The organism is Vibrio sp. Vb339 (assembly GCF_902751245.1).
GTDB lineage: Bacteria > Pseudomonadota > Gammaproteobacteria > Enterobacterales > Vibrionaceae > Vibrio > Vibrio coralliirubri.
In genome coordinates this window covers 115,343-230,685 of sequence record NZ_CADDIS010000001.1, presented here as the reverse complement: position 1 = coordinate 230,685, position 115,343 = coordinate 115,343, and the positions used below count along the sequence as shown (strand labels likewise).

Annotated in this window: 95 protein-coding genes and 2 pseudogenes (1 of these 97 cut by a window edge); 53 read left to right on the top strand and 44 right to left on the bottom strand. The window is 45.8% G+C overall.

Translation table 11 applies throughout. The features are described 5' to 3' along the window. Positions 1-166 precede the first annotated feature (166 nt). On the top strand, positions 167-1,372 hold the full coding sequence (gene manA / locus HRQ85_RS01030) for a mannose-6-phosphate isomerase, class I (RefSeq protein ID WP_172378424.1): 1,206 nt from the start codon (positions 167-169) through the stop codon (positions 1,370-1,372). Here the strand turns inward: manA and HRQ85_RS01025 are convergent. From HRQ85_RS01025 to HRQ85_RS01000, 6 genes are all read right to left on the bottom strand, one after another. Next, complete coding sequence (locus tag HRQ85_RS01025; RefSeq protein ID WP_172379328.1) at positions 1,369-1,821, bottom strand: GNAT family N-acetyltransferase; 453 nt, start codon at positions 1,819-1,821, stop codon at positions 1,369-1,371. The two genes, manA and HRQ85_RS01025, sit on opposite strands and share 4 nt — an antisense overlap. Before the next feature lie 163 nt (positions 1,822-1,984). After that, complete coding sequence (locus tag HRQ85_RS01020) at positions 1,985-2,242, bottom strand: YdcH family protein (protein ID WP_009846137.1); 258 nt, start codon at positions 2,240-2,242, stop codon at positions 1,985-1,987. Positions 2,243-2,709: 467 nt separating this feature from the next. Then, positions 2,710-3,699 (bottom strand): oxygen-dependent tRNA uridine(34) hydroxylase TrhO, encoded by a 990-nt coding sequence (trhO, locus tag HRQ85_RS01015; protein WP_172378423.1) that lies wholly within the window; start codon positions 3,697-3,699, stop codon positions 2,710-2,712. Positions 3,700-3,964: 265 nt separating this feature from the next. Then, positions 3,965-4,396 (bottom strand): GNAT family N-acetyltransferase, encoded by a 432-nt coding sequence (locus HRQ85_RS01010; protein ID WP_050712239.1) that lies wholly within the window; start codon positions 4,394-4,396, stop codon positions 3,965-3,967. A 75-nt stretch (positions 4,397-4,471) separates the two neighbouring features. Then, the gene (locus tag HRQ85_RS01005) at positions 4,472-4,807 is read right to left on the bottom strand and encodes a 5-carboxymethyl-2-hydroxymuconate Delta-isomerase (protein WP_017065054.1); all 336 of its coding nucleotides are present in this window, start codon (positions 4,805-4,807) and stop codon (positions 4,472-4,474) included. 154 nt (positions 4,808-4,961) lie between these two features. Next, positions 4,962-6,110: an aminotransferase-like domain-containing protein gene (locus tag HRQ85_RS01000; RefSeq protein WP_172378422.1), complete on the bottom strand. Its 1,149-nt coding sequence runs from the start codon at positions 6,108-6,110 to the stop codon at positions 4,962-4,964. A gap of 115 nt (positions 6,111-6,225) precedes the next feature. On the opposite strand from HRQ85_RS01000, the gene HRQ85_RS00995 reads away from it, so the two are divergent. The 7 genes from HRQ85_RS00995 (at position 6,226) to HRQ85_RS00965 (ending at position 14,190) form a co-directional block, all read left to right on the top strand. Next, positions 6,226-7,095, top strand: coding sequence for an AraC family transcriptional regulator (locus HRQ85_RS00995; RefSeq protein ID WP_172378421.1), 870 nt, complete (start codon positions 6,226-6,228; stop codon positions 7,093-7,095). Positions 7,096-7,341: 246 nt separating this feature from the next. Next, positions 7,342-8,679: an MATE family efflux transporter gene (locus HRQ85_RS00990; RefSeq protein ID WP_172378420.1), complete on the top strand. Its 1,338-nt coding sequence runs from the start codon at positions 7,342-7,344 to the stop codon at positions 8,677-8,679. Between the two features lie 209 nt (positions 8,680-8,888). Continuing rightward, positions 8,889-9,647, top strand: coding sequence for an ATP-binding cassette domain-containing protein (locus tag HRQ85_RS00985; protein ID WP_048613312.1), 759 nt, complete (start codon positions 8,889-8,891; stop codon positions 9,645-9,647). Beyond that, positions 9,644-10,495 (top strand): ABC transporter ATP-binding protein, encoded by an 852-nt coding sequence (locus tag HRQ85_RS00980; protein ID WP_172378419.1) that lies wholly within the window; start codon positions 9,644-9,646, stop codon positions 10,493-10,495. Before HRQ85_RS00985 ends, HRQ85_RS00980 begins: the two co-directional genes overlap by 4 nt. Positions 10,496-10,542: 47 nt before the next feature. Further along, positions 10,543-12,054 carry an ABC transporter substrate-binding protein gene (locus HRQ85_RS00975; RefSeq protein WP_172378418.1) on the top strand — a complete coding sequence of 504 codons (1,512 nt, stop codon included), beginning with the start codon at positions 10,543-10,545 and terminating at the stop codon, positions 12,052-12,054. Positions 12,055-12,058: 4 nt separating this feature from the next. Then, on the top strand, positions 12,059-13,795 hold the full coding sequence (locus HRQ85_RS00970; protein WP_172378417.1) for an ABC transporter permease subunit: 1,737 nt from the start codon (positions 12,059-12,061) through the stop codon (positions 13,793-13,795). 152 nt (positions 13,796-13,947) lie between these two features. Then, complete coding sequence (locus HRQ85_RS00965; protein WP_017061558.1) at positions 13,948-14,190, top strand: hypothetical protein; 243 nt, start codon at positions 13,948-13,950, stop codon at positions 14,188-14,190. A gap of 121 nt (positions 14,191-14,311) precedes the next feature. Here HRQ85_RS00965 and HRQ85_RS00960 read toward each other — a convergent pair whose 3' ends face one another. The 3 genes from HRQ85_RS00960 to HRQ85_RS00950 all read right to left on the bottom strand — a co-directional run bounded on the left by HRQ85_RS00960 (position 14,312) and on the right by HRQ85_RS00950 (position 20,722). Continuing rightward, positions 14,312-17,167 (bottom strand): FAD-binding and (Fe-S)-binding domain-containing protein, encoded by a 2,856-nt coding sequence (locus HRQ85_RS00960; RefSeq protein ID WP_172378416.1) that lies wholly within the window; start codon positions 17,165-17,167, stop codon positions 14,312-14,314. 467 nt (positions 17,168-17,634) lie between these two features. Next, positions 17,635-18,774 carry an FMN-dependent L-lactate dehydrogenase LldD gene (gene lldD / locus HRQ85_RS00955; RefSeq protein WP_050620158.1) on the bottom strand — a complete coding sequence of 380 codons (1,140 nt, stop codon included), beginning with the start codon at positions 18,772-18,774 and terminating at the stop codon, positions 17,635-17,637. A 256-nt stretch (positions 18,775-19,030) separates the two neighbouring features. Beyond that, positions 19,031-20,722, bottom strand: coding sequence for an L-lactate permease (locus tag HRQ85_RS00950; RefSeq protein ID WP_050643635.1), 1,692 nt, complete (start codon positions 20,720-20,722; stop codon positions 19,031-19,033). A gap of 234 nt (positions 20,723-20,956) precedes the next feature. Between HRQ85_RS00950 and HRQ85_RS00945 the strand changes: the two genes are divergently transcribed. The 10 genes from HRQ85_RS00945 to HRQ85_RS00900 all read left to right on the top strand — a co-directional run bounded on the left by HRQ85_RS00945 (position 20,957) and on the right by HRQ85_RS00900 (position 35,458). Beyond that, positions 20,957-21,874 carry a LysR family transcriptional regulator gene (locus tag HRQ85_RS00945; protein WP_048611944.1) on the top strand — a complete coding sequence of 306 codons (918 nt, stop codon included), beginning with the start codon at positions 20,957-20,959 and terminating at the stop codon, positions 21,872-21,874. A gap of 11 nt (positions 21,875-21,885) precedes the next feature. Further along, on the top strand, positions 21,886-23,946 hold the full coding sequence (locus HRQ85_RS00940) for a prolyl oligopeptidase family serine peptidase (RefSeq protein WP_172378415.1): 2,061 nt from the start codon (positions 21,886-21,888) through the stop codon (positions 23,944-23,946). A gap of 373 nt (positions 23,947-24,319) precedes the next feature. Next, positions 24,320-25,660 carry a carbohydrate porin gene (locus tag HRQ85_RS00935; protein ID WP_050647511.1) on the top strand — a complete coding sequence of 447 codons (1,341 nt, stop codon included), beginning with the start codon at positions 24,320-24,322 and terminating at the stop codon, positions 25,658-25,660. Positions 25,661-26,263: 603 nt separating this feature from the next. After that, on the top strand, positions 26,264-27,271 hold the full coding sequence (locus HRQ85_RS00930) for a LacI family DNA-binding transcriptional regulator (RefSeq protein WP_017097774.1): 1,008 nt from the start codon (positions 26,264-26,266) through the stop codon (positions 27,269-27,271). An 18-nt stretch (positions 27,272-27,289) separates the two neighbouring features. Next, positions 27,290-28,537: an ABC transporter substrate-binding protein gene (locus HRQ85_RS00925; protein WP_048611935.1), complete on the top strand. Its 1,248-nt coding sequence runs from the start codon at positions 27,290-27,292 to the stop codon at positions 28,535-28,537. A gap of 67 nt (positions 28,538-28,604) precedes the next feature. Then, positions 28,605-29,582: a carbohydrate ABC transporter permease gene (locus HRQ85_RS00920; protein ID WP_172378414.1), complete on the top strand. Its 978-nt coding sequence runs from the start codon at positions 28,605-28,607 to the stop codon at positions 29,580-29,582. Between the two features lie 46 nt (positions 29,583-29,628). Next, on the top strand, positions 29,629-30,477 hold the full coding sequence (locus HRQ85_RS00915; protein WP_172379327.1) for a carbohydrate ABC transporter permease: 849 nt from the start codon (positions 29,629-29,631) through the stop codon (positions 30,475-30,477). 17 nt (positions 30,478-30,494) lie between these two features. Then, positions 30,495-31,844, top strand: a complete 1,350-nt coding sequence (locus tag HRQ85_RS00910; RefSeq protein WP_172378413.1) for a GH1 family beta-glucosidase — start codon at positions 30,495-30,497, stop codon at positions 31,842-31,844. Continuing rightward, positions 31,844-32,935 carry an ABC transporter ATP-binding protein gene (locus HRQ85_RS00905; RefSeq protein ID WP_048611927.1) on the top strand — a complete coding sequence of 364 codons (1,092 nt, stop codon included), beginning with the start codon at positions 31,844-31,846 and terminating at the stop codon, positions 32,933-32,935. Before HRQ85_RS00910 ends, HRQ85_RS00905 begins: the two co-directional genes overlap by 1 nt. 108 nt (positions 32,936-33,043) lie before the next feature. Then, positions 33,044-35,458, top strand: coding sequence for a GH36-type glycosyl hydrolase domain-containing protein (locus HRQ85_RS00900; RefSeq protein WP_172378412.1), 2,415 nt, complete (start codon positions 33,044-33,046; stop codon positions 35,456-35,458). 129 nt (positions 35,459-35,587) lie between these two features. On the opposite strand, the gene HRQ85_RS00895 is transcribed toward HRQ85_RS00900, so the two are convergent. Next, positions 35,588-36,535 (bottom strand): aldose 1-epimerase, encoded by a 948-nt coding sequence (locus tag HRQ85_RS00895; RefSeq protein ID WP_172378411.1) that lies wholly within the window; start codon positions 36,533-36,535, stop codon positions 35,588-35,590. Between the two features lie 64 nt (positions 36,536-36,599). Between HRQ85_RS00895 and HRQ85_RS00890 the strand changes: the two genes are divergently transcribed. Both HRQ85_RS00890 and HRQ85_RS00885 read left to right on the top strand, forming a co-directional pair. Beyond that, positions 36,600-39,674: a GH116 family glycosyl hydrolase gene (locus HRQ85_RS00890; protein WP_172378410.1), complete on the top strand. Its 3,075-nt coding sequence runs from the start codon at positions 36,600-36,602 to the stop codon at positions 39,672-39,674. 97 nt (positions 39,675-39,771) lie between these two features. Next, on the top strand, positions 39,772-40,785 hold the full coding sequence (locus HRQ85_RS00885) for a LacI family DNA-binding transcriptional regulator (RefSeq protein ID WP_009846159.1): 1,014 nt from the start codon (positions 39,772-39,774) through the stop codon (positions 40,783-40,785). A 343-nt stretch (positions 40,786-41,128) separates the two neighbouring features. Here the strand turns inward: HRQ85_RS00885 and HRQ85_RS00880 are convergent, their stop codons facing one another. The 4 genes from HRQ85_RS00880 to HRQ85_RS00865 all read right to left on the bottom strand — a co-directional run bounded on the left by HRQ85_RS00880 (position 41,129) and on the right by HRQ85_RS00865 (position 43,875). Then, positions 41,129-41,584, bottom strand: coding sequence for a YybH family protein (locus HRQ85_RS00880; RefSeq protein ID WP_172378409.1), 456 nt, complete (start codon positions 41,582-41,584; stop codon positions 41,129-41,131). A 98-nt stretch (positions 41,585-41,682) separates the two neighbouring features. Next, entirely contained in the window at positions 41,683-42,102 is a 420-nt protein-coding gene (locus HRQ85_RS00875) for a nuclear transport factor 2 family protein (RefSeq protein ID WP_172378408.1), read from the bottom strand. A gap of 71 nt (positions 42,103-42,173) precedes the next feature. Beyond that, positions 42,174-43,112, bottom strand: a complete 939-nt coding sequence (locus tag HRQ85_RS00870; RefSeq protein WP_216655497.1) for an alpha/beta fold hydrolase — start codon at positions 43,110-43,112, stop codon at positions 42,174-42,176. A gap of 181 nt (positions 43,113-43,293) precedes the next feature. Beyond that, positions 43,294-43,875, bottom strand: a complete 582-nt coding sequence (locus HRQ85_RS00865; RefSeq protein WP_172378407.1) for a TetR/AcrR family transcriptional regulator — start codon at positions 43,873-43,875, stop codon at positions 43,294-43,296. Between the two features lie 820 nt (positions 43,876-44,695). Between HRQ85_RS00865 and HRQ85_RS00860 the strand changes: the two genes are divergently transcribed. The 5 genes from HRQ85_RS00860 to HRQ85_RS00840 all read left to right on the top strand — a co-directional run bounded on the left by HRQ85_RS00860 (position 44,696) and on the right by HRQ85_RS00840 (position 49,899). Next, positions 44,696-45,334, top strand: coding sequence for a GntR family transcriptional regulator (locus HRQ85_RS00860; protein WP_172378406.1), 639 nt, complete (start codon positions 44,696-44,698; stop codon positions 45,332-45,334). A gap of 101 nt (positions 45,335-45,435) precedes the next feature. Next, positions 45,436-46,869 (top strand): MmgE/PrpD family protein, encoded by a 1,434-nt coding sequence (locus HRQ85_RS00855; RefSeq protein WP_172378405.1) that lies wholly within the window; start codon positions 45,436-45,438, stop codon positions 46,867-46,869. Between the two features lie 86 nt (positions 46,870-46,955). Continuing rightward, positions 46,956-47,876 (top strand): tripartite tricarboxylate transporter substrate binding protein, encoded by a 921-nt coding sequence (locus HRQ85_RS00850; protein WP_172378404.1) that lies wholly within the window; start codon positions 46,956-46,958, stop codon positions 47,874-47,876. A gap of 52 nt (positions 47,877-47,928) precedes the next feature. Further along, complete coding sequence (locus HRQ85_RS00845; RefSeq protein WP_172378403.1) at positions 47,929-48,387, top strand: tripartite tricarboxylate transporter TctB family protein; 459 nt, start codon at positions 47,929-47,931, stop codon at positions 48,385-48,387. A gap of 3 nt (positions 48,388-48,390) precedes the next feature. Beyond that, the gene (locus tag HRQ85_RS00840; RefSeq protein WP_172378402.1) at positions 48,391-49,899 is read left to right on the top strand and encodes a tripartite tricarboxylate transporter permease; all 1,509 of its coding nucleotides are present in this window, start codon (positions 48,391-48,393) and stop codon (positions 49,897-49,899) included. 423 nt (positions 49,900-50,322) lie between these two features. Here the strand turns inward: HRQ85_RS00840 and HRQ85_RS00835 are convergent, their stop codons facing one another. Then, a complete protein-coding gene (locus HRQ85_RS00835) occupies positions 50,323-51,951 on the bottom strand; it encodes an ABC transporter ATP-binding protein (protein WP_172378401.1) in 1,629 nt (542 codons plus the stop codon). A gap of 12 nt (positions 51,952-51,963) precedes the next feature. After that, entirely contained in the window at positions 51,964-52,458 is a 495-nt protein-coding gene (locus tag HRQ85_RS00830) for a hypothetical protein (RefSeq protein ID WP_086774615.1), read from the bottom strand. A 240-nt stretch (positions 52,459-52,698) separates the two neighbouring features. On the opposite strand from HRQ85_RS00830, the gene HRQ85_RS00825 reads away from it, so the two are divergent. Then, a complete protein-coding gene (locus tag HRQ85_RS00825; protein WP_061015754.1) occupies positions 52,699-55,059 on the top strand; it encodes a Lon protease family protein in 2,361 nt (786 codons plus the stop codon). 162 nt (positions 55,060-55,221) lie between these two features. On the opposite strand, the gene HRQ85_RS00820 is transcribed toward HRQ85_RS00825, so the two are convergent. Then, the gene (locus HRQ85_RS00820) at positions 55,222-55,968 is read right to left on the bottom strand and encodes a flagellar brake protein (RefSeq protein ID WP_017067648.1); all 747 of its coding nucleotides are present in this window, start codon (positions 55,966-55,968) and stop codon (positions 55,222-55,224) included. Between the two features lie 274 nt (positions 55,969-56,242). Between HRQ85_RS00820 and HRQ85_RS00815 the strand changes: the two genes are divergently transcribed. From HRQ85_RS00815 to HRQ85_RS26100, 4 genes and pseudogenes are all read left to right on the top strand, one after another. Further along, positions 56,243-56,527, top strand: a complete 285-nt coding sequence (locus HRQ85_RS00815; protein WP_172378400.1) for a GNAT family N-acetyltransferase — start codon at positions 56,243-56,245, stop codon at positions 56,525-56,527. 11 nt (positions 56,528-56,538) lie between these two features. Beyond that, entirely contained in the window at positions 56,539-57,687 is a 1,149-nt protein-coding gene (locus HRQ85_RS00810) for a phosphotransferase (protein WP_172378399.1), read from the top strand. Continuing rightward, positions 57,677-58,612 (top strand): annotated as a pseudogene (locus HRQ85_RS00805) (MFS transporter); the annotation flags it as partial. The gene HRQ85_RS00810 and the pseudogene HRQ85_RS00805, both read left to right, overlap by 11 nt. Then, positions 58,607-58,921, top strand: a pseudogene (locus HRQ85_RS26100) (MarR family winged helix-turn-helix transcriptional regulator); the annotation flags it as partial. The pseudogenes HRQ85_RS00805 and HRQ85_RS26100, both read left to right, overlap by 6 nt. Before the next feature lie 98 nt (positions 58,922-59,019). Here HRQ85_RS26100 and HRQ85_RS00800 read toward each other — a convergent pair. After that, positions 59,020-59,460 (bottom strand): GlcG/HbpS family heme-binding protein, encoded by a 441-nt coding sequence (locus HRQ85_RS00800; protein WP_008220964.1) that lies wholly within the window; start codon positions 59,458-59,460, stop codon positions 59,020-59,022. A gap of 101 nt (positions 59,461-59,561) precedes the next feature. Then, positions 59,562-61,187: a malate synthase A gene (gene aceB / locus HRQ85_RS00795; RefSeq protein WP_172378398.1), complete on the bottom strand. Its 1,626-nt coding sequence runs from the start codon at positions 61,185-61,187 to the stop codon at positions 59,562-59,564. 314 nt (positions 61,188-61,501) lie between these two features. Between aceB and gcl the strand changes: the two genes are divergently transcribed. From gcl to HRQ85_RS00765, 6 genes are all read left to right on the top strand, one after another. Then, a complete protein-coding gene (gene gcl, locus HRQ85_RS00790) occupies positions 61,502-63,274 on the top strand; it encodes a glyoxylate carboligase (protein WP_050620139.1) in 1,773 nt (590 codons plus the stop codon). 117 nt (positions 63,275-63,391) lie between these two features. Further along, positions 63,392-64,168 carry a hydroxypyruvate isomerase gene (gene hyi / locus HRQ85_RS00785; RefSeq protein WP_172378397.1) on the top strand — a complete coding sequence of 259 codons (777 nt, stop codon included), beginning with the start codon at positions 63,392-63,394 and terminating at the stop codon, positions 64,166-64,168. Between the two features lie 37 nt (positions 64,169-64,205). Further along, a complete protein-coding gene (locus HRQ85_RS00780; protein ID WP_172378396.1) occupies positions 64,206-65,102 on the top strand; it encodes a 2-hydroxy-3-oxopropionate reductase in 897 nt (298 codons plus the stop codon). A 242-nt stretch (positions 65,103-65,344) separates the two neighbouring features. Then, positions 65,345-66,655 carry a glycerate kinase type-2 family protein gene (locus tag HRQ85_RS00775; protein ID WP_172378395.1) on the top strand — a complete coding sequence of 437 codons (1,311 nt, stop codon included), beginning with the start codon at positions 65,345-65,347 and terminating at the stop codon, positions 66,653-66,655. 163 nt (positions 66,656-66,818) lie between these two features. Beyond that, complete coding sequence (locus tag HRQ85_RS00770) at positions 66,819-67,427, top strand: TetR/AcrR family transcriptional regulator (RefSeq protein ID WP_172378394.1); 609 nt, start codon at positions 66,819-66,821, stop codon at positions 67,425-67,427. 222 nt (positions 67,428-67,649) lie between these two features. Continuing rightward, a complete protein-coding gene (locus HRQ85_RS00765) occupies positions 67,650-69,086 on the top strand; it encodes an amidohydrolase (RefSeq protein ID WP_172378393.1) in 1,437 nt (478 codons plus the stop codon). Positions 69,087-69,178: 92 nt separating this feature from the next. Here HRQ85_RS00765 and HRQ85_RS00760 read toward each other — a convergent pair whose 3' ends face one another. The 4 genes from HRQ85_RS00760 to uraH all read right to left on the bottom strand — a co-directional run bounded on the left by HRQ85_RS00760 (position 69,179) and on the right by uraH (position 74,314). Then, a complete protein-coding gene (locus HRQ85_RS00760) occupies positions 69,179-70,540 on the bottom strand; it encodes an 8-oxoguanine deaminase (RefSeq protein ID WP_172378392.1) in 1,362 nt (453 codons plus the stop codon). Between the two features lie 158 nt (positions 70,541-70,698). Further along, the gene (locus HRQ85_RS00755) at positions 70,699-72,150 is read right to left on the bottom strand and encodes a nucleobase:cation symporter-2 family protein (protein ID WP_172378391.1); all 1,452 of its coding nucleotides are present in this window, start codon (positions 72,148-72,150) and stop codon (positions 70,699-70,701) included. Positions 72,151-72,368: 218 nt separating this feature from the next. Further along, positions 72,369-73,712: an NCS2 family permease gene (locus HRQ85_RS00750; protein ID WP_016795479.1), complete on the bottom strand. Its 1,344-nt coding sequence runs from the start codon at positions 73,710-73,712 to the stop codon at positions 72,369-72,371. A 248-nt stretch (positions 73,713-73,960) separates the two neighbouring features. Beyond that, the gene (gene uraH / locus HRQ85_RS00745; protein ID WP_017076963.1) at positions 73,961-74,314 is read right to left on the bottom strand and encodes a hydroxyisourate hydrolase; all 354 of its coding nucleotides are present in this window, start codon (positions 74,312-74,314) and stop codon (positions 73,961-73,963) included. A gap of 411 nt (positions 74,315-74,725) precedes the next feature. Here uraH and puuE point away from each other — a divergent pair, with 411 nt between their 5' ends. The 10 genes from puuE to HRQ85_RS00695 all read left to right on the top strand — a co-directional run bounded on the left by puuE (position 74,726) and on the right by HRQ85_RS00695 (position 82,969). Continuing rightward, complete coding sequence (gene puuE, locus HRQ85_RS00740) at positions 74,726-75,664, top strand: allantoinase PuuE (protein ID WP_108187283.1); 939 nt, start codon at positions 74,726-74,728, stop codon at positions 75,662-75,664. Between the two features lie 22 nt (positions 75,665-75,686). After that, positions 75,687-76,202, top strand: a complete 516-nt coding sequence (gene uraD, locus HRQ85_RS00735; protein WP_017067791.1) for a 2-oxo-4-hydroxy-4-carboxy-5-ureidoimidazoline decarboxylase — start codon at positions 75,687-75,689, stop codon at positions 76,200-76,202. Positions 76,203-76,325: 123 nt separating this feature from the next. After that, positions 76,326-77,312: an allantoicase gene (gene alc / locus HRQ85_RS00730; protein ID WP_086969225.1), complete on the top strand. Its 987-nt coding sequence runs from the start codon at positions 76,326-76,328 to the stop codon at positions 77,310-77,312. A gap of 14 nt (positions 77,313-77,326) precedes the next feature. After that, complete coding sequence (locus HRQ85_RS00725) at positions 77,327-77,887, top strand: ureidoglycolate lyase (RefSeq protein WP_172378390.1); 561 nt, start codon at positions 77,327-77,329, stop codon at positions 77,885-77,887. Positions 77,888-77,901: 14 nt separating this feature from the next. Next, on the top strand, positions 77,902-79,218 hold the full coding sequence (locus HRQ85_RS00720) for a urate hydroxylase PuuD (protein ID WP_172378389.1): 1,317 nt from the start codon (positions 77,902-77,904) through the stop codon (positions 79,216-79,218). Positions 79,219-79,506: 288 nt separating this feature from the next. Then, entirely contained in the window at positions 79,507-80,649 is a 1,143-nt protein-coding gene (locus HRQ85_RS00715) for a Shedu immune nuclease family protein (protein ID WP_172378388.1), read from the top strand. 99 nt (positions 80,650-80,748) lie between these two features. Beyond that, positions 80,749-81,345 (top strand): DJ-1/PfpI family protein, encoded by a 597-nt coding sequence (locus tag HRQ85_RS00710; protein ID WP_081229021.1) that lies wholly within the window; start codon positions 80,749-80,751, stop codon positions 81,343-81,345. 98 nt (positions 81,346-81,443) lie between these two features. Continuing rightward, the gene (locus HRQ85_RS00705; RefSeq protein WP_081229020.1) at positions 81,444-81,683 is read left to right on the top strand and encodes a hypothetical protein; all 240 of its coding nucleotides are present in this window, start codon (positions 81,444-81,446) and stop codon (positions 81,681-81,683) included. A 58-nt stretch (positions 81,684-81,741) separates the two neighbouring features. Next, the gene (locus tag HRQ85_RS00700) at positions 81,742-82,107 is read left to right on the top strand and encodes a hypothetical protein (protein WP_172378387.1); all 366 of its coding nucleotides are present in this window, start codon (positions 81,742-81,744) and stop codon (positions 82,105-82,107) included. A 337-nt stretch (positions 82,108-82,444) separates the two neighbouring features. Beyond that, complete coding sequence (locus HRQ85_RS00695; protein WP_050643671.1) at positions 82,445-82,969, top strand: hypothetical protein; 525 nt, start codon at positions 82,445-82,447, stop codon at positions 82,967-82,969. Here HRQ85_RS00695 and HRQ85_RS00690 read toward each other — a convergent pair. The 10 genes from HRQ85_RS00690 to HRQ85_RS00645 form a co-directional block, all read right to left on the bottom strand. Then, positions 82,966-83,847: an AEC family transporter gene (locus HRQ85_RS00690; protein WP_065676290.1), complete on the bottom strand. Its 882-nt coding sequence runs from the start codon at positions 83,845-83,847 to the stop codon at positions 82,966-82,968. The genes HRQ85_RS00695 and HRQ85_RS00690 overlap by 4 nt on opposite strands. A gap of 288 nt (positions 83,848-84,135) precedes the next feature. Next, positions 84,136-85,470 (bottom strand): guanine deaminase, encoded by a 1,335-nt coding sequence (guaD, locus tag HRQ85_RS00685; protein WP_172378386.1) that lies wholly within the window; start codon positions 85,468-85,470, stop codon positions 84,136-84,138. A gap of 59 nt (positions 85,471-85,529) precedes the next feature. Then, positions 85,530-86,411 carry a xanthine dehydrogenase accessory protein XdhC gene (gene xdhC / locus HRQ85_RS00680; protein WP_172378385.1) on the bottom strand — a complete coding sequence of 294 codons (882 nt, stop codon included), beginning with the start codon at positions 86,409-86,411 and terminating at the stop codon, positions 85,530-85,532. 48 nt (positions 86,412-86,459) lie between these two features. After that, complete coding sequence (gene xdhB / locus HRQ85_RS00675; protein WP_172378384.1) at positions 86,460-88,850, bottom strand: xanthine dehydrogenase molybdopterin binding subunit; 2,391 nt, start codon at positions 88,848-88,850, stop codon at positions 86,460-86,462. Then, on the bottom strand, positions 88,843-90,288 hold the full coding sequence (gene xdhA / locus HRQ85_RS00670; protein ID WP_172378383.1) for a xanthine dehydrogenase small subunit: 1,446 nt from the start codon (positions 90,286-90,288) through the stop codon (positions 88,843-88,845). Before xdhA ends, xdhB begins: the two co-directional genes overlap by 8 nt. A gap of 479 nt (positions 90,289-90,767) precedes the next feature. Next, complete coding sequence (locus HRQ85_RS00665; protein WP_172378382.1) at positions 90,768-91,502, bottom strand: GntR family transcriptional regulator; 735 nt, start codon at positions 91,500-91,502, stop codon at positions 90,768-90,770. 194 nt (positions 91,503-91,696) lie between these two features. Next, the gene (locus HRQ85_RS00660) at positions 91,697-92,383 is read right to left on the bottom strand and encodes a DNA-3-methyladenine glycosylase I (protein ID WP_172378381.1); all 687 of its coding nucleotides are present in this window, start codon (positions 92,381-92,383) and stop codon (positions 91,697-91,699) included. A 97-nt stretch (positions 92,384-92,480) separates the two neighbouring features. Next, the gene (locus HRQ85_RS00655) at positions 92,481-93,008 is read right to left on the bottom strand and encodes a GNAT family N-acetyltransferase (RefSeq protein WP_172378380.1); all 528 of its coding nucleotides are present in this window, start codon (positions 93,006-93,008) and stop codon (positions 92,481-92,483) included. 39 nt (positions 93,009-93,047) lie between these two features. After that, positions 93,048-93,674 (bottom strand): HD domain-containing protein, encoded by a 627-nt coding sequence (locus HRQ85_RS00650; RefSeq protein ID WP_172378379.1) that lies wholly within the window; start codon positions 93,672-93,674, stop codon positions 93,048-93,050. Positions 93,675-93,838: 164 nt separating this feature from the next. Continuing rightward, a complete protein-coding gene (locus HRQ85_RS00645) occupies positions 93,839-94,498 on the bottom strand; it encodes an HAD family hydrolase (protein ID WP_050651308.1) in 660 nt (219 codons plus the stop codon). Positions 94,499-94,909: 411 nt separating this feature from the next. Here HRQ85_RS00645 and HRQ85_RS00640 point away from each other — a divergent pair, with 411 nt between their 5' ends. Then, positions 94,910-96,238, top strand: a complete 1,329-nt coding sequence (locus HRQ85_RS00640) for an anaerobic C4-dicarboxylate transporter (protein ID WP_004732879.1) — start codon at positions 94,910-94,912, stop codon at positions 96,236-96,238. 99 nt (positions 96,239-96,337) lie between these two features. On the opposite strand, the gene HRQ85_RS00635 is transcribed toward HRQ85_RS00640, so the two are convergent. The 3 genes from HRQ85_RS00635 to HRQ85_RS00625 all read right to left on the bottom strand — a co-directional run bounded on the left by HRQ85_RS00635 (position 96,338) and on the right by HRQ85_RS00625 (position 98,346). Continuing rightward, entirely contained in the window at positions 96,338-96,661 is a 324-nt protein-coding gene (locus tag HRQ85_RS00635) for a DUF4144 domain-containing protein (protein WP_019821270.1), read from the bottom strand. A gap of 83 nt (positions 96,662-96,744) precedes the next feature. Next, entirely contained in the window at positions 96,745-97,536 is a 792-nt protein-coding gene (locus HRQ85_RS00630; RefSeq protein ID WP_172378378.1) for a CLCA_X family protein, read from the bottom strand. Between the two features lie 120 nt (positions 97,537-97,656). Beyond that, positions 97,657-98,346, bottom strand: a complete 690-nt coding sequence (locus HRQ85_RS00625; protein WP_172378377.1) for a flavin reductase family protein — start codon at positions 98,344-98,346, stop codon at positions 97,657-97,659. Between the two features lie 311 nt (positions 98,347-98,657). Between HRQ85_RS00625 and HRQ85_RS00620 the strand changes: the two genes are divergently transcribed. Then, positions 98,658-99,065: a hypothetical protein gene (locus HRQ85_RS00620; RefSeq protein ID WP_017061620.1), complete on the top strand. Its 408-nt coding sequence runs from the start codon at positions 98,658-98,660 to the stop codon at positions 99,063-99,065. 69 nt (positions 99,066-99,134) lie between these two features. Here HRQ85_RS00620 and HRQ85_RS00615 read toward each other — a convergent pair whose 3' ends face one another. After that, on the bottom strand, positions 99,135-100,577 hold the full coding sequence (locus tag HRQ85_RS00615; protein ID WP_172378376.1) for an N-acylglucosamine 2-epimerase: 1,443 nt from the start codon (positions 100,575-100,577) through the stop codon (positions 99,135-99,137). 141 nt (positions 100,578-100,718) lie between these two features. Further along, positions 100,719-101,366 carry a glutathione S-transferase family protein gene (locus HRQ85_RS00610; protein ID WP_172378375.1) on the bottom strand — a complete coding sequence of 216 codons (648 nt, stop codon included), beginning with the start codon at positions 101,364-101,366 and terminating at the stop codon, positions 100,719-100,721. A 98-nt stretch (positions 101,367-101,464) separates the two neighbouring features. Between HRQ85_RS00610 and HRQ85_RS00605 the strand changes: the two genes are divergently transcribed. After that, positions 101,465-102,307 carry a LysR family transcriptional regulator gene (locus HRQ85_RS00605; RefSeq protein ID WP_172378374.1) on the top strand — a complete coding sequence of 281 codons (843 nt, stop codon included), beginning with the start codon at positions 101,465-101,467 and terminating at the stop codon, positions 102,305-102,307. 27 nt (positions 102,308-102,334) lie between these two features. On the opposite strand, the gene HRQ85_RS00600 is transcribed toward HRQ85_RS00605, so the two are convergent. Further along, positions 102,335-104,122, bottom strand: coding sequence for a sigma-54-dependent Fis family transcriptional regulator (locus tag HRQ85_RS00600; protein ID WP_172378373.1), 1,788 nt, complete (start codon positions 104,120-104,122; stop codon positions 102,335-102,337). A gap of 321 nt (positions 104,123-104,443) precedes the next feature. Here HRQ85_RS00600 and exaC point away from each other — a divergent pair, with 321 nt between their 5' ends. Continuing rightward, a complete protein-coding gene (exaC, locus tag HRQ85_RS00595) occupies positions 104,444-105,964 on the top strand; it encodes an acetaldehyde dehydrogenase ExaC (protein ID WP_172378372.1) in 1,521 nt (506 codons plus the stop codon). A gap of 141 nt (positions 105,965-106,105) precedes the next feature. Here the strand turns inward: exaC and HRQ85_RS00590 are convergent, their stop codons facing one another. The 5 genes from HRQ85_RS00590 to HRQ85_RS00570 all read right to left on the bottom strand — a co-directional run bounded on the left by HRQ85_RS00590 (position 106,106) and on the right by HRQ85_RS00570 (position 110,261). Continuing rightward, positions 106,106-106,843, bottom strand: a complete 738-nt coding sequence (locus HRQ85_RS00590) for an NUDIX domain-containing protein (RefSeq protein WP_017092255.1) — start codon at positions 106,841-106,843, stop codon at positions 106,106-106,108. A gap of 236 nt (positions 106,844-107,079) precedes the next feature. Next, positions 107,080-107,481, bottom strand: a complete 402-nt coding sequence (locus tag HRQ85_RS00585) for a hypothetical protein (protein WP_172378371.1) — start codon at positions 107,479-107,481, stop codon at positions 107,080-107,082. Positions 107,482-107,626: 145 nt separating this feature from the next. Further along, a complete protein-coding gene (locus tag HRQ85_RS00580) occupies positions 107,627-107,959 on the bottom strand; it encodes a DMT family transporter (RefSeq protein WP_009846216.1) in 333 nt (110 codons plus the stop codon). Positions 107,960-108,119: 160 nt separating this feature from the next. Continuing rightward, positions 108,120-108,959: an S-formylglutathione hydrolase gene (gene fghA, locus HRQ85_RS00575; RefSeq protein WP_102267797.1), complete on the bottom strand. Its 840-nt coding sequence runs from the start codon at positions 108,957-108,959 to the stop codon at positions 108,120-108,122. Between the two features lie 153 nt (positions 108,960-109,112). Continuing rightward, a complete protein-coding gene (locus HRQ85_RS00570; RefSeq protein ID WP_048613751.1) occupies positions 109,113-110,261 on the bottom strand; it encodes an S-(hydroxymethyl)glutathione dehydrogenase/class III alcohol dehydrogenase in 1,149 nt (382 codons plus the stop codon). A 509-nt stretch (positions 110,262-110,770) separates the two neighbouring features. On the opposite strand from HRQ85_RS00570, the gene HRQ85_RS00565 reads away from it, so the two are divergent. From HRQ85_RS00565 to HRQ85_RS00555, 3 genes are all read left to right on the top strand, one after another. Continuing rightward, positions 110,771-112,942 carry a metallophosphoesterase gene (locus HRQ85_RS00565; RefSeq protein ID WP_172378370.1) on the top strand — a complete coding sequence of 724 codons (2,172 nt, stop codon included), beginning with the start codon at positions 110,771-110,773 and terminating at the stop codon, positions 112,940-112,942. Positions 112,943-113,125: 183 nt separating this feature from the next. Next, a complete protein-coding gene (locus HRQ85_RS00560) occupies positions 113,126-113,437 on the top strand; it encodes a DMT family transporter (RefSeq protein WP_172379325.1) in 312 nt (103 codons plus the stop codon). A gap of 1,062 nt (positions 113,438-114,499) precedes the next feature. Further along, on the top strand, positions 114,500-115,343 hold the 5' portion of the coding sequence (locus HRQ85_RS00555) for an AAA family ATPase (RefSeq protein ID WP_172378369.1). It continues 533 nt past the right edge of the window; the window shows 844 of its 1,377 coding nt (coding positions 1-844); the start codon lies at positions 114,500-114,502; the stop codon falls past the right edge of the window.

Here is a 115,343-nt window from a genome sequence, read left to right as displayed (position 1 = left end):
TTTTCACGCTTTTCATCGATCTCACCTGTTTCTAAGAATTTTTCCTATTGCGTCTAAGACCTCATCTCATGTGGGTTCTAGCTGCTCTCTGTAGTCTTTCTAATTATTTACGTTATTAGAATCAGCTCTCTGAATTGTGTTCAAAGGGCTCACTACGGAAAACGCCATGTCACTCAGCCACTTCTCAGAACACTCATTTTTCCCAATGGAAAACACCATCCAAAATTATGCATGGGGGAGCATTTCTTCGATACGTGAACTGTTTGGCTTTAAGAATGAGTCACAAGAGCCGCAAGCGGAAGTTTGGATGGGAGCGCATCCGAAGGGTTGCTCAATGGTTAAGCTTGACCAACATTTGGTGCCTCTATCTGAATTGATTAACAAGAATAAACCCGCTTATCTATCAAGCGATATTGCGCAGGAGTTCGGTGAGCTACCGTTCTTGTTTAAGATCTTGGCTGCAGAAAAAGCGTTGTCTATTCAGGTTCACCCAAACAAGCAGCAAGCAGAGGTTGGCTTTGCTAGAGAAGAGCAAGCAAGAATCCCCCTAAACGCAGGGCATCGTAATTACAAAGACTCGAACCACAAACCTGAATTGGTTTACGCGATCACTGAATATCAAGCGATGAATGGCTTTCGAGAATTCGATGAAATATTAGGGTTGTTCAGAAAGTTGGATTCGAGCGAGTTGGCTGGTTTGGTTGAAGAGTTTGGTAACAATCTTGACTCTCTAGGCTTAGAAGCATTTTTCCGTGATCTGTTAACTCTAGATGACCAACGTAAACATCAAGCATTAGAGCAACTTCTGACTTACGCAGCATTTCATCAAGACCAAGCTGAGTTTGCTTTGGTTACTGAGCTTAGCCATCAGTACCCGAACGATATCGGTTTGTTTTGTGTTCTGCTGCTTAACTTGATCACATTGGAGCCGGGTGAAGCGATGTATTTGAATGCGAACACTCCGCATGCTTACATTAAGGGAACTGGGCTTGAGATCATGGCAAATTCAGACAACGTGTTGCGAGCAGGTTTAACGCCAAAACACATTGATGTCCCTGAGTTAGTCGCGTGTACAGAGTTTACGCCAATCCCGTTCGAATGCTTACTATTAGCACCCTCAAAATTAGGTCAATGTGATCGCTATGATATCCCGGTCAGTGACTTTGATTTCAATATTTTTCATAGCCCAAAGCAAGAAGAAGTCATCACAAGTGGTGCTGAAATCTTAATGGCAATCGATGATGATTTAACGTTAATGAGTCAGAAAGGTGAACACCTAACACTCACCAAAGGGCAATCGGTATTTATCCCTGCCTATATTGGTCATTACGAATTGAGCAGTAATGGGCGAGTGGCTAGGGCGTTTAATTAGGGGAGCTTGTGGTCTAGATCGAGCTCCATCCCCACAAAATCATCATCTGCTTCATCAACAACGTGATAGCCAAGCGATTGATAAAAGTTAATAGCACGAGCATTACTTTTAAAACTCGATAGAGTGACTTGGTTTCGTTGCTCTTCCATGGTTCTCTTATGTATGAGAGCCATGACTTGCTTGCCAAGCGAACGGCCTTGGTATTGAGGGAAAATGATCAGCAGATGAATATGGTATGCGTTGTCATAAGGCTTAAAGCAGGCGAGTCCTACTCTTTTATTTTCGCGATATATCCAATGAAACCAAGAGGGATGGTAATCGTTTAAAAGTCGTTGGCGTTGGAAGTTGTCATCCCAGCCGAAAACGTCATCTACGTGTATGAAAAGACCTTGTTTAACACACGCAAATAGTTCTTCGAATTCAGAATTTGAAACGAGCTGGAGTTGTATATTCTCTTCTTTCATTGCCACTTTGCTTCCTTATCAAACGCCTTTGAATAAGCAAACAGTAACATAACTGAAGAGGACGAATTAGCTTTTGATTTTACGATGTTATAAAACCAAAAAGCCACGCGTAGTGCGTGGCTTAAAATAGAGTTTTGGACTGATTTTTCTATACGATCTTAAGCGCGTGATGGCGTGTGAGCTGTTTGTGTAGCGAGTCTTTTAGCTCCATGCGTTCTACTTTGAGGTTGTGCATGCTGTCGTCATCGATAGGGCTGCCAGAGATTTCTAGCTGACGGATGTCGTAGTCGAGTTGGTGGTATTTCTGCATGTCTGCTTTGAATTTTTCGTCGTCGTGGTTGAGCTGAACAATGTCTAATTTAAGATCTGGGAAATCTAAGATAAAGGCATGGTTTTCATTGAGCATTGGCACTTCCTCTCTAGTCGAATTTTTAGGGCGTGTTGATCTTTCGAGCTTGTTTTTGCGGCGAATTGCTGGGTATTTCTACAAGGCAGAGGCTTTGATGTGTAGCTAGCCTACATGAGAGGCCGATAACGTAGTAGAAATAACCAGCAAACGCTGCCCGAAGGGTTCGGCTAAAAGCGTTTTACTCTTTGTTGAGGGAGATTTGCTTAGAATGACTAGGCTACTTCTCCCTCGCCGCGATTAAAACGCTTTTATCTCGAACAAAATCTAACCGCGGAAGGTCAACACGCCCTGACAGTATAGAAGTAATTTTTCGAAAGAAATGTGGTTCAAAACACAAAGCCGTAAAGCGATCAAAAAAGGGCGCAAACTCGTGGGATTATCCTCGAACTTGCGCCCTTTTGTATGTATATAGCTAACTATTTATAGTTGTATGTTTAGAACTATAAGAGTTTAAAGCAGAAAGTTTACTTTGCTTTCTTGCCAGAGCGTTGCTGCTCTTTGTGTGCAAGCTTCTCTTTTTTGCGTTGCTCGATAAGGTGAGCAGCTTCGCCACCTACGTGAGTTTCGCCACGAGCATTCGACAGTTGAACTTGCTTTTCACGTTCACGGAAACGGGCTTTCTGCTCGTCGCTGTGCTTATCAATACATTTAGGACAGCTTACGCCTTTCTCGAAGTGTTCAGAGGCTTTGTCTTCGTCAGTGATTGGCAGGCGACACGCGTTACACACATCGTAACCGCTCTTTTCTAGCTGGTGGTTTACTGCAACACGACCATCAAATACGTAGCAGTCGCCTTCCCACATGCTCTCTTCTTCTGGTACTTCTTCTAGGTACTTAAGAATGCCGCCTTCAAGGTGATAAACCTCATCAAAGCCTTGCTCTTTCATGTAGGCTGTTGATTTTTCGCAACGAATACCACCAGTACAGAACATCGCGACTTTCTTGTGCTTCTTAGGATCAAGATTTTCTTCAACGTACTGAGGGAATTCACGGAAGGTTTCTGTGTTTGGGTTTACAGCATTTTTGAAGGTGCCGATGTCCACTTCGTAGTCGTTACGAGTATCAACCAGAATCACATCAGGATCAGAGATCAATGCGTTCCACTCGTTTGGTTTCACGTAAGTGCCGGCAACATGGCGTGGGTCGATGCCCTCAACACCCATGGTTACGATCTCTTTCTTAAGCTTAACCTTGGTGCGGTTGAATGGTTGTTCTTCGTTGAACGACTCTTTGTAAACAACATCCGCCAAGCGAGAATCTTGTTTGAACCATTGAAGAAGGGCGTCGATCGATTCGCGTTTACCTGCAACGGTGCCGTTGATACCTTCACTCGCAAGTAATAAAGTACCGCGGATTTGGTTGGCTTCTAACACGTCGGTTAGTGGCTGGCGAATTTCTTGGTAATCATCAAGTGCTACGAATTTATACAGAGCACATACAACATATTGAGACATGGTTTTTCCTTTCTGCGAGCTGGAACGTAAATCCAGAGCGGTTGCCTGTTTTGATCAGAACTGAGTATTTCAACTTAGTTCTGTCTTGTTGGCTTATTAAAATCAGGCGCAGTATAACCAAGGCGGTGCGGGACAAAAACCAACCAAACGTAGGGCTATATAACATCATTTTTGGTGTGGCTTTAGGTGTGGTGAAAAGGCCGTTATTTGATAAGGAATGTTAGCTCAGATAAGTAGAGGTGCTTTGTTGCTATTGAATACTTGGCTAGGAACTTATGTAGTATCTCATCTCAATGAGTTGATGTTCTCCGACGATTTCCACTTCACGAATGAACTCAAAGCCGAACTTTTCATAGTAATTCTTTAGGTATTGATGGGCGTGGATTTCAATGACTTTGGCACTATGTTCAGAGGCGTGTTTTAGAAGTGCGCTAACAATTTTAGACGCGATACCAGATCCTCGATAAGGCTGTAGAACCGCAACACGTGCCATGGTTGAGTGTCCTGATTCATCAATGTGCAAGCGTGCCGTCGCGACTAAATTATCTTCATCGGTGATGAGTGCATGATGTGATACTGGGTCTAACCCATCAAGATCTAATACCTGTGGGATACCTTGTTCAACAACGAATACTTGATGACGAATGGACTGTGCTTTCGTTATCAATTCTGGGTTGTTACCAATCACCAATTCCATTTCATTGCTCCATGCTGCTAACGAATGTTTTGAAAATACCCTATTTGTGAGGGGCTGTACGTTTGTAACTTGTCCTTAAACTAAGGCTTTTGAATAGCTGCTTGTCTCTATATCGATGATCTCTACGGTCAGTGAAGCATTGGATAGTGGAAGAGCAAGTAATTGGTCCAAAATGGACTTGGAGAGCATCGCTTTAACGCTTTCGTTACGCCCAGACAAAATACGCACAGAGACATGCACGAAGTCTTCTTTTACTTCACCGGTTTGGTAATGCTGATAGGCAAGGCTGCGTACTTTGATGTCTTCTCCTGTTGGTGAGAACAACTGAGACTCCATCGCGCCGAGAAACACTTTTTGGTTGAGTTGCTGACCATCAATAGTGGATGAATGTTCGATAATACAATGCGGCAAACTGACGTCCTTTCTGTGCTTTATGGAGACCTAAAATTAAGGCCAATGTGACTCTCTTGTTGAGAATGACATTGGCCTTTAATGCTGACTCGTGACGGCTTTCTCGGTAATAAGCCGATCAGGCAATCACCAAAGCGGCCAGTACTGTCAGCTATTACGCTTGGTTAAGTACTTCTGCTAAGCGTTTTACCGCTTCCGTTAATTCTTCTGGCTTGGCGTTGGTGAAGTTTAAGCGCAGTGCGGCTTTGGCTTCATCGGCCTTTGGATAGAATACTGGGCTTGGTACTACCGCTACACCATTCGATAGTAGAGTTTTAGCCAGTTCGAAGGTGTCACACTCTGGGATCTCAACCCAAATGAACATCCCGCCGTCTACCGCTTTCAGTACACAGTCAGCAGGCAGTTGTTTCCCTAGCTCTGAGAACAGCACCTCATAACGAGACTTGTACAGGGTGCGAATGTTTTCCATGTGTACGTTGAAGTCTTCATGTTTTAGAAGACCAACAAGCAGCGCTTGCATTGGTACACTTGAGTGTAAATCCGCGCCTTGCTTCACTTTGATCAGTGGCTCAAGGTAGCTGCGTTTGCCTGTTACCGCGCCAATACGTAGACCTGGCGATGCAATCTTAGAGAATGAACGAAGAACGATAGAGTTATCAGGGCAGAAAGAAGAAACCAACGGCAGTTCTGTACCTGTGAAACGTAGCTCACGGTATGGTGCATCTTCAATGAATGCCACGTTGTATTTGATACACAACTCAGCCACTTTTTGACGAGTTTCTGTTGCCCAGCACACGCCGGTTGGGTTGTGGAAATCAGGCACGGCATAGAACATCTTCGGTGATTGCTGTGCAAAGCACGTTTCCAATTCATCTAGGTTCGGGCCAAATTCGGTTTGAGACACGGTCGCAATGTTTGCTTGAACTAGGCCAAACACCTGCATCGCACCTAAGTAGCTTGGCGCTTCCATCACAACCACATCACCCGGGTCAACATACGCACGCGCAATCAAATCCAAACCTTGCTGAGAGCCAGTACAAATCATTGCCGTGTGTGATTCTGGCAATTGGTAGCTTTGTGTTAGGTGGTCAAGCAACGGGCCGTAACCGGCAGTAGATCCGTATTGGAAAACTTCAGGCATGTTCGCTAGGTTTTCTAGCGTTGGCTTCATTAAATCGATTGGGAATGTTTTCTCGTCCGGTAAACCACCGGCCAATGAGATGACATTTGGATCACTTGCAGCTGCGAGGATCTCTCGAATGTATGAAGATTGAATCTGTTGTAATGACTGTGCGATTTCCATGTGTTGTGTCTCGTCGTTTATCGTTTTTATTCTATCGCTTGATATTACACGGCAATTGTAAAAACAAGCGTGTCCGTTTATGCTCTTAAACATGTCCATTTATGCTATTTAAACGATGTCACGTCAACACATATCGAGAATCAATGATGTCTTGTTCCATATTCACCAAGACATCAGTCAGCCTTTGTCTGCCAAAGAGTTATCTGAGATAGCGGCCTATTCAGAACAGCACTTTCATCGCACCTTTAAAAGCGTGGTCGGGGAGTCGTTGCATCAATATATCCGACGCACTCGAATGGAGTATGCGGCCAACCAATTGATGTTCGATACCAGTTCGTCTGTGATTGAGATCGCCCATAAATGTGGCTTTAGTTCTGTGTCTTCGTTTAGTCGAGCATTTAAAGCGACCTTCAATATGTCGCCTGGAGAGTGGCGTAAACACGATTTACAAGTAGCAGAAAAACCCTACTTGAAAGATCCCGAAGTGGCGGCGGGTTATTTGAATGTGGCGCAGCGAGTATTGCCCGAACCCAAGATCGTTGAAGTGCCTGAACGCATGGCGGCCTACGTTCGACATACGGGCTATAACCGATCCATTCGTAATGCTTGGTTGATATTGAAAGCGTGGGCGAATTCAGAACAGCGTGATTTTTCGAGTCAATTTGGTTTGCATCACTCAAACCCTGCTTGGGTTGAAATGGATCAGTGTCGTTATGTCGCGTGTATCGCGATTGATGAGCCGATTAAGTATCGTAGTGTCGTGAACCAGATGGTGATTCCGGGTGGTTTACATGCCGTATTTCGACTGAATGGCCGCTATGGTGAGCTGTTACCACAGATCAGTATGGTGTTAGAAAAGTGGCTACCCACATCTGGCTTCAAACAGCGCTCGACTCCTGCGTATGTGCATTATCATCAGAATCACTTTCTTAATAGTGATGAAATATTCGAGCTCGATTTCTACCTTCCCGTGAGTTTTTACTGAGCCTTTACTAGGTTAACCATTGAGTTGGCTCAGTAATTGGTTTTGTTGTGTTTTGTCGAGCGTGATTTTACTCATTTGTTGTGGCTAATTTGCTCGCTCAATGACAGAAAGGTGTCTTATGTCGATGGTGCGATGGGAGATAAACTTGTTCATGCTCTACTCTAAGTAAATGATGACAACGTACGGATTAAACGATAGCATCCCGCTCTAATTGCAAATAGTTCTTAATATCACTCGCTAGAATATATGACCATTACGCACAAAGATTATCTGAAAATTGCCTTCCCTTTCATCATCTCAACGGTGACACAGCCTCTATTAGGTGCGGTGGATACCGCTGTTATTGGCCAACTTGGTATTGCTGAACTGATTGGTGGCGTGGCGATCGGCACCATCATCATGAACACCATGTATTGGTTGTTTGGCTTTTTCCGTGTTAGTACCACGGGGCAAAGTGCGATGGCACTGGGCAAGGGAAATCGCTCTGATTTGGCGGGTAGTTTGATGCGTCCGTTTGTGCTGTCTGGTTTAGTGGGTTTGATCTTTATCTTGATACAACCACTAATCTGGCAAGGCGCAATGTGGGTGATAGAGCCTGAAGCCAATGTGGCCCAGCACGCGCATATCTACTTCAGTATTTTGATTTATGGCGCGCCTTTCGTGTTGCTCAACTACACCATTATTGGTTGGCTAATGGGGCAGGCGAAAGCCAAAGAAGTTCTTTATACACAAGTGTTTGGTAACGTGTTGAACATTGTCTTGGATGCGGTGTTTGTACTTTATTTTGACTTGGGTGTCGCAGGTGTGGCTTACGCCAGTTTGATTGCACAAATTACCACCTTTGCGATTGGTGTGACCTTGGTGATGAAGACCAGCAATATTTCGATCTCTGAGTTCTTGCAAGGCTCGAAGATGACCAAGAAAGACCTATCGACAATCATCTCATCGAATACTGATTTATTGCTTCGTACTATTTGTATCTTGGTGTTCTTCAACATGATGGCGCGTACTGGCTCTAAACTGGGTACGGATGTTCTAGCGGCTAACGCGATCTTGATGCAGGTGACCTTCATAGTCAGTTACATGTTTGACGGTATTGCAAACGCATCGAGTGTGTTTGCAGGTAAGGCGGTAGGTCAGAAGAACCCTTCAATGTTGGATCGCGTATTAAGGCTCAACTTCCAATGGACGGCAGGTTTCATTGCCGCGTTGACGCTGTTGACCTTGGTATTTAAAGACAGCATTGTTTTCTTGTTTACTGATATTCCAGCGCTAGTCGCTCTATATCAAGAGATGGCTCCATGGTTAATCGTGTTCCCGCTAGTGGCTGGCTTTGGCTTAACGGTTTACGGCATCTTTACCGGAACCGGAACCACGCGTCCGGTTAGAGACTCAAGCATCGCGACTTTGTTGGTATTTTTAGCGGTACAGGCATTCACCATCGATATGTGGGGTAATCATGGCCTATGGTTGGCGTTCACCTTGTTTTATCTTGGACGTATTGCCTTCTTGTATCCGTTCATCGCACAAGTTAAGCAGAAGTGTTACCCAGTCGAAGATGCCGCTCAGGGTGCCATTAACTAAGTAACCTAATCACCACCTGTAATACTTTATGAAAGCGCTTTACTATTTTTACACGATAAATTTAGAGAGCGCTTTTTTGTATGTAATGACTCACTATAACTGGTCAATAAAATTGTAAGTAAAACGCGATACAGTTCAATGTTCTCTTTTCATCATGTCGGGTAAATGATAGAGTTGTTATGTTATAACATCTATATATGAGTATCTGCGTGAACGCCCCACTTTTGTCTGTTGACCACCTAACGATCAAAACCTCTTCGAGAACCCTTTTCCAAGATATCCACTTCGATGTTTATCGAGGTGAGCTGTTGGCGATCATGGGTCCTTCAGGTATTGGTAAGTCGATGCTTTCTCGCGCTATTGCGGGGTTTCTGCCAGAGACGGTTGAAGTTGAAGGTCATATTTCTCTATCTGGTGAAGCGGTGTGTGGTTTACCTATGTTGCAAAGAACTGCAGCACAGCGCCCCGCAGTTATCTTTCAAGATGCGCTTCAAGCGTTAAATCCTCTGGTTTCAATAGAAGGCCAACTCTGCCTTGCCTTGACGGGAACTCGCACCAAGCTTAAATCAAAAGACAAAATCAAAATTACCGAGTTGCTGATTCAACTTGGTTTTCCTAATCCAGAAACCATCTTGCCGTTGTACCCGAGCCAAATTTCGGGTGGGCAACGCCAACGTGTGTGTATTGCGATTGGCTTGCTGAGTAACTCCGATATTATCATCGCCGATGAACCAACCAGTGCGTTAGATCCGGTGACAGAGCAAGAGATACTTAAGCTGATTCGACACAATGTTAAACAACGTCAAATTGGTGGTTTACTCATCACCCATGACCTGCATAGCGCGTTGGCGTGTGACAAGTTGTTGGTCATCGATGATGGTGGTGTGGTGGCTTACGGTGCACCGAAACATGCACTTGAGTCGAGCTCTCACGCTTTCTGCTGTTCATTGAGAGACTTAATCGAATGAGCTCGACCTTACCACTAAACTCAGAAGCCTCGCCATTAATGCCAGTGACTGATTCAGAAACACAAACATCGACAGAGATTAAGTTCGACAATGTGAGTGTTCACTACTACTCCGTACCAAGTTGGTTGGGTGGTAAAGCGTTTAAAGCACTGCAGAACATAGACCTTAATGTTGAAGACAAAAGCCTAGCAATTGTTGGGCGTTCTGGTGCCGGTAAATCAACGTTAATTGAACTGCTATTTGGCCTTAAAGCGCCAACCTTTGGTCAAATAAACTTGTTCGGTTATTCGCTCCCAATTCGCGATAGCAAAGCGCAAGCAACGGTGTGTCGGCTGATTCAATTGGTGCCACAAGAGCCCCACACTAGCCTCAACCCTTACTATACCGTTCGACAGATCTTAGCCGAACCGTTAAGCAACTTAGATGTTTCGGGTAATCATGAAGCCATCATTGAAGAAGCGCTGTCAGACGTTGGATTGCCTGCCAGTTTGCTCTTACTGAAGCCTAATCAGCTTTCTACAGGTCAAGCTCAACGTGTGGCTATTGCTCGGGCTCTTGTCGTTAGACCCGCAGTGCTGGTGGCCGATGAACCTACTGCTAGCCTTGACCCTGTGAATCGTCAAAGGTTGTTGGACTTGGTTAATTCATTAAAAAAGAAGCGCGATATGCGCCTTATTTTGGTTACGCACGATTTAGGTGCCGCAAAAGCCCTTTGTGAAGAAATACTGGTACTCGACCATGGTGAAATGGTCGAGCACGGACCGACCGATCAAGTGATGAATAAACCTGCTCATCCTGCGACTCAGATGCTGATCGAGTCTCAGCCTCTTTCAAAATCTACTTGTTAAACACAACCTTATTTATCAAAAAATACAGCTACAGAGAAAAAATAATTATGCGTTTTAATTCAATCAAACTGGCTTGCGCGCTTGCGTTGGCTCTGCCTTTGACGGGCTGTTTTGACTCTCAACCAGGGTCGAGTGATGCCGCAGTAAAATCTGAAATTCGAGTTGCGATGATGCAACCGCCAAGAACGGGTTTATCGCCACTTTCTGATGACGCTTTTAAGTTATCTCGTTGGAGCACAGCAGAAACTCTGGTTAACCTGAGCCCAACCTCAGAAGCACAACCTATGTTGGCAACGGATTGGAAACATCTTGATCCTCTGACTTGGCAGTTCACGATTCGCCAAGGCGTTAAATTCCATGACGGTTCGACATTAACGGCAAACTCTGTAGTGAACTCTCTACAAAAAGCGCTTGAAGCAGCACCTAAGCCACGCATCCTAGATGGTGTAGAGCTAGAAGTGAAAGCGATGGACAACTACCGCGTAGAGATCAAAACCAGCTTTGATGACCCTCTTCTACCAAGTCGTTTATCAAGCCCTCAATTAGCGATTCTTGCAGCAAGTGCGTACCAAGAAGATGGCCGTGTTATCCCAACAGGCGCGGGTACTGGCCCGTTTGAATTGACTGAAATTAACGGTACAACAAGCGCGAAGCTAAAACGTTTTGATGGCTACTGGGGTCAAAAAGCACAGGTTGAATCTGTGATTGCAGAATACGTTCCGAACGGTTTTGCGCGCGCTGCGGCTCTAAGAACCGGTACGGCAGACATCGTAGAAGCGGTACCCGTTTCACAAATCGCGACCATTGATCCGAACCTGCTTTACGAAGTAGCAATGCCTCGTACTAACACGCTTTACCTGAACAATAAGTCAGGTGTATTTAGCGATATTAACCTACGTAAAGTCGCGGCGGCTGCAGTAGACAGAGAACAGATCGTTAGCACTGTTTATGAAAACCACGCTGATATCGCACAAGGTCTATTAGGCCCTGCGCTTGCTTGGGCTGAGCCAATTCGACCTGAAGGTCAGGCATTGGACAAGACTCTAAAAGCGAACGGTGAAAGCATTGTTATCGGTACCTTTACCGACCGAGCTGAGCTTCCAGAAGTAGCAGCGCTGCTTAAACAGCAACTTGAAGCGGCAGGTTTCAAGGTTGAGTTAGATATCCGTGAATACGCTCAGATAGAAAACGACGCGCTATCAGGCAAGTTCGATGCGTTCATCCTTTCTCGCGCAACGGTTCTAGATTCGGGTGATCCGGTGGCTTACATGATGAGTGACTTTGGCTGTAAGGGTTCATTCAACCTTGGTCAATTCTGTTCTCAAGAGGTAGATAAAGCACTGGCTCACGCTGACCTACAACCGCTAGGTGCACTGCGTCAGCAAGCGATTATCGAAGCTGAGCAAAAAATCTTGAACGACTTTGCTGCTATCCCACTGCTTCACGAGCGTGTGATTCAAGGTGAAAGCGAGCGCGTAAGCAATGTGGTTCGTGACCCAAGTGAGCGCCGTTTAGTTGACCAAACTACACAGCTCAAACAAGCGAAACAGGCTAACTAAATAGATGCTATCTGCTGAGACTCTGCGTCGAACCTTATTTCTCTTGACGCCTTGGTTATCAAGAATCGCCTCGCTGATTGTGGTGGTGATTCTTGTTGGCTTGATGCCTGATATTGCGGGTATCGACCCAAGCCAATCTATTTTGCGTGCGAGGGCGGGGCAACAACATTTGCTTACGCCTGAAGCTCTAGCAGCGGTACGAGCTGATCTTCAGCTTGATCGTTCGGCAAGCGAACGCCTGATCGACTGGGTAGGAAGTGCCTTTTCGGGTGACCTAGGGAAATCATGGATTGATGGTTCTTCGGTTGCACTAGGTATTCAAAAGACAGCGTCGACGTCTCTGTTTCTGATGTCGAGTGCACTTGTGATGACTTTCGTGCTGTGCGGTGCAGGCTTGCTTGCTACTTTGCGCAGTTGGAAGAAGGGCAAACTGGGGCAGAGTTACAGCAGTTTAAGCACCGTATTAATATCCTTGCCAGAGTATGTGGTGGCCTCGGTATTAATACTGGTGTTCTCTATCTGGTTAGGTTGGCTGCCGCCGTATGGTTGGCAAAGTTGGCAAGACATATGGCTACCGAGTTTAGCGCTCGCATTGCCCGCTAGTGGCCTATTTAGTCGCCTACTTAGAGACAGTTTACAACGCGTTCTTAATGAACCTTGGGTGATCACTTGGCTCAGCGCCAACGTTCATTCCAATCAAATTATTCGCTTTGCGCTGAAAAGAGCGCTGAGCAGTCTGATCCCGCAAATTGCGATGATCGTGATTGGCTTAACTGGTGGCGCAGTCGCGGTTGAGCTTATCTTCTCGATCCCTGGTATCGGGCGCATGATTCTTGGTGCAGCCAAGGCGCAAGACTTACCAACGCTGCAAGGCGGCTTATTGGTGTTGCTGCTATTTTCAATTGCCGTGAGCAGCATGAGTTTGTTTGTTCAGCAATTGATTCTTGGCCACAGCCTGAAAAGCGGCAAGCTCATCAGTAGCCACTCTTCGTTTCGTTTTACCCAGAACCGCGCAAAGCGTGTCACTGCTTTTGCGATCTTCTCTTTCCTAATTGCTATCGTTGTATGGGCTACATTCCGAGACCCATACACTAGCCAGTTTGCACGCTTAGCATCGCCGAGTTGGCAAGCACCTTTGGGCGCAGATGGCATTGGTCGAGACCTACTGGCGAGAATTGGTTCTGGTATGATTGCGACCTTCCAAGCCGGCATATTGGCAACGTTCTTGAGCTTGGTGACGGGCATCATCATGGGTTTCAACACCCGCTTTAGCCAAGGCCTTATCGAGATCACTAAGGGTATCCCATACATCATTGCAGGCTTGCTTGTTGCAGGTTTAACGGGGATGAATCCGAACAGCGCATTAATCGCGATTGTATTGGTATCGTGGGCGCCGCTAGCTGCACACTGCTCAAGCTTGATCGTAGAAGCCAAGGCTCAACCTTATACACACCTCGCGCCACTATGGGGCACCAGTAAGCTTAGAATCTTCCGTTTCTACTTGCTTCCGTATGTGTTGCCACCGTTGTTAAGACACGCGATGTTGAGGTTACCGGTCATCACTTTAAGCCTGACCTCGCTGAGCTTCATCGGGTTAGGGGCTAAGCCACCAACACCTGAATGGGGTTTGATGATCGCAGAGAACCTTCCATACATTGAGCGCGCGCCATTAGCAGTCATGGGGCCAATTGTTGGGCTGATCTTGTTGGGTGCAGCCATTAACATGATGTTTGATGACTAACGTAAAGATCCGGTCGCTGAGGTTTCTAAATTGACGATCCGATTGGGTATTCGATTTAGCATTTATGTTGTAACCTTAGCCCTGCTTTTTAGAGACGCTTTTTGATCGGTTCGAAAGTTAAACAGGCCCTAGTTAAGTGTAAAGGATTCAACATGTATCTCGTTTTGTATTGTCACAATATTGGTATGACCGACTTTTCTTTCTTTGAGACGGAAGATTTCGATAAGGAAGATGGCTATATCGTGCGAGGCAAATGGCCGAACGAGAAAGCGTTCCGTGATTACTTAACCAAAGAGTTTGGTGACATGAACGAGTTCCAAGTGATCGACTTAATCGCCAAAGGCGCAGAAGCAGAACACTACTCGCCAGAAGAGTTGGTGCGCTTAGCTCAGTAGCCGCTAGCTCAGCAATATCTAGCTCGGTAATACGTTTTAAATCGAATAAACAAATGGCAGCCTGATTGGGCTGCCATTTTTCGTTTTAAGCTAGAGCATGTTGCTCGCAGTATGAGTGGATCTACTGCGCCACTTCGTCCACCAAATACAAGATTGATTGATACGGAATGCCACTGTGGTGCGATAAACCGATCTCACAGGTTCGGCTGTTACTGAAGCCACGAGTACAGTTGTTCGGTACTTGTTCCTTGAGTGGGTGTACCGCCGCCTCATTCAGCTCTGGTGTAGTGAAGCCTTTGTCACCTGCCCAACCACAACATTGAATATGCTCTGGAACAATCACCTCTTCGGTACACGCTTTAGCAAGGTTTAACATCGCGCCTTCTAAGCCCATTCGACGAGAGCTACACGTGACATGCAGCATCACGGTTTCTTGTAGCGGCTCAAGCGTCAGATGTTCAAGCAAATATTGATTCACAAACCCTGTTGGCTCTAACACCTCTAATGGCTTGGTGAACTGTTCAATACTGCGTTTGGCACACGGACTGGTGTCCATCAATATTGGGTATTCACCCTGACGACTGGCTTGCCATAGCACTTCTTCCAACTGCTGAGCCTTCGACTGTGCTAAGTCGGTCATTCCTTTGCTGTCGTAAGGCATACCACAGCATTGGTCATCTAGCTTCTTCGGAAGAATCACCTCAAATCCCGCTTTGTTGAGCAAAGACATGGTCACTTCAGTTAGAGGACGTTGGTCGCCTGCATCGCTTTGCTGCCCCATGGTTCGACTTGCACAGGAAGGGAGGTAAACCACCTTCTTATGATTGCTTGAAGATTCTGCCGTCACGGGTGATGAGGCAAGCGAGTGACTATTGGATTGCGGCATCTCAGGCATCCAAACCGGTGTCGCGCCTTTAGTCACTGAGCGCAAGCCATTGGTTAGCTTGCCGACTGTATTCGCACCTAGAACCTTACTCGCCACTTGATTAGTTTTGAGGCCAGCCTTAGTCAGCTTGGTGGTGGTCGAGAAGTGCTCCGCTGTCCACTTAGCAATTGGTGTGAACTTCTCATATTTGGCGATACGAAGCTTCTTCACTAAATCGCCAGTGTTGATGCCCACTGGGCAACGCTCCGCACACAGGCCTGTTGCGGCGCAGGTATCAATGCCTTGGTATTCAAACGTCTTCTCTAGCTCGCTGGCTTCTATCTCTTCACCTGCTGCTCGGCGGCGTTGTAGTTCGCGATATAAAACAATACGTTGGCGAGGTGATAAAGTCAGCGTGCGAGAAGGACAAACAGGCTCACAGAATCCACACTCAATACAGCGGTCGACAAGGTCGTCGGCGGCAGGCATTGGCTTTAAGTCTGTGATGTGGGAATTTGGATTGTCGTTGATGATAACGCCGGGGTTAAGCAGCCTTTTTGGGTCGAACAATGCCTTGATCTGTTGCATCAATGCATAACCATCTTTGCCCCATTCTAATTCCACATAAGGTGCCATGTTTCGGCCCGTGCCGTGTTCCGCTTTCAGAGAACCTTGATATTTCACGGCGACGAGCTCGGCTACGTCATCCATGAAACCGCCGTAACGGTCGATCTCTTCTTGGCTATCGAAGCCTTGGGTAAACACAAAGTGCAGGTTGCCTTCGAGTGCGTGACCGAAAATGATCGCCTCGCTGTAGTCGTATTTGTCGAACAGCTCTTGCAGCTCTCGAATGCCGTTCGCAAGGTTCTCTACTGGGAAAGCCACGTCTTCGATGATAACGGTTGTGCCAACTTCACGAACGGCCCCAACCGCAGGGAACATGCCTTTTCGAATGCCCCATAGGGTTGCGACAGTCTTCGGATCGGACGTGAAAGGGACTGATTCAACAATTGTGTATTCAGTCAATGCATCCAAAATTGATTTACATTGTAAATCTAAGTCCTGCTGGGAGCTGGCGTGTGATTCAACTAAAATCGCTGCGGCTTCCAAGTCCAAGCTTGGCATAAATGCAGGCATACCCGGTTTATCCGCGACAGAACGTAGCGCCCTGCCATCCATTAACTCAACAGCAGCAACCGGCGTTTTAGATAGCGTAGTCACGGCTTTACTTGCTTGTTCTATGTCAGCAAACACCAACAGAGCCGAGGCTTTGTTTGGATGTTCGATAACCGTGTTATAGGTAATCTCAGCAATGAAACCTAGTGTGCCTTCTGAGCCAATCATTAGGTGTTTTATGATCTCAATTGGGTCGTGGTAATCGACCAATGCATTGAGCGCGTAGCCGGTGGTGTTTTTAAGACGGTACTTGTGGCGGATTCTGTCTGCGAGTTCTTGATTCGAACTAGTCTGTCTGTGTAAATCAACAATGCCTTCAAACAGTGCTTTGTGTGATTGCTTGAATGCTTCAACGCTGGCGTTATCTGCAGTATCAAGCAGGGAACCATCACTTAATACGATTTTCATGCTCTCGACGGTGCGATAGGAGTTTTGCGCAGTACCACAACACATACCGCTGGCGTTGTTCGCGGCAATACCGCCAATTTTACAGGTGTTGATAGAGGCTGGGTCTGGGCCGATTTTACGTTGGAAAGGGGCGAGGTATTTGTTGGCATCAGCGCCAATTACACCGGGTTGCAGGATGATTTGATTGCCGTTATCGACAATCTCGTGGCCGCGCCAGTCGTCGGTCAGTGTGATGAGTACCGAGTCTGAAACGGCTTGTCCTGATAGGCTGGTACCCGCGGCGCGAAACGTAAAATGAATACCCAGTTCACGACAGCTTTGAATCGTGAATATCACCTCGTCTAAGTTTTTAAGCCTTAGAACCATTTTCGGCACCAAGCGATAAAAACTCGCATCGGTGCCGTAAGCCAATCGCTTTGCCTCTTGCGTGACAATGCGTTCCGTTTCTATTCTTTGAGCCAGTATCGCTTCAAGCTGCTGATAAGCTTGTGCATCTACTACTCGCTTATGGGATGTGTTTGTCTCCATCTTTGCTTCCTTGTGCTTCTTATTTGGCACTGGTTAGGGCGTGTTGACCTTTCGTGGTTAAATTTTGTTCGCATGGGGACGCCTAGTCAAAAGCGTTTTAATCGCGGCGAGGGAGAAGTAGCCTAGTCACTCTAAGCAAATCCCCCTCAACAAAGAGTAAAACGCTTTTTGCGGGGGCGCCCAGCTCGAACCCTTCGGGCAGCGTTTGCTGGCCATTTCTACTGCGTTATCGGCTTCTCATGTAGGCTAGCTACACATCGACGCCTCTGCCTTGTATAAATACCTAGCAACTCGCTGCAAAAATCAGCTCGAAAGATCAACACGCCCTAGTTTTTATTTTATTTTCCAGTGCTTAAACGGTGTCACAACGGCAGTGGAATTGCTGTGACACCGATTGAACTTCAGTCTAAGTAGGCCAAAGCATGAGTCCGAATCTGAATCCGAACATGAACCTGAGTCGTGGCGGGTTAATCTAATCCCACCAAAGATTCACGAGTTAAGTCTTTGATTGTCTTAGCGCCAGTTAGAGTCATCGCAACGCGCATCTCTTTGTCGTACAGGTCGAGTAGGTTTTCAACGCCTGCTTGCCCTTGCGCTGCTAATGCGTAAACGAAAGAACGGCCAAGTAAGGTGCAGTCTGCGCCCATCGCCATCATGCGCACTACATCTAAGCCAGTACGAATACCAGAGTCGACCAAAATCTTGGTGTCGCCTTTTACTGCATCTGCAATCGCAGGTAAGGCTTTGGCACTTGATAGAACACCATCAAGCTGACGACCGCCGTGGTTTGAAACTACGATACCGTCTGCACCAAATCTTACGGCGTCTTTTGCATCTTCTTCATCAAGAATGCCTTTAATGACCATCGGGCCGTCCCAGAAATCACGGATCCATTCTAGATCTTTCCATGAAATCGACGGGTCGAAGTTGTCACCCAACCAACCGATATAATCTTCCAGTTTTGTTGGAGAGCCGCGGTAAGTAGAGATATTGCCAAGATCGTGAGGCTTGCCGAGTAGGCCAACATCAACTGCCCAGCTAGGATGACGCATCGATTGAAATACACGACGCATTGCTGCATTTGGACCACTCATTCCTGAGTGCATGTCACGGTAGCGAGCGCCGGGTACTGGCATATCCACGGTGAAGACCAGCGTTGTGACGCCAGCGGCTTTAGCGCGTTCAAGAACGTTCTTCATGAAGCCACGATCTTTTAATACGTAAAGCTGAAACCACATTGGGCGTTCAATTTTAGGTGCGACTTCTTCAATCGGACATACCGACACGGTCGACATGGTAAAAGGGATGCCTTTGTTGTCGGCGGCTTTTGCTGCTTGTACTTCACCACGTCGTGCGTACATACCTGTTAAACCAACAGGAGCCAGCGCGATTGGCATTGCGAGTTTTTCGCCAAACAACTCGGTTTCCAAATTTAGGTCCGACATGTCATTAAGTACACGCTGCTTGAGCGCGATCTCTGCCAGATCGGCCGTGTTGCGGCGTAGGGTATGTTCTCCGTAAGAACCGCCGTCAATGTAGTGGAAAAGAAACGGTGGCAATTTCGATTTTGCTGCGGCGCGGTAATCAGTCGATGCGGATATGATCATAATTTCAGTCCTAAATTCTTGGGATGATGCCCTTCTATGAGAGCTTGGTTTGGGCTGCTTTAATTCTTGAAAGTAAGTGTTCTGTCTTGCTTGAGCTTCTAAGTAAATAAGCTGTAAAGCGGGAAAATGGCGTTAATACCCGAGGGTGTTGATGTGTTTCAGTATCCATTCCGAAACTCATTAACTGTCTTATTAGACGGTGTTGCAGTCGGGGAATTGAGTATTAACGCCAAGTGCTTTTGTAACGACTTATGGTTTACATAAGTGCGTCTGTCATTTTGAATCCGTAGATAACCACTAGACCAATGATGCCTGTCATTACCAAGTAGTAGAACGTTGGAATGATTGTCTTACGTAGCGTTGCACCTTCACGTCCTAGTAAACCTACTGTTGCCGATGCCGCTACTACGTTGTGAATCGCAATCATGTTACCTGCTGCTGCACCAACCGCTTGCAGAGCGACAACCACCGCACTAGAGATAGTCAGAGTTTGTGCTACTTCGAATTGGAACTGGCTGAACATCATGTTTGAAACTGTGTTCGAACCTGCAATGAAGGCACCTAACGCGCCAACCGTTGCACTTAGTGCTGGGAATGCGCCGCCAACTAGGTCAGCTGCAAAGTTCGCAGTCGTTACCGGCATACTGGCCAAATCAGCGCCGTTCACGCCAGAGTTAATGAAGATACGTACCATCGGGATGGTGAACACCAACACAAAGCCTGCGCCAATCAGTGTTTTACTTGATTCACCAAACGCTTTAGCTAGTGGCGTTGCACTACGAGATTGCATGAGAACCGCAACCAGCGCGACGAAGACCAAGATACCGCCCGGTAGATACAGAGGTTGAATCGCAGTGCTTACGCCAGTCTCGCCTAGGATGTTGCTGAACGATAAGCTCACGCTCTTAAGTAGGCCTTTGAACTCAGGGCTTACACGGCTAGCAACTAGAGTGACAGCGAGCAGCACGTAAGGTGCCCATGCCATCGCCATACTCATCTTTTTATGATCTTTGTTGTCGTCTAAATCGATCTTCAAAGAACCTAGCCATTCTGCTGGCCACTTGTCTTCACTTTCGAAATCCCATTTTGATTTTGGTACGAGGAAGCCACGTTTTGCTGCAGTAACCACAATTGCTAGGCCAACCAGACCACCAATCAGTGATGGGAATTCTGCGCCTAGGAAAACGCCCGTTAATGCGTAAGGAATAGTGAACGCAGCACCTGCGAACAGTGCGAACGGCAGGATATCTAAACCTTCAGTCCAGCTTTTGTTCTTACCGAAGAAGCGAGTCAGCATCATTGCCATCAATACAGGCATCATCACACCAACAGAAGCATGAATTAGCGCAACGCTTGACGTGATTTGTTGTAGATAAGCATCCCATGTTGAGCCATGAGCAATCAGGCTTTCACCGATGTTGTGCGTGTCCAAACCTTTGTTCACACCAACGATAATTGGAGTACCAACCGCGCCAAATGATACTGGCGTAGATTGGATCATCATGCCCATCAGTACTGCAGCAAGCGCAGGGAAGCCGATAGCAACCAGCAGTGGTGCAGCGATGGCAGCAGGTGTGCCGAAGCCAGATGCGCCCTCAATGAATGAACCGAAACACCAAGCAATGATGATTGCCTGAACACGACGGTCAGCGGATATATCAGTAAATCCGTTGCGGATAGTGGTGATGGCTCCGGTGTGTTTCAAAGTGTTTAATAAGAAGATGGCGCCGAACACAATCCAGAGAACCGACACGGTAATGCCGAAGCCTTGGAATACAGAAGCCAGCACGCGAGTGCCAGACATGTCCCAAGCAAGTAGGGCGATAGCAACGGTTAAGGCAAATGCCACAGGCATCGCTTTTTTTGCAGGCCAGTTAAGGCCAACCAGCAGAATCGCTGCAACAACTATTGGTGAAAATGCCAATAGGGCTAGTAGAGTTTCACTCATGGGTACTTCCTCGTACTGTTTTCAAACGTTCATGTTTGAAGTAAAGATCACGTTATGGTTTGTCATTATTTGAATCGCTTTGGCCTCTAAACGGGAACCTTCTTTAGGCGAATCTTGTAATTGGAATGACTGTTTTTGTAATTGTTTTGTTAATTTGGCGTGAATTTACCCCTTTATTTTTTATTGATATAGGGAAATAATGAAAATAATTAATTCCAAAATTGGCATAATCAGATGCGAGCAGACGATTTGATCCTGTTTTCACAGGTGGTAGAACTGGGCAGTTTCAGTAAGGTGGCAGAGCAAAATAACCTTACAAATTCGGTAGTTAGTAAAAGAATTGCGCGTTTAGAGGAAGAGATTGGTGTGCAATTATTATATCGAACCACGCGTAAATTGACCCTGACTGAGGCGGGCAAGGCAATGTTACACGGGGCCAAAAATGTGAAGCAGGCAGCTCAAGAGGCTATGGACGCAGTTTCAGGCTTTGGTGAAAATGTCAGTGGTCATATCAAAATGTCAGTGCCTACTATCTCCGGAGATTTGATTCTCGCAGACGCTGTGGCCGAGTTTTGTAATATGCACCCAGGTTTAACGGTCGATATGTCTCTGAACAATCGCTTTGTCGACTTGGTAGAGGATGGTCTCGACTTGGTGATTCGAACCGGCTACTTGGAAGATTCAAGCCTCATTGCCCGTCATATTTTGGATTCTCAATGGGTGGTGTGCGCTTCTCCATCTTATATTGCTAAGAACGGTAAGCCGATGTTACCTAAAGACTTGGTGCAACATAACTGTCTGCAATACGCGTATCAAACAACGGGTGCCAGTGAATGGCAGTTCCTGCATAGTAAAGACGGATGTACTGACAACGACAAATACATCGTGCGTGTCTCGGGTTCATTTTCTACCGATAACGCCACGGCACTTCGTAAAGCGGCGTTGGGCGGCCATGGTGTGGCGTACGTGCCACGTTGTCTGGTTTATCACGATATTCGTAATGGTCAGCTGGTGGATATCTTCCCTGACTTAGTGGGCAAAAAGCTCGGTATTTATGCGGTGTACCCTTTTACGCGCCAACCACCGAACAAGATTAAGTTATTGATTGAACACATCAGAACGCGTTATCTGACGATTTCACATTATTTTTAATAAGGATCACGATGAGCTATTTAAAAGAGTATCAATATCCAGTCACCAACAAACAGATCGTCAGCGATGACTATTTTGGCCAGATAATCGAAGACCCGTACCGTTGGTTAGAAGACGACAGAAGTGACGAAACCGCGCAGTGGGTAGCGAGTCAAAATGAGGTCACGTTCGACTACCTTGCTCAAATCCCGTATCGCGCAGAACTGCGAGAAAGACTGGCGAAAGCACAAGACTACAAAAAGAGCTCGCAGCCATTTGTTCGAGGTGAGTACACCTACTTCTATAAGAACGATGGTCTGCAGAATCATAGTATTCTCTATCGTCAGAAAGAGGGGCAGCCGGTTGAAGTATTCCTAGACCCGAACACTTTCTCGGAAGATGGAACGACGTCTCTGGGCTCGGTGTCGTTTTCGAAAGACTATAGCTTAGTGGCGTACAGTATTTCTGAGGGTGGCAGTGACTGGCGTAAGATCTTCGTGATTGAAACTGAGACTAAGCAGCAGCTCGAAACGGAAATTACCAACGCCAAATTTACTGGCATTTCTTGGTTGGGTAATCGTGGCTTTTATTACTCTAGCTATGACAAGCCAGACGGCAGCCAGCTCTCTGCTCGTACTGAGCAACACAAGCTGTACTTCCATGAGTTGGGTACAGAGCAAGCTAGCGACAGGGTAATCTTTGGTGAGAGCAACGCTGAACAACACCGTTATGTGTCGGGCTACACCACGGAAGACGATCGTTACTTAATTATTCTTGGGAAAGAGTCGACATCAGGTAACAGACTGTTCTATATCGATTTAGATTCAGAGGCGCAATCGTTGAACACGCTGATTGATCATGTGGATAGCGACACTTACCTCATCGATAACCAAGACCAAGTCTTCATCTTATATACCAACTTAGATGCGCCAAACGGCAAGGTCGTGAGCTTTGATACCAGTGATGGAAAGTGGCTTGATATCATCCCTGAGAAGCCACAGCCATTGGACATCAGTACTGGTGGTGGTTACTTGTTTGCGCACTACATGGTGGATGTGGTGTCTAAAATTGATCAGCTGGATTACCAAGGTAACTTAGTTCGAGAACTTCACATGCCTGGGATGGGAACGGCCAGTGGCTTAGGTGGTAAAAAAGAGCAAACCCAGCTTTATTACACCTTTACCAACTATGTCACGCCGCCAACGATTTTCTCATTCGATGTCGAAACTGGCCGTTCAGAAATCTATCAGCGCTCTGAGTCTCCGTTTGAATCGGACAAATTCGAGTCTAAACAGGTCTTCTATACCTCAAAAGATGGCACACAGGTTCCTATGCTTATCTCTTATAAGAAGGGATTAAAGCTGGACGGTAGTAACCCAACCATGTTGTACGCCTATGGCGGCTTTAATGTCAGTCTGACGCCTTCTTTCTCAGGTACGGTCGGCAGTTGGTTAGAACTGGGTGGGGTATATGCCGTGCCTAACTTACGTGGCGGCGGTGAATACGGTAAGGCATGGCACAAAGCTGGTACTCAACAACAGAAGCAAAACGTATTTGACGACTTCATTGCTGCTGCGGAGTTCTTAATCGAAGAAAACTACACCAGCAGTGATACGTTAGCGATCCGCGGCGGTTCTAACGGTGGCTTGCTAGTAGGCGCTTGCATGACACAAAGGCCTGAGCTGTTCCAAGTGGCTCTGCCTGCCGTTGGGGTGTTGGACATGTTGCGTTACCACACCTTCACGTCTGGTGAAGGCTGGGCGTACGACTACGGCACATCAGCACAAAACAAAGAGATGTTTGAATACTTACTTGGCTATTCTCCCGTTCACAATGTGGTGCGTGGCATTGATTATCCGGCGACTCTTGTTACTACGGCTGACCATGATGACCGCGTGGTGCCTGCTCACTCTTATAAGTTCATTGCAGAGCTGCAAGACAAGCATGAAGGTGGCGCACCCGTGATGATTCGTATTGATGTTAATGCGGGCCATGGCGCCGGAATGCCGCTCAGCAAAGCGATCGATCTCACCGCCGATATCTACGCATTTACTCTGTTCAATATGGGGATTGCGTCTCTAGATTCACTTTAACGAATGCTTGATTCTAGATAACTGGGTATTTTACTCAGACCAAGAAGCCTCAAAATCTGCCTTAGATTTTGAGGCTTTTCATATATATGAAAACCAATCAAAACTGCGTCATATTTCCTTCACTTTCACACACTGTTTTCCGTGATAGCCGCCACCAATACTGATGAAATGAAAGCGATTTCAAGCTGATATCTCACGCAATATCAACCCTAACTTGTTGATCTTAAATCAGTAGTTTTCGTCATGGATATTCTAAAAGTTTCATGGCATTTAGGCTGATTTATCAGTGTGAACAGCGACCAACTTTTCAACGCTTTCATTGCTTAATATTTCCCTGTTCGATGAAAACTCAAAAAAATAATAGGGAATTACAATGCAAAAATTTAAGCTTTTGCCAATAACAGTCGCAGTGGCGGCCTCGCTTGCTTCACTCTCTTCTTTTGCTGCTGATACTGATATCGAAGCATTAGAAAAACGAATTCAAGAGTTAGAATCTAAGGTTGTGGATATTGATTATGTTAACGATCAACAGCCCGCTGTCCTTACTGCAGAAACTAAGGTGCCAGAAGGCATCGTCTTCTCTGGTTATGCTCGTTACGGCGCTCACTACAAGAGCGGTGATGAGCGTTACGTAGACATCGGTACAACAGGTCGTTCTGTCGGTCGTTTGGGTAACGAAGCCAATGGTGGTGAGGTTCAGTTAGCTAAGCTTTTCCAAGCTGACAACGGTGCGATTTGGGACATCGTATTCATGGCTGACCACTGGGAAGCAGATGCTTGGGCTGATGACGGCGGCCTGAGCATGAAAAAAATGTACGCAGGTGTAACCAATGTATTTGAAAGCCAACCTGAGCTTTACATGTGGGCTGGTCGCGACTTCCATCAACGTCCGCAACAAGGTTTGAACGATTACTTCTGGATGTCTCACGATGGTCAAGGTGCTGGTTTTAACAACCTAGATTTCGGTGGTGCCAAGCTAGACATGGGCTTTGTTGGCCAAGTGAAAGGCGGCCTCGTAAATGACAACGGTCGATACGCAGTGACCGCGAAACTACACAGCATTGACGCTGGTATTGGTAACCTAGATTTCTACGCGAACTACGGTTTTGCATCGAGCGAAGCGGATACGTCGACGACAACTGAATACGTATACGACCCACTGACAGACAAGATGGAGCCAGTGGTAACGCAGGGAGAAAAAGTCAGTGACGAAACGGCTTACTTAGTAGGTGCGACGTTAGGCTTAGGCGATTCTAACCGATTAATAGTGAAATACGGTGACGGTGCGGATTCATCAGTATTCGACCTAAAAGGTGACTACCAAACTTTGTACGCAAGTGTGGAAGGTAGTTACGCAGCGACAGATAACTTCATCATCGATTACTTAGTGTCGTACAAAGACAACTCTGGCTCAGACTTAGATCGCGAGAACACGGAATACGCTGGTATCGTTCGTCCACAATACCAATGGGATGATGTTCATTCTACATGGTTAGAAGCGGGCTACGGCATGGTTGATTACGATGACGACGGTGAAGAGAACGCATGGAAAGTAACGCTTTCTCAAAACGTTTCTCTAGGTGGTTTACCTTGGAGTCGTCCAATGCTTCGCTTCTACACAACCGTGGGTGATGTAGAAACGAAAGGCAACACAGTGAAGACGACTAATGTTGATACATTGTCGTTCGGCGCAATGTTTGAAGCTTGGTGGTAATCGCAAGCTAGCAACAGCAGCTCTTTGAATTCGGCATATTTTCAAAGAGCCTGTGTTTAAAAGTAGTAAAGACTGTCCATTTTAGCCCTAAAGGCAGATTGATTAGGGCACGTTTCAATTAACTCCATTCTTGGGCACATTTTTGTGCCCTTTTTTTCGTTTTGAATTTCTATTCTATTATTTTGGATTTCCTCTCCCTCTGCTCTCCATGACATCTTCAATACCTCGTTTCATATTATTTTAATGTATCTCGCGTACCCTGCTTTATCCCTAGTAATTGTAATGGCTAACTCGCGTCGTAGCCCTTGCATATCAATAGCCTAGATAGTGGAAAATATTCGATACCCATCGTATTTGATACGCCAATAGGTGTGTTAAAACCCTTCACGGAACTAAGGTTTTTAACAAATCTGACTCACGATGGATTCATGATTCCATGAAACAGTTTCATGGAGTGAAGTGAATCTGTAAGCGCTTTCATGATTTCCACAACTGGCATTTTTACCTCCAACTTTAGTGTGATGACACTCACTTCAACTAAAACGTAATTTCTTAATAATCGTTTTGTAAGCGGTTACAAGCTAATGAAGTATCGAGGTTCGAGTGGCGACAATTAAACACGTATCAGAACATGCAGGTGTGTCTCAGGCGACAGTGTCTAGGGTTATTAATGGCACTAGCAGAGTGAGTCATGACAAGAAGTTAAAGGTTGAAAAAGCGATCAAAGAATTGGGTTATCGCCCAAATTCTATCGCTCAAGCTTTGGCTTCAAGTCGTACCGGAAGTGTTGGTGTGGTTGTTCCAGAACTGGGCGGTTCTTTCTATTCAGGCATCTTGCATTGCATAGAAGAAAACCTACGCCGCTTTGGTTACCACGCTGTTGTTACAGCGGGTTCGAACACCGAACAAGGGCAGCGAGAGTCTGTGGAGTTTCTGTTGGGGCGTCGTGTTGATGCTTTGATTCTTCATACTCAACTGCTCAGTGATGATTATTTAATTGAATTGGAAGAACAGGGGACCCCTGTGGTTTTAATTAACCGCTTCATCCCAGAAATGGCGATGAGTTGCATTGATATTGATAACGAAGTCGGGGGGCTACTCGCTACTCAATATCTTTTGCAAAAGGGACATACAGATATCGCGTGCATTACCGGGCCTTTAGATAAAGCAGATGCTAGGGGGCGTTTGCAGGGGTATCGAAAGGCCTTGGAAGAAGCGGGTGTGCCATACGATGAAGCCTTAGTCTCGGAAGCGGGCTTTACTGAAGAGACGGGCATCAGCGCTATGAAGAAGTTGATGAATCGTAAGTGTCATTTCACAGCAGTATTTGCTTCGAATGATCACATGGCATTCGGCGCCTTTGAGGTGTTGCATCAAGAGGGACTGTCAGTTCCGAAAGATGTATCACTGGTGGGCTTCGATAACACCATCTTCGCGCGCTATCTGACCCCTAGTTTGACCACCATTAATTTCCCTATTGAAGAGATGAGCGTTGAAGCAGTACAGCTCACTCTACAGAAGCTAAAAAAAATCAAACATGACGTGAACTTTAAATTGCTGCCGACGTTGGTCACTAGAAACTCGGTATCGGATTTACCAGTTACCCTATAAAAATATTAAGGATAGAACATGAAATTTAAGACCTTGGCGCTCTCATGCGCGGTTGCTTTAGGATTAGGTACAACAGCTGTGAATGCGGCTGACAAAGAGATTCGTTTCGACGGCTTCCCTGATTTCGATAGCAGCTTGAAGGTGTTACTGCCTGATTTCGAGAAGAAGACAGGGATTAAAGTTGATTACCTTATGAACAACCATGGTGACCACCACACGAAACTAACGACTAACCTAGCTACGGGTTCTGGTGCTGGCGATGTGATTGTTGTCGACGTTGAGAAAATTGGTCCATTCGTTGGCTCTGGCGGTCTAGTTAACCTGTCTGAAAACTACGGTGCAGATAAATACGAAGAACGATTCGCACCTTACGCATGGGCACAAGGCAAAGGCGCTGACGGCGACATGTACGGCATTCCTGTCGACCTAGGTCCAGGTGTTATGTACTACCGCACCGACGTATTCGAAAAAGCGGGCATTGATGTAGAAGAAGCAATCAAAGATTGGGATTCATATATTGCTGCTGGTGAAAAATTAAAAGAGCAAAACGTACAACTTATTGCTTCAGCGGCAGACGTAGCACAAGCAATCATCTTCACGACCGTTCCTGAAGGTGAAGGCCTTTACTTTGATAAAGATGGTAACCCAGTTGTGACATCAGAGCGTTTTGTTCACGCTTTTGAAGTTGCAAAAGAGATTCGCGACAAAGGCTTAGATGGCCGCATTCTGGCTTGGTCTAACGAATGGTACGAGGGCTTCCGCAACGGCACATTTGCAACTCAACTTTCTGGTGCTTGGCTTCTTGGTCACCTAAACAACTGGATTGCACCTGAAACTAAAGGCAAGTGGGCAGTAGAAAACCTACCTGATGGTATCTACGGCAGCTGGGGTGGTTCATTCCTTTCAATTCCAACTCAATCAGACAACCCAGATGAAGCTTGGGCGCTTATTGAATACATGACGACTGACCGTGAAGTACAGCTTAAGCACTTCGAAACGATTGCTGCTTTCCCCGCGAATACAACAACGTATGACGATGAGCTTTTCCAAGAAGAGATGGAGTTCCTAGGCGGACAAAAAGCCCGTCTTCTTTTTGCTGAAGTGGCACAGAACATCAAGCCAGTCTCTCCAGCACAAGGCGACCACGTTGCACGTTCTATCATCTTAGAGAACGCATTGATGGAAGTACTTGATGAAGGTAAGGACATCGAGACTGCGCTTAAAGAGGCAGAGCGTCTAATCAAGCGTCGCACGCGTAATCTTTAATTTGTTATTACTTTGAGTAAGTGAGGAGGCGCGGATAGCGCGCTTCCTTTTTTAAGAGGTCGTTACTATGAATCATACAGCGATAGAACCTTCGGAGCAAAGCTTTTTTTCTCGTCTGAATTTGAAAGCGCTTACACCGTATGGATTTCTTCTGCCGTTTCTGATCATTTTTTCTGTATTTGGGGTCTTCCCGCTGTTGTTCTCTGTTTATCTTTCGTTCCATGAATGGAACCCTGTGAGGGGCATGGATGCGATGGAGTTTGTGGGTTTTGAGAACTATCACATTGCTTTAACTGACCCATGGTTATGGCGCTCATTAAAGAACACATTGTGGCTAGCAATCACGTCAGGTGTAGCTCAACATTTAGTTGCTATTCCAGTGGCTTACATGTTGGTTTCAATGGGTGACCGTATGCGTCACTGGCTAACATCAGCGTACTTTCTACCGTTCATTACATCAACGGTCGCTGCGTCACTGATTTTCTTCAACATGTACTCTCCTAACTCAGGAATTATTAACCAAACGCTGATGGCTCTGGCCGATAGCACGCTGTTTGGTTGGGCATTCGCTTGGGTTAACGATTTCCAACCAATCCGTTGGTTAGACGATGCCACTATGGTGAAGCCGTCTATCGCAATCATGGTTTTCTGGAAATACACCGGTTTTAACATCGTCCTTTACACCACAGGTTTAATGACGATTCCTAAAGACATTTTAGAAGCTGCTCGTATGGATGGTGCCAATGCCTTCCGCCGCTTCTGGAACATCTCATTACCAATGATTCGTCCATTCATCTTCTTTGCAATCACCATGACCATCATCGGTAACCTGCAAATGTTTGAAGAACCGTTCGTTCTAACGCGTGGTACAGGTGGTACAGGTCAATCTGGTTTAACTATCTCTATGTACCTCTACAAAGTGGGTTGGGAATGGTTAGAAATGGGCACAGCATCAGCGATTTCATGGCTTCTGTTTGCACTCATCGCAACGTGTACCTTGGTTCAATTTTTATTCTTCGGTAAGAAAGGCTTAGGGGAACATTAAGATGTCGACATCAATTAAGACAAATACTTCACCACTAAGTGGCCTAATGCCAAGCGAACGCACTATGTACATCATGACTAAGATCTTGATGGTGATGCTCGGCATATTACTGATTGTTTCTGCAATCATTACGGTGTTCCCGTTTGTGTGGTCAGCTCTGCTTTCAACACGTGATCGTTCGGAAATATTTGGTTCGGGTATCAGCTTTGCCATTGGCGATAGTTTGGCAATCAACTACGCAAAACTGCTGGAAATCATGCCGTTTTGGAAAGCGATGTTTAACTCGATTTACGTGGCTTTCTTAGGCACCACCATCTCGCTGCTGTTCTGTAGCATGGGTGGTTACGCATTTGCTGTGTTTAAGTTCCGCGGTAAGAACGTGTTGTTCGGCATGCTGGTTGGCTCGATGGCGATTCCGCCTGTGCTTAGCTTGATCCCTTACTTCATGATCGTGAAATTCTTAGGCTTGCTGGATAACCACATGGCGGTATGGCTACCGTTCACCACCACACCATTTGGTATCTTTTTGATGCGTCAGCACGTGATTGCATCAATTCCTAAAGAGCTATTAGAAGCGGCGAAGCTAGATGGTGCAGGCGAATTTAGAACGTACTGGAGCGTGGTACTGCCACTGATGAAACCGGCATTAGCAACGCTTGCGATTGTTCAGTTCGTCTTCTTCTGGAACATGTTTATGCAGCCTCTCGTGGTGCTCAACAACCCAGATAATTACGTGATTACACAGGCGCTACGAAGCGTTCAAGGTATTCCGAATACGCCATGGGGCGCGGTAATGCTAGGTACCACAATTTCAATTTTACCACTCGTTATTACTTACCTGTTCGCATCGAAACAGATGATCAGTGGTTTAACGTCCGGCGCAGTTAAAGGTTAGGTTTAAGGGTTATAACAATGAATAAATTTCAACTTCCAAGTGATTCAAAGTTACGCAGTAAGGAATTTGTATTCGGTGTCGCGACATCTTCATACCAAATTGAAGGCGGCGTTGAAGAGGGCGGTCGCACACCGTCTATCTGGGACACTTTCTGTAAGAAGCCGGGCAAGGTCGATAACGGCGACAATGGTGATGTGGCGTGTGATCATTACCACCTATGGAAACAAGATATCGAAATGATTCAAGGCTTAGGCGTTGATGCTTACCGCCTGTCCATTGCTTGGCCACGCATCCTGCCGCAAGACGGTGTGGTGAATCAGCAAGGCCTTGAGTTTTACGGTCAAATCATCGATGAGTGTCATGCTCGTGGTATGAAGGTGTATGTGACTTTGTATCACTGGGATCTTCCACAATACCTTGAAGACAAGGGCGGTTGGCTAAACCGTGAAACGTCTTATAAATTCGCTGAATACGCAGAAGTGGTGAGTAAATACTTTGGTGACAACATCGACGTATACACCACACTCAATGAACCGTTTGTTTCTGCATTTCTAGGCTACCGTTGGGGCGAACATGCGCCGGGTATCAAGGGTGAGAAAGAGGGCTACTTAGCATCTCACCACCTAATGTTGGCTCACGGTTTGGCAATGCCGCTCCTTCGTAACAATGCACCTCACGCTAAGCATGGCGTGGTATTCAACGCGACGCCGGCTTACCCACTGACGCCACAAGATCAAGGTGCGGCCGACTACTGCGAAGCGGAGAACTACCACTGGTTCATCGACCCAGTATTAAAAGGTGAGTACCCACAGCTGGTGGTTGAACGTCAAGCGATGAACATGCCAATGATCCTTGAAGGTGATTTAGACATTATCAGCGCACCGGTCGATTACATAGGCATCAACTACTACACACGTAATGTCGCTCGCTTTAACGAGAATGGCGATATTGAATCGGTGAAACAAACCGATGCTGAACACACCTACATTGGCTGGGAGATTAACCCACAAGGTCTAACCGATTTATTGGTAAGACTGGATGCGCGTTACGAAAATATGCCACCAATCTACATCACAGAGAACGGTGCAGCAGGTAACGACGAGCGTATTAACGGACAAGTGATGGACGACCAACGAGTTCGTTATTTCCAAGGTCACATCGAAGCGGTTCACAACGCAGTTGAAGCTGGCGTGAAAGTCGATGGTTACTTCGCTTGGAGCCTAATGGATAACTTTGAGTGGGCATTTGGCTACTGCCAGCGTTTTGGCATCGTCCACGTTGATTACACCACTCAAGAAAGAACACTGAAACAGAGCGCAATTGCGTACCGAAATATGCTTCTAGAGCGCGCTGAGGAGAACAGATAATGGCTAAAGTAGAATTTAAGAACATCAAAAAATCATTCGGTGACGTTGAAGTTGTAAAAGAGTTTGATTTTACGGTTGAAGACGGTGAGTTCGTGGTTTTTCTTGGCCCATCTGGCTGTGGTAAATCGACTACGCTACGCATGCTTGCTGGCCTTGAAAGCATCAGCTCTGGTGACATTGTGGTTGGCGGCAAGTTGATGAATAAAGTCGATGCGAAAGACCGTGACTTGGCGATGGTATTCCAAAGCTACGCTCTGTACCCACACATGACCGTTTACGAGAACATCGCGTTTGCCCTGAAACTGAAAGGCATGCCGAAAGCTGAAATCGACGTAGAAGTTTTAAAAGCGGCGAAAATGCTAGAACTTGATCCACTACTTAGTCGTAAGCCGAAAGAGCTTTCTGGTGGTCAGCGTCAGCGTGTAGCAATGGGCCGTGCGATGGTTCGTACACCAAAAGTGTTCTTGTTTGATGAGCCGCTATCTAACCTAGACGCAAAACTGCGTGGCGTGATGCGTGAAGAGATCAAACACTTACACCGCGAGCTTAAAACCACCACGATCTACGTGACCCACGATCAAATCGAAGCGATGACATTGGCGGATCGCATCGTGATCTTGAAAGATGGTTATGTGGCTCAAGTTGGTACGCCAACCGAGGTGTTCCAACGCCCGGCTAACAAGTTTGTCGCGCAATTCATTGGTAACCCATCAATGAACATGTTGGAAGCCAAACTGATTGAAAAAGAAGGCGAATACTTCGTTGAACTTGGTGATGTTCATATCCCACTGCCAGATCGCTTTAAGTCTCTGGCCTCTAAAAACTTAGCGCTTCACTTTGGTGTTCGTCCAACAGATATCCACCTTCGTGCTGAGCAAGTCGACCACGATCGCGTACTGCCATTCCCTGTGAAAATTAAAGACAAGGAACTACTTGGCGCGAGCATTCTTCTGAAAACAGAAATTGGTGGTCAACCGCTGATGGTTGAAACCCAAGCCGCTGAAGTGGATGTGAAAGAGCTGACACTTTACTTGGACTTGGATGCTTTCCACCTGTTTGACGCACTGAGTGAGAACTCGCTAGCGAGCTAGTCAATTACGAGCTAGCCAGTCAATTCAAATCAGTCATTGAGCTGACACCAACCAACTTACGACAAATTGTTTTGGCTCCTCCTGATTTGGGAGGGGCTAGGGATAGTGATGATGAAATTCGGATATTTTGACGATAAAAACAAAGAATACGTAGCAACCACACCGTGCACACCGATCAAATGGTGTAACTATGTCGGCACATTAGATTTCGGTGGCATTGTTGATAGCAACGGCGGTGTGCTGTTGTGTAAGGGCGATCCTGCACTCAACCGCATCACCAAGTACATTGCACAACTGCCAAACTCTGATTTTAAAGGCTCGACCCTTTACCTAAAAGTGCGTGATGAAGCGGGCAACGTAGAGGTGTTCTCACCTTTTTACACACCAACCTTGAAGCCGCTGGATAAGTTTGAAAACCACACCGGTTTGTCTTACACCACCATCATTGCAGAAGCATTTGGCGTGCGTTGTGAAGCGACCTTCTTTGTGCCAAAAGCTGACCAAGTGCTGCTACAAGACATCAAGGTCACCAACATTTCAGACAAAGCGCTACACGTTGATGTGGTGCCTGTGTACGAATTCACACACTTCGATGCGCTCAAACAGCTACTGAATGCCGATTGGGTTCCACAAACCATGACGCTGAAAGCTCATCAGCAAGAGTCGGGTCATACCGTGCTTGAGCAGTACGCCTTTATGAAGCGCGATTATGCGGTGAACTTGATGACAGCGGATCGCCCTGCGACGTCTTTTGATGGTGATCGCCAATCGTTCTTAGGCAATTTGGGCTACGGTACATGGGCAGCACCACAGGCATTAGACAACGACGAGCTTGGCAATACTGAGTGCCTGCGTGGCGACAACATTGGCGCATTAAATCTGCGCTTAGGTAGGTTATCTCCAGAGCAGACAGAACGCACGGTTGTACAAATCGCACAAGAAGAGAGCCTCGAAGTAGCATTGCCTCTATTAGCTAAATATCGCGACCACCAAGTGGTTGACTCGGCTTTCGCTGAACTGGCAGAGCACTGGGACACATACTTGCAAGCGGTTCAGGTTGAAACGCCAGATCCAGCTATGAACTCGATGCTTAACGTACACAACCCACGTCAGTGCCATACAACCAAGAACTGGTCTCGTTACTTGTCTCTGTACCAGCTGGGCTATGGTGCTCGTGGTATCGGTTTCCGTGACTCTTCGCAAGATACATTGGGCGTTATTACACATATGCCTGAGGAAGCGCGCGAATTTATCGAGCGTCTGCTTTCAGTTCAGAACACTAACGGTTCAGCGATGCACCAGTTCTTCCCATCAACGATGGAAGCGAACGCGGGTGATTCACGCGAAGAAGAAGATCGCCCTGATTACTACGGCGATGATCACCTGTGGATCATCTACGCGGTGACTCAATACGTGAAAGAAACGGGCAATGCAGACTTCTTGAATAAAGCGATCCCGTTCTATCAAAAAGACAAAGCGGGTAACCCAGTCGAAACGGGAACGGTTTGGAATCACCTATGCCGCGCGATTGAATTTACTTACACCAACACCGGTGAGCATGGCCTACCGTTATTAGGTTTTGCTGACTGGAATGACACGGTGAACCTGCCAACGGGTGCTGAGTCGATGATGGTGGCGAACATGTACGGCAAAGCATTGCTCGACATGTTGGACTTGTGTGAGCTACGTGGCGAAGCGCAACTGACGGCTAAGTTTAAAGATCAGTACCAACAGATGCAGAGCACGGTGAATGAGTGTGGTTGGGATGGCGAATGGTTTGTTCGTTATTTTGATGAGCAAGGCCTACCAATTGGTTCTCACAAGAACGAGCAAGGGCAGATCTACACTAACGGTCAAAGCTGGCCTGTGATTTCTGGTTTTGCGACTCAAGATCGTGCTACTCAGGCGCTGGATTCGGTTTACAACAAACTAAACACTACCAATGGCATCAAGCTTTCAACACCGGGCTACAACGGTTTTGATCCACAGCTAGGTGGCGTATCAACATACCCACCAGGTGCTAAAGAGAATGGCGGTATCTTCTTGCATTCAAACCCATGGGTGATGATCGCCGAAGCTAAAATGGGCAACGGTGAACGTGCTTACGAGTACTATCGTCAAATTAACCCGGCTTCTAAGAACGACGACATCGATACCTTTGAGTCTGAGCCATACTGCTACCCACAAAACATCTTGGGCGACGAACATAAACAGTTCGGCCTAGGTCGTAATGCATGGCTGTCTGGTACTTCATCTTGGACATACGTTGCAGGTACACAATGGATTCTGGGTGTTCGTCCTGAAGTGGATGGCTTGCTGGTGGACCCTTGTATTCCGGCTGAGTGGCCAGAGTTCAAAGTCCGTCGTCAGTTCCGTGGTGCGACTTATCATATTCATGTCACTAACCCGAATAACGTGTGTAAGGGCGTGGTTGAGATGAAGGTCAATGGTGACCTGATTTCAGGTAATAAAGCGCCAGTGTTTACCTCTGGTGAGCACATCATCGAGGTGGTTTTAGGTTAACAAAGAGAAGGGCGCGTTATGCGCCCTTTATTACTTCTTTAGTTTGGTTCTTTCGTTGCAATTGTTTCGTTAGCAATGCGTTCTCTGGGGGCTGATTTCGCATTCAGCGGCTGCCTTGATTTGGTTTAGTTATTTAGGTTGATAGGTTGCTTGGCATTGCCAAATGAAGGTTTGAGATTGGTTCGGGGCAAGCGTCAGTAGGCCAATCTGGTTATTGAATGCATCAGCAGGGCAAGTCATTGGTTCTATTGCAATACTTTGCTCACTCGTGGGCGTGTATAGCTGAACGAATGGGTAGCTCGCATCTTGTTGATAGTGAATAGCGGCAGACAAATCTGAACGTGTAAACGTAAGTTGATTGGTTGTTTTGGAATCAAATTGGAAGCAGTGATTCAAGCTTTGATTGGTGAGTGAATCACCCAAAGATAAACGGTCAAAAGCGCGCTTTTCTCCATTGGGTAGATCGTTCACATGTATGACTTCGGTACACGGTGACATGGACAGTTCGCATTGTGCCAGTTCCCTACCGAGTGAAAAATAAGGGTGCCAAGCATCACCGAATGGGAAGGTTGAATCACCAAGGTTAGAGACGGTTGTTGAAGAGGTAAGCTTGCCCGTGACGTAGATCGTGAAGGTGACATCAAGGCTGAAAGAAAACGGGAAAGCAGGATGCAATGATGACGTTTGATACTGCAATGTCACACTGGCGGATTCTTCAGTGACTACGCTGTTTGTGATTGAAAACGGTTGGTTGTAGAGCCGGCCATGTACGGCGTGATCAGACCAAGGAAAGTTAGCTGGGAGTTGATGGTTTTGGTCATCGAAACTGTAACGACCCAAGTTTAAACGGTTTGGAAAAGGGAATAATTTAGCACTGCGGGAAAAGAACGGATGTTGGTTGATCAGTTCATCATAATTCTGATAACCACAAATAAAAGAGAATGGACTGTTGTTGACAATATATTTATTTATAACAGCGCCAAATCCATTGATTATTTGAAGTTCTATACCATGTTGGTTGTTTATTAATGTGACTGAGTCAATATTTCCAAATTTTTCATTTATAATTTTAAACATGTTGATGTCTCCATTTTAAAAAGATATTAACAAGAAGAAAAAAATATTCAATGGCGGTTTTAAAATGAATAATAAAATTCCATATACAAGCTATTCAGGAAATTCAGAACATCTTTGCAAAAAAGGTGATGCAGTTGAATTTATTCAACCTTGGTACACGCCAATTTCTACTACGCCAGAAAACACTGGCATGGCGGTAGGCGGAATTGGTAACACATTTACACTGACGCCAAATGGTAACACGCCGAACTTCAGTTTTATTCCAGGTATATTTGTTGATTGCTCAGAGCAAGTGGTTAATTTTAATGATTTTTATGCGTCGGTGATGGATGTGCCAACCATCGATACGCTACAAGTCATTGATGAACAAGAGCTGAGTGTTCACCTAAACTTCTATCCTGCCTTGTTTGATGGTAAGAAGATTGAAAGCGCAGAAATGTCGTATGCGATTAACCACATTCGCGCGGCATTGAAAAATGGTCACTTCTACCAAGATAATAAATCTAACTTTATAAAGTGGAACGTTGAGTTTTCAAATAAGACTCAATTATTGATTGAAGAAGATTCATCGTCGATTATTTGTCAATTATATGTCGCCTTGGATTTCTTTAATGGTTTATTAATTAATGACACAACGAGATTATTATCACTTACTGCGGGTGAAAATAATGATACAGGTAGTGTTAATGGTAGGGATATAGAATATCAAGCTTTATATCCACTGGCTGAATATAAATATAGTAGTTTCGATGATATTAAAATAAAGCGTAAGGTAGTCTCTCCGATCGTTAAAGAGGACAAACGACTGTGTTCTTTGCCTATGCACTGGAATCACTTTGAATTAACCAATGATTCATCGCAAACACGTGTGATTACGCTTGCTCAGCCGCTACAAAACTTGATTGGCTCAACCTATCAAAAAGGTCGTGATGGCATTCAAGATTCGGCGTGTACCTTGTCTCAAAACCCAATTGCTCAGCAGCATCAAACGGTTAACGTAAAGGGTGAAAGTCGCAGCTTTACTGGCGTTCAACTGACCAGCCAATCGCCTTATAAAAGCGATATTGAAGGTGAAGTGGTGTTTGGTGTTCAAGCGGATAATCAACTGACAGAATCTGGCAAGGTTTCGATTTCTGTCAAGCCAACGCTTTATACCTCTAAGACAGCGGAACAAACAGAGTTCGCACTGAAAACAGGCCGTACCAACGCGGAATTCCAAACAGGAATTTACACAGGGCGTGAAGCGTTGAGCGCATTGGTTGTGGTTCAGGTTGAATTGGAAGCGGGTGAGTCTGTTGATCTGCGTTTTGCCCAGGTGATGGCTCACAGTAAAGTCATGCTTAATGGCTGGCATTCAGACAAGGCTTACACGCAATTCTACCCTCAAACGCAACCGGCTCTGCCGATGTTAGAAGACATGTTGCCAAAGCTCGAAACCATTGAGCAACAGATCGTCGCGCAACAAACGGCCTTCTTAGAGCAAGCTCAAAGCAAGATCTCGCAGCCTGAATCGGCACTGCGCTATGCGACGATGGCGATGAATTCATTGTCTTTCCTAGCCGAATCAACGGTATGGGATAAAGAAGACAAGTTCTTGGTGAAAGAGTGTGTCGATTACCCATTCTTTAACTCTCTGGATGTGTATTTCTACGGCTCATTCTCTCTGCTTTACTTGCTGCCTGAGCTTGATGGCTGCGTGATGAAAGAGTTCTCGAAAGCTATTTTGGCCGAAGACTTTACCGAGCGCCGATACTGGGAATACGAAGCGACACCAAATGCCGAATTGATTGATGATAAATACCAAGGCGTACGTGCCATTCGAGGCGCGGTAATCCACGACTTGGGCAGCCCGTTCGACATCCAGCCCGATGCTTACAGCTGGCACAACGTGAAAGAATGGAAGGACCTAGCGCCGAAATACATTCTTATGGTGTACCGCCACTATCAAAACACACAAGATATTTCTGTGGTTGAAGAGTGCTGGCAGGCTGTCACTGAGAGTATCGACTTCTTATCGAATTTGATTGCTGAAGGCGATGATTTACCGCTCACCCGTGGTACAGACGATACCTTCGATAATCTCGCGTCTCACGGCATCTCTATTTACTGTGCGAGCCTGTGGGTTGCTGGCCTACAAGCCGCGAGTGAGCTTGCACAATTGATGGGCGAAAGCGAACTAGCTAGCGGTTACTTAACGCGTTCGAAAAAGGCGTTAGCAACAGTTGAGCAAAGCTTGTGGGATGACAAAGAGGGTTACTACCACTTCTTCGTCACTCCCGTTCAAGCTAAGCATTTAACAGGTCTGGGCTACAAAGACTTGGACGCCTTAGGGCTTTCACTGACTGGCGATGCGATTGCCGATAAGAACATTCTCAATGAGTATCTCAATGAAACAGATACTTCAATCAGCATCAGCAAGGTGTCTCAAAGAGTCTCTAAGAAGCGCTTATTGAGCGAGACCGCGCCACAAGCCTTTACACAAGACTACTTAGATTTAGTACCTGATTCAGACAACAGCTTTGGCGATGCTTTATTGGCAGACAGCTATTTAAAGTTAATCGGACTAGAAGGCATTTTCCCGCAAGAGAATATCCAACGCGCCCTAGATTATGTTTATAAGCACAACTTTGTGATCAATAGCCCTAAGCTTGGTGTCGCGAACATGACGCTGGCCGACGGTTCACCGCATGAAGCGTTCCAAGCGCAAGATGTGTGGATTGGCGTGCAGTTTAGTGTCGCGACAGCCTTGAGCCTAGCGGGTAAATCTCAGCAAGCGGAAACATTGATGGATACCGTGTATACCGCGCTGTATGACTATTCAAAAATTCCATTTGCAGCGCCAGAAGGGTTCAACTGCTCAGTCTCATTTGACGAGGAAGATCTTTCAGAATCTTTTAAATTGTCACAAAGTGATGCGAAAAAGTGGCTTACTGCCCTTAAATTACAAAAGTGTGTGCTATCTGACGGTCGAGTGAGTCCTAGCCTGACTAAAGACAGTGATAAATTTGTTAGTATGCTGCAAGGCGAAATCTCAGCGGAGCAAGCCATCGTTCTTCACAAATGGCTACTGAGCACTGGGTTGAAATATACCGCAGGTCGTTATTTCAGACCGGGGATGATTTTCGCCTACATGTATTAACTAAATGACACGAGTTTCAACAAAAGCAGTGGTATGCAGGTTGAAATAGATGGGGAGCTTTCGGGCTCCCCAAATGTCACTGGATTAGGGTATCGAAATGCGCACTAAAACTAAAAAAACCACCGTATACGATGTAGCGAGACTTGCTGGTGTTTCCCCAAGCACGGTTTCTCGTTTTCTTAATCGAACCACTTATGTGTCGGATGATAAAAGTCAGAACATCGAGCAGGCAATCAAAGACACCGGCTATAAACCGAATTTTCAAATGCAGGAAAACATTAATCGCCGTTCACTCACGATAGGCGTATTGGTGCAACACCCTGACAGCCCCTATACCAGTCGTATCCTCAACGACATGGAGAAAACCCTGATAGCTCAGGGTTATTCTTTGGTGATTGCGACAGGGCATTGGCAGAAAAAACTGGAATTACATGCACTGGAGTATCTGGCGAAAAGTAATGTTGATGGCATGATCATTGTGACCGGAAGCGTGAGTAAAGAAGATATCGCCAAATATGCACAAGACATCCCTGTCGTGGCGGTGGGGTATGACATCATTGATGACAACATCCGCACGATCAACATTGATAATGTGCTGGGCGGCTACATGGCGACCCTTCACTTACTGCAACAAGGGCACGTGAACATTGCTCATATCAAGGGTCTTTCAAGCCAACCTGATTCGGGAAGTCGCTTTGAAGGTTACAAGAAAGCACTTCAAGAGGCGGGGATTAAAGTGATGCCAAAACTCGTCAAACAAGGTGACTTCAGTAGTGAAATTGGCTATGAGAAGACCGTTGAATTAATCGAGTCGAAAGTTCATTTTTCCGCTCTATTTGCAGCCAATGACCAAACCGCTTACGGGGCGATTAAGGCGCTACACGATCACGGTTATAAAGTGCCAGAAGATGTGTCAGTTATTGGGTTTGATGACTTGCCAACGTCGAAGTATTTCACACCCGCGTTAACAACATTAAGGCAGCCAATTGAAGAGATTGGCGAGGTGTGTGCTCAGTCGATTTTGAACTTGCTGTCAGGCGAGAGGCATGAAGCTCGTTTACCTCCGATTGATTTAATTGTCAGAGAGTCGACCAAGTCTTTGTATCGTTAATTTCAAGAAAAGCCTCAAGGTGGTTCGCCCGTGATGGTTCGTATTGATGTCAATGCGAACCATGGCCGGAATGCCGCTGAGTAAAGCAATCCTCATAGCTGATATTTGTGCCTTCACACTGTTCAATTTAGTGTAGGTGAGCTAAAACACTTCTGCCCCATTCGGTGTTAACGTAATTACTCAGTGGCGAATCGTGCCACTGAGATTACCGTACTTTTGCTCATGGTTACATGCTGAGAGGTCGTGACAAAAAATTTCCAGTTGTGTGTAAAATGAAACTAATGCATTAAATTTCTTAGCGCATATTTAGGCAAATACTATTCTATGGTTTTTCCAAATACTCCTACTTTATTTGTTCGGATGAAGTGTGTTGATACCACATGTCAGCCGCAATCTTCCAGCTATCGCCGTCAGGTTTCAGTACAAAGAGAAATGTTCCCGTAGTATCGAGATTAAACTCTTCTACTTTGACTATTGCTGTTCCAACCATGACGGCAAGTGAACCGTCATCGGATACCATTAATTTATCTACGGTATGGTGATTTATTGCATCATGAGAAGCTAAGAAGGAAAAGGTTTGACGAACTGGCTCTTGCCCTTTTACTAAAGGTTTATGTTGTTCGAGCCAAAGAGTATCGTCATGGTATAGACTGACTAGTGCATCAACATTTTTAGATACAGTGTATTCATTGAAAAGGCTATTGAACGTGTGAAGGCTGTCTAATTCGTCCTGCTGAGTGTTTGCCAGAGCAGATGTCATGGTGAATAGTATCATCGATAGAGTAATAATCAGTCGCATCGGATATCTTCCTTTCATATGTCCTAAGTGATGTATTAAAGGATATTAAGTGGCACAACGACGAATATTGGATCGAATGTGACACTTGATAATTTGATCTAAGTGGAATAACTATTTATATTTTCTTCGCCAGGATATTCACCCGTATCAGGTCGTACATAGATCACCTCACGAATAATTTGCCAGCGATTATGCTCGAAAATGAAGTCGATACTCAGTACGAGAATGGAGTCGTAACCCGCAAGATTATTTTTGCGCGTAATTAGTACATGAGCTTGCTCATTTCCGACCGATATATCGTTATATTGTGCCCAAGAGTCTACCTCCACCCCCTGTTTTTTCATGGTTTCAAACATAGCCATGAAGTTAGATTTATCTGAAGTAGATAGATTGCCATCTGCATCAATCATCAAAATTGTCATATCATCATGGTAGATAGAGCTTAAAGTATTGAGGTCGTAGTTCACCGCAGAATTAATTAGAGTGGTCATAATATTTTTGATTGATTTTATAGTCATTTTTTTGCCTATTTGTAGGTTAGGTATTAAGAAGCACGACTAACTTAGTTAGAGCAATACGTTATTGATCACTAGTTAATTCTTTCTTCCATGAAACGCTGAATTTTTTCAATGATTACAGCGCTGTCCTCTTCAAGCGGGAAGTGTCCTGTATCTAGAATGTTGTAGTCAATGTTCTCAACATCTCGCTTGTACGCTTCAGCTCCAGCTTCGGTAAAAATAGGATCGCCTTTACCCCAGACAATTAACATAGGAGGCTGAGTGCTGCGGAGGTATTGTTGCCATTTTGGATAAAGTTCTACATTAGATTTGTAATCATAGATCATATCTAGATTAAGCTCTGTAACTCCGGTCTGGTTCATAATGGCATGATCCAAAGTCCAAGAATCAGGAGAGAGACTTTCAGGAGAGCGTGTACCAGCGGTGTACTGCCACTTAATCCCATTAAGGCTCATTAACCCTTTTACTTTCTTTTTCTCATCATCTGATGAACGCTCAGACTTGAGGCTGCCTTTGATAATGTCACTTAGACCTTCATCGTAAGCATTGCCATTCATGACGATAAAGCCAGCAACATCTTTAGGGTTTTTAGCCGCAATTCTTAGCCCAATAGGCGCTCCAAAATCATGGATCATCAGCACGTAATCATCTACTTTTCGTTGATCTAAAAACTTTTCCATCGTTTGTGCAACGTTATTGAATGTATAGCGGTACTCTGAACTATCTGGTTTCTCACTATGGCCATATCCTGGATAGTCAGGAGCTAGCAAATAAAAATCGTCCCCTAAAGAACTCAGTAATTCTCTGTATTGATAAGACGATGATGGGAAACCGTGCAACAGGACAAGAGTGGGATTCTTTGGGTTGCCCGCCTCTCTATAGAAAATATCAATATTATCAACAGACTCTAGCCCATAACGTACCTGACTTAACGTATCGTTAGCTGCTACTGGCATTACATGTGCAGATAAGATGAAGTTAGCAGCAATCATCAGTGTGATTTTATTCATTATTTTTCTCCTTGACACTTGTTTGTACTGATTGGTACAAATAATCCCAAATAAAAACCACTTAAGCCTAAGCAAGTGGTTAGCCTTTTAAAAGCTAAACATAGTACAACTCAATTAGCGAACCGCATGTGTGAGTTTATTTGTACCGATTGGTTTAAACTATAATAGAGCTTTACCCATGTCAAGATCTAATGTTTGCTAGAGAGTGGTTAGAGATAGATTCGAGTTGTGATTTACTGTAGGTACCTCGCCCTAGGACGCGAATACTAACCATAGAACTTACAAAGTAAGTGGCTAGTTCACTAGCGATTAAATATTGTGAAATCTCTCCACGACTTTGACCCAGCTCTATCATTTGCTTAAAGAAAGTCTCTGCGTTCTTCATTCCTTTCTTGGTGATCTTCTGGATTTCTACATCAAAAGAATCTATACGCAGTAGCGTGTTAATGATGAAACACCCCTTTTTGTTTTGGTCGTCGATGGTCTCATCAATTAGCTGACTAAAAAAAGTTTCGAGTGCTTCCTTGGGTGAATCTAGTTCTATCAGTTTGATAACGATATCCCTACGTCCTAGCCCGTACATCTGCAAGGCATTGATAAATAGAGCCTGTTTGCTACCAAAAGCGTTATAGAAACTTCCTTTTGTTAGCCCCGTTACCTTTAAGATTTCGGACATGGAAGCATCTGTGTATCCTTTTTCCCAGAACAGAAGCATCGCATTTTCTATTGCAAGATCCATATTAAAAGACTTTTCCCAAGGCATGATTGCTCCTATTGCTAGTACCTAATGTGGCTTATAGTTTAAACCAATTGTTCTATACTTATGACTTAATGACAAACGTTTTTGAATCAAACTTAGGTGGATAGTAGTCGACTATAGAAAATATGGGACAGCGTTCAGTTTTGCTTAATTGCATTTGGGGCTACCAAAAGTTATAGCTAAATTAGAAAAATCGTTGACACTTCTTTGTCCATAGACGTTTCAGCGGACGAGTTACAGCCGTGTATTGCGTTAATAAAAGTAAGCCGGCTTTTCCCTAAAATAGCTAATAACAAAGCCTCCAAAGAGGAGGCCAAATTTAATGATCCATTATACTCACATAACTCGGTGTCTAAAACTGCTAGTGCGGGTCAGTTTCGGTCGAGCGAAAAATGTATGCACTTTACTCTACCTCGATCCGAGGTAATTCTGTATTTCTACATTGGTACTGGCATAGAGCGCCTGTGCTTCAAGTAAGCTAAAATTACGATAAGCAATGTGAAAAGTTTAATTAATGGAACCTACCACGCAAGCACTCGAACTGCGGCTATGCCACATCAACTATTGAAATTGGTTGAGCAACGCTGGTAATTAAGTCGTCACAAAAATAAATTCACAATCCGCGTTACCACCTTAACTGCTCCCTATAGTTAATACCTACCGATTTTAGTGTAAGCAATCGCCGGAATACATCAAATGTAAATTAAATGTAAAGATCTTCTTTACATTTACGCAACACACCACTAATCTGTCGACAGACGACTAAAAACAAGAGCGTGTTTTCGAGATGGACCAAACCCTATTTAGCCAACAAGTACAAAACTTGAAGAAGCAATCATTAAGTAAGGTAGTTGAGCAACAATTGGAACAAATGATCTTAAGTGGTCAATTGTTACCAGGTGAACGAATAAATGAAAGCTATTTGTCGAATGCTTTAGACATTAGTAGAGCCCCAATTCGCGAAGCCTGTCGCCAACTTGCCCAGTACGGAATGGTAGAAGTGCGCACGGGAAAGGGGACTTACGTACGCCAAGTTGAGCTGAGTGAAGCCATTGAGCTCTATGAAATTCGTGGCGTGTTCGATGCATTTGCGGCAGAACAAACTGCACTACGCGCTAGTGATAATGAAATCAAAGACTTATCAGTTCTTGTCGAGAAAATGAAAGCGTGTGTCAAGGATGATGATACCAGTGAATATTTTGCACTGAATCTTCAGTTTCACCATCAAATTGTATTGTTATCAGGGAATCAATCTTTGATAGGTCAGTATGAACTCGTGTTACGAAAACTCTCTTTGTTTCGACAAAAAACACTCTCAAAACCAGATCGTTTAGTTCATTCGTTATCTCACCATGAAAATATCATGCTAGCGATCCAACGCAGAGACTCGCTAGAGGCGGCAAAACTCGCACGCAGCCATGTAGAAGACGCAAAAGGTGTGCTCAAAAAAAGCCAGTCTTAAGCCAATAATTCAGCCATAACCTCAGGGCATTTTGAATGTTCCCTGTTTTATCACTCACGACTGTCGACAGGCGACAGTCTTCATTAAGGAGAGGATTCCTAATGTCAATTCAACAAAATAAATACGTCAATGTCCCAGAAAACACCAATATTACTGAGCGAGCAGCCTGTTTTATCGAAGATGTGGTTTTGGCGGATATTCCAGCTGAGGCCATGGAAGTGGGCATTCGATGTCTTATCGATGGGCTTGGGCTTTATGTTGCAGGTAGCGATCATGAAACCGCCCAAATTCAAGCTGAGTTAGTCGCTGAAACCGGCGGTGTCGAAGATGCGTTATTAATAGGCTCACAAGGCATCAAGGTACCAGCTCCGTTAGCTGCGCGGGTACTTGGTACGGCGGGTCATGCACACGACTGGGATGATTCGCAAGTAAGTAAAGACCCTGACCATGTGTATGGTTTGCTTACACACCCAACCATTCCACCATTAACCGCGTCACTGACCGTTGCACAGAAGCTTGGCGGCGTATCTGGTGAGCAATTTATGCTGGCATTTCTCACTGGATTTGAGGTTGAATCCAAGATTTCTGAATGGATGTTCTCACAACACTATAAACGTGGTTTTCACTCAAGTGGTACGGTTGGAACGTTCGGTGCTTTTGCCTCTGCCGCAAAATTGCTGGGTTTGAAAGGTGAGCAGCTTCGCAGTGGTTTGGGTATGGCAGCTTCTTTTGCCTCGGGCATTCGCTGTAACTTTGGCACCATGACCAAGCCTTTGCACGTTGGTCGAGCTGCTGAAAATGGCATTAATGCCGCGCTTATGGCTGCCAAGGGTTACAGCGCAGATAAAGCTGCGTTAGATGGACCATGGGGTTTCTTTGCCGTGCAAGGAGGGGGCGTTACTCAGTCTAAGATTGAATCTGAAAATTTCGGCAAGCCATGGTCTATTATCGAACCAGGTGTCAGTATCAAGCCTTACCCATGTGGTGTTCTTACCCACCCAACCATCGATCTAATGGTGAAACTGGTAAAAGAGAACAAGGTACAATCTGAGAATATTGAGCAAGTCATCGTAAGGGCTGGCAGTAATATTCTAAACCCTATCCGCTACCCGATTGCCTCTAATCACCTCGAAGCAAAATTCTCTCTGCCTGCTGTTCTCGCTATGGTCGCGATCAATGGTAAGGCTGGGAAAGTCGAATTTGAAGATGAGTTTGTCCAAGGTGAAGCTATGCAGCAGATGCAGCACCAGATCAAAACTCAATTCGATGCCGATATCGAGGCGTTAGGATTCGACAAGATGCGCTCTAGCATCGAGATTCAGCTAAAAGACGGCACCAGTGTTTCTGGTGATGCGGATGAGCGCTATCGAGGTGGCCCGGAAAACCCATTAACCAATACTGAGGTTGAGACAAAAGCAAGAGGATGCTGCGAAGGCGTTCTTGATGACTCATCCACAGCTCGACTAATCAACACCGCATGGCGCGTTTTAGAACTCGAAGACGCCACGGTTCTAGCAGAATTAATGCAAGCATAAATATAAGGGCGGAAAGCCCACTAAGAAGTCAACTTCATTGATTTCAATATTGTTTTCAATGAAATCCGAAACGAAAGGAACAGACTATGAAACTGAAAAATACCCTAGCAACCGTCGCCTTCTCTTTGAGCGCGATAATTTCCGCACCAGCCATGGCTGCATTTCCAGAAAAACCAATTACCTTAGTATGTTGGTCTAGCGCAGGCTCTGGTCATGATTTAATGGCGCGCTACATTGCTAAGTTAGGTGAAGAGCACCTTGGGCAACCTATTACGGTAGTAAACAAAAAGGGCGGCAAAGGCAAAGTGGCAATGAGCTACGTCTTGAATCAAGAAGCCGACGGGCATGTGATTATGACGAACACTCGTAGCATGACCCAACGCTTGAAAAAGACAGGCGATAGCATTGCAATCGACAGCTTTAAGTACGTTAGCCGAGTGGTAAAAGACCCATTTGTTATCACAGTAGCGAAGGATAGCCCATTCAATACCGTCAATGATTTAGTGGAGTTTGCCAAAGATAACCCGAACAAGATCAAGGTTGGTGGTTACAGCACGAACTCTGTTGATGAAGGCTTGATTAGAGACCTGAGCAATAAGGCCGGTGTGAAGCTGAAGTACATTCCATACAAAGGTGGTAAAGAGCCCGTTGTTGCGGTACTTGGCGGACACATTGACGTGGCCATTGCGAACCCAAGTGAAATGATGGCGAACTTTGAAGTTGGAAAACTAAAGGTCCTTGCCGTTGCTTCAGAAAAAAGGCTCGCACCATTTGAGCAGTCAGCGACACTTCAAGAGCAAGGTTATGACATTGTGACAGAGCACTGGCGTGGTGTGATGGCTTCTAAGAATGTACCTGATGAAGTGGTCAGCAAGCTAGATGAAGCGATTAAAAAGGTCGTTGCCGATCCAGAGTTCACCAAGTTCCTAGCGAGCTCAAAGATGTACAACGGTTACCTCGCCAGTGATGAATTTGCAGAATTGGTTGTCGAGCAAACGGCTAAATAATGAAAGATAAGTAGGGTCTGATGGTTTAGACCCTACATTATAAGGAGATTTCATGATGAACTCGCTGACAAATTCACTAGGGTCAGATCGCTTTTTCTCTATAGCCTTGATAGGCATCAGCGCGATGCTATATTCAATGCTTGGTGGTATGGATGAAGCTACATCACCGGGTGAGCTGGCGGCATCGACCTATCCTCGACTGTTGCTGGTATGCGTTATGGTCTTTTGTGCAAGCTTACTATTCACTCGCAAAAATGCCACTGAGGTAAAGGCTCAATTTCCTCTTTCGGGTATTGCCGTGATCGGAGCTATAGCGCTTTATATCTTTTTGGTCGATATGATTGGCTACTTTCTGCTGACACCAGTGCTACTTATTGCTCTACCACTCTTAGCTGGTTTCACCAATTTGAAATTAACGCTAGTAAGTGCAGTGTGTGTGACAGGCGCGCTCTATTGTGTTTTCGACCTTGTTTTGAATATTCCATTGCCAGCTGGACTACTAGGGAGCTAACTGATGCTAGATAATATAATTTTAGGATTTTCAACCATTGCCTCACTTCCTGCAATAGTCGCCATTATTGCTGGTGTAGTTATTGGAATATTGTGCGGCGTGTTACCAGGTCTATCAGCTTCCACTGCGGTAGCCTTGATGGTGCCATTTACCTTTGGCATGGATCCATTGGTCAGTGTTTTACTGCTGGTTTCTGTCTATTTAGCGGGTGAGTATGGTGGCTCTATTACTGCCATAGCCATTGGTACACCGGGAACGCCTGCAGCAGCTGCGACTATGATTGATGGCTACAAGTTCACTGAGCGAGGTGAGCCTGGATTGGCATTAACTACCTCGGTAGTCGCATCAAGTATTGGTGGGATCATTGGTGCTATCGTTTTGTTCGCATTCTCAGAGCCTTTGGCTGAGGTCGCATTGTCATTTGGCGCTCCTGAATATTTTGCAATGGCGGTATTTGGTTTGACCATCATTGCGAGCCTTGCGAGTGACAACCTGAAAAAGGGCTTCATTGTGATGTTCTTAGGGTTATTTCTAAAGAGCATTGGCCTTGACCCCTTTACCGGAGAAGAGCGCTTAACCTTTGGGATCCCTAAATTGATGGATGGGATCAGCTTCATTCCAGCGCTCATCGGCCTATTTGCAATGACCTCTGTCTTTACCGGTATTGAGAAAACAATGACCAGTTCTAAGCCTGTGAAACTGAGTTTTAAGATGCCGAAGGTGCGTCGATTGGCCAGCATGTGGAAAGTCTACATCCACTCTTCGTTAGTTGGTTCAGTGATTGGAGTATTGCCAGGTGCAGGTGCAACTATCGCGTCATTCATTTGCTATAACGAAGTCAAGCGCTTCTCTAGCAAGAAGGATCAGTTTGGTAAGGGGTGCCTTGAAGGCGTAGCCGCGCCAGAAGCGGGAAACAATGCCGTTGTCGGTGGATCTTTAGTACCTTTGCTGACATTAGGGATCCCAGGCTCTGCGACAGCCGCTGTTCTGATTGGTGCGCTTATGTTGCACGACATTCAACCCGGGCCACTGCTGTTTCAAACGAACGGGGAGATGGTTTACGGTATCTTCGCGGGCTTGATTGTTGCCTGTATTGTTCAACTGGTTGTTGGCTTGCTAGGTGTTCCTTTGTGGGTAAAGGTGATCTCTGCGCCTAAAGCATTGTTGCTACCAGTTATCGCCGCTATCTCAGTCGTAGGTTCGTACGGCTATAACAATAGCGTGGTGGATGTATGGGTGATGTTTAGTTTTGGTGTGTTGGGCTACGTATTGAAGAAATATGATTTGCCAATTACCCCAATCATACTGGCACTCGTGCTAGGTGGCATATTAGAAGAGAATTTCCGTCGTTCATTGATCATGTCCGATGGTAGCATTGAGATTTTCTTGACCCAACCAATCAGTGCCACCTTGCTAGTCATGGCGGTACTCTCTTTAGCAAGCCCAATCTTGTTTAAGCGTCTTGCCTCAAAAGAGAAAAGCGTTGCTCCTGATGCTCCCAAAAATGCTTAGGTAAAGTAGGTAAGATAGAAATCAAAAAATCGCCTTTTCGGCGATTTTTTGATATGTGAACGTATTAGTTTTTTAAGCTTCAACTTAGCATCTTACTGAAATACTCTTTATTGTAGTGGATGAGTGGAATTGGCCATCAGATTAGGTAGTTCGTAATACCCTAGGTAATCTGTTAAATGCTAATTTAGCAAAATCGATAACACATAATTGTCCAAAAACGAGTTGAAGGAAGCCGCTCTGCGGCTGTGACTCGAATCATTGAGTTGATTTTTCATATACGCCAGAAACGAAAAATGTCGCATCCATGCGACATTTCTCTTTTGGCGGCCAAACCAGTTTTGCTATATCCATTCTAGAGTGCAATCCATTAGATGCTTTTTCAGAATGTACCTATAAGACGCTGTTAATGTTGATTAGTTCCCTTTAAGCGGCATTTTTTTCTGAATTATTTTCTAAATCGAATGACGCTGCGATGAGTTTCTTGGTGTAGTCGTTTTTCGGCGCATTAAAAATCTCTTCTGCAGACCCTTCTTCCATCACTTCACCTTTCTGCATCACAAGTACACGATCTGAAAGTGCCTTCACGACCGAAAGGTCATGGCTGATGAATAGGAAGCCGATATTGTGCTTAGTTTGGATGTCTTTGAGCAGGTCAATCACGGTCAGTTGGACTGAGCGATCGAGTGCCGAAGTTGGTTCGTCCAGCAAAATAAAAGAAGGTTCAAGAATCAGCGCGCGAGCAATCGCGATACGTTGTCTTTGTCCTCCAGAGAACTCATGCGGATAGCGGTTAATTGAGTTTGGCTCTAAACGAACCTCAATCAACGCTTTGCGAGCTCTTTCTAATCTCTCTTTCTTGGATAGATGAGGTTGATGCACCGTTAAGCCTTCGGTGATGACCTCCCCAACCGTCATCCGTGGTGATAAAGAACCATAAGGGTCTTGGAACACCATCTGAACATCTTTCTTAAGCTTGTGACGTTCTTTGTCGTTCAATAAGCTGACGTCTTGGCCTTTGTAAACGATGCGTCCGCTGCTTGGCAGCAAGCCGATTAATGCACGTCCAAGGGTCGATTTACCTGATCCAGATTCACCAACAATGCCTAGCGTTTCGCCTTGCTTAAGATTCAACGAAATGCCTTTTACGGCTTCGAAGTACTGGCTTTTACTCTTGATAAAGTGTGATTTGACCAAGAACTGAACTCTGATGTCGTCAGCGCACAATAACTCTGGGGCTGTCGCTTCAACAGGAACCTTAGCGCCTTTCGGAATCGAGTTAATCAGCATGCGCGTGTAGTCGTGCTTAGGGTTATCGAACAGCTCTTGCGTTTGCCCTTCTTCAACCAATTCCCCTTTACACATGACGAGTACACGGTCGGCAAAGTGTTTCACGACGCCTAGGTCATGGGTGATGAACAAAATCGCCATACCCATTTTGCCTTGAATCTCTTTGATAAGAGAAAGTACTTCCGCCTGAACAGTCACATCCAATGCAGTGGTGGGTTCATCGGCAATTAGAATATCCGGTTCATTGATCAGTGCCATTGCGATCATGATGCGCTGTAACTGACCACCCGAAAATTCATGCGGGTATTTGGTGTAAGCCTGCTCTGGCATTGGTAAATGAACCAGATTGAAGAGCTCTAACACGCGCTGTTTTGCTTTTGATTTCGATACATTGCGATGACACATAATGGCTTCGGCCACTTGAATACCAACACGAAGGTAAGGGTTGAGAGAGGTCATCGGCTCCTGAAAGATCATGCCGATTCTATCGCCACGAATCGACTGCATTTCTCGCTCGGTTTTGCCAAGAATCGATTGCCCCTCAAACTCGATGTCTGATTGTTGATCAATAATCGCGTTATCAGGAAGCAAACGCATAAGCGCGTTGGAAGAGACTGATTTACCTGAACCTGACTCACCAACAATGGCCAAGGTTTCGCTTGAGTTAAGGGTAAAGTTAACCTTTTTGACCGCATCAATGATTCCATCATTGGTTGTGAAGCTAACGGAGAGGTTATTGACTTTAAGTATGGCCCGGTCCGACATGATATATCCTTATCAATTTAAGACATTAGGTGAAGATTGAACTTCTGGCGTTGTTTTAAGTTGCCCAAAATGGTGATGAGCACGTTGAATTTGTTCTAGTTCGAGCATCCAATGCGAACTGCGCTGAGCGCTGCAAAAAGCGATCAGGTGATTGAGCAAATCTTCGCTCTGCTTTTCCAATAACCCAAAGGTACGTTGAATCAGCTCAGTGTTCTCAAGAGAGATAAATTGCATCAGAGCGTAAGATTGATTCAAGGTATCGAAGGCTTGTTGGTGCTGACCTAATCGGTTGAGTATCTCTGATTGAGCGACGCTCGCGTCTCTCAACCCGGCAAGCAGGCAGGCAAATTGGCAAGGCTTAATATCGCTTTGGTATGCTGCATCTTGGATGTGATGAGGAAGTGAGGTTAGAACATCACCATACAGGCGCTGTGCTTCAGGCCAGTGACCCTGTTCCATTAACTGTTCAGCTTTTAGGTAGTGCATCCAGCATCGTTCAATTTCCATATCCACATCCTCAATTTATAATATCTGAAAATGTTAATGATATTTATTATCAATTGCAAATTAAAATCATTCACATGTTAAGTTGGTGAATTAAATGACGAGCTATTCCCAAAAATGGCTTAAATTGTGTGTTATTTGTTCAGTTGAACAGCTGTGTAGCGTAAGTCACTAAATTTGTAGGAAATTACATCTACACTGATTTTATCTACACCCAAGTAATGAAGGACTAAGGAGGCGGCGATGGCGATGCAAAGACTCAATACAGAACAGCTGTATCAGGTGGCGGATTTAGACAAGCTACCATGTAAGTCGACCAAAGAACTGGCTCCAATTGACGAAATCGTCGGGCAGGAACGGGCACAAAAAGCCGTTGAGTTCGCGATGTCAATCAAGGAAAAGGGTTACAACATTTATGCGATAGGGCGAAATGGTCTGGGTAAACGCACCATGATCTTGCGCTATCTGAACCGTCATCCTCAAGAAGTGCAGGAGCTTTTTGATTGGTGTTATATCGCGAATTTCGAAGATATTCGTACACCTAAGGTACTGAAATTGCCGCGTGGCGTTGGCAGCAGCTTAAAGCAAGATATTGAAAAATTGATGCGTAAACTGCTGAAAGGTATGCCTCTCGCGTTTGATAACGAGATGTACTTTAGCCGTGCTGACAGGCTTAAAAACCAATTAGCAGCTAAGCAACAAGCCGCGTTAGAAAGCATTAGCCAAGAAGCGAAAGACAAGGGTATTAACCTGACAATCACCACTCAGGGTGATTACCAGTTTGTGGCTATGAATGGTGATGATCTTCATACCGAAGAGAGCTTCGATCTGCTTTCGCCGGAAGAACAAGACCAGTTCGATAAAACCATTGATGGGTTGGAAGTCGGACTGCGAACCATTTCTCGTGAATTAACGGAACTTGAAGAGACGTACACTGAGAAAATTCAAAAGCTGAATGATGACACAGCACGAGATGTGATTACTCACTTTATCAAGCAGTTGAAGCAGGACTATAGTCAATATCCAGAGATCAAGAAATACCTCACTGCATTGCGTAAGGATATCGTTGATAACGCAGATATTTTTCTAGAAGAGAGCACAGAGCAAGCAGAAGTTGCAACGGCCTCTTTGGATAAGAAAATGCCGCGTCGCTACAAGGTTAATGTGATTGTTAGCCAGAAGGAGGAGGCGATGCCGATCGTGGTAGAGGAGAACCCAAATTACCACTCTCTGTTTGGCCATGTGGAAACCGCGACTTTTAAAGGTACCGTATTTACCGATTTCTCCTTGATTCGCGCAGGTAGCTTGCACAGAGCAAACGGCGGCGTATTGTTGATGGATGCGGTCAAGGTACTTGAACAGCCGTACGTTTGGGAAGGTTTGAAGCGAGCGCTACGCTCACGTCAACTGAGCTTCACTTCACTAGAGAAAGAGGTAACCTTAACGGGCGCGGTATCGCTTGATCCAGAACCGATTCCGTTGGACGTTAAGATCATCCTGTTTGGCGACTACCGAACTTACCAGCTGCTGCAACATTACGATGCGGAGTTTGGTGAACTGTTCCGTGTGACAGCCGACTTTGAAGATGAGATGAAGCGCACCGCGGATTCTGAAATGCATTACGCGCGCTTTATTTCAAGTATTGTGCACGACAACAACATGTTGCATTGTGACCGCAAAGCGATTGCTCGCATCATCGAGCACAGTTCTCGTCAGGCGGGTGACCAAGGTAAATTGTCTCTGCACTCGGCACACATTGCTAATCTGCTTCGTGAGTCAAACTATGTGGCGAGAGGCTCAAAATCGAACCTGATTCGTGCAACACACGTTGACCAAGCGTTATCTAACCAACAGATGCGTGTTGGACGATTGCAAGACAGCGTAATGGAAACCTTCACCAACGGTACAACGCTGATTCATGTGGACGGTGAAGCGGTTGGGCAAGTGAATGCGCTGTCTGTACTCAGCACAACCGATCATATGTTTGGTGCGCCAAACCGAATCACGGCTACCACCGCTTATGGTGATGGTGAAGTTATTGATATTGAAAGAAACGTAGACCTAGGTGGCAGTATTCACTCGAAAGGTGTGATGATCTTGTCGGCTTACCTTTCTTCTGTGTTTGGTAAGACAGCGAAAGTACCGCTCACCACCAATATCACCTTTGAGCAATCTTACGGTGGCGTCGATGGTGACAGTGCGAGTATGGCCGAGTTCTGTGCGGTGGTATCGGCGTTTTCTAAGCAACCAAACCGTCAAGATATTGCGATTACAGGCTCGATGAACCAGTTTGGTGAGTCTCAGCCAATTGGTGGTGTGAACGAGAAAATTGAAGGCTTCTTTGATGTGTGTGAAATCAAAGGGCGTTCAAACGAACAAGGGGTGATAATCCCACGTTCAAATGTTCACAACCTGATGCTGCGTAGCGACATCGTAAAAGCGGTTGAAAAGGGCGAGTTTAATATCTGGGCGATTGACCATGTAACAGAAGCGATTGAATTATTCACAGGCAAAGCCGCTGGTGAAGCAAGTGATGAGGGTAGCTATCCAATTGATACTATCTTTGGTATCGCCCAAGCTAAACTGAACGCACTGCGCAAATAGCTGGAATATCTAGATAGCTAAATAAATAAACAAACAGCCAAAACCTAAAAGCCATCGATTCTAGAATCGATGGCTTTTTTATTGGTTGAGGTCTGGTTTGCCAGTGAGCTATTTGTATTTGGTCAGCTTGCTGTATTTGGTGAAAGTCGCGTCTTAAAGGCGTTACCCATTTCGCAAGCAGAGCTTGGTGCCATCGAACTTCAGTTTTGCCAATAAGTGTTTGGCGTTAGCTCGGCCAATATCATCAAATTCGACACCGTATCGAGCGTAGTGCGTCGATTTCTGCAGATTACAGACGATGCCTCTTAATGGCGGAATCAATGGGCCATTGTAGTTCTCAGGGGTTATCTCAATAGACACTCGATCGGCAATCTGAATCGCACGGGAGGTCGGCGAAGTAACGAAACGACAACCACTTTTCGATAAATCTCGTATCTCACAGTTTGCTCGCTGGTCGTTGAAGATGATTCTTGAAGCCAGATTCACTTCATAGCGTGTTTCTTTACGCAGCTGAGTCACTTGCATCGTGCTTGGTGTAGACAGCACAAGAATAGGGAAGGGTTCACCAATCTTATGGTGAATTTGGCTTCTAAAGTGGATAAGTGCGCCTTCACCTCGCAGAGAATACGCTCGAGCAGTCATCCAAAAACCTTCTTGAAAGAAAAAGTTCAGATCTTCATTGGATACCTCGGGAACCTCAACCACAATACAGTTATCACTGTGCGTTCCGATAAACCTGGTGGTGGCGAGAAACTTCGTGCCAACGGGAGTCGAGACATTTAATGTCAGCTCACTGCCGTGCTCAATCATGGCCAGTGCATCAGTGCTATTGATGGTGGAAACGGTGCGATTACGAGGGTCTTGAAGTGCCTGATTATGCTCCAAAGGCTTCTTCAGGGGTGCGTTCATTATATGTTCTCCATGCGCCAACATGCGTCTGTTAGTTATATTGGTAACTTGCTAACAAGGGGTTATTACGTGCTACATTTAGTGAACGTACTCACATAGTTTTATAGAGTGCTTTTTATCATTGCTGATTTTATATTAAGCCGATTGCACTGAATTATTTGCTGTGTTTGTAAGTACTTAGTTTTATTTATATGCACTTGCGTTAGTCTATTACAAGGAACTCATACTTCAAACTTTTATTGTTTGTCGTATCAATTATTTGCAGGAGTTGAGAATGCAGGCAGTAAAATGGGATCAAGAAGTGAACCAGATCACGGTAGAGCTAGAACCCAACCAGTTCGCCGTCGTTAAGTATCAAAAGGACGGAGATGTACTACATATCACGTCGACACGCATTCCTGATGAACTGCAAGGCAAGGGCTTTGGTAAGGTGATGATGGAGTCGGTATTGCCTGAAATTGAACAGGCGGGTTTTAAAATGGTTCCGGTGTGTAGTTACGTAGTGCATTACATGAACAGGCAGCCACAGTGGTCACATCTTCTATCCGATAAAGCATAATAACGAGTAATATGTCTCAATCAATATCATCGAGTAATCGAGCTCAACCTGAAGCGAGTTCAAGTCAAAATCAGCCAGAGCTTTATCAACAAGAGTTTTATCAAAATGAGCTTTATCAAAAAATTGCGACCTCGTTGGGGTGTCATGAAGGATTTGATGTCCAAGTGATTCAACGCCTATGGGGTGGATATGGCGAGTTAGTTCGCTTGGTCTTTTCTCAAGCAAGCTGTGTTGAACTCAAGAGTGTGATTGTTAAACATGTCGCGTTGCCAGATAAAGCCGAACACCCAAAGGGTTGGAACACCAAACTCTCTCACCAACGAAAGGTACACTCTTACCAAGTGGAAACGGCTTGGTATCAGTCGTGCACCCAACAATGGGATGAGCGCTGCCCAGCACCTGTTGGGCTGCAATGTGAACTAGAAGAGAATGAGTGGCTGATTGTGATGCAAGACTTAGCGGATATAGGTTTTCCGTTAACCTCTCAGTTTGATGTGCTTGCTGCTTCTGACTATCAGGTATCTAGTTACACACGAGAAGAGCAAAAACAACGCGATGCTTGCCTTAAATGGCTCGCTAACTTTCACGCCAAGCACATCAATATCAATCAAGAGCAGTCATCATCATTGTGGCAAGTCGGTACTTATTGGCATCTAAATACACGTCCTGATGAGCTCAATGCCTTAGCTGATTTGCCATTGAAGAACCAAGCCAAGCACATCGATCGTTTATTAAAAGAATGTCCATATCAAACCTTAGTCCATGGCGATGCCAAGCTCGCTAATTTTTGTTTTGATTCTGAAAGCGAGCGCGCGGCTGCGGTTGATTTCCAATATGTGGGTCGCGGTTGTGCGATGAAAGACGTAGCCTTGTTCATGAGCAGCGCGATTAGGCCACAAGATTGTGCAGAGCTTGAATCAGAAGTCCTGCATGCTTACTTCCACTACTTGAAAGAAGCATTGGCGTACTATCAGCCACACCTTTCGTTCGATGAAGTCGAAGCCGCATGGCGACCAATGTTTTACGTGGCGTGGGCCGATTTCCACCGTTTCGTAAAAGGCTGGAGTCCAGAGCATTGGAAGATTAACCCTTATACTGAGCAGTTGACCTTACGAGTGCTCACTCAATTAGACGAACAGGAGTCCGTCAATGTTCGATAGAACCGCGAGCTGGAAAACGCCGCAAAACTTTTTATTACTGATTTCGATTGTTGTACCGATCGCGTTTTCGAGCTGGATGGCTTTGCTTAATAACTTCGTGATTGAGAAGGCGAACTTTGATGGTGCGGATATTGGCTTGCTGCAAAGTGTGCGTGAGATTCCGGGCTTCTTAGCGTTTACGGTGGTGTTTGTTTTAGCCTTCATTCGTGAGCAACGCTTTATGTTGATATCGCTGGCGATGCTCACTGTGGGCACCGCGATTACCGGTTTATTCCCTTCACTGACAGGCCTTTTGCTTACCACTATTTTGATGTCGACGGGTTTCCACTATTTTGAAACGCTGAAGCAGTCTTTGTCACTGCAATGGCTAAGCAAAGAAGAAGCGCCAGAGATGCTAGGTAAGATGATCTCAGTCGGCGCACTGGCATCTTTAATCACTTACGGATCTATCTGGGTGATGCTAGAACAGCTGAAGCTCGACTTTGCTTGGGTGTACGGTATTACTGGCGGGATTGGTTTTATTTTAGTTTTGGTGATGACCTTTGGCTTCCCTGAGTTTCAGACCAAGACGCCACAGAATAAAAAGTTGGTACTGCGTAAGCGTTACTGGCTCTACTACGCGCTAACGTTTATGAGCGGCGCGAGACGACAAATCTTCACCGTATTTGCAGGCTTCTTGATGGTAGAGAAGTTCGGTTATTCGGCGGCCGACGTCACATTGTTGTTCTTGGTTAACTACCTATTTAACTTCTTGTTTGCAAAACGCATTGGACGATTCATCGGTGTGGTTGGTGAGCGCAAAGCGTTGATCTTCGAGTATGTGGGTTTGATTGGTGTGTTTGTCGGTTATGGTTTGGTGCAAAGCGCGGAATGGGCGGCGGCACTTTACGTGGTCGATCACCTGTTCTTCGCATTGGCGCTGGCGACGTTGCGACGTTCTGGAAAGCCTTACCGACTGACGCCATCTGAACTGATTGGATCCATGATGCTGACATCTGGCGCGATGACCAATCGCCTTGATAAGCTAGAAGCTAAAGGGCTAATCAGTCGTGAACACAGCAAAGAAGACAGACGCAGCGTGAGTGTTCAGTTAACCAAAGATGGTCTTATTCTGATTGACCAAATGATGACTGAACATGTCGAAATGCAGAAAAAACTGGTTAAATCATTGTCTGCGAGTCAGAAGAAGAACACCAACCAACTTCTGAAAACATGGTTGAGCGCGTACGAGTAGTTTTGCTGATCTTCCTTTAGATTAAATAAAAACCGAAGCCTAATCGCTTCGGTTTTTTTGTTCTTGTTTAAGAACTTCAAGTACAGCGAATTGGCGAGTTAAGCTTGCAGCATCTCGTCACTGAACAGTTCTGCGCAGCCAATGCCATTAATGGCGCAGCTTTCGTCTATGTCTGAGATGTCACCGCTGACCCCAATCGCGCCAAGTACCGTTTTGTCCTTATCTCGAATCAGTAGGCCCCCTGGCACTGGCACCATGTTTCCGTGTGCCAGGACGTTTACGGCGGAGATAAATGCTGGTCGGTTGTCAGCATCTTGGGCGAGTTTTCTAGAGGAACAACCCAGTGCGAGTGCTCCCCACGCTTTAGCGATCGCGATGTCTGGTCGCATCATGCTAGAGCCGTCTTGACGTTGCAAAGAAATCAGTTTTCCACCGCTGTCTAAGACGGCGACCGTCAAAGGTTCTGTGTGGATCTTGTTTCCTGCTTTTAAGGTGCCATCAATGATGGTTAACGCTTGTTGTAGAGTCAAACTTCCCATGTTATCTCCTAGTTTTTCAAGGGGCCATGTACCAAGCTAAGCCAGCCAATCATTACTCTTGTTGTGAATATCATCGACTGATTCAGCTCGGTACAAGAGTCCTAACTGGACTCTTGTAATAGCCCATAGCTGGGTAAAGTTAGGAAGGCAGCGAACTCTTCGGCTGTAGAAAGTTGATAGAAAAGATCGGCTGTCTCTTCAAATCGACCTGCTGCATAGCGCGAGTCTCCGACTTCATGTTTTATGGTGTCCAGCTCTTGGTAAAGCCAAGAGTGGAATAGTGATTTGGTAAAGGTTTGGCCATCATCGAGTGTTACCCCGTGGTTGATCCATTGCCAGATATTGGCTCTCGAGATCTCAGCGGTCGCCGCATCTTCCATAAGGCCGTAGATAGGTACACAGCCGTAGCCTTGAATCCAAGCTTCGATGTAATAAAGCGCAATACGGATATTCTTGCGCACGCCGGCTTCGTCGCGGCTGCCTTCACAAGGTTTTAGCAGAGAGTCTGCATTGATCACATGCTCCGGGCTTTGAAAATCCATTTGATTCACTTTGCCATCAAGGTGCTTATCGAATATCGACATTGCCAAATCAACCAGTGCAGGGTGCGCGACCCATGTGCCATCGTGTCCGTTTTGAGATTCTCTCTGTTTGTCTTCAATGACTTTGGCCGTCACTCGCGCCATCTCTTGCGGGTCTTTCGCTGGAATAAAGGCTGACATACCACCCATCGCCAGTGCGCCACGAGCGTGACAAGTACGCACCAACAGTTGGCTATAGGCGTTGAGGAATTCTTGATCCATGCCGATGCCGTGACGATCTGGCAGGATGCGGTCTTTATGGTTCTTCAGCGTTTTGATGTAACTGAAGATGTAATCCCAACGGCCGCAGTTCATCGCAACGATATGATCGCGCATTGCATACAAGATCTCTTCCATCTGGAACACGGCTGGTAGCGTTTCGATCAATACTGTCGCGCGAATGGTGCCTTTGGGTACTTGGAAATAGTTTTCGGTGAAGCTGAAAATATCGTCCCACCATTGCGCTTCTTCCATGCATTCAAGTTTTGGAATGTAGTAGTAAACCCCTAAGCCTTGTTGTGCACGTGATTGATAGTTGTGGAAAAAGTACAAGGCGAAGTCCATCAAGCAACCGCCGATAGGCTGATTGTTGAATTGGATGGATTGCTCAGGAAGGTGGATTCCTCGTGGGCGTGCGATCAGCAGTGCAGGATCGTCGTTTAACTGGTAACGCTTCTGCTTTTTCTCATCGAAGTAACTAATGGTGCCAAGGTTGGCATCTCTTAGGTTGATTTGCCCTTCGACCATATTGGCCCAAGTCGGGGAAGACGCATCCTCAAAGCAACACATGAAGACTTTCGCGCCTGAGTTTAACGCGTTGATCACCATCTTTCTTTCGATAGGCCCGGTGATCTCTACGCGGCGATCGAGTAGCTCTGTTGGCGGTGTTGCCACTTTCCACTCTTTATTCTGACGAATGGAAATGGTGTCTTTTCTGAAATTGGGTAACTCACCCTCGTCATATTGAGCTTGTTTTGCGTCGCGGTCATTTAGCAGGGTATGACGGCGATCTCCAAACTTATTAACAAGGGCTTCTAAGAACTTTAATGCATCTTTAGACAAGATCTCTTTGTACTCGGAGTTGTCCATCTTCCCAAGTACCTGCATACACAGCACATCTTCTCTCTCTTTCACGTCATTCATCATTACTTGTCTCCTTTACACAATACGATGTCATTTTGTATACAAAACGCTCTTTTTAAGGGTATTTATATGGTAGAAGTTGTAAACAAGCAAACGGTATTTAACATTTATTTATCATTTGATCTTTTTGTAATTTATTTTTACGTAAAGATATTTTATGTAAAGCAATGAATTGTAAGCTTTTCAGGGTAAGTGCGGACTTAATGTGATGGGCTAATGTAATGAAAATGTTTCATTTTGGGGTTGATAAATGCTGAGGATGATTCATAGTACACAAAAGTTAGTTTAATTGTATACAATCTGAACTGGAGGTTCGAATGGCAATTATGAAAGCGATTGAAGCAGCGGTAGAGGTGCTTAAACGTGAAGGTGTAGACATCGCATTTGGTGTTCCCGGCGCAGCAATTAACCCTATGTATGCGGCTATGAAAAAGCTCGGAGGAATCGACCACGTCTTAGCTCGACATGTAGAGGGTGCATCCCATATGGCTGAAGGGTACACGCGTACTAATCAAGGCAATATAGGTGTGTGTATTGGTACTTCTGGTCCTGCGGGAACGGACATGATCACGGGGCTTTATTCTGCGTCTGCAGATTCGATTCCAATTCTATGCATCACCGGCCAAGCGCCACGTGCTCGTCTTCACAAAGAAGATTTCCAAGCGGTCGACATTGAATCTATCGCTAAGCCTGTGACTAAGTGGGCAACCACGGTACTGGAACCTGCACAAGTGCCACGCGCATTTCAAAAAGCCTTTCATTTAATGCGTTCGGGTCGCCCGGGTCCAATCCTGATTGATCTACCGATTGATGTTCAGCTGGCTGAAATTGAATTTGATATCGATACCTATGAACCGCTAGAACCTTATAAGCCACAAGCAACCCGCGCGCAGGTTGAGAAAGCATTAACCATGATGTCTCAATCGGAAAAACCGCTGATTGTATCGGGTGGTGGCGTGATTAATGCTGGCGCGTCCGAATTGTTGCAACAGTTTGCCGAGATCACTGGAGTTCCTGTGATTCCAACCTTAATGGGTTGGGGATCGATCCCGGATGATCATGACTTAATGGCGGGCATGGTAGGGCTACAAACTTCTCACCGTTACGGTAACGAAACCATGCTCAACTCTGATTTTGTGTTTGGTGTCGGTAACCGTTGGGCAAACCGTCATACTGGCTCTGTGGATGTTTACACCGAAGGTCGAAAGTTCGTACATGTGGACATTGAACCAACCCAAATCGGTCGCGTGTTCTGCCCAGATTTAGGCATTGTCTCTGATGCTAAAGCAGCACTAGAGCTAATGGTCGAAGTGGCGCAAGAGTGGCGTGATGCAGGCAAGCTCCCGAACCGAAATGCTTGGGCAAGTGAGTGTCAGGAACGCAAATCGACCATGCTGCGTAAAACCAATTTCGATGAAGCGCCGATGAAACCGATGCGCGTTTATGAAGAGATGAACAAGGCATTTGGTCGTGACACTTGTTATGTGAGCACCATTGGTTTGTCGCAAATCGCCGCCGCTCAGTTCCTGCATGTTTATAAGCCTCGTAACTGGATCAACTGTGGTCAGGCTGGCCCGCTAGGTTGGACAACACCCGCCGCATTGGGCGTACGAGCGGCCGATCCAAATCGCGATATTGTCGCTATCTCTGGTGATTACGATTTCCAATTCATGATTGAAGAACTGGCAGTAGGCGCGCAGTTCAACTTGCCATACATTCATGTGTTGGTGAACAACTCGTACCTAGGTTTGATTCGCCAAGCGCAGCGCCAATTTGATATCGATTATTGTGTACAACTGGCGTTTGATAACCAGAACGCGCCAGAGCTTGAAGGCTACGGTGTTGACCATGTCGCGGTTGTTGAAGGCCTAGGCTGTAAGGCAATTCGAGTTCGTGAACCAGACCAAATTGCTGCTGCGTTTGAACAAGCCAAAGAGCTGATGAACAAGCATAAGGTCCCGGTTGTTGTTGAGTTGATTCTTGAGCGAGTAACCAACATAGCGATGGGCGTTGAGATCAATGCCATCAACGAGTTTGAGCCACTTGCCGAAAGTCGCGGCGATGCCCCAACGGCGCTGGCGTACAAGTAATCATTAAGTCATGTGTATCCGTAGAGCTGAGGCTTAGCTCTACGGAAAAGCCTCCAATAGAGCGAGGCTCTACTACAAATAACCAGATTTTCAAAAATAAAGAATAAGGACAGAGTCATGGCAAAATTTGCAGCAAACTTGTCAATGTTATTCACGGAAGTTGATTTTATGGACCGCTTTGAAGCTGCCGCAGAAGCTGGCTTTCAAGGTGTGGAGTATCTTTTCCCTTACGCCTTTGATGCTCAGGCAATCAAAGCAAAGCTCGATGCTAATAACCTAGAGCAAGTGCTATTTAACTTGCCTGCGGGTGATTGGGACGCTGGCGACCGTGGTATCGCGGTCGACCCTGCACGAGTTGAAGAGTTTCAAGCGAGTGTACCTAAAGCCATCGCTTACGCAAAAGCGCTCGGTTGTACTCAAGTGAATTGCTTGGCCGGGATTGTTCCGCAAGGTGTGACCCAGCAAGATGCGCAATCGGCGTTTGTGATTAACCTGCATTACGCGGCGAACGCGCTAGCAGCAGAAGGCATTAGCTTAGTGATAGAAGCGATCAATACCCGTGATATTCCGGGCTTCTTCTTGAACACGACTGAGCAAGCCAAAGCGATCATTAAAGAGGTGGGGAGCGATAACCTTTCTATCCAATACGATATTTATCACATGCAAATTATGGAAGGCGATCTAACGCCGACCATGCAACAAAACATTGGCCAAATCGCACACGTGCAACTGGCGGATAATCCAGGCCGACACGAACCGGGTACCGGAGAAATCAACTACCCATTCGTGCTCAACTATCTTGATGAGCTTGGCTATCAAGGCTGGGTGGGCTGCGAATACAAACCTAAGACGACAACGACAGAAGGCCTTGGTTGGCTGCACCAGTACCGTTAATTCCGTCTGGTAACCCTCAAACGTTAAGGAGAACAACATGTCTAAAATTGCATTTATCGGAACTGGCATCATGGGTAAACCTATGGCGAGTAACCTTCAAAAAGCAGGTCACGATTTGATTCTGTCGGATCACTTTAATGCAGCACCTGCCGATCTTGTGGCAGCAGGCGCAAGGGTCTGCCATTCACCCGCAGAAGCGGCAGAGGCGGCGGATGTCATTATTCTAATGGTGCCGAATACGCCTCAAGTGGAAGACGTCCTGTTTGGTGACAATGGCGTCGAGCAAGGCCTCACCGCAGGTGGCGCTGCTGGAAAACTGGTTATCGATATGAGTTCTATCTCGCCAATCGCGACTAAAGCAATTGCAGCGCGAATCAACGAAGGCGGCGCGTCATACCTTGATGCTCCGGTATCAGGTGGCGAAGTAGGCGCAATCAATGCAGCGCTGACTATCATGGTCGGCGGCGAGCAAGACGCCTTTGATAAAGCACGACCTCTGTTCGAAATCATGGGTAAGAACATCACGCTAGTAGGCGACAACGGTGCGGGTCAAACGTGTAAAGTGGCTAACCAGATCATCGTTGCTCTGAATATCGAAGCCGTGTCTGAAGCGTTAGTTTTTGCTTCAAAAGCCGGTGCCGATCCAGCACGCGTTCGTCAGGCGCTATTGGGCGGCTTTGCTAACTCTAAGATCTTGGAAGTGCACGGCGAGCGCATGGTTGAAGGCACCTTTGACCCTGGCTTTAGAATCTCACTTCACCAGAAAGATCTGAACTTAGCGCTAACGGGCGCACAAGAATTAGGTGTTGCACTGCCGAATACGGCTAATGCTCAGGAGTTGTTTGGCGAGTGTGCCGAAATGGGCGGCGAAGGTTGGGACCACTCTGCGCTTATCCAAGCGATAGAGAAACGCTCTGACCACTCGATTCGTTAATCTAGTTAACGGTTTGTCCGTTTAGTGGTTAATCAATCAACCGATTATCCGTTAATTAATTAGGGCTGCTATCGATTCGTAGCCCAACAGTTTGTTTATAAATCGCGTAGTTTCGTCTCCTTTTATACGCGTTCCTGATACGAGGCAGAGGTTGAAGTTGTTCCTTTCCAACTTGATCTTAGCAGGCACCCTTTGGCCTTGTATTGGGGTTCTTTTTTTCTCCGTCAACTAAGGAGTGGCTGATGGACATTGATGCTAAGCAGTTTCTGCAAACCCTTTTCTCAAGTGCTGTTAATCAGGCGCTACCTAAAAATCACATCGAACCTTTTCTTCCTCAAGACATTTTTTATCGTTCTGCTAATCAAGCTGGGCGTACTGTGGTGATAGGAGCAGGAAAAGCGGCCGCATCAATGGCAGCAGAGCTTGAAGCGGTTTGGCAGGCAAAGAAACAACAAGACCTTGCACTGCGTGACCTTGAAGGCTTGGTGGTGACTCGTTATGAGCACACTGCCCCTTGCGAACATATTGAGGTGATCGAAGCGGCTCACCCAGTCCCAGATGCGATGGGCTTAGAAGTGAGCCAACGTATGCTGGAATTAGTGAGTGGTCTGAGTGATGACGACACAGTGATTTGCCTACTGTCTGGCGGCGGCTCTGCATTACTCAGCTTGCCCGGTGGCGACATCAGCTTGGCAGAGAAGCAACAAATCAATAAGGCGTTGCTTAAATCGGGCGCTGCCATTGATGAGATGAACTGCGTTCGTAAGCATTTATCTTCTATCAAAGGTGGGCGATTAGCGAAAGCTGCTTACCCAGCAAGAGTGGTTTCTTTGGCGATTTCAGATGTGCCGGGCGATGACATCAGTGTGATTGCATCGGGTCCGACCGTACCAGACACCACCACCCGTTTTGATGCGATGGCAATACTGGAACGCTATCGAATTGAAACACCACCTTCGGCATTCGAATGGTTGAACAACCCAGAGTCAGAAACGGTAAAGCCCGATGATGAGTGCTGGAAAAACGCCGAGCACCATATTATCGCCACCCCGATGTCGGCATTGGAATCCGCTGCAGCAGAAGCTGAAGGCTTAGGCATTCCGGCTTATGTGTTGAGTGATTGCATAGAGGGAGAGGCTCGAGATGTCGCGAAAGTCCACGCAGCGCTGGCTAAGCAAGTGGCTAATCATAAGCACCCATTTGAGACGCCTTGCGTGATACTTTCGGGTGGCGAAACCACGGTAACCGTTAAAGGCAATGGTCGCGGTGGGCGTAATTGTGAGTTCTTGTTGAGCCTATATAACGAGCTCAAAGGCCAAGAGAACATATTTGCATTGGCTGCCGATACCGACGGGATTGATGGCGTGGAAGACAATGCGGGCGCATGGATCACACCTCAAACATGGCAACAAGGTTCGAGCCTGTCGCTTAAAGCGCAAGACTATCTCGATGCGAACAACAGCTACGATTTTTTCAAACAAGTCGATGTGCTTCTTACCACGGGACCGACGCTGACCAATGTGAATGACTTCCGCGCGATATTGATTCTTTAATTTGAACAGTTCAAAAACACAGTATGGAATGGTCGCTTCTTAACAAATAGAGCGGCCATTTTATTGTTATCAATGCGGTGACCTTGAGTTCTGAAATTATCTTCTGGACTAATGAAGCACGTTGATTACTATGATTTCAGTAACGAGCTGTAAAGGATGCAATATGTCTAGGATCAGACAAAAGAATCAAGATTTAATCATCGAAGTCGCGTGTGAACAATTCGCCACTCATGGTTATGCTGCAACAAAAATGGCCGATATCGCGAAAGCGGCCGACATTCCCAAGCCTAACGTATTCTATTATTTCAGCTCTAAAGATAAGCTCTACAACGCTGTGCTTGAAACCGTCACTCAGCCATTACTTGAAGCGTCTCGTCCGATTGAAGAGCTCAGCGATCCTGTTGAAGCCTTGTCTCAATATATTCAAACCAAGCTGATCATCTCTCGTGACCATCCACATGCCTCTAAGGTATTTGCCAATGAAGTGATGTCTGGCGCGAAAGTGCTACCAAAAGAGATTGGTGACGAGCTGTATAAGCAATCCCAGATGATTCTTGATAAGTTCTCGACATGGTCGGCGCAAGGCTTAATGGACGATGTTCCCGCTCATCACTTGATGTTCACCATTTGGGCGGCCACTCAAACCTACGCCGATTTTGGCTGGCAGATTTGTAGCGTGATGCAGAAAGATAAGCTCGATGATAAAGATTACGAAGAAGCCGCTGAGTTTATCACCCAGTTAGTGATTAAAGGTTGCGGTGTTAAAAGTTAATGTTGTTTGAACATTTATTTAGGTGTGTGAGTGACTATAAGCACAGGGCCTCTTTTGTGACCTGTTGTGCAATTACTTATTTATCTTGAATTTGGCTCGATTTGGTATGCCATTTTATTTAAAGGTAAGGGTATAGTGTCGTGAAAAATTTAGCGGTGCTCTTTTTTAAAGGAAAAGACTAACCTGCTAACAATATTACACGCACAACATATAGGTTTAGCAATGACGCTTAAAAGCTTGGCATGCACCATCAGCGCCGTTTTACTGGCTGGCTGTGGTTCGACAGTGGCAACTCAAACATACAACGCCGATCTGATTATCACGAATGGACAAGTCCTGACGATCAACTCTGAAATGGATGTGATTGAAGATGGTGTTGTTGTCGTGAAAAACGACCAGATCATCGCGGTGGGTAATGAGGACTTGATTAGTCAATACCGAGCTGAAAAGGTGATTGATGCTCAAGATGGTATTGTTATGCCAGGCATGGTTAATGCTCACAACCACCTTCCTATGATTGCGTTTCGCGGTCTAGGCGAAGAGGGTATTTCCAACCGATTATTCGCTTACTTCTTCCCGCTTGAAGCTGAAAAGTTAAGCCGTGAGCTGATTTATAATGCGACCAAGCTAGGCAGTATCGAGCTAGCACAGAGTGGTGTTACGACTTACGCTGATATGTATTACCACATGGATGAAATGGCTAAGGCGACCAAAGAAGTTGGCCTGCGCGCCGTTCTCGGCGAAACCGTGATTAAGTTCCCAGTGGTAGATGCCAAAGAACCTTATGGCGGTATCGATTATGCCAAAGGCTTCATTGAGCAGTACCAAAACGACGAGCTGATTACACCTGCTTATGCACCACACGCGGTGTACACAGTGAGTAAAGACAAGCTGCAAGAAATCAATAAACTGTCTGCTCAATACGATGTGCCGGTATTAATTCACGTTGCTGAATTCCCGAATGAAGAAAAGCGCATCAAAGACGAAACCAAAGCGACATCGCCAGTTGAATACATGGATGAAATCGGCGTACTTGATGAGCGTGTTGTGATTGCTCACGGTATCCACCTTTCAGAGAATGACCAAAAGCTATTGAAACAAGCAGATGCAGGTATCTCATACAACCCAATGGCGAACGCCAAAGGAGCGACAGGCATTGCACCTGCGTGGGAGATGTACCGTGCTGACATGCGTATTGGCTTGGGAACAGACGGCCCTATGAGCTCGAACCAAGTCGATATCATGCGCACCCTAAGTTACGCAGCTAATATGCAGCGCTTAAAGCATTCAGACCGCACCATTATGATCCCTGAACAGGTTATTGAAATGGCAACCTTAGGTGGTGCAAAAGCCCTACACATGGAAGATCAAATTGGTTCTCTTGAAGTGGGTAAGAAGGCGGATATCGTGATTGTAGAGACACAATCGGCGAACATGATGCCTAATTACGACCCATACGCGACTTTGGTTTACCAAGCGAACCCAAGCAATATCGACACGACCATCGTTAATGGCCAAATCGTGATGGAAAACCGAGTGATGCAGACGGTTCAATTGGATGAAATCCGCCAAAGCGTCGATGAGTTTGAAACAGATATCAAAGCGTTTGCCGAAGAGCTTTCTAAGAAGGCGATTAAGTCTAAGAGCTTGATGGATTAGGACGTAAACCTAGTTCTAAAAATCGAACTGAATGAATAAGGCCGACATCACGTCGGCCTTTTGCTTTCTGGTGAGTTCAAAATATAGAAGCTCTAGTTATTCATCGCCAACTTACCTAGCTTCATTGCCGCAGCGTGGTGGCGGTGCATCAGTTGCTCCATGTCTACGCCAATCACGGCACCATCGTTCACTCGCCATTTTCCGGCTACCATCACTTTATCCGCTTGTTGAGCACCACAAAGTAGTAATGCAGCCAGTGGGTCGTGGCTACCAGAGAAACGAATATCATCGAGCTTGAACATTGCGATGTCGGCTTGTTTGCCAACCTCTAGTGTACCGATGTCGGTTCTGCCCATTGCTCGTGCAGATCCCGATGTCGCCCAACGCAGTGCGTCGAAGTGTGAAACGTTGGCAGAGCCATACTGCAGGCGCTGTAAGTACATCGCCATGCGTACTTCAGCAATCATATTCGAACCATCGTTTGACGCGGAACCATCTACACCTAGCCCGACTTTAACGCCAGCTGCTTCAAGGTCGTTGTTCTTACAAATACCAGAAGCCAGCATCATGTTGGAAGTAGGGCAGTGACTGATGCCAATGCCTGCTTTACCCAAGCGCTTGATCTCTTCTGGATTGAAGTGAATACCGTGAGCAAGCCAAGTGCGTTCATTCAGCCAGCCGACATCTTCTAGGTAGTCGACAGGGCGTAGGCCAAACTTCTCGATACAGAAGTCTTCTTCATCGAGCGTTTCGCATAGGTGAGTGTGCATCATCACGTTCTCACGCTCACTGATCTTAGCGGTCTCTTTCATTAGATCGGTGGTGACTGAGAACGGCGAACAAGGTGCGAGTGCGATTTGAATCATCGCCCCTTCATCACGCTGGTGGTAATCGCGGATCAAGCGTTGGCTGTCATCGATAATGGTTTGTTCGGTTTGAATGGTGTGTCGTGGAGGTAGCCCACCTTCATCTTCCCCAAGGCTCATGGAGCCGCGCGTAAATATCGCTCTTACACCTAGTTTCTCTGCGGCCTCAACTTGTAAATCGATGGCGTGCTCTAGCCCGTTTGGCAGCAAGTAATGATGGTCTGACGCTGTGGTACAGCCCGACATCATTAATTCAACCAGAGCTAACTCTGTGGCAAGGCTCATCATCTCCGAATCGAGGTTGGCCCAAACTGGATAGAGGCTTTGTAGCCAATGGAAGAGTTCTTTATTGAGTGCGCCGGGGTAGGCACGCGTTAGGGTTTGATAGAAGTGGTGGTGCGCATTGATAAGCCCAGGAGTCACAACATGACGAGAAGCGTCGACGCTGTAATCTACAGGTAAGGTTGGCTCTTTGTGTTTGCCAACCAATTCAATGACTTTATTACCTTTAATGACAATTCCGCCTTCTGCATCAGCCAGTGAGCCAGTGTAGATTGCGAGAGGATTCTTAATCCAGATGGTTTCCATTCATAGTAGTCCTTAGCCATCTCAGCCTTTTCAGGGAAGAGGGTCTTTATTTGGTATTTGTAGTTAAAAGATAAATTCGAATCAGGGCGTTAAAACGTTCGATGCTCTAATCAGCCCTGATCCTACGGAAATCGGTTTTACGTTAGTCAGTGAACTAGCTAGTTCGTTTTTGGCTCAGGGTTTTCTGATGCTGCTTGAACGTCTGCTTCTGTACTTGCTTGCTGAATCTCTAATTGTTCATCTGCTTGAAGTGCTTCTTCAGCTTGTTCTTTCATTTCTAGCTCAACTTGCGCTTGGCTTTCGGCTAGTGCTTCTTGCTCTTCTGCGCGTGAAGACTTTGGCAGAACAAGGTTCAGCAGTACCGTCATGATAGTACCGGTAGTGATGCCAGAATGAAGAAAGTTCGCCAAATCATGTGGCAAGTGTTGCAGCAATCTTGGTTCGAAAGTGACGGCCAAACCAGACGCCAAACCTACACAGATTACCAAGGCATTTCGCTTGGTGTCTGCGGCCTTGATCAACATGCGGATACCCGCGTAGGCGATCATACCGAACATCACAAAACCCACACCACCTAGAACAGGTTTCGGAATCGTGACGGCAATAGCGGCTAATTTCGGGAATAAGCCACCTAAAATTAGCAAACCACCGGTTGCAGCCACTACATAACGACTTGCTACACCTGTGATACCTACAATGCCGACGTTTTGACTGAATGATGCCAGTGGCATTGCCGTTAAAATTGAAGATAAGGTACTGCCAAGGCCATCGCCTAGAAGACCACGTTTTAAGTCTTTACCGGATACTTGGGTTTGGCAGTTGTTACCGAGAGCCATGAAATCGCCCGTTGCTTCAGCGATAACCACGATGTACACCAAGCTCATGCTGATGATGGCACTTGCAGAAAAGGTGAAGCCATATTTGAAGGGTTCAGGGCCGCCAACCCAAGCGGCAGAGCTGACTTGTTCAAGGTCGACCATGCCAAGCGATAGCGCCACAATGTAACCACCCGCTAAACCAATCACGATGGCTGAAGCGGCAACCGCGCCTTTACAGTAAACCGATACGCCGACTACGATGCCTAGCGATACAAGGGCTAGAAACAGCTTTGGTAAGGTCGCGAATTGTTCCGTGTTAGCAGGAGAGTCTCCGACCCAATTCATGGCAACCGGTAAAATGGTTAAACCGATTAAGGTAACCACCACACCACTTACCACGGTTGGGAACAGCTTTCGAACCTTGTCCATATAGAAGCTGGCACCAATTACCACGAATGAGCCGATAAGTGCTGAGCCCATAATGGCAGCAACACCACCTTCGTTACCAATCGAGATAGCGACACCCAAAAAGGCAAAGCTTGAACCCATTACAACGGGCAGTCGAATACCGACAGGGCCAAAGCCTAGACATTGAGCGACGGTCACAATACCTGATGCCAATAGCGCAGCATTGATCAGTGAGACGATCTCTGTGTTAGGTAGGCCGATAGAAGCGCCGACAATAAGGGGAACAGCGACGATGCCACCAATCGAGGCAAGCATGTGTTGTAGTGCGAGTAGGAGGGTTAGCCCATGAGGCGGTCTTTCATTTAGGGTGTACAGAAGTTTCATTTGATATTCCTCTGCCTGCGTTTCCGTTTACAGGCGATTGGCGGTCAAATAATGACTTCTACAAACTGCGTAGGGTCATAAAAAAGGTGCGCTAAAGGAACGGATTGCTTGTGCGTTCCGCTGATTAGCACAATTAGCTTTTTCTTAAAAATGGTGTTGTAACCTGTTTCTTGATAGCTCAGCCTGCGAACAGGCCAAGCGATAGTTACGGTTGGTGATTAGCCGATGAACACGAGCTTGGCGATGAAGATAGCCGCTAGGAAGTACATCGAAATTGATACGTCTTTTGTTTTGCCTGTCGCCAGTTTCAGCACAGTGTAGGTAATGAAACCCAGTGCGATACCATTCGCGATAGAGAAGGTCAGAGGCATCATTAACGCTGTAATGGCTGCGGGAGCACCGTTGGTGAAGTCTTTCCAATCCACGTGCTGCATACTGCTCATCATCACGAACGCTACGTAAATTAACGCGCCAGAGGTAGCGTAAGCGGGGATCATGCCTGCAAGTGGCGATAGGAAAATCGCTGCTAAGAACAACACGCCAACCACAATCGCTGATAGGCCTGTTCGTGCGCCTGCTGCAACGCCTGCTGCACTTTCTACATAACTGGTTACTGGCGGACAACCCACACACGCACCGGCCACACTTGAGATACTGTCGGCTTTAAGCGCTTTGCTTAGGCCTTCAATTTTTCCTGTTTCAGGGTTAGTTAGGTTTGCACGCTCGGCCACGCCCATCAAAGTACCCGCGGTATCGAACATGTTTACAAAAAGGAAAGCCAAGATAACGCTGATCATTGAAACATCGAGAGCGCCCATAATGTCCATTTTTAGGAACGTAGGCGCTAAGCTTGGTGGAGCCGCGAAGAAGCCGTTGTAATGCACTAAGCCAAGCATCATGCCGACGAGCGTTACACTCAAAATACCGATTAACACCGCACCAAATACTTTACGCTCACTAAGAACAGCGATGATAAGGAAAGCGATAGCTGCCAGTAGCGCTTCAGGTTTAGTGAAGTCACCTAGTGATACCAGTGTTGCTGGGTTTTCGACGACGATACCTGCTGTTTTAAGACCAATTAGACCTAAGAACAAACCAACGCCCGCTGTCATGGAGTAACGTAAACTCACAGGGATACTTTCAATGATCCATTGGCGAACTTTGTAGAAGCTCATCCCGACAAACAAGATGCCGGAGATAAACACCGCACCCAGTGCCACTTCCCAGCTGTAGCCCATTTCGCTTACTACCGTGAACGAGAAGAAGGCATTCAAGCCCATGCCCGGCGCAAGGCCGACAGGCCAGTTCGCAAATAACCCCATTAACAAACAACCGATAGCTGCACCAATACAGGTTGCGACGAATACCGCTCCCGCATCCATACCCGATGCGGCCATAATTTGTGGGTTAACGAAGATGATGTAAGCCATGGTTGCGAAGGTGGTGACACCGCCGACCAACTCATTTTTCACACTGCTTCCGTGAGCCTTAATTTTAAAGAGTTTCTCTAAAATTCCGTTATTCGCATCTTGGTTGAGTATTTCTGTTTTACTCTCACTCATGTCAGCAAGTCCTTTTATGTTGTGATCCATTTATTGAATACAGCGAGATTTCAATATTAAGTTTTAAGGTTTTTTTCCTAGCCGCTATTTCTTTAGCTATCAGTTGATTAGTCATCAACTCTCTAACTAATAACGTTATTAGTATTTTTATATGAGCGTGTTTAATGAGCGCGCATCATTTTAGATGCACGCACGAATCTGTTTATTATTCGATGGTTGGGCCTAGTTCGAAGTTCTAGGTCACGGGACTAACTGCCCCGATAGGTTGAGAAACTGTAAGGCGAGACGAGAAGAGGAACGTGGTAGTGCGCGTCTGGATCATCTAGACCAAAGCGAATAACCACATCATCTAGGAAGGGCACGCCATCCAGCTCCACGCCTTTGCTTCTGTAGTAATCGGCGACGTAAAACACCAATTGGTATTTCCCCGGTCGGAAATCATTTCCTGCCAGAATCGGCGCATCGGTTCGGCCATCGGAGTTGGTGAGTACCGTCGCCAGCTTTTCTGTTGAGTCTTCGTTGACCTTATAAAGCTCGACCTTGATCTCTGCACCCGGTAAGCCGTGAGTAGTGTCTAATACGTGTGTTGTTAGTCTTCCCATAGTCCTTTAATAGCGCTTTTGGCGCTCCTCTGTTCCGTGGTTTATCTGTGTAATTCGACCCTGCAAAGAATGCAACTGGTCACTTTGTTATCACTAACTATGTACGAACTGTATACAATTAGTAAAGCGAATTGTTGTAAAAATGTTAACTATTTAGTCGTTTTTTCTGAATTTTTAGATGTGGGTTATTGGTTTTTGGTCGAGAGTTGTATTGTTAAGGTATTGTTTTTAAATGGTTTGAGTGAGGAAAATTAACTTGAATAACAAAATCTTTACATTGAGATAAATAATTGTATACAATAAATGTACAGGGGTAAGGTTGCTCAGTTTTTGGAAAATCCATTCATTGATTCATTTTGATGAACCAATGAAAGAGCGGCTAAGCCAACCACTTATGTTAGGAGTACTTGGATGAATAAGGATTATTCAAGAAATTTGATCGGTTACGGAGCTAACCCTCCCAACCCTCAATGGCCAGGTAATGCGCGCGTCGCGGTTTCTTTTGTATTGAACTATGAAGAGGGCGGTGAGCGTTGTTTGTTACATGGAGACGACGAGTCTGAAGCTTTTCTTTCAGAGATCCCGTCAGCACAGCCGATCAAAGGCGAACGTCACATGAGCATGGAATCCATCTATGAATATGGCAGCCGTGCGGGTGTATGGCGTGTTCTTCGCTTGTTCGATGAATATGAAATCCCACTGACCGTCTTTGCGGTCGCAATGGCGATTGAGCGTCACCCAGACGTAGCCAAAGCCATGGTCGAAGCGGGTCACGAAATCTGTAGCCACGGTTATCGCTGGATAGACTATCAGTACATTGATGAGTCTGAAGAGCGCGACCACATGACCAAAGCGATTGAGATCATCCAACAAGTGACGGGGCAGCGCCCACAAGGTTGGTACACGGGTCGAACTGGGCCGAATACGCGTCGCTTGGTAGCAGAAGAAGGCGGCTTTCTTTATGACTCAGATGCCTATGATGATGACCTGCCTTATTGGCACACCGAGACTGGTCATCCGCAATTGGTGATCCCTTACACTCTCGATGTAAACGACATGCGTTTTTCAACGGCGCAAGGCTTTAACTCTGGTGAGCAGTTCTTCCAATATCTGAAAGACACGTTTGACACCCTTTATATGGAAGGCGAAACCGCACCGAAAATGATGTCGGTTGGGTTGCATTGTCGTCTGATTGGTCGCCCCGGTCGTATTGCTGCATTAAGACGTTTCTTAGATTACGTAAAACAGCACGGCAGCGTGTGGTTATGTCGTCGAATCGATATCGCCAACCACTGGCACCAACATCATCCATATCAACCAAATAACGCTAATCATCAACAGCAAAAGTAGCAGTGAAGCAAGGAGGCTTAACGTGACTGAATTTCGATCATGCCAACCAACAACCATGGACCGCGATACCTTTGTCGCTCACTTCGCTGATGTTTACGAGCACAGCCCATGGGTTGCAGAAGTGGTGTATGACCAAGGTTTGAATGCCGAAGACGATCATATCGAGAATCTTCATCTGAAAATGGCATCGACTTTGTTAAGTGCAGACCAAGGCAAACAGTTGGCTTTGATCAACGCTCACCCGGATTTAGCCGGTCGAGCAGCAGTAAACGGCGAACTCACCGAGTCGTCGACCAAAGAACAAGCGGGGGCGGGCATCGACCAGTGCAACGCCGAAGAATTTGAAAAATTCACTTCTTACAACAACAGCTACAAAAGTCGCTTCAATTTCCCTTTTATCATGGCGGTGAAGGGAGCCAATCGTTACCAAATTCTTGAGTCGTTCGAGATGCGATTAGGAAATGATAGTGAAACTGAGTTTGCTACGGCGATTCAAGAGATCAACAAGATCGCGATGTTTCGTCTCTGGGATATGTAAGTTAACGGAGTTAACAGCTATCTCAGCCCAGTCTTAGTGCGCTAAGAGCATGCTTTATAAGCGAATAAGCCACTAAGTTCTCATTTTATTATTACTTGATTAATTGGATAGGATTACACGGACATGACCCAAACATTTGAACAATACATAAACCTTGCAGACGAAAAACTCGGCGCAGAAGCTACCTTCGCAACCGACGATTTTTTCGCAGATAAAAGCCGTCTTCTCAGCCACGCAGCGCCAGAGTGGAAAGACGACTTATACGACGATAACGGCAAGTGGATGGACGGTTGGGAAAGCAGACGTAAACGCGGTGAAGGTTACGACTACTGTGTCGTTCGCCTTGGCCTAGCTGGCACCATTGCTGGCGTTGATATTGATACCTCATTCTTCACAGGTAACTTCCCACCTTCGGCATCAATTGACGCGTGTTATTCACCACAAGGTGAGCCAACAGACGCAACAGAGTGGCAAGAAATTCTGCCTTCAATGGCATTGCAGGGTGATCATCATCATCTTGAAGCAATCGAAAGTGACCAAGTATTTACGCACCTACGTTTGAACATCTACCCAGACGGCGGTGTCGCACGTTTACGTGTTTATGGTCGACCAAGTGTAGATTGGGACGCAATTGATTCTCAGCAACAAGTCGACCTAGCAGCCGTAGAACACGGTGGCCGAGCACTCGCATGTAGCGACGAGCACTACGGCAACAAAGCCAACATCTTAGGCCCAGGCCGTGGTGAAAACATGGGTGATGGCTGGGAAACAGCGCGTCGTCGTACACCAGGTAACGACTGGGTTATCGTAGCACTAGGCCACCCAGGTAACATCGAACGTATCGTAGTGGATACAGCCCACTTCAAAGGTAACTACCCTGACAGCTGCTCAATTCAAGCGGCTTACGTGAAAGGTGGTACCGATGACCAAGTAGAAACACAAAGCCTATTCTGGCGTGAACTGTTGCCAGCACAAAAGCTGCAAGCGCACGAGATTCACGAATTCATTTCTGAGGTAAACGACCTTGGTGCGATTACTCACGTACGTGCAAACATATTCCCAGATGGTGGTATCAGCCGTTTGCGTCTGTTTGGTACGAAAGCGAAATAGGTAAGGAAATGAGTATGAGTAATGGAATACGTCGTTTATCCATCGAACCGTTAACCAAGCAGGCTTTTGCAGAGTTTGGCGATGTTATCGAGTCCGATAATAGTGATTTCTTCATGATCAACAGTGGGTCAACACGTCGCTACCACAAGCTAGCGACAACGGATGTGCAAGACCAAGACGGAGAAGCCATCATCAGCATCTTCCAAGCCACACCGTTGAGCTACCCACTGACCATCAAAATGTTAGAGCGTCATCCACTTGGCTCTCAGGCATTCGTTCCATTACTTGGTCAACCCTATTTAATTGTTGTTGCGCCAAAAGGCGACGATCCAACATTAGCCAATAGCCGAGCTTTCTTGAGCAACGGTCGTCAAGGAGTGAACTATCACAAAGGGGTGTGGCATCACCCAGTTCTCGCCCTCACCGATCAAGACCAGTTCTTGATCGTCGATAGAGGCGGCGAAGGACACAACTGTGACGAAGTTTATTTCGACAGCGACCGAGTGGCATTGCATTTGGACGACTTGCCAACGGACGACAATAAGGAAGAGCAACGCTTAGCTAAAGCGTTGTGATACAGGAGTTTATTATGGATCCGCATATTACAGAATGGTTGAATTTAGCAATACGCTGGGCTCACATGATTGTTGGTGTTGCGTGGATAGGCGCATCATTTTACTTTGTTTGGTTAGAGAACAACCTTAATCGAGTAAACCCAAAAACGGGCCTTTCAGGCGATTTATGGGCGATTCACGGCGGTGGTATTTATCACCTAGAGAAGTACAAACTTGCGCCACCAGAGATGCCAGAGCACCTGCACTGGTTCAAATGGGAAGCTTACTTCACGTGGATCACCGGTGTGTGTCTACTGGGTGTAGTTTACTACCTTAACGCTGAGATTTACCTGATTGCACCGGGCTCTGGCCTTGATTCAACAACGGCAATCGCGATTGGTATTGGTTCATTCGTTGCTGGTTGGTTTATCTACGATCTACTGTGTGACTCACCATTAGGTAAAACCCCTGTGTTGCTTGGTGTTGTGCTGTTTGTGCTGCTTGTTGCTGCAACATATGGCCTAACTCAAGTGTTCAGTGGTCGTGGCGCTTACATCCATGTTGGTGCGATCATTGGTACTATCATGGTGGGTAACGTATTCCGCGTTATCATGCCTGCGCAGCGCAACTTGGTGAAAGCGATTGAAGAGAAGCGCGAACCGGATCCGGCACTGCCAGCGAAAGGCTTACTGCGTTCTCGTCACAACAACTACATGACACTGCCAGTGCTGTTCATCATGATCAGTAACCACTTCCCAAGCACTTATGGCTCGGAATACAACTGGCTGATCCTTGCTGGCCTCGCGATCTTCAGTATCTTGGTGCGCCACTACTTCAACACCCGTCATGGTAGTCAGAAGTTTGCATGGACAATACCAGTAGCAGCATTGGGTATGATCACGCTTGCGTTTGTTACCTCACCTTACGCGAAAAAACAGATGACTCCGGTTGTGCAAGCACCAGTGGTTCAAGAAGTGCAAGTCAGCACAACTGAATCAGCGACAGAAGAACTTGCTGCAAATGACACCGCTTCAACGACTAGTTCTCAAGCTGCACCTGCAGACCACGCAATGCAAACTGCTAGCGCAGGCGTCAGCTTTGAAACCATCAACAAAGTCATTCAAGAGCGTTGTTCTGTGTGTCACTCATCAACCCCGAGCCACGCCGCTTTTGCTGCTGCACCTGGTGGTGTGATGTTTGATACCCCAGAAGAGATCAAAGCCAACGTACCAAGGATTGTTGCTCAAACCGTAACAACCAAGGTGATGCCGCTCGGCAACATGACTCAAATGACCGACGAAGAACGCGCACTCATCGGCACTTGGGTAGAGCAAGGCGCTACGCTCCAATAATGATGTGAATCCTTCACCTAAGAGCATGAGTCTTAGGTAAGGCTTGGGGAGAGTTTGGTTTACGGGCACGCGCCAAACTCATCCCACCCTGTTTCCCCGGTTCCTATAACCGGGGCTTTTTGTTTTTGGACAAAAGAAATGCAGATTTATCATTCAGTTGGTGACTCTATATGCATATCTGGTTTAGAGTTCGCGAGATTGGATGTTATTTAACTATTTTGGTGTAATTTAGTTTTTTGCTCAGAGCTTCAGCAACTTCAAAATTGACTATGTATCAGGGGGTAATCGGTGTTTGACGTATCAAGTTTTAAACCAACAGAAGAAGATGTGATTAGAAACTCGAAGCTAGAGACGCTCTATAATCATACTTTTGAAAAAGGTCGGTTTTTCCAAGTGATTTTTTCTGATGAAAGAGAGTTTCACATTCAGTTAGCTCCTCGGACAATGATGAAAGTTGTGTATCTCAAAGATAAAGATGATATCGAGGGAATAAAGCTGTGTAAGTTAGTGAGTGGGCAAGAAAAGCAAGTTATTGAGTTTTCGAAATTCAATATGCAGCAGCTAAAAACTTTTCTCAATTTCATTCAAGAACTCGACCTTCAAGGAGTAGCAGAGCGTCGTATTCGGCTTTCTGAAGATTCCATGGATATCCTTGATGCTGAAACAAAGCAGAAAATCACCACATTGCTCTCTGGATCGGATGGAGGGGAGGTTGTCAGGGATTTATTATCTCAAGGTATGATAACCTCTCAAGACTTGGTTAATACTGGTTATCGTAAAGCACAGCTTGATATATTCAAAAAGCTTCTCTACTCCAACTATTTACCACAATATAAACATGATATTGGAAGACCAGAAACAAAAGATGAAACCGCATGGCAGCACTTTTTTTCCATTAATCAATGGATCTTTGGATATGGTTTGGATTATCGATTTCAAGGAGTACTGCAGAAAGAGTTCCATGCATCTGATATTAATGCTGGAGGAAGTGAAGGCGTCATTGCAGATTTTCTAATGGGTGATCATAGGTTCACTACTTTTGTTGAGTTAAAGTTACCTACGACCCCGCTTTTTGGAACAACAAAAAACAGAGCACAAAGTTGGAAACTTTCCAAAGATTTGATGGAGGCTTATTCTCAAATTTTGGAGCAAAAAGCGAGTGGTATATTGAAAATTGAAACTACTCGTGAACTCTATGCCGATGATTATAGTGAAATCAATCAAAGTGCGTATGACTCTAAAGCTGTTCTAATTGTTGGTAGTTGGGATCAAATAGACGACGTGTCTGAGCCTGCTGGAATCAAAAAAATGAAACGTAAAACGCTCGAGCTTTTTAGAAGAGATTCTCGAAACATTGAAATCATAACGTACGATGAATTGCTAGAAAGGGCATCATTTATTGCTCTTAATGAGACTAACACGCTTAGGTAATAAGCTGCTTAAATCGTGGTTTTGTGGAGCAAAGGTGACAGGAGTTTAAAATATAGGTAGTTATGACCGTATTGAATCAAGAGATAGGAAAGGATAAATATGGATATTGCAGTATTAACATTTGATGGATTCAACGAGTTAGATTCTTTCATTGCAGCGGGTATTTTGAACCGAATGAAAGAGTTTGGCTGGAATGTGCAGATTACTAGTCCTACAGAATCAGTGACTTCAATGAATGGAGTCACAATTAAATCTCAACAGCCTTTAGAGTTCGCGAATACTGCTGATGCGGTGTTGTTTGGTAGTGGCATGTTGACCCGCGATATCGCCCAAGACGCTAAATTACTCTCAAGGTTAAGCCTTAACCCACAAACACAATTGATTGCAGGTCAATGCTCAGGGACTTTATTGATGTCGGTATTGGGGTTACTGAATCAAGTTCCAGCCTGTACTGATTTAACAACGAAGCCATGGGTCATTGAATCCGGTGTGACCGTGTTGGATCAACCGTTTTATGCGGAAGGAAACATTGCTACAGCAGGCGGCTGCTTGTCATCCAAATATCTAGCAGCATGGGTTATCAGCAAACTCGCAGACCAAGCACATACCGAAGCTGCAATTCACTATGTTGCGCCTGTCGGCGAGAAAGAAAACTCAGTAAAGCACTGCATGTCAGTGGTGAGCGCTTACCTTTAAGAGCTATTCTTTACGTGTGTAGTTCTGTATAAGGCACTTGATATGAATCTCTACCCGTGGCACTTTCTGTTCCAAGTTAATATTTGTTAGGACAGAAAATGGAAGAGGTGATAGTCGCGTATTTTAGGGCATTAAGCGCATTCTTCAGATATATGTTTCAGTCGCTCGTGATCGAATTTATTGGTTACGGAGCTGGCTGGGTAGTCTGCAAAGTATTCACGTTAGGACGCTTCCCCTCATTGACTCCAACTGAAAAAGAGCGAACCAGAATCTCTTATATCGGTGCGATCAGCATCGCACTATTTCTGTTAGCCATCGGTGTGTTCAATAGTTTTTAGGCAGCGGAATAGAGTGTGACCATGGATAGTATTCAAAATAATACGGACAAAAAAAGACATGCTTGAGAAAGTTCAGGATATTGCTTCGATTAACGGGCTGGAATATGAAGTGAGCGGGAATGCTCTTAATCTTAAACTAGGCAGAGTCGCTGGAAAGGTTAAGATTAAATACGATTACGTTACGCGTTCATACGTCTACAACTGCAATGAATATGCTGCTGGTTTTTCCAGCCTCATTTTCTTCGCTCTTTCGTTCAATACTCTGTATCAGGCAGACCAACAAGTATGGTCTGGCTACGTCGCAGGTTTGATGTTTGCGGTGGCAGTATTTAATTTGATCCAATTAGTGTTGTCTCACGTGCAAATGCTAGATATTAAAGCGCAGCTAAGAGAAGTCGGTATCTATCTAAAGTCTGCCGCATAAGAGCCTTTAGCTCCTTGTGTATCGTGAACAACTCAGCAATCGCTGAGTAACGATTGGTTAAGCCCTGCCATCGGTAGCTATGTGCTCAAATAAACAGCGCTAACGCCAATTGTTGGTGCTGTTTTTACTTTCCTCTTACACTCTTTTCAAATATCGAATCTAGTATCAAATTTCTCTTTGTTATACAGGCAAGTCTCTCATTATGAAGAACTTCTTTGATAGCGAACTCATGCTCTCTAGCTCTTTGAATTTCGTTTTGCTATCGCTTGGGCTAACGCTCCTTTTTCATCTTCCGATTTGGTGTGGGTTCAATTTGAGCCGTCGAAAGTGGAAGCTCATGGATTATTTATGGCCGTTCTTGGCGGGTATCGGGATGCTGGGTGCAGTGTCTGAGATTCGTGCGAAAGTAGCGGGTGATTGGGTTGAAACCGAACAAACCAGAGCGGTGGCGATTTTAGAATCGGTGCAGCAGTTTTCTTTGGATAAATTAAGAAGTGATATCTGCACCGGTCAGCCATCTTTAGATAGTCACGCTCAGCACCACGAAGCGTGTTTGTGGTATTTGAATACGGCGATCACGTTCAAAGATGTCGATTTTACCCTGTTACCCAACGCATCGGATTTTACGGTTCCTGCGCCGAGCGTGTCGCTGGTTGAAAGCGATGCAGTATGGGTGGACGGTATGCTGAGTCAGTATGAGAAGCAGAAAAACCAATACATAAAAACCAGAGAAGCGCAGGTGAAGCAGCCATTAGAAAGCCTCTTCTGGTATGTGAGTCCTTACTTAGTCTGTTTCGCAATAGCTCTGCGCCTTACTAAAGTGACGGCAGAGCTTAAACTGGATAAGTGCGCAAATAATTAGCTCGACATAGACAGTGCGAACGACAACAAAATAGGCAAGGTGACCACACTCAGGAAGTTGCCGAACAACACCATGGACGCGACTTTAGGCGGCTCGACATTGAAGCGTTCTGCAAACAGATAGTTCATCACGGCGGGTGGCAGCATGGTGAACAGCACCATCATTTGTAAGTGCAGCGTAGGCAGCGGGATAAAGAAATAGATGATGGCAAAGGCGATGGCTCCTGTGAACAGCGATTGAGCCGTACACAGCAAGCCAACTTTGAGCCCACTCAGCTTCAAGTTTACCATTTGCGAACCCAGCGATAACAGCATGATAGGCACGGCAGCTTGGCCAAGTAACGATGTGGCTTCGTAGATTGGATTCCACACTGTAATGCCAGACAGGTTGAGCGTCATCGCTAATGCAGCGGCCAAAAATATCGGCATCTTGAGGATCTGTTTGATCGGGTTACCTTCGCTTAGGAGCGCCAAACCTACACTAATATGAACACACGCCGATACCACAAACAGCAGCACTGCAGGGGCTAATGCGCTCTCACCAAAGGTATACGTGAACAGAGGAATTGCGAGGTTGCCACTGTTGCGGAACATGTGTGGTGGAGCCCAAGCTTTGAAATTGAGTTTAAAAATCTTACAGATTGGTATCATCAATAAAGCGGGGACCAACACCGCGACCAAAGAGGCGGTGATGAGTGGCAGTTGTTCTGTGTCGAGAGGCATGGTGGTCAGTGATGCAAACACCAAAGCAGGAATACACACATCCATGTTGATGCGATTGATCGGTTTGAAATCGGGCTTGAGCCAACGACCGACCGCAAAGCCAGCACTGGCTAGAGCAAAAACGGGAAACAGAATGCTGACGACCTGTTCGAACATAGAATTCCTTTCTAGATTAGGTGCTTCCATTTAGCTGATAAACGAATGTTTTTGAGAGACGCTAAAGTGAAGTATGAAGTCGAAATGGATAAACATTAACCTATCAATATAATGACTTGGCGTCACCGAAGATCGTTGTCTGTGAGCGTTTAATTTATGTTTCTTTGAATGAAGCACAAAAAAGACCAGTGGCATCAGCAACTGGTCTTTAAAGGCTAGATAAATCTGGACGGATTTTTAATTAACGACGGCTTGTCGCTGTCTAGCGATTGTTACTCTGTTTTAAGCCTAACTAACGAGCTTCTTGTAATCTTTGAAGTTTACATCGTAGGCTTTTTCGCCGTAGATGTAAGTCTCGCTAACGGTTCTGTCGTCACCCAAGCTCATCAGTACAAACAGTTTCTCTTCCAGTTTGGTGGCTTGTTCCATTCTAAAGCGCATCAGTTGTGTAGCGTGCAAGTCGAGCACCACGAAATCCGCTTCTTTGCCCACTTCCAAGTTACCGATCTTGTCTTCTAAATGCAGAGAACGTGCGCCACCCAGTGTTGCTAAGAACAGTGATTTGGCTGGGTGCAGCTTCTTATGTTGTAGCTGCATGATCTTGTAAGCTTCACTCATGGTTTGCAGAATCGAGAAGCTGGTGCCTGCGCCAACATCAGTACCGACGCCGACACGAATGCCGTGATCTTCCATCTCAGGTAATCGAAACAAACCCGAGCCTAAGAACAAGTTCGAAGTTGGGCAAAAGGCGATGGCAGATTCGGTATCCGCGAGGCGCTTACATTCACAATCAGAAAGGTGAATACCATGAGCAAATACCGAACGTTTGTGAAGTAGTCCGTAATGGTCATAGACATCTAGGTAACTGTCGCGCTCTGGGAACAGCGATTTCACCCACTCAATCTCTTTCTCATTTTCAGATAGGTGAGTGTGCATGTACACATCTGGGTATTCTTCTAGCAGTTTACCGACAGTAGCAAGTTGTTCTGGTGTGCTGGTTGGCGCAAAACGAGGTGTCACCGCGTAAAGCAAACGGCCGCGGTTATGCCATTTTTCAATCAGTTCCTTGGAGTCAGCATAGCCAGATTCTGGAGTGTCGGTAAGGTAGTCTGGAGCGTTGCGATCCATTAAGACCTTACCTGCGATCATGCGTAGGTTGCGCTTCTCAGCTTCTTCGAAGAATACGTTGACCGACTCTTTGTGTACCGTGCCAAATACCAGTGCCGTGGTGGTGCCGTTGCTGGCTAACTCGTCTAGGAATAGCTTCGCCACTTTGTGTGCGTAGACTGGGTTTTTGAAGCGTTTTTCTTCTGGGAAGGTGTAGTTCTCTAACCAATCTAGTAGCTGTTCACCGTAAGACGCGATCATTCCTGTTTGAGGGTAGTGGATGTGCGTATCAATAAAGCCAGAGGTGATTAGCTTGTCTTTGTATTCTTTGACTTCGAGTGTTTTAGGTTGGCGAGCCAATACCTCGTCGGCATGGCCTAAGTCGACGACATGGCCATTCTCAACCACCAAAACACCGTCTTCAAAATAGTCGTAAGACTCATCGATACCGACGTCTTTTGGGTCGGCGACGCTGTGTAAAATACTGGCGCGATAAGCTTTGCGTTGCGTTGTCATGTTTACTTCCTTTTAATGACTTCAGCGACGTTATGGCCGCTAAAGCTTTGCGACTCGTGTTAGGCGATCTTCTCTTCCAATGGTGGTTCGCCTACGTCGCTTGGTTGACTGTGTTGATCGGTCAAATCCTGATTTCGATATTGTTTGGTTGGGCGCTTTTGTTCAAGGGCTTGGCCTTGATAGTGTGCGATCAGTTCACCCGCAACCGATACCGCAATTTCGGCAGGATGTTTGCCATTCACGGCGCAAATGCCAATAGGGCAAATCATGGTTTCAATTTGCTCTTGGCTGTAGCCGCGTTGCTCTAAGCGGAAGTCGAACTTCTTGCGTTTAGTAAGCGAGCCAATCATGCCGAAGTAACGGCTATCTTCACGGTCGATAATGGCTTTGGTTAGGTCAAAATCGAGCTGGTGGTTGTGGGTCATCACCAGGTAGTAGCTGTTTGGTGGCATGTGTTTCACTTCACCAACTGGGTCGTCTGAGACAAGCTTTTTAACACCGTGTGGCAGCGTTTCAGGGAACACTTCTTCACGTTCATCAATCCAGGTCACACGGAAGGGCAGAGTCGCGACAATGTGCAGCAGCGCTTTGGCAACGTGGCCAGCGCCAAACAGCACAAGGTGATTCTGTTGAGTGCCAATCGGCTCAAAGCTTAACGTGGCCATTCCGCCACAACACTGGCCTAAGCGAGCACCTAGGTTGAAGCGTTCCACTTTGAGTGATTTTTCGCTGGCAATCAGCATTTCACGCGCCATTTTAGTGGCCACATGTTCAAGGTGGCCACCACCAATCGTAGCGATGATTCGGTCACGAGTGACAAGCATTTTGGTGCCCGCATCGCGTGGAACGGAGCCTCTGTCTTCAAGTACTGTCACCATTACACACGGTTCGTAGTTCTCTTCCAGTTTTGCCAGTTCGTGAATCCAATTATCCTTAAACATACGTCCTCCTAAATCCCTTCTATACTTCCCAAGCTATCATGAGCCTTATTAAGCCGTTTCTGATTGAGCATCGACCGAAGTCGGAGTCGTTTCAGTGACTTCCTGAATCGCCATCAGAATACGTTCTGGCGTTGCAGGTGTGTTGAGCTTAGGAATCGCGCCATCGACAGCTACGTAGCTTATGGCGTCTTTCAGTGCGCTCCATACCGACATACCCAACATGAAAGGGGGCTCGCCCACGGCTTTCGAATTGAAGACGGTGTCTTCCGGGTTGCTGCGGTTTTCTAAAAGGTGCGTTCTGAAATCAATCGGCATATCAGCAATCGCAGGGATTTTGTAACTTGCCGGGCCATTGGTCATCAAGCGGCCTTGCTGGTTCCAAACCAACTCTTCCGTGGTTAACCAACCGACACCTTGCACAAAGCCACCTTCGACTTGGCCGATATCAATCGCAGGGTTCAGTGAAGCACCCACGTCATGCAAAATATCAACACGTAGAATCTTGTTTTCGCCAGTTAGGGTATCGACGATAACCTCTGAACAAGAGGCGCCATACGCGTAGTAGTAGAACGGGCGACCGCGTGCTTTCTCGTGATCGTAATAGATCTTCGGAGTGCGGTAGAAACCAGTGCTTGATAGCGAGATTTGGTTAAACCAAGCCAGTTCAACAAATGAGTTGAAGGTCATGATCTCATCGCGGATCTGCACCATGCCGTTCTTAAATATCACCTCTTCAGGCCACACTTTGAAGTGCGAAGAAGCGAAGTCGATCAGGCGCTGCTTAATGGTTATTGCTGCGTTTTGCGCGGCCTTACCGTTGAGGTCGGCGCCCGATGAGGCTGCGGTTGGTGATGTGTTCGGAACTTTGTCTGTGTTTGTAGCGGTGATCTGGATACGTTCGACATCGACTTGGAACTCCTGTGCAACGATTTGCGCCACTTTGATGTTCAAGCCTTGCCCCATTTCCGTACCACCGTGATTCAAATGAATACTGCCATCGGTGTAGATATGGATGAGCGCACCTGCTTGGTTCAAGAAAGTCGCAGTAAACGAGATGCCGAATTTCACTGGTGTGATCGCAAGGCCTTTCTTCAAGATAGGGTTTTGCTTGTTGAACTCAGCGATTTCTTTACGACGTGCGTGATAGTCACTGCTGCGTTCAAGCTGTTCGGTTATCTCAGGTAAAAAGTTGTCTTCAACGGTTTGGTAGTAATGGGTCACGTTACGGCCTTCTTCACCGTAGTAGTTCGCCTTACGTACTTCCAAAGGATCTTTTTTCAGGTAACGCGCAATCTCGTCCATGATGTGTTCAATGGTCATCATGCCTTGCGGTCCACCAAAGCCACGGTATGCGGTGTTCGATGCTGTATTGGTTTTGCATCGATGACCGACCACAGTTGCATCGCCTAGATAATAAGCGTTGTCTGAGTGGAACATCGCGCGGTCGACGATAGAACTTGATAAGTCTGGTGAGTAACCACAGTTACCTGCAACGGTAATGTCGGCACCTTGAATTACACCATTGTCGTCAAAACCGACCGTATATTGATTGTAGAACGGGTGGCGTTTACCGGTTTGCTGCATGTCTTCACTGCGCAGCAAACGCATTTTTGTAGGTCGGCCTGTAAGGTGAGCAATAACCGCAGCCATACACGCTGGAGAGGCTGCTTGAGTCTCTTTACCACCGAAACCACCACCCATACGACGCATATCAATCACGACTTTGTGCATTGGTACGCCAATCACTTCCGCAACCAGTTTTTGAACTTCGGTCGGGTTTTGAGTCGAGGTGTACACGATCATGCCGCCGTCTTCGGTTGGCATCACGCTACTGATTTGAGTTTCTAGGTAGAAGTGCTCTTGGCCGCCGATCTCTAGGTCGCCAGAAATTATGTGTTTTGCTTTTGCTAGTGCTGCTTTAGAGTCACCACGCTGTTGAGTGTGGCTCTCTGTGACGAAGTGTTCTTTGTCTAGCGCTTCTTTTACATCAAGAATCGCAGGCAGTTCTTCATATTCAATGATTGCAGCGTGTGCGGCTTTACGTGCAGTCTCTAAATCATTAGCTGCCACAGCAATCACAGGTTGGCCGTAATATTCGACTTTGCCATCGGCAAGAAGTGGGTCACCCGGAAGAATTGCACCGATATCTAGCTCACCCGGTACGTCTTTCGCTTGAATGGCAATTGCCACGCCTTCGAATTCGTAACACGGTGATAAATCTATCTTGGTGATGTTGGCGTGTGCTTGCGTGCTCAGGCGTGCGTATACGTGCAGCTGATTTGGGAACTCTAGGCGGTCATCAATGTATACCGCTTCGCCCGTTACTTGCTTGGCTGCACTGTCGTGTTTAACGCTTTTTCCGACGCCAGTTTTTAGATCTTGTTTTGCAATGGTAACCATCTCTTCGTGGGTCATCGCATGCTCGTGTGATTTAGACATAAGACGTTACCCTTGTTTCGATTTGGTTGTTTTTATTCTGCTGTTCAATGAAGTAACGACGCAGCATATTTGCTGCCGACAATGAACGGTATTCTTGGCTTGCACGGAAATCAGATAGCGGTTCAAAGTCGTTATACAGTTCCTGTATCGCTAAATTAATACTAGCGTCTGTCCACGGTTTGCCTAATAACGTGTTTTCACAACGCGCCGCGCGCTTAGGCGTTGCAGCCATACCACCAAAGGCGATACGAGCGTAAGAAACCTTGCCATCTTCAATTTGAATATCAAACGCACCACATACCGCAGAGATGTCATCGTCTAAACGTTTAGACAGTTTGTAAGCTCGGAAGCTGTCGTTAGTTGGCTTAGGAATGATGATCTGTTCAATGAACTCACTCTCTTTTTGCGCCGTCACTTTGTAGCTGATGAAGTAATCTTCAATCGGCATCGTACGTGACTCGTCACCGCAACGAAGTTTGATCTTCGCGTTCAGGGCAATCAGCAGAGGAGGGGTGTCACCAATAGGCGAGGCATTCGCCACGTTACCGCCGATGGTGCCTTGGTTACGTACTTGCAGTGAAGCAAAGCGGTGCAGTAGCTCGCCAAAATCTGGGTAGTGTTTTTTCAGTAGTGCGTAAGAGTCACTGATAGGCAGGTTAGCGCCAATGATTAAATCGGTGTCGGTCTCTTCGCATACCTTCATGTCTTCAACAAGGTTTACGCTGATCAGTGTTTCAATCTCGCGGTGGAACTGCGTTACTTCCAGTGCTAAATCCGTGCCGCCAGCAACCAGCTTAGCGTTCGGGTGGGCTTGAAAAAGCTTGGCCAGCTCATCAGTGCTTTTCGGGGAAAAAGCGGTGAGGTGACCAAGGCGTAAGTTGGCTTCGGTGTCTTGAATACTTTCTAGCTTCTTGATGGTGTTGCGTTCAAGCTCAGCGAATTGGTCGATCAAAGGTTGGTCTGTTGAAAGTGACATCGCAGCATCAACAATTGGTCGATAGCCCGTACAACGACATAGGTTACCCGCCAGTGATTCCATGACGTCTTCTTTGCTCGCATCGGGTTTGTTTTTGCCTAGTGCAAACATCGACATGATGAAGCCCGGCGTGCAGTAACCACACTGTGAACCGTGAAAATCAACCACCGCTTTTTGCACTGGGTGCAAAGAGCGATCTCGGTTTTGTAGATCTTCTACGGTGATCAGTTGCTTGCCATGCAGCGCTGAAACGAAAGTTAGGCAAGAGTTCACCGAGCGGTATTGCAGCTGTCCATCAACCACCTCACCCAGAACTACCGTACATGCACCACAGTCACCCGACCCACAACCTTCTTTGGTACCCGTTTTATTAACCTTGGTACGAAGGTAGTTGAGCACTGTCATATTTGGCGACAGATTATCTTCACGTCTTATTTCCTGATTGAGCAAAAAAGTAATCAAGAGACCTCCTTGTAAATCGACATATTTCCATGTGTATTCTTTTTGACTTCTAGGTCAATAATTATCCATCCTGACCCTGTGGTCAACTATTTATTTACAAAAATGCAACAAAGAGGGCTTGTTGTGAATTGTATACAATTTAATTTTGGTCGTAGTCGTCTGTTTTATTGGGATTTAAATTGGAAGTGTTGAGTTTTGTGGTGTGAATGAATTAATGGCTATGTATACAAAATAAGGACAATAATTTTTGCATTAGGGAGTAAATGTTATAGAGGCTAAGAGCACTATTCTGCTCAGAAACGAGAGTATTTTGAGGTGAAATGAGTCGATCTTCGCGTCTATCATTATGGGGAGGGTATAAAAAAGAGAAGTAATCGCAGAGGCTTACTTCTCTCCCGTCTTGTTAACAAAAAGTTGTTAACTGATAGTTGCCAACAAGAAACTATTAGCAGTTAGTCATTAATAGCTTATAGAAGCGATTATGACTTGTTCTTAAGCAGATCTGAGAACACAACATGCAGGTCGCTCGATGCGGTGCTGCTGTCTAGGTTTAGCTTAGAGCGAATGTGGCTTAAATGCTCTCGCATTAGGTCAACGGCTTGCTCTTCATCTCCAGACTCTATCGCATCAAGCAATCCTTCATGCTCATCTAGAGAGCAGTTTGAGTGGCTGCCGGTTTCGTACTGGGCAATAAGCAGAGAAGTTTGCGATACCAAGCTGCGTTGGAAAGCCAGCAGTGGCGCGTTCTCAGCCATTTCAGCCAGTTTGATGTGGAACTCACCAGATAAACGTAAGCCAGAACCATAGTCACCTTGGTCAAAGGCGCAGTTCTCTTTCGCGACCAGTTTTCTACACTCGTCGATTTGGGCTTTGGTTGCGTTCTTAACCGCTAGCTCAGTGATAGCAATCTCCATCACTTCACGTGCTTTAAATATCTGCTTGGCTTCGTCTACTGTTGGGGCTGCAATCACAGCACCTCGGTTAGGACGGATCACCACAACTTGTTCTAAGGAGAGGCGCAGCAAGGCACGGCGGATAATAGTACGGCTAACGCCAAAGATTTCTGCTAGTGCTTCTTCGCTTAATTTTGTGGCTGGTGGTAGCCTTTGTTCTAGTATCGCGTCGAAGATATGGCAGTAAACAACATCGTCTTGAGTCTGGCCTGTTACTTTCGTTTTTACACCTTTGGAGACAGAGTTTTTGAGAACTGTCATAGAGATAAGGACCCTTGTTTAGTCGAGTTGGGTTGGTCGAGAATAATTCATGAGTATTACTCTATATTGTATACATTTATCTATACAATGCCACTGGATGAAAGTGCGATGCACGCTTATTTGTTAATGACTTATAACATTTAGTTTGCAGGGAACTGTGTGCAATCTAAAGCTTTAAGACATTCGCCCTAAAACTAGACGCGGTTGTCGCCACAGCTGTACGCCACGATCTGGCTGATTTCGCTGAGGCTACGACCTGATTGTTGCTGCCATTCGTTGAAAGCCTTACTCGCCGCGATTTGTGCTCGCTTGGTGTTACGACCGCTATCGACCACATCGGTACTGCGTAGGTGCGCTTCAACGTCCGACGACAAGATAAAAGTGTCTTTACCCATTTGGCGTAAGGTGTAAGCGCCTGTATTTCCGCCCAGTCGCTTGCCGTGTTTCTTCAGATAATCCCAAAGTTCGGTGATGCGTTCTGATGGCCAGTCGGCAACCATTTGCGAGAATGAATCGGCTTCACGCTTGGCATTATGAATCATGGTGGCATTGGCAGGGATAGTCATCACCTTGGTAAGGTGACGAATAATGCGCGGGTCTTGTGCTTTCTGCTCCCACATCTCGTTCGGCAGCATCAGCATCTTTTCGATGTCGAATTCAAAGAACACTTCTTCGAATTGCGGCCATTTCTTTCTCACCACATTCCACGAAATACCACATTGGAATACCTTTTCAGTAAAGGCTGCCAACCAACGATCGTCTGTGATTTGTGATAGCTCAGCTTGTGAAAGGGGCGCACGAACAATCTTTTCGAGTTCTGCTGCTCCGCCTTTACGGTGAGCGGCACGTTGATAAATGGTGTCGAATTTTTCTTGGGTCATTGGAGGTTCCAAACTAAAGCGATTCTTTATGATATGGGGACTAATTTCTATATGAAAAGGAGCTTAAGCCATTGTCTTCAAATCAAATGAAAGCCAACTAAGAGAGTTTCAATTCCATTTGATACAAGGGCCATATTTTACCATTGAACTCTTTCACGCTCGGCTCTTTGTCGACCACCTCAAAGCCCACTTTGTCGTAGCAGCGTTTTGCGCCGTGGTTTTGCTTGAATACGGCCAAGGTGATGGTGGTGACATTCGGTATTTCTTTCGCCGCCTCTAAGCCTGTTTCAAGCATCGATTGTCCTAACCCTTTGCCTCGAAGGTTTGGGTGAATCGCGACTCGGCAGAAACGAAGTTCGCTGTCTGACATGCGTTGAAATTCCATAAAGCCAAGCAAGTCCCTGGCGTTTGAGTTGGTGTTTGAATCGGCGTTCGGTTCAGAGTATGACTTAGGTGCAGAGAAGGTATATAACTCGACATGGGGCTCTAGAGAACGTTCGATGATAGAGGCGGCTTTTAACGGCCAACCAAATGTTCGCCCGCCCCATAGAACGTAGTCTTCTAAGGATGTAAACCAAGTGACGATCTCGTCAGCGTCGGATGCTTTAAAGCGGTTTATTTCCATATCCTTCTCTCCCTTAACGCGTGTCTCTTTTTTAATCCGTTAAACTTCTGCGCCCAACTGTTCTAGAAAACCGCGCATGTAGTCGGTGCGCTTGTTGGCTTCTAATTTTGCGGATTCTGTATTCATGGTTTCAGCCAGCTTGAACAGTTTCACGTAGAAATGGTCGACGCTGTAATGCTTGTCATCCAAGTCACGCTGCTTGGCGAACGGGTCTTCGTGGTTATAGAGTTCAGCGTTAAAGCTTTGACCAACGTATAGGCAGCGAGCAATGCCAATCGCACCGAGAGAATCTAGGCGATCAGCATCTTGAACAATCTGTGCTTCCAAGGTTTCTGGTGTGATGTTGGCACTGTAACTGTGAGTGACAATCGCATGATGGATCTCGTAGAGATAAGACGCGGGATACTCGATAGATTTGAGGAAAGAGATCGCCTTGTCTGCCGCCATTTGTGAGCTTTGGGCTCTGTCTGGGTGGTTCTTGGGAAAGGTGAAACAATCATGAAGGTAAGCAGCAGGCAGAACGACCTCAAGCTTAGCCTGTTCTTGAGTACATAAAGCCTTAGCAGTTTTGACTACTCGCTTGATGTGGCTGATGTCGTGCGCCGCATCTTGTGTCATTTCTTGTTGTGCAAAATCAAGCAGTTGGCTTTCTAGTTTTTCAATCACGCGTCCCTTTCTCCATTATCAATATTGCTTCTCGATTTCCATCGTTTCACATCGACTGTAACAGTTTCTAGCGCGACTTTTTATCTTTTATAAAAGGAATACCTACAAAAAAACCGACTCAGTGAGTCGGCTTAATATTGCTCTTTATTTGCTGTGATGAGCTTTTAAGCTGCGGTCTGTTGCAGTTGCGCCAACACATGATGCAGCGACGGGCTGATGGTGTGCCCAAGCGCTTTTACTTCTTCGCAAGGCTCAACCAAATCTGGAATCTGGAAGCTGATCATGTTCGCTGCCATTGATGCACGAATACCATTGTTTGAGTCCTCAAACGCTAGGCAGGTTTCAGGTGCAACACCTAAGCGTTCTGCCGCTAGCAAGTAGATCTCTGGGTGAGGTTTACCGTGAGTTACTTCGCAGCCTGTGCTTAACGAGGTGAAGTACGAATCTAGGCCAGCCAGCTCAAGCTTCTTCTTGGCGATATCAAGCTGAGTGGAGGTCGCCACCGCGATTGGAATGTCATTCGATTTTAGCCATTCAAGCAGCTCAATCACGCCATCTTTTACTGGGATTGCTTGGTTTTTAACAATCGCACTGTAGCGGGTGCGCCATTCATTATTCAGCGCTGGGTAATCTAACCCTTCACCGTAACCATTTCGAAAAATCTGTTCGATGGTTTTTGCGTTACAACCAATGATGCCTAGGTAGACATCTTGCAAAAACGGAACACCTTGCGCGTGACATGCTTCTTCAAAAACCTGCATACAAAGTCGCTCAGTGTCGAGCAGCAGTCCATCCATATCAAAAATAGCAGCTTGAAAATTCATATACGTGGTTCTTTCTGTGTTGTCGTCGTGAGGGCGGGTATTTTGACATAGTGTCTAGTGATAGGCGAGTCAGCGTTCAGTAAGAATGTATCCAATCGGCTCGGCAATATGCTTCTGAGTGACTTTAAATATGATTGATTGTGGTTGGAATAATATCGTTAAGTTATGAGTTTGATATTTTATAGGCCATCCAGATCTAACAGAAACAATTATGATTATTCCACATAACAAATCTAGGTCGTGCGTCTGGCTTCTTATTACATTTCATAAACTTACAGGTCAGTTTGCGTGACCATAATCTTATAAAAAACAATTAACGGGAGCCTGCAATCATAGTGTGACCAAGCAATAAGTAAATGGCTGAGCTTAGGGAGAAAATAACATTAGTCCACATTTTTAGCAGGGTTGCTTATGTTGTATTTTGAGTTTCTATTTTTATTAGTCGTCCTTTATATCGGGTCTCGGTATGGCGGTATTGGCTTAGGTGTTGTTTCTGGTATTGGTTTGGTTATCGAGGTGTTTGTCTTCAAGATGCCACCAACGTCTCCACCTGTCACCGTAATGCTGATCATCCTCGCTGTTGTTACTTGTGCCTCGATCCTCGAAGCGGCGGGTGGCTTGAAATACATGCTGCAAGTTGCGGAGAGGGTGCTTAGAAAGAACCCTAAACGCGTCACCTTGATAGCACCGTTCGTGACTTACTCGATGACTTTCCTATTGGGTACTGGCCACGCGGTTTACTCAATTATGCCAATCATCGGCGATGTTGCGTTGAAGAATGGTATTCGTCCTGAGCGCCCAATGGCGGCTGCGTCTGTTGCCTCTCAACTGGCGATTACGGCATCTCCAATCTCGGCAGCAGTGGTGTATTACCTCGCACAACTTTCTGATATTCAACACTCTATTACTCTGCTTTCGATTTTGATGGTGACGGTTCCTGCAACGCTGTTCGGCACACTTTTGCTTTCTCTGTATAGCTTGAAACGTGGTAAAGAACTGAACGACGATCCTGAATACCAAGCGCGTCTAAAAGATCCTGAGTGGAAAAAGCGCATCGAAAGCACCACCGCGACCTCTTTGGATGAAGTACTGCCAACTTCGGCTCGTAATGCGGTATTGATTTTCCTATTGTCGATTGTGGTGATTGTTATCGTGGCGATGGTGCCTGAGATCAGAACCATTGTAGACGGCGACAAGCCAATCAAGATGTCGGTGATCATCCAAATGATGATGCTCTGTTTCGGCGGTATTATCTTGCTGGCGACCAAAACTGACCCACGTGATGTGCCAAATGGTGTGGTATTCAAATCCGGTATGGTGGCAGCGATTGCTATCTTCGGTATCGCTTGGATGTCGGATACTTACTTCCAATATGCAATGCCTCAGTTCAAGTCTGGCATTGTAGAAATGGTAACGAATTACCCATGGACGTTCGCGCTAGCGCTATTCATCGTATCGGTTGTGGTGAACTCGCAAGCCGCTACTGCACGTATGATGCTACCTGTTGGTCTTGGCTTAGGACTAGACCCAGCCCTGCTTATCGGCTTGATGCCAGCGGTGTACGGCTACTTCTTCATCCCGAACTACCCATCAGATATCGCAACGGTTAACTTCGATGTCTCTGGTACCACCAAAATTGGTAAGTGGTACTTCAACCACTCGTTCATGTCAGTGGGTTTAATCGGTGTAGTCGGTGCATGTTGCCTAGGCTACGCACTGGCTCAGATTTTTATCGCTTAATGAATTAGCTAAATAACAAACAAAAACAGCGCCTGAATTGGCGCTGTTTTTGTTTAATCTGTCTTGGGAATTAGCTTTGATACGAGCTCTTAAGCAGTATTAGCGAGGCTCAAAAGCCAAAGACTGAATCGCTTCTTCGATCGTTAGGAAGTGGATCTTCATCAGGCACACTTCTGCTTTTTGGAACTCGTGATTTCGAATCAGTTTGGTCACGCTTTCAACCGAATACTGGTTGGCTCGTTTAGCTAGAGACAGTTGGTTAGAACTCGATTGAAGCGAATAGCTGTCGCCAACTGAATCAATCAGGTAATCATCTTCACCTAAGATCATCTCTGAGCATTCCGCTTGAAAATCTTGTTCGGACGCGACGTAAATAAGCTCATCGTCACCGTCGAGTTTTACCAAAGATGGCCAACTGATCATTACTGCCTCTAAATCATGCATATTGAAGTGTGTGTCTGGACTATAAACGCTTTCGAAGCTTTGGTCATGTGCTGTCCTAAGCACTATTTACTCAAAGATCGCCCTAATGGTGCGAAGTAACCTTGCAGGGCTTGATAAATCTCTTTGCGATGCGCCATATCAGGATACACGGGGTACATATCAGGCTTGGTTGTGCCATTGACCAGATAAGCGTTCTTGATATCGGAGCACGATTCAATCACAGACTCAAAGGCACGCGCCATCATCTCTGTGGGTAGTGAGAAGTAACGGGCAGACATCGCTTTGTCGGCAATCACGCTGCGAGCCACGTAATCGTGTTTGTCCAAGTTATTGTCGCTAAGCAGTGTGGCATCAAACAGAGACATCAAACTTTCGTTTAATGGGTGAGGTCGTACTTTTCTATCGTGTAGCCAACAGTCACTGGCGAACAAGATTTGCTTACGAGGGCCAGAGGTATCGCCGATTTCAAACGCTTTCTCAGCGATATAGTGGTCAAATGCATGCCAAAACTCGTGTGCGAGCGCGCCAGCTCCAGCATTCTTAGCGAGGGCTAATTCTCTCTGGTTGGGGGCATAGTGTGCTTGCACGCCTTTTCTGCCGCCACTGCCAAACGCTAAGCCTAATGTACCGCGTAGGCCAATTGCCTCTGGTGGCAAAGCCAAGATGTAAGCCAAGTCGGCTAGCGAATCGAATATCAGGTTTGCGGCCAGCTCTTTTTCTTCTTTCGTCACCCAAGCACCCACACGAATGCTGCCCATACCAAAGGTCTGTTTGATGTCCATAAAAGACACCTGATCGCCATGTCGGTAGTCTGGGCCTTCGCGCGTTTTGTATTTAAAGTGAGTTAACTTCAAAAGGGTCCTTGGAAATAGACGTAAGAATGAATGGGGCGCTCAGTAAGATGCACTTGTGTGAGATGCATCTCTTGGAATTAAAAGACGTTAGCACTTTTGATAGCAAATTGCCGAACAAAATTAGTCTAGATTAAGTTCGAACGCTTCCCATGAGGTTGGGTTACCTTCACGAGTGAGTGGAAAGAGTGGCTCCTGTGGTTTTGCATAGCTTAATCGGTGCAGTCTTTGAGTTACGTGGTAGCTATCAAGCCCTGATACCGTGACCAAATCCAACGCTTCTAAATCAAGGTAGCCATCCGGCATCACGGCGCGTTTGGGTGCGTGAATCGATATAACTTCACCGATCAACATTTGAGTTTGATTGCTTTCGATTGTGATCTGTTCTTTGAACGCTAACCCTATCTTTAAACTGCTTTCCAAGACGAATGGAGCGGGGAATTTGTCGTCATAATAGGCCGTTAAACCAACCGCGTTGAATTCTGAGACTGGTTTAGGGTAGCGAGCCGAGGTTTGATGGGCCTTTTTAACAAAGTCAGCACCAATGCTGTTAACGGTGAAGTACTTCGTTTCTAGAATGTTTTCTAGCGTATGACGTCGGCTTTTATCTGGGCGAACAATAAAACCAAGCAGCGCAGGATCAGACCCCAGGTGAATGACAGAGCTTACTATCGCTAGGTTTTCGAACCCCTGTTTATCACAAGTGCCAATTAGGTTGGCGCTTTTAAATCCAGACAAGGAATTAACCAAACGAATGCGGTGGCGCTGGTCCATTGTTTGGATATCTTGTTTAGAAAGGGTCATGTCCTTCATGTCTTCTCTTCTTCTCATAATTGTTATCTTCGAGCATGCTCACTAACGGACTTATATGTACGAAGAATCCGCTTTTATCGATCAAAGAGTCTACGGTTACTTGCTTGGATGTTTGAGAAAGTGCTTGGATGTTTGAGAAAGTGCTTGGGTGTTTAAGAAAGGAAGGGAGCTTAGGATACTTGGTTAGCGCCCTAGCAAAGGAATTATGAATCAGCAGTAGGACAAAGATACGAAGTCGCTAAATTTGTTATTGCAGCGGTTTGCTATTGAGCGATACCATATAGGGCTGTTTCTTTGGTAAAGATGTAATTATGTCAGATGAAAAGCTCGCACTAGAGTGGATGCGCCAACAAGCTCATAAAGTTGACCCATACGTTATCGATCCATCGTTTGATGAATGCGTTGAGTTGCTTGATCCTGCCTTCAAGAAAGGCAAGAGTGTTGCTCAACTCAAGTATCTGTTATCAGAAGCCGATCGCCGAGCGGGCGCGGCAGAGCGTAAGCATGCAGCCTTAAAGTATGCCAAAGAAAAAAGCCCAAATGCTGGTCAGATTCTGCGTCTGCAAAGCAAACTTCAACAAGTCCAGTTGGCGTTGAAATTGGCGACAGGCGACAACAACATGACTATCTCTCAGTTCTGTTCAGAGTATGACGTGACTAAGCGTGACGGCAATACGGCATGGAATGAAAAGCTGGTTGAACAGGGCAAAAGAAAGTAGTCATTAAAAAGCCTGAAAACTGATTTCAGGCTTGGTGGTCAATCCGCTTAATCAGATCCAATACCAGCACTAAGGTCGAATGTTATTGAAACTGACCTTTTGTGTCCCATCATCTAGGTTCTCCAACTTAACCACATCCCCTTGATAGTAATACGGTTCCATTAGCATCTGGCTGTTGGTCGGCCTTGCGTAATGCAATACTGCTGGCTTCGCGTCAACTTGCTGAGCGAACAAATAACCAATCAGAGCATGTTCAAACTGGTGATAACCGTTGCCCCAATGGAAAGCTTTGGTACGTTTTGGATCAAGTCCCACACCGCCGTATTTGTGGTCGACCCATACATCATGAAAGGTCGGTAGGGTGTATTGCAATACGTCTTTCATTGAACCATCGACCAGCGAAACCGTCATGGCCGCTTGATCAAACTCCGCCCACTCCCACGATGAAGCCCAATTTGTGTTTGGTCGGCTTTGCCAGCCAGTTATCTCTTGTCCTTTCCACGCTTTCTGAAGTTCCTCGCCATAATATTGGGATACACTCACGAACTCTTTCTGATATTGCGCCTGAGCGAGAGTGTGTTTCATCCCTTTGATGCCAAACTCTTTCCATTCAGAGTTATTCAATGTTTGGCCTGTAAGGTAAGTCATCCAATAGGCTTTAATGGTGTGCCCAAAATCGTTGTGATTAGCATTCGGCATCATCGCTGCTTTATCGTGAATTGCACCGTAGAAGCGTTGTTCATCTTCAGAATGGTATTGGTCAATCATGGATTGCGTGAGCCAGTTTAAGTCATCAAGCCATTTTGATTTGACGGGCTCTTTGAGCAGAGGTGCGACGAGCAACATGTAGCCATTGATTTGATCAAGTAATGCAACCAATTCACGTCGTTTTGCACTGCCATCTTCACCGTCAGCAAGTACCCAAGCAAGACCACTGTTGTCGCTAAGTCGATATTTATCAAAGATAAAAGCTTGTTGTGCGATGAGTGCTTGTTCTACCTTTTTGTCTTGAGTCAGGTAGTAGTACATGGCAAGGCCAACCAGCGCATACGCTTGATCTTGAGAAGTACGCTGCTGCCAATCCTGACCTACTTTTCCCTCTTTTGTGTAGCCGATAAAGCCGCCGTTTTGCTTATCTTCTAGCTGATCAATGATGTAGTAGGCACCTTGCTTGGCAAGCGCTAAAGCCTTTTTATCGCCAGTAAGGTGGTAGAGCACGCCATAGGCATAAGTTTGACGTGATTTCATGCGTGTAAACTCTTTGCCGAAGTGCGGCGTGATCCAGGCTTTGCTCAGTTCAGGGCACACATCAGAAACATCGAGCAAGGTACCGTCATCACAGCGGAAAGTAGGGAAGTTACCTATCGGATCCCCTTGAGCGCTAGGCATCAACCAGTAAGGTGCAAGCCCTTCAGTAGCATGGTTGAGCCACTCGTCTCCAGAAGGAAGAGGGGCGTTGGCAGATACGGCGAAGCTAGTAACACTGAGTAATGCGATCGTTGCTCGTAACATGATGTTTATCTTAACTATTTGAATTTATTTGAATATAAACAATCACACCTGCACATTGTGACTAGGCGATCACAATCGACTACATTATTGTGGTTTATAGGAAGGCTCACAGAGTAGTGAGCCTTGAAAGGGAGCTGTGTTTTACACAGGCTCTCCAGCCTCATCTTCTTCAACCACATCGGTTTCTAAGCTTGCCTCTGCCAGCCATTTTTGTATTGATGGACTGTTAAGCACACGTTGTTGATACTGCGATGCCTTTTCGGAAAGTTGTATTCCATAGGTTTCTACGCGCAATGCGACGGGTGCAAACATCGCATCGGCAATCGACCATTCACCAAATAACCACCCCTCTGGGTATTGTTCCATTTGTGCAGACCATATTGCATCAATACGAGCGATGTCTTTCAGTGCGTCTTCACTCAGTGTGAGCTTTCGTTGTGCGCGGCAGTTCATCGGCATTTCATTTCTGACGGCAAAGAACCCAGAGTGCATCTCGGCGGAAATTGCTCGGGCATGGGCGCGTTCTTTCACTGAGCTAGGCCATGCTGCACCGTCTAAGTGGGCGTCGTTAACGTATTCGAGAATCGCCAGTGAATCCCACACCGCAACGTCGCCATCAACTAAGGTTGGTACTTTGGCTGTTGGTGTCACTTTCGCCAGAGTGTCGTAAAAATCAGAGGTGAATAGCTTGAGTTTGATGACTTCTGTATTCAGGTTGTAGTTGTCGAATATTAGCCATGCACGCAGTGACCAAGTTGAGTAGTTCTGGTTTCCAATATAAAGCTGCATCGTTGCTTCCTTGCGTTTAGTGAGTATGCATTTGAGCTTAGGGGATTGTATTGCGGCGCACTAACGGATAATTTTGATGCAATACATTAATAAAAACGATGGGTGGTGATTTCAATATGGATATTGATGCTTTGCGAGGTTTTCTCGCGTTCGTAGAAACCAGTAGTTTCACACGTGCAGCGAAACAGATAAATCGCACCCAATCGGCATTCAGTGCGCAGATGCGTAAGTTGGAAGAAGAGCTCAACGTGACTCTTTTCCAAAAAGAAGGACGTAATTTAATACTCACTGAAGCAGGTTTGGCGCTGCGTTCTCATGCCGAACAGTTGGTCGCGCTCCACAATACAGCCCTCAAGCAAGTAAAGCGTTACGAAGACAAACAACCTCTACGACTTGGCTGCCCTGAAGACTACAACGACACTATTCTGCCAAAAGTGATTCGCCTATTACAGAAAGCAGAACCCACCTGTTCTATTCAAGTATTTAGCCTGCCCAGTATTGCACTGAGAGAATGGTTGGATGATGGTCGTTTAGATGCCGCAATTGTCACCCGAGCACCGGATAGTGAAGAGGGTTACTGGCTGACTCACGATACCGGAGTATGGATAAGCAGCCCTGATTATGTGTTCGATGATTCTAAACCAGTCCCATTAGCCTTGTTTCAGACCGATTGTAAGTATCACGCTGCAGCAGTGAATGGTTTAACTAAGCAGGGTACGCCTTATCAGTTATTGGCGTGTAGCAATACCGCATCGGCGCAGCGATCAATTGTTAAAGCCGGATTAGCGATTGGCGCGATGGGTAAGCTGAGCGTGACTTCAGACTTGAGAATCCTCGATGATATGCCGCCACTGCCTTCTGTGGATATTGTGTTGATCTTAGCGAGCAAACATCATCCAGTGTTAGACAAAGAAGTGCTTAATCAACTTGTCGAGTTATAGTCTGAGTAGCTTAGGTTCATCTTACTACTATAGGATTCCCAAGCTTTTCAGCTTACGATAAATGGTATTGCGGCTGATGCCGAGTATTCGAGATGTCTTGCTGATGTTGCCTTGGTTCGCTTGATACGTTTGCAACAAGGTTTCTTCAACGGTACTCCTTAAATCGTTACTCGCTGTACCTTTGATGGCATTAGGAGTCGTCAGTTGATGCTGATTATCTTGCGCTAACAACGTGAGGTGTTGAGCAAGATGGCTAGGCACATGCTCGAGTGTGAGTTGTGGTTCATCACTTGCTAGTAAAGCGGCGACTTTAAGTAGGTTGTCTAACTCGCGAATATTGCCCGGCCAAGAATAGGCGCACAATAAACTCATTAGGTGCGGGCAAATAGACTGCTCAGCTTCGGCGTATTTACGATGAATATGCTCGATTAAAGCATGCTTATCTTGTCGCTGTTGCAAGCTTGGCAAGGTAAAGGCTAAGCCATTGAGTCTGTAATACAGGTCTTGCCTAAACTCACCTGTTGCGACTAACTGCTCGAGGTTTTTGTGAGTGGCAGCGATGATCTGACAATCGACCTGGTAGCTTTGATTCGAACCCACAGGGACGACGGACTTATCTTGCAGAACATGCAGCAATCGACACTGAGCCTCTAGCGGCATGTCGGCTATTTCATCCAAAAATAGAATGCCCTTGTCTGCTTGACGGATCTTACCTTGAAAACCCTTGTGGCTTGCGCCAGTAAACGCGCCCGGCGCGTAGCCAAACAGTTCAGATTCGATAAGATCTTTCGGTAGTGCTCCACAATTTACCGCCACCAAGGGCGAAGACTTACGCTGGCTTTGCTTGTGCAGCGCTTTAACAAACTCGCCTTTGCCAACTCCTGTTTCTCCTAAGATCAACAAACTGATCCCTTTATCGATTACCTTGTTGGCTTGCTGCCAAGCGTGTTCAATTTGTTGCTCGCCATGGTGCAAATCACACGATGCTGAAATGGAGCGCGTGCGTTTGGTGGTTGGTTGTTTGAGATGCTGTTTCTCAAATACAAAGGGCGTGTCTAATGAGGTTCGGTTGAAGAGGGTATCTATACATTCGCCGACGATCGAGGTTTGATCCAACAATTGAGAGGCAACCTGATTGTGCGCCACTACTTCGCCAGCTTCATTCGCTATCACAATCCCTTGCCAACCACTGTGTAATAAAGATTTCTCACACGCGAGATCGATTCGAGTGGTGCCTTGTGGGATGTGGCTCAGTAGCTGGTTCTCAACAAGCTGAACCATATTTTGAACCAGTAATTGCACTGAGCTGTCGTGTTGCTGTTGTTCACTGGTGATGTCTAACACCCCAACCATTTTGCCTTGGTGGTCAAACACCGGGCTTGCTGAACAACTGATAAATCGATGCTGGTGGATGAAGTGTTGTTCGCCAATGATGGATACGGGTTTCGCTTCCACAATGGCGGTGCCAATCGCGTTGGTGCCTTTCAGTTGTTCCTGCCAACACGCTCCAGAGCTGAGTGCAATTGACGTCAGTTTCTCCTTAAACCGCTCCTGTCCCCAACTCGCCAGAATCACCCCTTCAATATCGGTCAGAATCAAACGACTGTCGGTACGAGCAAACATCTGATTAAACAAAGGCAGCGCATTGCGTTCGACGATGTGGATCAAGTCAGCCGATTGATGACGTCGCTGCTTAAGAATCGATTGAGGCAGGCGAATGTCTTCGGGAAGTCGTCTCTGTTTTAGACCCGCTTCTGTGCTGCGGTGCCAAGAGGACGAAAGCCAGTCTGAGGTGTTTGCTTGTTGAAGGTGCATAACATGTTCCATGTCGTAACAGTGAGGGTGTACCAATTTGGAACAGTTGAACACTGGAGTGGTTTCCATACGTCCGTTCAATGCCAACTCACTTTGGGTTGTAAACGTTTGGTAATCATAGTTTTACAATTTATTAACAACAAGTTTTGAAGTTCTGGCGTGTGATTTGCGTTGTTACTGTTGTGAAGAAAACACGAAGTATCAGTGTTTTAAACAGAAAGCATAAACATGGGCGTCTCGTCATGAGTTCTTTTCTCAAGGGGAGCCGCCACAAAAATAAGACAGCTCTCGCTCAATATCAAATCGAAGAAGGATCTAACTATGATTTACGCACAGCCGGGTAGTGACAACGCAGTGGTGAACTTTAAAGCGCAATACGATAACTTTATCGGTGGCGAATGGGTGAAGCCTGTTAGCGGCGAGTATTTTGATAACACTTCCCCAGTGAATGGTCAGGTGTATTGCCAAGTGGCGCGCTCAACAGAGGCAGACATTAGCTTAGCGCTCGATGCCGCGCATGCTGCTCGTGCAAGTTGGGCGGCTACCAGTGTGACTGAACGTTCCAATATCCTACTTAAAATTGCCGATCGCATTGAAGCGAATTTAGAAGAAATCGCGGTGGCGGAGACGTGGGAAAACGGTAAGCCAGTGCGTGAAACCTTAGCGGCAGACATTCCTTTGGTTGTCGATCACTTCCGTTACTTTGCAGGCTGTATTCGGGCGCAAGAAGGCAGCGCAGCAGAGCTCGATTCAAACACCGCGAGTTACCACTTCCCTGAACCAATCGGTGTGGTGGGGCAGATTATTCCTTGGAACTTCCCTATCTTAATGGCGGCTTGGAAACTGGCACCAGCGTTAGCTGCGGGCTGTTGCGTGGTGATGAAGCCAGCCGAGCAAACACCGACATCGATCTTGGTGATGATGGAAAAGATTGCCGATCTTCTGCCTGCAGGCGTGGTCAATATTGTGAATGGTTTTGGTAGCGAAGCGGGTCAAGCGTTAGCAACCAGCGATCGTTTGGCGAAATTGGCCTTTACTGGTTCAACAGAAGTTGGCCACCATATCCTAAAATGTGCGGCTGAAAGCTTGATTCCGTCAACGGTTGAGCTTGGCGGTAAGTCTCCAAACATCTACTTCCCAGACATCTTTAACCATGAAGACGAATACCTTGATAAGTGTGTTGAAGGCATGCTGCTGGCGTTCTTCAACCAAGGGGAAGTGTGTACCTGTCCATCACGTGTGTTGATCCACGAATCGGTATACGACAAGTTCATCGCCAAGGTGATCGAGCGTGCTCAAACTATTAAACAAGGTAACCCACTAGATACCGACACTCAGGTTGGAGCACAAGCCTCTCAAGAGCAGTTTGATAAGATTCTGAGCTATCTAGAGATTGGTCGCGAAGAGGGTGCGAAAGTGCTCACTGGTGGTGAGATTGCGCAGCAACCTGATGATCTCGGTAATGGTTACTACATTCAGCCAACTATGTTGGAAGGGCACAACAAGATGCGAGTATTCCAAGAGGAGATCTTCGGTCCTGTTATCGCGGTGACGACGTTTAAAGATGAAGCAGAAGCACTCGAGATAGCCAATGATACCGAATATGGCTTGGGTGCAGGCGTGTGGACGCGTGATGCAAACCTCGCGTATCGCATGGGTCGCAACATTGAAGCCGGCCGTATCTGGGTGAACTGCTACCACGCTTACCCAGCTCATGCCGCGTTTGGTGGTTACAAGAAGTCGGGTATCGGCCGTGAGACACATAAGATGATGCTCGATCACTACCAAAATACTAAGAACCTGTTGATCAGCTACGATACGAATCCGTTGGGCTTCTTTTAATACAGGTTCGTTTTAAAAGTATGAGAATGAATCATAGGTACAAAGAGCAACTAACAACGCAGTTGGCTTAATTAAGAAAAATAAAAGTGAAAGCAAAACGCCCAATTCAATTGAGTTGGGCGTTTTTATGTTTGAATTGATCTAGCTTTTCGAAAAGAAGATTTCGGGCTTGTGGACAGGGCCATAGTTGCCTTCTAACTGAGTGAGCTCCAAACCTTGCTTTCCGATCAGAGTACCGACCAATTGGCGGTTAAACGGGTAGCTGTCGGGGTTGTTAATGTACTCTTCAACATCTATCCATTTAGCTTCTTCAATTTCATCAGTGTCTTGAATCGCGATATCTTGAGTTTGAGCGATAAGGTGACAAATAAAGTAGAGGTTTGATTTACCGAATTGATACGGGTGTCTTGTCGCCATGCCAACCACAGAGACGAACGTTGCCTCGATACCTGTCTCTTCCAAGGTTTCACGAACCACAGACTCTTCAATACCTTCACCCAACTCAATATGGCCGCCAGGTAACTTGTAGCCCGTCATACCGTGCTCTTTAATCATCAGCACTTGGTTGTGTTCGTTGGTGATCAACGCGCCAGCACCCAAAGTGTGGGTAGGGATGAAAGGCACAAACTCTACAATCTCGGATTTGTGGATCAGCGTAATTTCGTCTTCTAGACAGTTGTGAAACACAAAGCCAAGCTCAGTCGCCACCGGAATAAGGTGCGAGAGTGAAATAGGTAAACTAATCCAAATGATGCCTTTGTTATTCTGCTTTGAAAATTCGGTGATCTCGCTGAGTTCGGCATTGAAAGAGTCAGCATCGTGAGGGGCTGTTGCTGGGTCGATGATGATGCCGTTAAATTTGTCGAGCGTAAATTCCACGAGTGATCCTTTATTATTTTTGATTTATTGGGAGTCGAGCATAGGTGCAGCTTATCTTATCTCAAGAGCTTATAAAACCTGCTCTGCTTGTAGCATTTTTAAGAGCACGGCAGTGGTGGGTAAAAAGTGAGGGAGAGTATAAAGCGGGCGGCTTGAAACAAAAATTACGCTAGAAACAAAAACTGCGCTTGGAAGCCAAAGCGCAGTTTTAAAATAGGGTTTATTTGGATTCGACTCTAACGAATATAGTTTGCATCAACACTTACGTACCAGTGCTGAAGCTTGCCGTCAGATTTTTTGATCCACAAATCGTTGGTGTAGCTATCAATCTTGCCGTTAACCGTAAGGTTGAATGTGTTCTCGTCGAATTCGCCAAGCTTCACGAATTGGTCTGTGGTAATCAGAAACGGGTCCATGTCGTCCACGCCAACCACATCTGAAATCACATAGTAGTGGTAAGTCAGCGGCTTGCTCGCATCATTCGGGTTGCTGCGGTACGCCACAAGCTTGAACGGTTCCGTTAATGGAACATCGAGCGTTTGCTTGTCCATGGTCGCTGGAATTGGGATAAACAGCCAAGCGGTAAACAGACCGCTCAGTAAAACCATCAGGAAGAAAAGAGTCTTAATTGCTTTCATAGCAACCTTCAAAATAGGTGATGTTGAAGGCGCTATGGTAACAGGTTTGATTTGCTGATTGTAAGAGTATGAATAAGTGAAGGCGACACCTGTCTGTTAGGAAGTTTGAATGAATTGACACACTGTTAATAAGTCACCATCTACACTAGTGCGAGTGACCTTGAGATAGGTTGATCATCACAACACCTGCTGCCACAAATAACATGCCGATCCACACCATGGTATCGAGGTGCTGGCGGTAAACAAACGTAGAAATCAGGCTGACCGTCACGATAGCTAAACCCGCCCATAAAGAGTGCACCACACCCACTGGCATCCCTTTCATGGCTTGGCTCAAAAATAGAAATGCCGCCAAATGTCCTGAAATCACCAATAGAGCAGGGATGGGTTTAGATAAGCTGAAACCGTCGGTTGCTTTAAGTGCTACGTGAGAAAGTGCTTCCGCCATCACGCCCATCATTAAGAAAAACCAGCTCATAGTCGTACCTTTTAGTTGTATTATTTTTGTTGGTATAGCGGAGTGTTTGAAAGAGTGAATCGTTGTTGCTGCTCTTTAGTAACAGCGTATTTGCCCAAACAGCAGGCACAAAAAAGCCCACACCTCACGCTTTTGCAAGGTGTGGGCTAAATCGGTATGACTATTTGTTCAGATAAGCTGCGTGGAACTCAATGTGTTCATCAATAAAGCTAGAGATGAAGAAGTAGCTGTGGTCGTAACCTGGTTGCATACGTAGCTCTAAATCGGCATTGGTTACCTTAGCCGCTTCGACTAATTGCTCAGGTTTAAGCTGCTCAATCAGGAAGTTGTCCGCTTCGCCTTGGTCAACCAACATTGGCAGCTTAGTGCCTTTGGTTTTGAGAAGCTCAGAGGCATCGTAGTGTTTCCACTCTTCAATATCTAAGCCCAAGTATTGGTTGAATGCTTTTTGTCCCCAAGGGCATTGCATTGGGTTGGTGATTGGGCTGAATGCCGAGATAGAACGGTAGTTATCTTCGTTCTTGATACCAATCGTTAGGGCACCGTGTCCGCCCATGCTGTGACCAGAAATTGATTTTACTGATGTCACTGGGAAGAAAGACTCAATCAAGGCTGGAAGCTCTGTTACTACGTAGTCGTACATGTGGTAATGGCTGTCCCATGGTGCTTGAGTGGCATTCACGTAGAAGCCTGCGCCTTGGCCGAGATCGTAGCTTTCATTGTCGGCAACGCCTTCACCACGTGGGCTAGTGTCTGGTGCGACAATCGCGATACCTTGTTCAGCCGCAGCTTTGAAAGCGCCGGCTTTTTGCATGAAGTTTTCATCAGTACAGGTTAAGCCTGATAACCAATACAAAACAGGAACTGGGTTTTCTTTGCTTGCGTTAGGTGGCAAGAAAATCGCAAAACGCATGTTGCAGTCAAGCGTTGCTGAAAAGTGGGTGTATTGTTTGTGCCAACCACCAGCAACCTTTGCTTGGCTAATGTTTTCGATTGTCATCTATTGTGCTCCGTTAGGTTGATGGTTTGGGAGTAAATTTGTCTATATCACTTAAAGTTTCACCACCCACCGGGCAGGAGGTGGTGAAGACAGTTTGTTGCTTTTCATTTATAACGTTGGCCTCGATGCTCGAAAGAATCGAGGCCAAGTGAATTATCTATCCATGTGTAGAACAGTGCGGATAGATTCACCTTTGTGCATTAGGTCGAATGCTTCGTTTACGTCTTGCAGACCCATAGTGTGAGTGATGAACTCTTGAAGACCAAACTCACCCGCCATGTAACGGTTTACGATTTCTGGAAGCTCAGAGCGGCCTTTAACACCACCGAAAGCAGAACCACGCCATACACGACCAGTCACTAGTTGGAATGGACGAGTTGCGATCTCTTGACCTGCACCCGCAACACCAATGATGACTGATTCGCCCCAACCTTTGTGGCAGCACTCAAGCGCTTGACGCATCACGTTTACGTTACCGATACACTCGAAAGAGTACTCAACACCACCGTCTGTCATCTCAACGATAACGTCTTGGATTGGTTTGTCGAATTTAGTTGGGTTGATGCAGTCGGTCGCGCCAAGCTGTTTTGCTAGCTCGAATTTGCTCTCGTTGATATCAACGCCGATGATGCGGTCAGCACCAGCCATGCGAGCACCAATGATTGCAGAAAGGCCGATACCGCCTAGGCCGAATACAGCAACGTTGTCGCCTTTTTCAACTTTAGCTGTGTTAAGTACCGCGCCCATACCTGTTGTTACACCACAACCTAGAAGACAAACTTCTTCAAGTGGTGCTTCTTTGCTTACTTTCGCTAGAGAGATTTCTGGAAGTACTGTGTACTCAGAGAAAGTCGAGCAACCCATGTAATGGAAAATTGTTTCGCCATTGATAGAGAAGCGGCTTGTACCGTCTGGCATTAGGCCTTTACCTTGCGTTTCACGAACCGCTTGGCATAGGTTAGTTTTACCAGATTTACAGAACTTACATTCGCCACATTCAGCTGTGTAAAGTGGGATAACGTGGTCGCCAATCTCAACACTTGTAACGCCTTCGCCGATCATCTCAACGATACCGCCACCTTCGTGACCAAGAATTGAAGGGAAGATACCTTCTGGATCGTCACCTGATAATGTGAATGCGTCAGTGTGACAAACACCAGTAGCAACGATGCGAACTAGAACCTCACCAGCTTTAGGAAGTTGTACATCAACTTCTTCCATTTTTAGTGGCTCGCCAGCTGCCCATGCAACCATTGCTTTTGATTTGATATGAGTTTGACCAGGTTTAATTTCGATTGTCATTGGATGTTTCCTATATATGTCAGTACAGCGGATAACTGTGCAATTAAATTCAACCCGTTAAGCGTAGTTGAGCTTAATTGTTTCCGCTCTCTCGTTTTGTTGGAGCTAGTATAGGTGTGAGTGCATGTTTTGATAATCCCCTTAAATAGAAAATGATTATTACTTATTTGTAATAATAAGTATGGAGCGGTCAGTTTTCTTATTGGCAACTATCTTAGCTAGAGCGACTCAGGTTTGAGGACAGGCGACCTATCCAAACGGTCTGAATACATTGCCTTTACTGATGTTTAGGTTGAGGTTTTATGGCGATTTATATATTAACCTTCGATTCGTATTGTTGAACTATTAGCTTTTAAGATGAATGGTAACTTGTTGAATTTTAACGATTGAAGCAATGTCGCATAAGCGTTCGTTGTGCGACGTTTTGTAAGATATAAGAAACAATAGTGTCATTTTTCTCATCTAGTCTCCTCGCCAAATTTTGAGTTCTAACTTTTTGGGAAGAGAAAATGAAAAAAAGTACATTGACCGTACTGTCAGGCTTAATAGCAGCCACATTAGCTGGTTGTAATTCAAGTTCACCAAGTGACGACAGCGGCAATCTAGATAGCGCAGTGCAAGTGGCGTTCATGCCTGATATCCATTTCCATGATGTTTACGGTGATTTTCAAGACGGTTCGTTCGCTGGCTTACCGAATTCCATGAGTGGTAAAAACGCTACGATCAGAACGATGGAGTCTCAGATGAACTCCACGCGTCTATTTAATGAAAACTACTTTGCGATGATAGCGGCGCTTGATGATGTGGTTGAGCGTGGCGTTAAATACGTAGCCTTGCCAGGTGACTTTAGTGACGACGGCCAGCCAATTCATATGCGTGGCTTGGTTAGTATCTTTGATCACTACCGCGACACGTACGGTCTTGAGTTTTTTGCAGCGCCAGGCAACCACGATCCAGTGCGTCCATTTACCATCCCTGCAGGTAAATCTGATTACCTAGGCGAGGGTGGCAAGAAGCAGCGTATCTATAGCCGCGGTAAAGAAGAGTGTGTTGGTTATGACGATGAGTGGACGACTATTCCCGGTGAAGGTGACAACTTAGCAACTATTTGTACTGAAGAAGTACGTGAATGGGGCTATGAAGAGATCATGAGTATCCTAGGTACTCACGGCTTCTACCCTCAACAAGATTACCTCTACTTTGAAACGCCTTACAGCAGCGACCAAGCTCGAACTAATTACAGCTATGATTTAGCCAAAGAAGAAGCGGCTTTTGATAAGCGAATGTACGAGATCTGTTATGAAGGTACGGGTGGCAGCTACAAAGAAAGTGGTTACTCAAGCTGCTCTGAAGTGCCGGATACCAGCTATTTAGTAGAGCCTGTGAAAGGACTTTGGTTGCTGGCGATCGACGCGAACGTTTATCGCCCGAAAGAAAACTCGTCTGATAGCTCTGTCGATGGAAACACGTTTGATGGTTCAAGCAGCGCTGGTTATAACATGATGCTGACTCACAAAGAACACGTGATCGATTGGATCTCTGATGTTGTAAAAGCAGCGAAAGAGCAGAACAAGACGCTGGTCTCTTTCTCGCACTTCCCAATGACCGACTTCTACAACGGCGCTTCTGAAGAAATTGAAGATCTGTTCGGCGAAGGAAGCCATCAACTGGCCCGTGAACCGGCTGACGATACCAGCCGCGCATTAGCTGCGACTGGCCTAAATATCCACGTTGGTGGCCACATGCACTTCAACGATACGGGTAAGAAGAGCTTCAATATTGATGGTGTACAGCACACTCTATTTAATATCCAAGCACCATCGCTAGCGGGTTATATTCCTGCCTACAAGCTGTTGAACATTCGTCCTGACAACCAGATTGAAGTTGAGACGGTAGTTATCGACCAAGTTAAACGTTACAACGAGCTATTCAGCCACTATGAAGAAGAGCATGAATACCTTACTCAAGCTGCGAATGGCGATCCTGATGCAGAAGCTAAGATCTGGAACAAAGACATTCTGAATTCAGAGAGCTACTACGAACTGACTGATTGGCACATCCGTGAACTAACGCGCCTACGCTTCCTTCCGGGTGACTGGCCGTTAGAGATGCGCGCTATGATCATGGAAATGAATGGCGAAGAGATGATGATCATGTCTCAGTTAGAAACCAACTTTACCGTGTGTCAGTTAGCTAATGAACTGGGTTACGATGTTGGCGCTTGTGTGGAAAATGGTGTTGATGACTACGATCAATTCCAACATGACTGGCAGACAGCTAAAGTTGTCGCTGAGAAACTGGCTTCTTTAGAGGGACTAGAGTTAGCTGAATTTGCAGAGTGGAGTGGTGAGTTGTTAGCGACCGACTTCTACCGTTTACGTAACGCAGACGAACTGGCATTTCGTGATATCGGTGAAACACAATTGCGTCAATATGAGTTGCTAAGTCGTGAACTTTCAGAGTTCGATGGCACTGTGGATTCAGAATTGGGTGACCTTGGCCAATATACCGTCGGTGAAGTGTTCCGCTCTCGTTTCGGTAGCTTGTTCGTGATTCTTGAAAAATTTGCAACAGGCCAAGCAAGTGACCATTTCTTGATTGATATCGACCAACAAACCCTGACCGATCTTAAAGGTGAAGTGAAGCGCGATATCCTAAGAGGCTCAACATCAGCAAATTAAGCTATTTAGATTGTTAGCTGATTAACTAATTAGCTTATTTGAAAAGAGCTCTACACATGATGTTGTAGGGCTCTTTTTGTCTTTCTGTTCTTCGATGAATGAGCCATCGCACTTAAGAACTTTTAAGGTAAGTCATAATAATTGCTTACTGAAAATCGCATGAATTGGAAATAAAACTACAATATTCTGAGCGCCGTATTTAATGTTGTGGCGACTTCTCTATTGCCTAAAACGCAGCAATTTACTTCCCTTCCTGCGACCGCCGCAGTACTCGTCGGTTATGGCTTTGCTTTTTATCTGTTGTCTCTCACGGTTCAAACCATGTCTTTGGGTGTGGCGTATGCGATTTGGTGTGGCGCAGGGATTGTATTGGTCGCGGCGTTGTCTTGGTTGGTCTACGGGCAAAAGCTAGACATATACGCGATCATTGGCATCGCTTTGATTTTGGCAGGTGTGGTGATCATCAACCTGTTTTCAACGTCGGTGAGTCACTAGGATCTCTCGCTTGTTTTTGTCTCACTCTTTTTATCTTTACGTTTAGAGTGCTAAAACATAGTTCCCCATATAAAAGTAATATAATTGAACACTCCAAATTAGTCACAAGCCAAGCTTGTCGACGCGAAGAGAAGAGAAATGAAATTAAGTTAGCCAAAGTTCGTTTTTATGTGTTGTGGATACTTAAGCCAACATGATGTCAAGGCGAAGTACAAAAAGGCACTGAGAAAGTATGCCGATAAAGTGCGAGCTGGTTTTTTAACGAAGCGAAACACAACTCGTTTGTACAACAAATCAAACGTGAAACTAATCAGGGAGCTACCATAGCCATTTGAAACAAGCTCGGTCTTTGCAAGAGTTGCAGCGGATGGGGCGACTGTCACTAGAAGATCAGCTAGTAACTGTAGGTTCGTCCGTTGGTTTTTTTGTACTGTTTGTTTAGTACATAACAGACCAACACGCCTATAAAACCTTGTGCTAAGCGACCTTGGTTGAGGCTCGGATGTTAAAGGAATCATGGAGAGGCCCATTCCCGGAAAGGCGTTAGAGGCATCGGTGATAACTGCCATTGCAGAATCGACTCAGCAGTCAGCCAAGTCTACCTCGAATGTAATGGCATAGGAAATACACTGCAGAGAACCGAGCAAGAAGAACCGACCCACGCTTCGACGGTGGACGAATAGTGTGGACATAAAAAAATCGCTTCACGTTCGTCTGCCAAAATCTACCCATTACGCTCTCAGGCTTCAATAAGTCCGAACTGATATTGACGGCAGGATAGGGTAAAGTGGGGGAAATAAGTGGCTTGAGGGTGGCTTCTTACGGATGTAATGAATGATAGATTTATGTGAAATGCCCTTAAGATAAGTAGAGGTAAGTATCACCATAGCATTTACTTCTATTGAAAAGGTGCTCTTTAGGCACAATATATAACAAAACTTCCACGCAGACTGTAAACGTGTGGCGGTTTTAGTTTATGATTGGTCTTAGTGTTGTTGTATTAAGCCCTTAATCTAAGTTATGCCATTTGCTCACCGCTTAGCAGGGCGTTAGGAAATTTGAATGATTGAAGCTATCCGAGTTAGAAACTATAAATCTGTCGTTGATATGAGACTTAGATTTGGTCAACTCAACGTATTTATTGGTGAAAATGGTAGTGGGAAAAGTAATATCCTAGAAGCTATCGCTATGGCCGCTGCTGCTGAAAAAGATAACTTAACAAAGGGTTATTTAGTGAGTCGTGGTGTCAGAATTATTGATGATACAGAATTGATGACTTCTAATTTTCATGATATCAAGGCAGATCAATCGACAAAAATTGACGTTTACCCAATTGATGAAGTCGGCACATTACCACCAAAAAATTTACCTTATCGAGAGTATACGATACGCTCAAACTTGGTAGATGGTTCTTTTATTCGTTTTGATGTTGAAAAGGTCACTCTACTTAAAGTTGAGAATGAAATTCATGAACTCGGTAACTCTGTTGTCGACCATTACATCAGTGATCAAAGAAATACGCAAAAACAAATTGAAGCTTTGGAAGAGAAGATCAAATCACTCTCGATAAGTTTTGAGTCACTAGTTGAAGCTATTAACCCAACACTTGAGAATAAAAAATTCAAAGACCATAAAATAACTAAATCCCTATCAGATGCCAAGGGAGTAGATGATTTTATTAAAAGGTTATCTTCATTTGTAGATAAAAATGATATCGAACAAGCGGATAAGTTTGATGAAACAACAGATGCTATTTTAGATGGCCTAAATAATGATATTAAACCACTAACTGACTTTTTAGTTTTCACTCCTGAGAATACCGCTCTAAGAAATTTCTATAAAGAAGGGCAAGTGGAGCCATTAGGTATTCACGGAGAAGGCTTACTTCGAACACTTAGATCACTTC

What these genes read in the sequence shown, in the direction of transcription:
- manA (WP_172378424.1), top strand. Translation starts at nt 167, where the DNA reads ATGTCACTCAGCCACTTCTCAGAACACTCATTTTTCCCAATGGAAAAC.
- HRQ85_RS01020 (WP_009846137.1), bottom strand. Translation starts at nt 2,242, where the DNA reads ATGCTCAATGAAAACCATGCCTTTATCTTAGATTTCCCAGATCTTAAA.
- trhO (WP_172378423.1), bottom strand. Translation starts at nt 3,699, where the DNA reads ATGTCTCAATATGTTGTATGTGCTCTGTATAAATTCGTAGCACTTGAT.
- HRQ85_RS01010 (WP_050712239.1), bottom strand. Translation starts at nt 4,396, where the DNA reads ATGGAATTGGTGATTGGTAACAACCCAGAATTGATAACGAAAGCACAG.
- HRQ85_RS01000 (WP_172378422.1), bottom strand. Translation starts at nt 6,110, where the DNA reads ATGGAAATCGCACAGTCATTACAACAGATTCAATCTTCATACATTCGA.
- HRQ85_RS00995 (WP_172378421.1), top strand. Translation starts at nt 6,226, where the DNA reads ATGTCACGTCAACACATATCGAGAATCAATGATGTCTTGTTCCATATT.
- HRQ85_RS00990 (WP_172378420.1), top strand. Translation starts at nt 7,342, where the DNA reads ATGACCATTACGCACAAAGATTATCTGAAAATTGCCTTCCCTTTCATC.
- HRQ85_RS00980 (WP_172378419.1), top strand. Translation starts at nt 9,644, where the DNA reads ATGAGCTCGACCTTACCACTAAACTCAGAAGCCTCGCCATTAATGCCA.
- HRQ85_RS00975 (WP_172378418.1), top strand. Translation starts at nt 10,543, where the DNA reads ATGCGTTTTAATTCAATCAAACTGGCTTGCGCGCTTGCGTTGGCTCTG.
- HRQ85_RS00970 (WP_172378417.1), top strand. Translation starts at nt 12,059, where the DNA reads ATGCTATCTGCTGAGACTCTGCGTCGAACCTTATTTCTCTTGACGCCT.
- HRQ85_RS00965 (WP_017061558.1), top strand. Translation starts at nt 13,948, where the DNA reads ATGTATCTCGTTTTGTATTGTCACAATATTGGTATGACCGACTTTTCT.
- HRQ85_RS00960 (WP_172378416.1), bottom strand. Translation starts at nt 17,167, where the DNA reads ATGGAGACAAACACATCCCATAAGCGAGTAGTAGATGCACAAGCTTAT.
- lldD (WP_050620158.1), bottom strand. Translation starts at nt 18,774, where the DNA reads ATGATCATATCCGCATCGACTGATTACCGCGCCGCAGCAAAATCGAAA.
- HRQ85_RS00950 (WP_050643635.1), bottom strand. Translation starts at nt 20,722, where the DNA reads ATGAGTGAAACTCTACTAGCCCTATTGGCATTTTCACCAATAGTTGTT.
- HRQ85_RS00945 (WP_048611944.1), top strand. Translation starts at nt 20,957, where the DNA reads ATGCGAGCAGACGATTTGATCCTGTTTTCACAGGTGGTAGAACTGGGC.
- HRQ85_RS00940 (WP_172378415.1), top strand. Translation starts at nt 21,886, where the DNA reads ATGAGCTATTTAAAAGAGTATCAATATCCAGTCACCAACAAACAGATC.
- HRQ85_RS00935 (WP_050647511.1), top strand. Translation starts at nt 24,320, where the DNA reads ATGCAAAAATTTAAGCTTTTGCCAATAACAGTCGCAGTGGCGGCCTCG.
- HRQ85_RS00925 (WP_048611935.1), top strand. Translation starts at nt 27,290, where the DNA reads ATGAAATTTAAGACCTTGGCGCTCTCATGCGCGGTTGCTTTAGGATTA.
- HRQ85_RS00920 (WP_172378414.1), top strand. Translation starts at nt 28,605, where the DNA reads ATGAATCATACAGCGATAGAACCTTCGGAGCAAAGCTTTTTTTCTCGT.
- HRQ85_RS00915 (WP_172379327.1), top strand. Translation starts at nt 29,629, where the DNA reads ATGCCAAGCGAACGCACTATGTACATCATGACTAAGATCTTGATGGTG.
- HRQ85_RS00910 (WP_172378413.1), top strand. Translation starts at nt 30,495, where the DNA reads ATGAATAAATTTCAACTTCCAAGTGATTCAAAGTTACGCAGTAAGGAA.
- HRQ85_RS00905 (WP_048611927.1), top strand. Translation starts at nt 31,844, where the DNA reads ATGGCTAAAGTAGAATTTAAGAACATCAAAAAATCATTCGGTGACGTT.
- HRQ85_RS00900 (WP_172378412.1), top strand. Translation starts at nt 33,044, where the DNA reads ATGATGAAATTCGGATATTTTGACGATAAAAACAAAGAATACGTAGCA.
- HRQ85_RS00895 (WP_172378411.1), bottom strand. Translation starts at nt 36,535, where the DNA reads ATGTTTAAAATTATAAATGAAAAATTTGGAAATATTGACTCAGTCACA.
- HRQ85_RS00890 (WP_172378410.1), top strand. Translation starts at nt 36,600, where the DNA reads ATGAATAATAAAATTCCATATACAAGCTATTCAGGAAATTCAGAACAT.
- HRQ85_RS00885 (WP_009846159.1), top strand. Translation starts at nt 39,772, where the DNA reads ATGCGCACTAAAACTAAAAAAACCACCGTATACGATGTAGCGAGACTT.
- HRQ85_RS00880 (WP_172378409.1), bottom strand. Translation starts at nt 41,584, where the DNA reads ATGCGACTGATTATTACTCTATCGATGATACTATTCACCATGACATCT.
- HRQ85_RS00875 (WP_172378408.1), bottom strand. Translation starts at nt 42,102, where the DNA reads ATGACTATAAAATCAATCAAAAATATTATGACCACTCTAATTAATTCT.
- HRQ85_RS00870 (WP_216655497.1), bottom strand. Translation starts at nt 43,112, where the DNA reads ATGAATAAAATCACACTGATGATTGCTGCTAACTTCATCTTATCTGCA.
- HRQ85_RS00865 (WP_172378407.1), bottom strand. Translation starts at nt 43,875, where the DNA reads ATGCCTTGGGAAAAGTCTTTTAATATGGATCTTGCAATAGAAAATGCG.
- HRQ85_RS00855 (WP_172378405.1), top strand. Translation starts at nt 45,436, where the DNA reads ATGTCAATTCAACAAAATAAATACGTCAATGTCCCAGAAAACACCAAT.
- HRQ85_RS00850 (WP_172378404.1), top strand. Translation starts at nt 46,956, where the DNA reads ATGAAACTGAAAAATACCCTAGCAACCGTCGCCTTCTCTTTGAGCGCG.
- HRQ85_RS00845 (WP_172378403.1), top strand. Translation starts at nt 47,929, where the DNA reads ATGATGAACTCGCTGACAAATTCACTAGGGTCAGATCGCTTTTTCTCT.
- HRQ85_RS00840 (WP_172378402.1), top strand. Translation starts at nt 48,391, where the DNA reads ATGCTAGATAATATAATTTTAGGATTTTCAACCATTGCCTCACTTCCT.
- HRQ85_RS00835 (WP_172378401.1), bottom strand. Translation starts at nt 51,951, where the DNA reads ATGTCGGACCGGGCCATACTTAAAGTCAATAACCTCTCCGTTAGCTTC.
- HRQ85_RS00830 (WP_086774615.1), bottom strand. Translation starts at nt 52,458, where the DNA reads ATGGAAATTGAACGATGCTGGATGCACTACCTAAAAGCTGAACAGTTA.
- HRQ85_RS00825 (WP_061015754.1), top strand. Translation starts at nt 52,699, where the DNA reads ATGGCGATGCAAAGACTCAATACAGAACAGCTGTATCAGGTGGCGGAT.
- HRQ85_RS00820 (WP_017067648.1), bottom strand. Translation starts at nt 55,968, where the DNA reads ATGAACGCACCCCTGAAGAAGCCTTTGGAGCATAATCAGGCACTTCAA.
- HRQ85_RS00815 (WP_172378400.1), top strand. Translation starts at nt 56,243, where the DNA reads ATGCAGGCAGTAAAATGGGATCAAGAAGTGAACCAGATCACGGTAGAG.
- HRQ85_RS00810 (WP_172378399.1), top strand. Translation starts at nt 56,539, where the DNA reads ATGTCTCAATCAATATCATCGAGTAATCGAGCTCAACCTGAAGCGAGT.
- HRQ85_RS00800 (WP_008220964.1), bottom strand. Translation starts at nt 59,460, where the DNA reads ATGGGAAGTTTGACTCTACAACAAGCGTTAACCATCATTGATGGCACC.
- aceB (WP_172378398.1), bottom strand. Translation starts at nt 61,187, where the DNA reads ATGATGAATGACGTGAAAGAGAGAGAAGATGTGCTGTGTATGCAGGTA.
- gcl (WP_050620139.1), top strand. Translation starts at nt 61,502, where the DNA reads ATGGCAATTATGAAAGCGATTGAAGCAGCGGTAGAGGTGCTTAAACGT.
- hyi (WP_172378397.1), top strand. Translation starts at nt 63,392, where the DNA reads ATGGCAAAATTTGCAGCAAACTTGTCAATGTTATTCACGGAAGTTGAT.
- HRQ85_RS00780 (WP_172378396.1), top strand. Translation starts at nt 64,206, where the DNA reads ATGTCTAAAATTGCATTTATCGGAACTGGCATCATGGGTAAACCTATG.
- HRQ85_RS00775 (WP_172378395.1), top strand. Translation starts at nt 65,345, where the DNA reads ATGGACATTGATGCTAAGCAGTTTCTGCAAACCCTTTTCTCAAGTGCT.
- HRQ85_RS00770 (WP_172378394.1), top strand. Translation starts at nt 66,819, where the DNA reads ATGTCTAGGATCAGACAAAAGAATCAAGATTTAATCATCGAAGTCGCG.
- HRQ85_RS00765 (WP_172378393.1), top strand. Translation starts at nt 67,650, where the DNA reads ATGACGCTTAAAAGCTTGGCATGCACCATCAGCGCCGTTTTACTGGCT.
- HRQ85_RS00760 (WP_172378392.1), bottom strand. Translation starts at nt 70,540, where the DNA reads ATGGAAACCATCTGGATTAAGAATCCTCTCGCAATCTACACTGGCTCA.
- HRQ85_RS00755 (WP_172378391.1), bottom strand. Translation starts at nt 72,150, where the DNA reads ATGAAACTTCTGTACACCCTAAATGAAAGACCGCCTCATGGGCTAACC.
- HRQ85_RS00750 (WP_016795479.1), bottom strand. Translation starts at nt 73,712, where the DNA reads ATGAGTGAGAGTAAAACAGAAATACTCAACCAAGATGCGAATAACGGA.
- uraH (WP_017076963.1), bottom strand. Translation starts at nt 74,314, where the DNA reads ATGGGAAGACTAACAACACACGTATTAGACACTACTCACGGCTTACCG.
- puuE (WP_108187283.1), top strand. Translation starts at nt 74,726, where the DNA reads ATGAATAAGGATTATTCAAGAAATTTGATCGGTTACGGAGCTAACCCT.
- alc (WP_086969225.1), top strand. Translation starts at nt 76,326, where the DNA reads ATGACCCAAACATTTGAACAATACATAAACCTTGCAGACGAAAAACTC.
- HRQ85_RS00725 (WP_172378390.1), top strand. Translation starts at nt 77,327, where the DNA reads ATGAGTAATGGAATACGTCGTTTATCCATCGAACCGTTAACCAAGCAG.
- HRQ85_RS00720 (WP_172378389.1), top strand. Translation starts at nt 77,902, where the DNA reads ATGGATCCGCATATTACAGAATGGTTGAATTTAGCAATACGCTGGGCT.
- HRQ85_RS00710 (WP_081229021.1), top strand. Translation starts at nt 80,749, where the DNA reads ATGGATATTGCAGTATTAACATTTGATGGATTCAACGAGTTAGATTCT.
- HRQ85_RS00705 (WP_081229020.1), top strand. Translation starts at nt 81,444, where the DNA reads ATGGAAGAGGTGATAGTCGCGTATTTTAGGGCATTAAGCGCATTCTTC.
- HRQ85_RS00700 (WP_172378387.1), top strand. Translation starts at nt 81,742, where the DNA reads ATGCTTGAGAAAGTTCAGGATATTGCTTCGATTAACGGGCTGGAATAT.
- HRQ85_RS00695 (WP_050643671.1), top strand. Translation starts at nt 82,445, where the DNA reads ATGGATTATTTATGGCCGTTCTTGGCGGGTATCGGGATGCTGGGTGCA.
- HRQ85_RS00690 (WP_065676290.1), bottom strand. Translation starts at nt 83,847, where the DNA reads ATGTTCGAACAGGTCGTCAGCATTCTGTTTCCCGTTTTTGCTCTAGCC.
- guaD (WP_172378386.1), bottom strand. Translation starts at nt 85,470, where the DNA reads ATGACAACGCAACGCAAAGCTTATCGCGCCAGTATTTTACACAGCGTC.
- xdhC (WP_172378385.1), bottom strand. Translation starts at nt 86,411, where the DNA reads ATGTTTAAGGATAATTGGATTCACGAACTGGCAAAACTGGAAGAGAAC.
- xdhB (WP_172378384.1), bottom strand. Translation starts at nt 88,850, where the DNA reads ATGTCTAAATCACACGAGCATGCGATGACCCACGAAGAGATGGTTACC.
- HRQ85_RS00665 (WP_172378382.1), bottom strand. Translation starts at nt 91,502, where the DNA reads ATGACAGTTCTCAAAAACTCTGTCTCCAAAGGTGTAAAAACGAAAGTA.
- HRQ85_RS00660 (WP_172378381.1), bottom strand. Translation starts at nt 92,383, where the DNA reads ATGACCCAAGAAAAATTCGACACCATTTATCAACGTGCCGCTCACCGT.
- HRQ85_RS00655 (WP_172378380.1), bottom strand. Translation starts at nt 93,008, where the DNA reads ATGGAAATAAACCGCTTTAAAGCATCCGACGCTGACGAGATCGTCACT.
- HRQ85_RS00645 (WP_050651308.1), bottom strand. Translation starts at nt 94,498, where the DNA reads ATGAATTTTCAAGCTGCTATTTTTGATATGGATGGACTGCTGCTCGAC.
- HRQ85_RS00640 (WP_004732879.1), top strand. Translation starts at nt 94,910, where the DNA reads ATGTTGTATTTTGAGTTTCTATTTTTATTAGTCGTCCTTTATATCGGG.
- HRQ85_RS00635 (WP_019821270.1), bottom strand. Translation starts at nt 96,661, where the DNA reads ATGATCAGTTGGCCATCTTTGGTAAAACTCGACGGTGACGATGAGCTT.
- HRQ85_RS00625 (WP_172378377.1), bottom strand. Translation starts at nt 98,346, where the DNA reads ATGAAGGACATGACCCTTTCTAAACAAGATATCCAAACAATGGACCAG.
- HRQ85_RS00620 (WP_017061620.1), top strand. Translation starts at nt 98,658, where the DNA reads ATGTCAGATGAAAAGCTCGCACTAGAGTGGATGCGCCAACAAGCTCAT.
- HRQ85_RS00615 (WP_172378376.1), bottom strand. Translation starts at nt 100,577, where the DNA reads ATGTTACGAGCAACGATCGCATTACTCAGTGTTACTAGCTTCGCCGTA.
- HRQ85_RS00610 (WP_172378375.1), bottom strand. Translation starts at nt 101,366, where the DNA reads ATGCAGCTTTATATTGGAAACCAGAACTACTCAACTTGGTCACTGCGT.
- HRQ85_RS00605 (WP_172378374.1), top strand. Translation starts at nt 101,465, where the DNA reads ATGGGTGGTGATTTCAATATGGATATTGATGCTTTGCGAGGTTTTCTC.
- HRQ85_RS00600 (WP_172378373.1), bottom strand. Translation starts at nt 104,122, where the DNA reads ATGCACCTTCAACAAGCAAACACCTCAGACTGGCTTTCGTCCTCTTGG.
- exaC (WP_172378372.1), top strand. Translation starts at nt 104,444, where the DNA reads ATGATTTACGCACAGCCGGGTAGTGACAACGCAGTGGTGAACTTTAAA.
- HRQ85_RS00585 (WP_172378371.1), bottom strand. Translation starts at nt 107,481, where the DNA reads ATGAAAGCAATTAAGACTCTTTTCTTCCTGATGGTTTTACTGAGCGGT.
- HRQ85_RS00580 (WP_009846216.1), bottom strand. Translation starts at nt 107,959, where the DNA reads ATGAGCTGGTTTTTCTTAATGATGGGCGTGATGGCGGAAGCACTTTCT.
- fghA (WP_102267797.1), bottom strand. Translation starts at nt 108,959, where the DNA reads ATGACAATCGAAAACATTAGCCAAGCAAAGGTTGCTGGTGGTTGGCAC.
- HRQ85_RS00570 (WP_048613751.1), bottom strand. Translation starts at nt 110,261, where the DNA reads ATGACAATCGAAATTAAACCTGGTCAAACTCATATCAAATCAAAAGCA.
- HRQ85_RS00565 (WP_172378370.1), top strand. Translation starts at nt 110,771, where the DNA reads ATGAAAAAAAGTACATTGACCGTACTGTCAGGCTTAATAGCAGCCACA.